The sequence below is a fragment of the Demequina muriae genome (assembly GCF_030418295.1).
GTDB classification, from domain to species: Bacteria; Actinomycetota; Actinomycetes; order Actinomycetales; family Demequinaceae; genus Demequina; species Demequina muriae.
This window is the reverse complement of the sequence record NZ_JAUHQA010000001.1, coordinates 1,025,500-1,136,396: the sequence shown is the minus strand read 5'-3', so window position 1 is coordinate 1,136,396 and position 110,897 is coordinate 1,025,500. Positions and strand designations below refer to the sequence as shown.

113 protein-coding genes, 4 tRNA genes and 2 pseudogenes (2 of these 119 only partly in view) are annotated in these 110,897 nt (G+C 69.1%); 62 read left to right on the top strand and 57 right to left on the bottom strand.

Annotation, left to right across the window (positions count from 1 at the left end):
- The 5 genes from QQX02_RS05315 to QQX02_RS05295 form a co-directional block, all read right to left on the bottom strand.
- Positions 1 to 1,998, bottom strand: partial view of an FtsX-like permease family protein gene (locus QQX02_RS05315; protein ID WP_301141713.1) — the 5' portion only. Its footprint begins 9 nt before the window's first position; the window shows 1,998 of its 2,007 coding nt (coding positions 1–1,998); the start codon lies at positions 1,996 to 1,998; its stop codon lies off the left edge, out of view.
- Positions 1,995 to 2,768 carry an ABC transporter ATP-binding protein gene (locus QQX02_RS05310; RefSeq protein WP_301141711.1) on the bottom strand — a complete coding sequence of 258 codons (774 nt, stop codon included), beginning with the start codon at positions 2,766 to 2,768 and terminating at the stop codon, positions 1,995 to 1,997. The genes QQX02_RS05315 and QQX02_RS05310 overlap by 4 nt, the downstream gene beginning before the upstream one ends.
- Before the next feature lie 84 nt (positions 2,769 to 2,852).
- A complete protein-coding gene (locus QQX02_RS05305; RefSeq protein WP_301141710.1) occupies positions 2,853 to 3,512 on the bottom strand; it encodes a response regulator in 660 nt (219 codons plus the stop codon).
- Positions 3,509 to 4,027: a phosphoribosyltransferase gene (locus QQX02_RS05300; RefSeq protein WP_301141709.1), complete on the bottom strand. Its 519-nt coding sequence runs from the start codon at positions 4,025 to 4,027 to the stop codon at positions 3,509 to 3,511. Before QQX02_RS05300 ends, QQX02_RS05305 begins: the two co-directional genes overlap by 4 nt.
- A gap of 34 nt (positions 4,028 to 4,061) precedes the next feature.
- The gene (locus tag QQX02_RS05295) at positions 4,062 to 4,883 is read right to left on the bottom strand and encodes a sensor histidine kinase (protein ID WP_301141708.1); all 822 of its coding nucleotides are present in this window, start codon (positions 4,881 to 4,883) and stop codon (positions 4,062 to 4,064) included.
- A gap of 119 nt (positions 4,884 to 5,002) precedes the next feature.
- Between QQX02_RS05295 and QQX02_RS05290 the strand changes: the two genes are divergently transcribed.
- The 10 genes from QQX02_RS05290 to purM all read left to right on the top strand — a co-directional run bounded on the left by QQX02_RS05290 (position 5,003) and on the right by purM (position 16,144).
- Positions 5,003 to 5,443 carry a hypothetical protein gene (locus QQX02_RS05290; RefSeq protein WP_301141707.1) on the top strand — a complete coding sequence of 147 codons (441 nt, stop codon included), beginning with the start codon at positions 5,003 to 5,005 and terminating at the stop codon, positions 5,441 to 5,443.
- A 114-nt stretch (positions 5,444 to 5,557) separates the two neighbouring features.
- Entirely contained in the window at positions 5,558 to 7,882 is a 2,325-nt protein-coding gene (gene purL / locus QQX02_RS05285) for a phosphoribosylformylglycinamidine synthase subunit PurL (protein WP_301141706.1), read from the top strand.
- A gap of 102 nt (positions 7,883 to 7,984) precedes the next feature.
- Positions 7,985 to 8,863: a hypothetical protein gene (locus QQX02_RS05280; protein ID WP_301141704.1), complete on the top strand. Its 879-nt coding sequence runs from the start codon at positions 7,985 to 7,987 to the stop codon at positions 8,861 to 8,863.
- A 53-nt stretch (positions 8,864 to 8,916) separates the two neighbouring features.
- Entirely contained in the window at positions 8,917 to 9,348 is a 432-nt protein-coding gene (locus QQX02_RS05275) for a sterol carrier family protein (protein ID WP_301141702.1), read from the top strand.
- 202 nt (positions 9,349 to 9,550) lie between these two features.
- Positions 9,551 to 10,933 carry an ABC transporter substrate-binding protein gene (locus QQX02_RS05270; protein ID WP_301141701.1) on the top strand — a complete coding sequence of 461 codons (1,383 nt, stop codon included), beginning with the start codon at positions 9,551 to 9,553 and terminating at the stop codon, positions 10,931 to 10,933.
- 87 nt (positions 10,934 to 11,020) lie between these two features.
- Entirely contained in the window at positions 11,021 to 12,094 is a 1,074-nt protein-coding gene (locus QQX02_RS05265; RefSeq protein ID WP_301141699.1) for a carbohydrate ABC transporter permease, read from the top strand.
- A complete protein-coding gene (locus QQX02_RS05260) occupies positions 12,094 to 13,041 on the top strand; it encodes a carbohydrate ABC transporter permease (RefSeq protein ID WP_301141698.1) in 948 nt (315 codons plus the stop codon). The genes QQX02_RS05265 and QQX02_RS05260 overlap by 1 nt, the downstream gene beginning before the upstream one ends.
- A gap of 93 nt (positions 13,042 to 13,134) precedes the next feature.
- Complete coding sequence (locus QQX02_RS05255) at positions 13,135 to 13,551, top strand: purine-cytosine permease family protein (RefSeq protein WP_301141697.1); 417 nt, start codon at positions 13,135 to 13,137, stop codon at positions 13,549 to 13,551.
- Entirely contained in the window at positions 13,551 to 15,026 is a 1,476-nt protein-coding gene (gene purF, locus QQX02_RS05250; protein WP_301141695.1) for an amidophosphoribosyltransferase, read from the top strand. The genes QQX02_RS05255 and purF overlap by 1 nt, the downstream gene beginning before the upstream one ends.
- A complete protein-coding gene (gene purM, locus QQX02_RS05245; RefSeq protein WP_301141693.1) occupies positions 15,023 to 16,144 on the top strand; it encodes a phosphoribosylformylglycinamidine cyclo-ligase in 1,122 nt (373 codons plus the stop codon). Before purF ends, purM begins: the two co-directional genes overlap by 4 nt.
- Before the next feature lie 133 nt (positions 16,145 to 16,277).
- Here the strand turns inward: purM and QQX02_RS05240 are convergent, their stop codons facing one another.
- On the bottom strand, positions 16,278 to 17,180 hold the full coding sequence (locus QQX02_RS05240) for an endonuclease domain-containing protein (RefSeq protein ID WP_301141692.1): 903 nt from the start codon (positions 17,178 to 17,180) through the stop codon (positions 16,278 to 16,280).
- Positions 17,181 to 17,524: 344 nt separating this feature from the next.
- Positions 17,525 to 17,719, bottom strand: a complete 195-nt coding sequence (locus QQX02_RS05235) for a DUF3073 family protein (RefSeq protein ID WP_301141690.1) — start codon at positions 17,717 to 17,719, stop codon at positions 17,525 to 17,527.
- Between the two features lie 229 nt (positions 17,720 to 17,948).
- Between QQX02_RS05235 and QQX02_RS05230 the strand changes: the two genes are divergently transcribed.
- From QQX02_RS05230 to QQX02_RS05220, 3 genes are all read left to right on the top strand, one after another.
- The gene (locus QQX02_RS05230) at positions 17,949 to 18,152 is read left to right on the top strand and encodes a BldC family transcriptional regulator (protein ID WP_062138031.1); all 204 of its coding nucleotides are present in this window, start codon (positions 17,949 to 17,951) and stop codon (positions 18,150 to 18,152) included.
- 116 nt (positions 18,153 to 18,268) lie between these two features.
- Entirely contained in the window at positions 18,269 to 18,820 is a 552-nt protein-coding gene (locus QQX02_RS05225) for a methylated-DNA--[protein]-cysteine S-methyltransferase (RefSeq protein WP_301141687.1), read from the top strand.
- On the top strand, positions 18,817 to 19,758 hold the full coding sequence (locus QQX02_RS05220) for a DMT family transporter (RefSeq protein WP_301141686.1): 942 nt from the start codon (positions 18,817 to 18,819) through the stop codon (positions 19,756 to 19,758). Before QQX02_RS05225 ends, QQX02_RS05220 begins: the two co-directional genes overlap by 4 nt.
- Before the next feature lie 33 nt (positions 19,759 to 19,791).
- On the opposite strand, the gene QQX02_RS05215 is transcribed toward QQX02_RS05220, so the two are convergent.
- The 4 genes from QQX02_RS05215 to QQX02_RS05200 all read right to left on the bottom strand — a co-directional run bounded on the left by QQX02_RS05215 (position 19,792) and on the right by QQX02_RS05200 (position 20,648).
- Entirely contained in the window at positions 19,792 to 20,166 is a 375-nt protein-coding gene (locus tag QQX02_RS05215; RefSeq protein WP_301141685.1) for a phage holin family protein, read from the bottom strand.
- Positions 20,167 to 20,306: 140 nt separating this feature from the next.
- A tRNA-Phe gene (locus QQX02_RS05210) sits at positions 20,307 to 20,379 on the bottom strand.
- A gap of 60 nt (positions 20,380 to 20,439) precedes the next feature.
- Positions 20,440 to 20,513: transfer RNA gene (locus QQX02_RS05205), tRNA-Asp, on the bottom strand.
- Positions 20,514 to 20,575: 62 nt separating this feature from the next.
- A tRNA-Glu gene (locus tag QQX02_RS05200) sits at positions 20,576 to 20,648 on the bottom strand.
- Between the two features lie 137 nt (positions 20,649 to 20,785).
- Here QQX02_RS05200 and QQX02_RS05195 point away from each other — a divergent pair.
- Positions 20,786 to 21,139: a metallopeptidase family protein gene (locus tag QQX02_RS05195; RefSeq protein ID WP_062138028.1), complete on the top strand. Its 354-nt coding sequence runs from the start codon at positions 20,786 to 20,788 to the stop codon at positions 21,137 to 21,139.
- 3 nt (positions 21,140 to 21,142) lie between these two features.
- Here the strand turns inward: QQX02_RS05195 and QQX02_RS05190 are convergent, their stop codons facing one another.
- Positions 21,143 to 21,376 carry a hypothetical protein gene (locus tag QQX02_RS05190; RefSeq protein ID WP_301141683.1) on the bottom strand — a complete coding sequence of 78 codons (234 nt, stop codon included), beginning with the start codon at positions 21,374 to 21,376 and terminating at the stop codon, positions 21,143 to 21,145.
- 56 nt (positions 21,377 to 21,432) lie between these two features.
- On the opposite strand from QQX02_RS05190, the gene QQX02_RS05185 reads away from it, so the two are divergent.
- Entirely contained in the window at positions 21,433 to 21,822 is a 390-nt protein-coding gene (locus tag QQX02_RS05185) for a RidA family protein (protein ID WP_301141682.1), read from the top strand.
- A gap of 15 nt (positions 21,823 to 21,837) precedes the next feature.
- Here QQX02_RS05185 and QQX02_RS05180 read toward each other — a convergent pair whose 3' ends face one another.
- From QQX02_RS05180 to QQX02_RS05160, 5 genes are all read right to left on the bottom strand, one after another.
- The gene (locus QQX02_RS05180) at positions 21,838 to 23,034 is read right to left on the bottom strand and encodes a kynureninase (RefSeq protein ID WP_301141681.1); all 1,197 of its coding nucleotides are present in this window, start codon (positions 23,032 to 23,034) and stop codon (positions 21,838 to 21,840) included.
- Positions 23,035 to 23,038: 4 nt separating this feature from the next.
- Positions 23,039 to 24,031 (bottom strand): UDP-glucose 4-epimerase GalE, encoded by a 993-nt coding sequence (gene galE / locus QQX02_RS05175; protein ID WP_301141679.1) that lies wholly within the window; start codon positions 24,029 to 24,031, stop codon positions 23,039 to 23,041.
- A gap of 69 nt (positions 24,032 to 24,100) precedes the next feature.
- Complete coding sequence (gene galE, locus QQX02_RS05170; protein WP_301141677.1) at positions 24,101 to 25,078, bottom strand: UDP-glucose 4-epimerase GalE; 978 nt, start codon at positions 25,076 to 25,078, stop codon at positions 24,101 to 24,103.
- A 30-nt stretch (positions 25,079 to 25,108) separates the two neighbouring features.
- On the bottom strand, positions 25,109 to 26,269 hold the full coding sequence (gene galK / locus QQX02_RS05165) for a galactokinase (protein WP_301141676.1): 1,161 nt from the start codon (positions 26,267 to 26,269) through the stop codon (positions 25,109 to 25,111).
- A gap of 295 nt (positions 26,270 to 26,564) precedes the next feature.
- The gene (locus QQX02_RS05160) at positions 26,565 to 27,626 is read right to left on the bottom strand and encodes a LacI family DNA-binding transcriptional regulator (RefSeq protein WP_301141675.1); all 1,062 of its coding nucleotides are present in this window, start codon (positions 27,624 to 27,626) and stop codon (positions 26,565 to 26,567) included.
- 162 nt (positions 27,627 to 27,788) lie between these two features.
- Between QQX02_RS05160 and QQX02_RS05155 the strand changes: the two genes are divergently transcribed.
- From QQX02_RS05155 to mmsB, 5 genes are all read left to right on the top strand, one after another.
- A complete protein-coding gene (locus QQX02_RS05155) occupies positions 27,789 to 29,552 on the top strand; it encodes a glycoside hydrolase family 35 protein (protein ID WP_301141674.1) in 1,764 nt (587 codons plus the stop codon).
- A gap of 273 nt (positions 29,553 to 29,825) precedes the next feature.
- The gene (locus tag QQX02_RS05150; protein ID WP_301141673.1) at positions 29,826 to 30,824 is read left to right on the top strand and encodes a LacI family DNA-binding transcriptional regulator; all 999 of its coding nucleotides are present in this window, start codon (positions 29,826 to 29,828) and stop codon (positions 30,822 to 30,824) included.
- 171 nt (positions 30,825 to 30,995) lie between these two features.
- Complete coding sequence (chvE, locus tag QQX02_RS05145) at positions 30,996 to 32,165, top strand: multiple monosaccharide ABC transporter substrate-binding protein (RefSeq protein ID WP_301141671.1); 1,170 nt, start codon at positions 30,996 to 30,998, stop codon at positions 32,163 to 32,165.
- A gap of 87 nt (positions 32,166 to 32,252) precedes the next feature.
- On the top strand, positions 32,253 to 33,830 hold the full coding sequence (gene mmsA / locus QQX02_RS05140) for a multiple monosaccharide ABC transporter ATP-binding protein (RefSeq protein ID WP_301141670.1): 1,578 nt from the start codon (positions 32,253 to 32,255) through the stop codon (positions 33,828 to 33,830).
- Positions 33,827 to 35,005, top strand: a complete 1,179-nt coding sequence (gene mmsB / locus QQX02_RS05135; protein WP_301141669.1) for a multiple monosaccharide ABC transporter permease — start codon at positions 33,827 to 33,829, stop codon at positions 35,003 to 35,005. Before mmsA ends, mmsB begins: the two co-directional genes overlap by 4 nt.
- Positions 35,006 to 35,080: 75 nt before the next feature.
- Here the strand turns inward: mmsB and QQX02_RS05130 are convergent, their stop codons facing one another.
- On the bottom strand, positions 35,081 to 35,851 hold the full coding sequence (locus tag QQX02_RS05130; RefSeq protein ID WP_301141668.1) for an SDR family NAD(P)-dependent oxidoreductase: 771 nt from the start codon (positions 35,849 to 35,851) through the stop codon (positions 35,081 to 35,083).
- Positions 35,852 to 36,035: 184 nt separating this feature from the next.
- On the opposite strand from QQX02_RS05130, the gene QQX02_RS05125 reads away from it, so the two are divergent.
- The 7 genes from QQX02_RS05125 to QQX02_RS05095 all read left to right on the top strand — a co-directional run bounded on the left by QQX02_RS05125 (position 36,036) and on the right by QQX02_RS05095 (position 40,930).
- Positions 36,036 to 36,524 carry a beta-class carbonic anhydrase gene (locus QQX02_RS05125; RefSeq protein ID WP_301141667.1) on the top strand — a complete coding sequence of 163 codons (489 nt, stop codon included), beginning with the start codon at positions 36,036 to 36,038 and terminating at the stop codon, positions 36,522 to 36,524.
- A gap of 273 nt (positions 36,525 to 36,797) precedes the next feature.
- Positions 36,798 to 37,046, top strand: a complete 249-nt coding sequence (locus tag QQX02_RS05120; protein ID WP_301141666.1) for a DUF1232 domain-containing protein — start codon at positions 36,798 to 36,800, stop codon at positions 37,044 to 37,046.
- Positions 37,047 to 37,098: 52 nt separating this feature from the next.
- Positions 37,099 to 37,836 (top strand): flavodoxin family protein, encoded by a 738-nt coding sequence (locus tag QQX02_RS05115; protein ID WP_301141665.1) that lies wholly within the window; start codon positions 37,099 to 37,101, stop codon positions 37,834 to 37,836.
- 53 nt (positions 37,837 to 37,889) lie between these two features.
- Positions 37,890 to 38,390, top strand: a complete 501-nt coding sequence (locus QQX02_RS05110) for a GyrI-like domain-containing protein (protein ID WP_301141664.1) — start codon at positions 37,890 to 37,892, stop codon at positions 38,388 to 38,390.
- Between the two features lie 51 nt (positions 38,391 to 38,441).
- The gene (locus QQX02_RS05105; protein ID WP_301141663.1) at positions 38,442 to 39,236 is read left to right on the top strand and encodes a LamB/YcsF family protein; all 795 of its coding nucleotides are present in this window, start codon (positions 38,442 to 38,444) and stop codon (positions 39,234 to 39,236) included.
- 21 nt (positions 39,237 to 39,257) lie between these two features.
- Positions 39,258 to 39,998 (top strand): 5-oxoprolinase subunit B family protein, encoded by a 741-nt coding sequence (locus tag QQX02_RS05100; protein WP_301141662.1) that lies wholly within the window; start codon positions 39,258 to 39,260, stop codon positions 39,996 to 39,998.
- A complete protein-coding gene (locus tag QQX02_RS05095) occupies positions 39,995 to 40,930 on the top strand; it encodes a 5-oxoprolinase subunit C family protein (RefSeq protein ID WP_301141661.1) in 936 nt (311 codons plus the stop codon). The genes QQX02_RS05100 and QQX02_RS05095 overlap by 4 nt, the downstream gene beginning before the upstream one ends.
- Positions 40,931 to 40,942: 12 nt before the next feature.
- Here the strand turns inward: QQX02_RS05095 and QQX02_RS05090 are convergent, their stop codons facing one another.
- From QQX02_RS05090 to QQX02_RS05070, 5 genes are all read right to left on the bottom strand, one after another.
- The gene (locus QQX02_RS05090; protein ID WP_301141659.1) at positions 40,943 to 42,703 is read right to left on the bottom strand and encodes a BCCT family transporter; all 1,761 of its coding nucleotides are present in this window, start codon (positions 42,701 to 42,703) and stop codon (positions 40,943 to 40,945) included.
- 97 nt (positions 42,704 to 42,800) lie between these two features.
- Positions 42,801 to 43,418 carry a Pr6Pr family membrane protein gene (locus tag QQX02_RS05085; protein ID WP_301141658.1) on the bottom strand — a complete coding sequence of 206 codons (618 nt, stop codon included), beginning with the start codon at positions 43,416 to 43,418 and terminating at the stop codon, positions 42,801 to 42,803.
- Positions 43,419 to 43,427: 9 nt separating this feature from the next.
- Positions 43,428 to 44,774: an APC family permease gene (locus QQX02_RS05080; RefSeq protein WP_301141657.1), complete on the bottom strand. Its 1,347-nt coding sequence runs from the start codon at positions 44,772 to 44,774 to the stop codon at positions 43,428 to 43,430.
- A 91-nt stretch (positions 44,775 to 44,865) separates the two neighbouring features.
- Positions 44,866 to 46,059: a low temperature requirement protein A gene (locus tag QQX02_RS05075; RefSeq protein WP_301141656.1), complete on the bottom strand. Its 1,194-nt coding sequence runs from the start codon at positions 46,057 to 46,059 to the stop codon at positions 44,866 to 44,868.
- A gap of 71 nt (positions 46,060 to 46,130) precedes the next feature.
- Positions 46,131 to 48,566 (bottom strand): glycoside hydrolase family 3 C-terminal domain-containing protein, encoded by a 2,436-nt coding sequence (locus QQX02_RS05070; protein WP_301141655.1) that lies wholly within the window; start codon positions 48,564 to 48,566, stop codon positions 46,131 to 46,133.
- A gap of 114 nt (positions 48,567 to 48,680) precedes the next feature.
- Between QQX02_RS05070 and QQX02_RS05065 the strand changes: the two genes are divergently transcribed.
- Positions 48,681 to 49,232: a TetR/AcrR family transcriptional regulator gene (locus QQX02_RS05065; RefSeq protein ID WP_301141654.1), complete on the top strand. Its 552-nt coding sequence runs from the start codon at positions 48,681 to 48,683 to the stop codon at positions 49,230 to 49,232.
- Between the two features lie 207 nt (positions 49,233 to 49,439).
- Positions 49,440 to 50,225, top strand: a complete 786-nt coding sequence (locus QQX02_RS05060) for a siderophore-interacting protein (protein ID WP_301141653.1) — start codon at positions 49,440 to 49,442, stop codon at positions 50,223 to 50,225.
- 85 nt (positions 50,226 to 50,310) lie between these two features.
- Here QQX02_RS05060 and QQX02_RS05055 read toward each other — a convergent pair whose 3' ends face one another.
- The 5 genes from QQX02_RS05055 to QQX02_RS05035 form a co-directional block, all read right to left on the bottom strand.
- Complete coding sequence (locus QQX02_RS05055) at positions 50,311 to 51,162, bottom strand: aldo/keto reductase (protein WP_301141652.1); 852 nt, start codon at positions 51,160 to 51,162, stop codon at positions 50,311 to 50,313.
- Positions 51,163 to 51,259: 97 nt separating this feature from the next.
- A complete protein-coding gene (locus tag QQX02_RS05050) occupies positions 51,260 to 52,666 on the bottom strand; it encodes a CotH kinase family protein (RefSeq protein WP_301141651.1) in 1,407 nt (468 codons plus the stop codon).
- Between the two features lie 63 nt (positions 52,667 to 52,729).
- A complete protein-coding gene (locus QQX02_RS05045) occupies positions 52,730 to 54,124 on the bottom strand; it encodes an MFS transporter (RefSeq protein WP_301141650.1) in 1,395 nt (464 codons plus the stop codon).
- Between the two features lie 90 nt (positions 54,125 to 54,214).
- A complete protein-coding gene (locus QQX02_RS05040) occupies positions 54,215 to 54,580 on the bottom strand; it encodes a VOC family protein (protein WP_301141649.1) in 366 nt (121 codons plus the stop codon).
- Between the two features lie 188 nt (positions 54,581 to 54,768).
- Positions 54,769 to 55,455 carry a fasciclin domain-containing protein gene (locus QQX02_RS05035; RefSeq protein ID WP_301141648.1) on the bottom strand — a complete coding sequence of 229 codons (687 nt, stop codon included), beginning with the start codon at positions 55,453 to 55,455 and terminating at the stop codon, positions 54,769 to 54,771.
- Between the two features lie 210 nt (positions 55,456 to 55,665).
- On the opposite strand from QQX02_RS05035, the gene QQX02_RS05030 reads away from it, so the two are divergent.
- Both QQX02_RS05030 and QQX02_RS05025 read left to right on the top strand, forming a co-directional pair.
- Positions 55,666 to 57,486, top strand: coding sequence for a cytochrome c biogenesis protein DipZ (locus QQX02_RS05030; protein ID WP_301141647.1), 1,821 nt, complete (start codon positions 55,666 to 55,668; stop codon positions 57,484 to 57,486).
- Positions 57,487 to 57,636: 150 nt separating this feature from the next.
- Positions 57,637 to 57,810 (top strand): hypothetical protein, encoded by a 174-nt coding sequence (locus QQX02_RS05025; protein WP_301141646.1) that lies wholly within the window; start codon positions 57,637 to 57,639, stop codon positions 57,808 to 57,810.
- Positions 57,811 to 58,126: 316 nt separating this feature from the next.
- Here QQX02_RS05025 and QQX02_RS05020 read toward each other — a convergent pair whose 3' ends face one another.
- The 13 genes from QQX02_RS05020 to QQX02_RS04960 all read right to left on the bottom strand — a co-directional run bounded on the left by QQX02_RS05020 (position 58,127) and on the right by QQX02_RS04960 (position 66,372).
- Entirely contained in the window at positions 58,127 to 58,522 is a 396-nt protein-coding gene (locus QQX02_RS05020; protein WP_301141645.1) for a hypothetical protein, read from the bottom strand.
- A gap of 361 nt (positions 58,523 to 58,883) precedes the next feature.
- On the bottom strand, positions 58,884 to 59,651 hold the full coding sequence (locus tag QQX02_RS05015; protein ID WP_301141644.1) for a hypothetical protein: 768 nt from the start codon (positions 59,649 to 59,651) through the stop codon (positions 58,884 to 58,886).
- Between the two features lie 107 nt (positions 59,652 to 59,758).
- Positions 59,759 to 60,208 carry a hypothetical protein gene (locus QQX02_RS05010; RefSeq protein ID WP_301141643.1) on the bottom strand — a complete coding sequence of 150 codons (450 nt, stop codon included), beginning with the start codon at positions 60,206 to 60,208 and terminating at the stop codon, positions 59,759 to 59,761.
- Positions 60,208 to 60,561: a hypothetical protein gene (locus QQX02_RS05005; protein ID WP_301141642.1), complete on the bottom strand. Its 354-nt coding sequence runs from the start codon at positions 60,559 to 60,561 to the stop codon at positions 60,208 to 60,210. The genes QQX02_RS05010 and QQX02_RS05005 overlap by 1 nt, the downstream gene beginning before the upstream one ends.
- Complete coding sequence (locus tag QQX02_RS05000; RefSeq protein ID WP_301141641.1) at positions 60,554 to 61,069, bottom strand: Imm61 family immunity protein; 516 nt, start codon at positions 61,067 to 61,069, stop codon at positions 60,554 to 60,556. The genes QQX02_RS05005 and QQX02_RS05000 overlap by 8 nt, the downstream gene beginning before the upstream one ends.
- Positions 61,066 to 61,284, bottom strand: a complete 219-nt coding sequence (locus QQX02_RS04995) for a hypothetical protein (protein ID WP_301141640.1) — start codon at positions 61,282 to 61,284, stop codon at positions 61,066 to 61,068. The genes QQX02_RS05000 and QQX02_RS04995 overlap by 4 nt, the downstream gene beginning before the upstream one ends.
- Entirely contained in the window at positions 61,281 to 61,724 is a 444-nt protein-coding gene (locus QQX02_RS04990; RefSeq protein ID WP_301141639.1) for a hypothetical protein, read from the bottom strand. Before QQX02_RS04990 ends, QQX02_RS04995 begins: the two co-directional genes overlap by 4 nt.
- A 56-nt stretch (positions 61,725 to 61,780) precedes the next feature.
- Positions 61,781 to 62,299, bottom strand: coding sequence for a hypothetical protein (locus QQX02_RS04985; protein WP_301141638.1), 519 nt, complete (start codon positions 62,297 to 62,299; stop codon positions 61,781 to 61,783).
- 121 nt (positions 62,300 to 62,420) lie between these two features.
- Positions 62,421 to 62,822 (bottom strand): hypothetical protein, encoded by a 402-nt coding sequence (locus QQX02_RS04980; RefSeq protein WP_301141637.1) that lies wholly within the window; start codon positions 62,820 to 62,822, stop codon positions 62,421 to 62,423.
- A 206-nt stretch (positions 62,823 to 63,028) separates the two neighbouring features.
- Positions 63,029 to 65,293, bottom strand: coding sequence for a hypothetical protein (locus QQX02_RS04975; protein WP_301141636.1), 2,265 nt, complete (start codon positions 65,291 to 65,293; stop codon positions 63,029 to 63,031).
- Positions 65,290 to 65,577 carry a hypothetical protein gene (locus tag QQX02_RS04970; RefSeq protein WP_301141635.1) on the bottom strand — a complete coding sequence of 96 codons (288 nt, stop codon included), beginning with the start codon at positions 65,575 to 65,577 and terminating at the stop codon, positions 65,290 to 65,292. Before QQX02_RS04970 ends, QQX02_RS04975 begins: the two co-directional genes overlap by 4 nt.
- A 126-nt stretch (positions 65,578 to 65,703) precedes the next feature.
- Positions 65,704 to 66,018, bottom strand: a complete 315-nt coding sequence (locus QQX02_RS04965) for a pore-forming ESAT-6 family protein (protein ID WP_301141634.1) — start codon at positions 66,016 to 66,018, stop codon at positions 65,704 to 65,706.
- A gap of 18 nt (positions 66,019 to 66,036) precedes the next feature.
- Positions 66,037 to 66,372, bottom strand: coding sequence for a hypothetical protein (locus tag QQX02_RS04960; protein WP_301141633.1), 336 nt, complete (start codon positions 66,370 to 66,372; stop codon positions 66,037 to 66,039).
- 157 nt (positions 66,373 to 66,529) lie between these two features.
- On the opposite strand from QQX02_RS04960, the gene QQX02_RS04955 reads away from it, so the two are divergent.
- The 7 genes from QQX02_RS04955 to QQX02_RS04925 are packed head-to-tail and all read left to right on the top strand — an operon-like array spanning position 66,530 to position 75,113.
- Entirely contained in the window at positions 66,530 to 67,483 is a 954-nt protein-coding gene (locus QQX02_RS04955; protein WP_301141632.1) for an FHA domain-containing protein, read from the top strand.
- On the top strand, positions 67,480 to 67,764 hold the full coding sequence (locus tag QQX02_RS04950; RefSeq protein WP_301141631.1) for a hypothetical protein: 285 nt from the start codon (positions 67,480 to 67,482) through the stop codon (positions 67,762 to 67,764). The genes QQX02_RS04955 and QQX02_RS04950 overlap by 4 nt, the downstream gene beginning before the upstream one ends.
- Positions 67,761 to 69,059, top strand: coding sequence for a ubiquitin family protein (locus QQX02_RS04945; RefSeq protein WP_301141630.1), 1,299 nt, complete (start codon positions 67,761 to 67,763; stop codon positions 69,057 to 69,059). Before QQX02_RS04950 ends, QQX02_RS04945 begins: the two co-directional genes overlap by 4 nt.
- Positions 69,056 to 69,766, top strand: a complete 711-nt coding sequence (locus QQX02_RS04940) for a P-loop NTPase family protein (protein ID WP_301141629.1) — start codon at positions 69,056 to 69,058, stop codon at positions 69,764 to 69,766. The genes QQX02_RS04945 and QQX02_RS04940 overlap by 4 nt, the downstream gene beginning before the upstream one ends.
- Positions 69,763 to 73,656 carry a type VII secretion protein EccCa gene (eccCa, locus tag QQX02_RS04935; protein ID WP_301141628.1) on the top strand — a complete coding sequence of 1,298 codons (3,894 nt, stop codon included), beginning with the start codon at positions 69,763 to 69,765 and terminating at the stop codon, positions 73,654 to 73,656. The genes QQX02_RS04940 and eccCa overlap by 4 nt, the downstream gene beginning before the upstream one ends.
- A 3-nt stretch (positions 73,657 to 73,659) precedes the next feature.
- Positions 73,660 to 74,742, top strand: coding sequence for a DUF6177 family protein (locus QQX02_RS04930; RefSeq protein ID WP_301141627.1), 1,083 nt, complete (start codon positions 73,660 to 73,662; stop codon positions 74,740 to 74,742).
- On the top strand, positions 74,739 to 75,113 hold the full coding sequence (locus QQX02_RS04925; RefSeq protein WP_301141626.1) for a hypothetical protein: 375 nt from the start codon (positions 74,739 to 74,741) through the stop codon (positions 75,111 to 75,113). Before QQX02_RS04930 ends, QQX02_RS04925 begins: the two co-directional genes overlap by 4 nt.
- 31 nt (positions 75,114 to 75,144) lie before the next feature.
- Here the strand turns inward: QQX02_RS04925 and QQX02_RS04920 are convergent, their stop codons facing one another.
- The 3 genes from QQX02_RS04920 to QQX02_RS04910 form a co-directional block, all read right to left on the bottom strand.
- Entirely contained in the window at positions 75,145 to 75,438 is a 294-nt protein-coding gene (locus QQX02_RS04920) for a DUF6054 family protein (RefSeq protein WP_301141625.1), read from the bottom strand.
- 4 nt (positions 75,439 to 75,442) lie between these two features.
- Positions 75,443 to 75,988, bottom strand: coding sequence for a VanZ family protein (locus QQX02_RS04915; protein WP_301141624.1), 546 nt, complete (start codon positions 75,986 to 75,988; stop codon positions 75,443 to 75,445).
- 83 nt (positions 75,989 to 76,071) lie between these two features.
- The gene (locus QQX02_RS04910) at positions 76,072 to 76,242 is read right to left on the bottom strand and encodes an NUDIX hydrolase (RefSeq protein WP_301141623.1); all 171 of its coding nucleotides are present in this window, start codon (positions 76,240 to 76,242) and stop codon (positions 76,072 to 76,074) included.
- Positions 76,243 to 76,546: 304 nt separating this feature from the next.
- On the opposite strand from QQX02_RS04910, the gene QQX02_RS04905 reads away from it, so the two are divergent.
- The 3 genes from QQX02_RS04905 (at position 76,547) to QQX02_RS04895 (ending at position 78,980) form a co-directional block, all read left to right on the top strand.
- Positions 76,547 to 77,104, top strand: coding sequence for a hypothetical protein (locus tag QQX02_RS04905; RefSeq protein ID WP_301141622.1), 558 nt, complete (start codon positions 76,547 to 76,549; stop codon positions 77,102 to 77,104).
- Between the two features lie 129 nt (positions 77,105 to 77,233).
- Positions 77,234 to 77,968, top strand: a complete 735-nt coding sequence (locus tag QQX02_RS04900; protein ID WP_301141621.1) for a flavodoxin family protein — start codon at positions 77,234 to 77,236, stop codon at positions 77,966 to 77,968.
- 16 nt (positions 77,969 to 77,984) lie between these two features.
- Entirely contained in the window at positions 77,985 to 78,980 is a 996-nt protein-coding gene (locus QQX02_RS04895) for a DUF5996 family protein (protein ID WP_301141620.1), read from the top strand.
- A gap of 132 nt (positions 78,981 to 79,112) precedes the next feature.
- Here QQX02_RS04895 and QQX02_RS04890 read toward each other — a convergent pair.
- Positions 79,113 to 79,185, bottom strand: a tRNA-Lys gene (locus QQX02_RS04890).
- A 155-nt stretch (positions 79,186 to 79,340) separates the two neighbouring features.
- Between QQX02_RS04890 and QQX02_RS13435 the strand changes: the two are divergent.
- A pseudogene (locus QQX02_RS13435) lies at positions 79,341 to 80,702 on the top strand (diguanylate cyclase domain-containing protein); the annotation flags it as partial.
- A gap of 51 nt (positions 80,703 to 80,753) precedes the next feature.
- Complete coding sequence (locus tag QQX02_RS13430; protein ID WP_436968521.1) at positions 80,754 to 81,503, top strand: EAL domain-containing protein; 750 nt, start codon at positions 80,754 to 80,756, stop codon at positions 81,501 to 81,503.
- A gap of 202 nt (positions 81,504 to 81,705) precedes the next feature.
- Here the strand turns inward: QQX02_RS13430 and QQX02_RS04880 are convergent, their stop codons facing one another.
- Complete coding sequence (locus QQX02_RS04880; protein WP_301141617.1) at positions 81,706 to 82,419, bottom strand: FadR/GntR family transcriptional regulator; 714 nt, start codon at positions 82,417 to 82,419, stop codon at positions 81,706 to 81,708.
- A 164-nt stretch (positions 82,420 to 82,583) separates the two neighbouring features.
- On the opposite strand from QQX02_RS04880, the gene QQX02_RS04875 reads away from it, so the two are divergent.
- From QQX02_RS04875 to QQX02_RS04825, 11 genes are all read left to right on the top strand, one after another.
- Positions 82,584 to 84,191 carry an ABC transporter substrate-binding protein gene (locus tag QQX02_RS04875; protein ID WP_301141615.1) on the top strand — a complete coding sequence of 536 codons (1,608 nt, stop codon included), beginning with the start codon at positions 82,584 to 82,586 and terminating at the stop codon, positions 84,189 to 84,191.
- A gap of 75 nt (positions 84,192 to 84,266) precedes the next feature.
- Positions 84,267 to 85,223: an ABC transporter permease gene (locus QQX02_RS04870; protein WP_301141614.1), complete on the top strand. Its 957-nt coding sequence runs from the start codon at positions 84,267 to 84,269 to the stop codon at positions 85,221 to 85,223.
- Between the two features lie 4 nt (positions 85,224 to 85,227).
- The gene (locus tag QQX02_RS04865) at positions 85,228 to 87,261 is read left to right on the top strand and encodes a dipeptide/oligopeptide/nickel ABC transporter permease/ATP-binding protein (RefSeq protein WP_301141613.1); all 2,034 of its coding nucleotides are present in this window, start codon (positions 85,228 to 85,230) and stop codon (positions 87,259 to 87,261) included.
- Entirely contained in the window at positions 87,258 to 88,064 is an 807-nt protein-coding gene (locus tag QQX02_RS04860; protein ID WP_301141612.1) for an ABC transporter ATP-binding protein, read from the top strand. The genes QQX02_RS04865 and QQX02_RS04860 overlap by 4 nt, the downstream gene beginning before the upstream one ends.
- 22 nt (positions 88,065 to 88,086) lie before the next feature.
- A complete protein-coding gene (locus QQX02_RS04855; RefSeq protein ID WP_301141611.1) occupies positions 88,087 to 89,028 on the top strand; it encodes a dihydrodipicolinate synthase family protein in 942 nt (313 codons plus the stop codon).
- Positions 89,028 to 89,978, top strand: coding sequence for an ROK family protein (locus QQX02_RS04850; protein ID WP_301141610.1), 951 nt, complete (start codon positions 89,028 to 89,030; stop codon positions 89,976 to 89,978). Before QQX02_RS04855 ends, QQX02_RS04850 begins: the two co-directional genes overlap by 1 nt.
- Complete coding sequence (locus tag QQX02_RS04845) at positions 89,975 to 90,664, top strand: N-acetylmannosamine-6-phosphate 2-epimerase (RefSeq protein ID WP_301141609.1); 690 nt, start codon at positions 89,975 to 89,977, stop codon at positions 90,662 to 90,664. The genes QQX02_RS04850 and QQX02_RS04845 overlap by 4 nt, the downstream gene beginning before the upstream one ends.
- Entirely contained in the window at positions 90,664 to 91,440 is a 777-nt protein-coding gene (gene nagB, locus QQX02_RS04840; protein WP_301141608.1) for a glucosamine-6-phosphate deaminase, read from the top strand. The genes QQX02_RS04845 and nagB overlap by 1 nt, the downstream gene beginning before the upstream one ends.
- Positions 91,437 to 92,399: a DUF4862 family protein gene (locus tag QQX02_RS04835; RefSeq protein WP_301141607.1), complete on the top strand. Its 963-nt coding sequence runs from the start codon at positions 91,437 to 91,439 to the stop codon at positions 92,397 to 92,399. Before nagB ends, QQX02_RS04835 begins: the two co-directional genes overlap by 4 nt.
- Positions 92,368 to 93,558, top strand: a complete 1,191-nt coding sequence (locus QQX02_RS04830; protein ID WP_301141606.1) for an N-acetylglucosamine-6-phosphate deacetylase — start codon at positions 92,368 to 92,370, stop codon at positions 93,556 to 93,558. Before QQX02_RS04835 ends, QQX02_RS04830 begins: the two co-directional genes overlap by 32 nt.
- Entirely contained in the window at positions 93,555 to 94,472 is a 918-nt protein-coding gene (locus QQX02_RS04825) for an alpha/beta hydrolase (protein WP_301141605.1), read from the top strand. Before QQX02_RS04830 ends, QQX02_RS04825 begins: the two co-directional genes overlap by 4 nt.
- A 52-nt stretch (positions 94,473 to 94,524) precedes the next feature.
- Here the strand turns inward: QQX02_RS04825 and QQX02_RS04820 are convergent, their stop codons facing one another.
- Positions 94,525 to 95,535 (bottom strand): phosphotransferase, encoded by a 1,011-nt coding sequence (locus tag QQX02_RS04820; RefSeq protein WP_301141604.1) that lies wholly within the window; start codon positions 95,533 to 95,535, stop codon positions 94,525 to 94,527.
- 118 nt (positions 95,536 to 95,653) lie between these two features.
- Here QQX02_RS04820 and QQX02_RS04815 point away from each other — a divergent pair, with 118 nt between their 5' ends.
- Positions 95,654 to 95,935, top strand: coding sequence for a hypothetical protein (locus tag QQX02_RS04815; protein ID WP_301141603.1), 282 nt, complete (start codon positions 95,654 to 95,656; stop codon positions 95,933 to 95,935).
- 59 nt (positions 95,936 to 95,994) lie between these two features.
- Here the strand turns inward: QQX02_RS04815 and QQX02_RS04810 are convergent, their stop codons facing one another.
- From QQX02_RS04810 to QQX02_RS04800, 3 genes are read right to left on the bottom strand one after another with little or no spacing between them, the layout of a single operon-like run.
- A complete protein-coding gene (locus QQX02_RS04810) occupies positions 95,995 to 96,900 on the bottom strand; it encodes a phosphotransferase (protein ID WP_301141602.1) in 906 nt (301 codons plus the stop codon).
- 9 nt (positions 96,901 to 96,909) lie between these two features.
- A complete protein-coding gene (locus QQX02_RS04805; protein WP_301141601.1) occupies positions 96,910 to 98,145 on the bottom strand; it encodes an RNA polymerase sigma factor in 1,236 nt (411 codons plus the stop codon).
- A 13-nt stretch (positions 98,146 to 98,158) separates the two neighbouring features.
- Positions 98,159 to 98,509, bottom strand: a complete 351-nt coding sequence (locus QQX02_RS04800; protein ID WP_301141600.1) for a YciI family protein — start codon at positions 98,507 to 98,509, stop codon at positions 98,159 to 98,161.
- A gap of 112 nt (positions 98,510 to 98,621) precedes the next feature.
- On the opposite strand from QQX02_RS04800, the gene QQX02_RS04795 reads away from it, so the two are divergent.
- The gene (locus QQX02_RS04795; RefSeq protein ID WP_301141598.1) at positions 98,622 to 99,206 is read left to right on the top strand and encodes a DUF1349 domain-containing protein; all 585 of its coding nucleotides are present in this window, start codon (positions 98,622 to 98,624) and stop codon (positions 99,204 to 99,206) included.
- Positions 99,207 to 99,257: 51 nt separating this feature from the next.
- Here the strand turns inward: QQX02_RS04795 and QQX02_RS04790 are convergent, their stop codons facing one another.
- The 5 genes from QQX02_RS04790 to QQX02_RS04770 form a co-directional block, all read right to left on the bottom strand.
- On the bottom strand, positions 99,258 to 99,920 hold the full coding sequence (locus tag QQX02_RS04790) for an NAD(P)H-dependent oxidoreductase (RefSeq protein WP_301141597.1): 663 nt from the start codon (positions 99,918 to 99,920) through the stop codon (positions 99,258 to 99,260).
- Entirely contained in the window at positions 99,917 to 100,354 is a 438-nt protein-coding gene (locus QQX02_RS04785) for a MarR family winged helix-turn-helix transcriptional regulator (protein ID WP_301141596.1), read from the bottom strand. The genes QQX02_RS04790 and QQX02_RS04785 overlap by 4 nt, the downstream gene beginning before the upstream one ends.
- A 114-nt stretch (positions 100,355 to 100,468) precedes the next feature.
- Entirely contained in the window at positions 100,469 to 101,074 is a 606-nt protein-coding gene (locus QQX02_RS04780; RefSeq protein WP_301141595.1) for a putative glycolipid-binding domain-containing protein, read from the bottom strand.
- Between the two features lie 106 nt (positions 101,075 to 101,180).
- The gene (locus QQX02_RS04775) at positions 101,181 to 101,498 is read right to left on the bottom strand and encodes an AzlD domain-containing protein (RefSeq protein WP_301141593.1); all 318 of its coding nucleotides are present in this window, start codon (positions 101,496 to 101,498) and stop codon (positions 101,181 to 101,183) included.
- Positions 101,495 to 102,283: an AzlC family ABC transporter permease gene (locus QQX02_RS04770; protein ID WP_301141592.1), complete on the bottom strand. Its 789-nt coding sequence runs from the start codon at positions 102,281 to 102,283 to the stop codon at positions 101,495 to 101,497. Before QQX02_RS04770 ends, QQX02_RS04775 begins: the two co-directional genes overlap by 4 nt.
- A gap of 271 nt (positions 102,284 to 102,554) precedes the next feature.
- Between QQX02_RS04770 and msrB the strand changes: the two are divergent.
- A pseudogene (msrB, locus tag QQX02_RS04765) lies at positions 102,555 to 102,941 on the top strand (peptide-methionine (R)-S-oxide reductase MsrB); the annotation flags it as partial.
- A 203-nt stretch (positions 102,942 to 103,144) separates the two neighbouring features.
- Positions 103,145 to 103,744: a hypothetical protein gene (locus tag QQX02_RS04760; RefSeq protein WP_301141591.1), complete on the top strand. Its 600-nt coding sequence runs from the start codon at positions 103,145 to 103,147 to the stop codon at positions 103,742 to 103,744.
- A gap of 314 nt (positions 103,745 to 104,058) precedes the next feature.
- Here QQX02_RS04760 and QQX02_RS04755 read toward each other — a convergent pair whose 3' ends face one another.
- Positions 104,059 to 105,030 carry an NUDIX hydrolase gene (locus QQX02_RS04755; protein WP_301141589.1) on the bottom strand — a complete coding sequence of 324 codons (972 nt, stop codon included), beginning with the start codon at positions 105,028 to 105,030 and terminating at the stop codon, positions 104,059 to 104,061.
- Positions 105,027 to 107,312, bottom strand: a complete 2,286-nt coding sequence (locus tag QQX02_RS04750; protein ID WP_301141588.1) for an RNA degradosome polyphosphate kinase — start codon at positions 107,310 to 107,312, stop codon at positions 105,027 to 105,029. Before QQX02_RS04750 ends, QQX02_RS04755 begins: the two co-directional genes overlap by 4 nt.
- A 115-nt stretch (positions 107,313 to 107,427) precedes the next feature.
- On the opposite strand from QQX02_RS04750, the gene QQX02_RS04745 reads away from it, so the two are divergent.
- From QQX02_RS04745 to QQX02_RS04730, 4 genes are all read left to right on the top strand, one after another.
- Positions 107,428 to 107,913, top strand: a complete 486-nt coding sequence (locus QQX02_RS04745) for a GbsR/MarR family transcriptional regulator (RefSeq protein WP_301141587.1) — start codon at positions 107,428 to 107,430, stop codon at positions 107,911 to 107,913.
- On the top strand, positions 107,910 to 108,860 hold the full coding sequence (locus tag QQX02_RS04740; RefSeq protein WP_301141586.1) for an ABC transporter ATP-binding protein: 951 nt from the start codon (positions 107,910 to 107,912) through the stop codon (positions 108,858 to 108,860). The genes QQX02_RS04745 and QQX02_RS04740 overlap by 4 nt, the downstream gene beginning before the upstream one ends.
- Positions 108,860 to 110,524 (top strand): ABC transporter permease subunit, encoded by a 1,665-nt coding sequence (locus tag QQX02_RS04735; protein ID WP_301141585.1) that lies wholly within the window; start codon positions 108,860 to 108,862, stop codon positions 110,522 to 110,524. The genes QQX02_RS04740 and QQX02_RS04735 overlap by 1 nt, the downstream gene beginning before the upstream one ends.
- Positions 110,525 to 110,843: 319 nt before the next feature.
- On the top strand, positions 110,844 to 110,897 hold the 5' portion of the coding sequence (locus tag QQX02_RS04730) for a phosphatase PAP2 family protein (RefSeq protein WP_301141584.1). It continues 654 nt past the right edge of the window; only the first 54 of its 708 coding nucleotides appear in the window; the start codon lies at positions 110,844 to 110,846; the stop codon falls past the right edge of the window.

Below are 110,897 nucleotides of genomic sequence, written 5' to 3'. Positions count from 1 at the left end.
TCCTGCCTTCTGAGCTTCGGTGAGTTGTTGGGCGGGGCTGAGGCGATCGAGCCGCACGCGAATGAGGGCCGCACCAGCGGCAGCGATCAGTGCCGCGCCGAGCACCAGCCCGAGGAGCACGCCCCACGGCATGATCGTGAGCGTGTGGCCCATGTTCCACAGCACGAGGCCAGGACCGGCCGCCCCGATGGGCGAGGAGAACGCGACCGCAGCTAGGAGCGGCCCGAGGAGAACTCCGCCGAGGCAGCCGACGGCGCCCGCGACCGAAGTGACCAGGAACGACTCGAGAGCCGCTGCCCTGCGCAGTGCGGAGGGGGTGGCGCCGAGCGCCAGCAGCGTTGCCTGATCGCGAGCGCGCAGGCGCTGCCCTGACCAGGCGAGTGCGACGACGATGGCGACGGCGACCGCCAGGAACGGAGCCGTGACTGCGGCGACGAGGCCGGCGCTCGCGGTGCTGTCCCACTCGAAGGATGCGTCTGCGCTGGAGACATGGAGTCCGTCCAGATCGTGGGCCCGGAGCACCTCATCGACGGGCACGCCGCCAGCGGGGTACAGCATCGCGGCGGACGTTGGAGCGGTGCCCCACAGGCTCTCGGCCCACGGGCGCGAGATACCGGTCCAGGGGGAGGGGCCATTGACTGCTTCGGCGTCCCCCCGCACGCCGTTCACCTCGATGTGCAGCCCACCTGGCCCATAGGACGGGATGGAGCCCAGCGCACCGCTGTGCCACACCGTCCCGTCGGTGAGGTACAGCGCCTTCCCTGCGTCCTGCACCACGGCATCCAGCGCTGCGGGATCGACGGCGATCAGCAGGTCCCGCGAGGCATCCATGAACGGCAGCCCATCGTCCGCCCAGGACTCGTGCTCGCGAACCTCTGTGGTCAGCACCGCAGCCTCGATCACGATCAGCGCCGGGTCGGCGTGCAGGTCGGCGAGCAGCTGAGCGGGCAGCGGCTCGGCCCACCCGGACGTGGCGGACTGCGGTGGCTCCGTCTCGACGATTTCTACCGTGCTCACTGTGGTGCGCGGTCGAAGGTCGGCGGCGGTGTTGTTGCGCTCCTCGAGTCCGAAGTACATGGCGGACACGCTCACCGCAACGCCCATGACCGCGATCACAGTCGCCGCCGCACCAGTACGCATGGGGGTCCGGCGCGCGAGGGCGTCGGAGGCCAGCGAGCGGGCCGAGCCCGGAGCGGACGGGGTCGCGAGAGCTCGGCCAAGAGCTTGAGTCGCGCGGACCGTCACCTTCGCGCCTGCGTACACCAGCAACCCAGGAAAGGCGAGGCCGAACCCGACAGCCATGACCATCCCGGCGAGGAGGGCGATCAGGACCGCGACTTCGCCATCGGAGTCGCTCGCCGCGAGCACGTCGGGAGCCCAGATCACCAGGGCCACTGCGGCCGTACCAAGGGCGAGGGACGAGATCACCAAGAACTGTCGTACCCGTCGGCCGGAGTGGCGAGCGCCCACCTCGGCGGGCGCATCGGCGGCCTGTCCTGAAGCGATCTCACGCACCGAGCCGCGCGTGGCCCACAGCGCCGCGATCCAGTACGCGAAGACAAAACACACCATCGCGAGCACCGCGAAGGCGGTAAAATCCCAGAGAGTGTTGGACACGAACTCGACTCCGACGAACCCCGTCATGATCTGGCGCAGCGCTCCGCCGAGCACCACGCCGCCGACGCCCGCAAGGAACCCGTCCCGCAAGCCAGCGCGGACGTGCTCGAGCACGAGCGACCGGCGAGGCCGTCCGAGCGCGAGGTGGGCGGCGAGCTCGGCCCGCCGGGTTGATAGCCACAGCGACCTGAACGCGAGCACCGTGCCGCCGACGACGGCGATGAGGAACGGCGCGTAGAACAGCACCATGACCCACGCGAGCCTGACGTCGATGCCCAGTCCCGGATCGGCGTGATCGCCGTAGTCATAGAACAGCGGTCCGCTCGCCCAGGCGGCGAGAGCGGCGGCCGCCCCCACGATCCACACCGGAACCCATCTCATCGCTCTACTCCTGCCAGTGCATCGAGACCGGCCATGACCGATTCGGGGGTGGGGTCCGTGATGTGGCCTTCCACGCGACCGTCGGCGAACAGCAGCACCTGGCTCGCATAGGACGCGGCGGCGGGGTCGTGAGTGACCATCACGACCGACTGCCCGAGCTCGCGGCAGGACGCCCGCAGGTGCGAGAGGATCTCGGCGCTCGCGTGCGTGTCCAGGTTGCCGGTGGGCTCGTCGGCGAGCACCACGCGTGGCCGGGTGATCAGCGCGCGGGCGATGGCTACCCGCTGCTGCTGACCACCCGACATCTCGTACGGCCTGCGGTCGAGCTCGCGGTCGATGCCGAGCATCTCCACCAGCGTCGCCATCCACGATTCGTCGTGGGGCAGGCCGTTCAGTCTCAGCGGCAGCGCGATGTTGTCGCGCCCGCTCATGGTCTGGATGAGGTTGAAGCCTTGGAACACGAACCCGACCACTCGGCCCCGCACGCGGGCCAGCTTCTTGTCGGAGAGCCCGGTGAGCTCGTCGTCGCCCACCCACACCTCGCCCGAATCGGGCCGGTCAAGCCCCGCGAGCAGGTGCACCAGCGTGGTCTTGCCCGAGCCGGAGGGTCCCATCACGGCGGTGAGTGCGCCCCCGGCGATGTCGAGGTCGACGTGATCGACGGCCGTCACGGCGGCGTCGCCGGTGCCGTACGTCTTGGTGAGCCCGCGCGCCGTCAGCGTCACGGGGGCCGAGGCCGCGGCTGGCCTTCCAGCCTGGTTCAAGGTCATACCCGGAACGCTACGGCCACCGGCGCCCCTGGCACATCGGTCCCTGGTGTCGATGTGGGCGATACCTGGGTATGACCCGTGGGGTCAGGAGTGAGGGTGCACCAGCCCTGCCTCGTATGCCATCACGACGGCCTGGACACGGTCGCGCGCGCCGAGCTTCGCCAGCACCCGCCCCACGTGCGTCTTCACCGTGGGCTCGGCGAGGAACAGCTCCGCGCAGATCTCACCGTTGGAGCGACCGCGCGCCATCAGCACCAGCACCTCGCGCTCGCGGTCCGTCAGCTCTGGCAGCGCCGCAGCGTCGCCGGGCGTCGGGACGGCCGATGCGATGGTGGCCAGCAGCCTGCGGGTGGACGAGGGAGCGATGACCGCGTCACCGGCGTGGACGGTGCGGATCGCGGCCAGCAGGTCCTCCGGTGGCGCGTCCTTGAGGAGGAACCCGCTCGCACCGGCCTTGATCGCGGCGACCACGTACTCGTCGACGTCGAAGGTGGTGAGGATGATCACGCGAGTGCACAGCGCATCGGCGATGGCCCGGCACGCCTCGATGCCGTCCATGCCGGGCATGCGGATGTCCATGAGCACCACGTCGGCGGGCGGGTCGAGGGAGGTGAGCGTGGCCACGGCGGTCTCGCCGTCGCCCGCCTGCGCCACCACCTCGAGGTCGGGCTGCGAATCGACGACCATGCGGAAGCCCGCGCGGATGAGCTGCTGATCGTCGACCAGCGCGACGCGAATGGTCATCCGAGCTCCGGGTGAGCCGCGCCCGGTGTCACCGGCGGCAGCGCCGACCACGGGAAGGTGATCCACTGATCCGTGCGCTTCCACACGTAGTCCGGATCGATGATCGACCGCGACTTCGCGTAGAGGACCGCGGTTCGCACCTCGCCCGCGTGCTGCTCCATGAGGGCCTTGACGAGGGCCAGGGTCTCGCCCGTGTCGGCGACGTCGTCTGCGATCAGTACCTTGAGCCCCGCCATCGCATCGGTGTCGAGCAGCGGCGGCAGCAGCACCGGCGCGGGCAGCCGCTCGTCGATGCCGGTGTAGAACTCGACGTTGAGCGTTCCCACGCCCTTGGTGCCGAGCGCGTAGGCCAGCGCGCCCCCGATGGGCAGCCCGCCGCGTGCGACGGCCACCACGACCTCGGGCTCGTAGCCGGAGTCCACGACCATCTGCGCGATCTCCCGCGACGCATCGCCGAAGCCTTGCCAGGTGAGGATCTCACGCTCGTCAGTTGCCTTCACACCAGGACTGGTCATAGCGGCCAGTATGCCCGGCCGATGCGGTCACCGGTCAGGAGTCGGAGGTGGTCTCGACGGATGGTGAGCTCGGCGCACGCCGCGGTGCGAGCGGCAGTCGCGCCCGCACCAGGAACCCTCCCCCCGCGCGCGGCCCCGCCGTCAGCGAGCCTCCGAAGACGCCCACGCGTTCGCGCATGCCGGCAATTCCCAGGCCGCTGCCGTCGCGTCTTGCCGCTGCGCCCCGACCGTCGTCGCCGACCGCGACGACGGCCGCATCGGCCTCCCACGTGAGCTGGACGTAGACGCTCGGGGATGGACCGGCGTGCTTGCGCACGTTCGTGAGCGCCTCCTGGACGATGCGGTACATCGCCAGCCCGGCGCCGATCGGGAGGGGCCGGGGAGTGCCCGTGGTCACGTAGCTCACGTCGAGGCCGTCCTCCCGGGCCGAGGCGACCAGCGTGGGGATGTCCCCGAGGCTGGGCTGCGGTCCGAGTGCGACCTCCGAGTCGGTGTCGCGGAGCAGGCCGAGCATCGCGCGCATCTCCGCCAGCGCTGATCGCCCCACGTCTGCGATGGTCTCGAGTGCGCGCTGAGCGAGGGCGGGGTCCTGGGCGCCGGCGAATCGGCCCCCGTCGGCCTGGGCGACCACCACCGAGAGCGTGTGGGCCACGACGTCGTGCATCTCGCGGGCGATGCGGGCGCGCTCGTCGGCCGCCGCAAGAGCGCGCTCGGCCTCCGTGTCCCGGCTCAGCTCCGCCTCGAGAGCGCCGATGCGCGCGCGGGCTCCGCGCAGGCGACTCCCCAGTATCGCGGCAAGGGCGGCGAGGCAGACCGCGCCGACGCCGAGCACGATGGCGAGCAGGGGCCAGTCCATAGCGCTCACCCTAGGCCGCGGCCAGCCTCCGCACCGACTGTCTGATTCGACACGTGGACTTCCCATCCGAGGCACACTGAGGTGTCATGGAGATGTCCCTACCTGCCGAAGGAAATGACATGGCCACGTCCCGCAATGATGCTCAGGACCGCGACTCTCACGACAGTGACGCGCTCGAGCACCTCGCCGACGAGTTGGGTCACGACGCCGACGCGTTCACGCCGGACGTCGAGTCCACGCCTCGGGACCTGCCCGGGCGCCGGCCCGGAGCGGCGCTGGCCAGCGAGGCCCGTCCCACCACCGGGCCAGCCGCGGTGCTGCTGGACATCGGCACGTCACGGCGCGACGGCTTCACGCACGTGCTGTGGGTGTCTCACCTGGCGGAGTCGCTGCTGGGGCCGCAGGGCTACGACGAGCTCCGGGACACCGTCGGCACCACCGCTGGCGTCCGGAACGTCGAGTGGGAGGGCGCCGACCACCTTCATGTCGACGCTCCCGACCGCGACCATGAGGAGCTGCTGCGCGACGCGCGCGCCGCCGTGGCCGAGCTGCTCGACTGACCTGCCCCCGCATCGGCCGTCGCGCCCGCCCTGCACCGTGCGACCCGCCGGTAGTCTGTGGGCATACGCCCCGGCCGCCTCTCAGCAGCGCTCATCTCAGCACCAAGGGATCTCATGACCGACGCCCCCGTCCGCCAGCCCGATCACGCCCTCGACACCGTCGACGCCGCCGCCGCCGCTCCTGACCAGGAGATGCCGTACGCGGCGCTGGGCCTCAAGCCCGACGAGTACGCGGACATCGTCTCTCTGCTGGGCCGCCGCCCCACCGCCGCCGAGCTCGCGATGTACTCCGTGATGTGGTCGGAGCACTGCAGCTACAAGTCCTCGAAGATCCACCTCAAGCAGTTCGGCGAGAAGACCACCGAGGCGATGAAGGAACGCCTGATGGTCGGCATGGGCGAGAACGCCGGCGTGGTGGACATCGGCGATGGCTGGGCCGTGACGTTCAAGGTCGAGTCGCACAATCACCCCTCGTACGTCGAGCCCCACCAGGGCGCCGCGACCGGCGTGGGCGGCATCGTGCGCGACATCCTCGCGATGGGCGCGCGCCCCGTGGCCGCGATGGACGAGCTGCGGTTCGGCGCCATCGACCACCCCGACACCGCCCGCGTGCTGCACGGCGTCGTGAGCGGCGTGGGCTCCTATGGCAACTCCCTGGGCCTGCCCAACATCGGCGGCGGCTCGCTGTTCGATTCCGGCTTCCAGGGCAACCCGTTGGTCAACGCGTTGTGCGTGGGCGTCATGAAGCACGAGGACATCCACTTGGCCTCCGCCGAGGGCGTGGGCAACAAGGTGGTGCTGTTCGGCGCTCGCACGGGCGGCGACGGCATCGGCGGCGCCAGCATCTTGGCGTCCGAGACCTTCGAGGATGGCGTGCCCGCCAAGCGGCCCAGCGTCCAGGTGGGCGACCCGTTCATGGAGAAGGTGCTGATCGAGTGCTGCCTCGAGCTGTTCCGTGCGGACGTAGTCCAGGGCATCCAGGACCTGGGCGCCGCGGGCATCTCGTGCGCCACGTCCGAGCTCGCCTCCAACGGCTCGGGCGGCATGCACGTGTGGCTCGACGACGTGCTGCTGCGCGACCCGTCGCTGAACGCGGGCGAGATCCTCATGTCCGAGTCGCAGGAACGCATGATGGCGGTCGTCACACCGGACAAGCTCGAACAGTTCATGGAGATCGCCGCCAAGTGGGACATCGAGTCCTCCGTGGTGGGCGAGGTCAATGACTCGGGCCGCCTCACCATCGACCACCACGGTCAGCGGATCGTCGACGTCGATCCGCGCACCGTCGCCCACGAGGGGCCTACCTATGACCGGCCCTACGCGCGGCCGGCCTGGATGGACGCCCTGCAGGCGGACCACGCGGCCGATGCGCTCGCCCTGCCTTCGTCTGGGGACGACTTGCGGGCCGCCGTGCTCGCGCTGATGAGCTCGCCCAACCTCGCGGACCGCAGCTGGATCACCGACCAGTACGACCGCTACGTCCAGGGCAACACCGCGCTCGCTCGCCCCGACACCGTGGGCGTGGTGCGCGTGGACGAGGAGACGGGACGCGGCGTCGCGATCGCGACCCGGTCGAACGACCGCTTCACCAAGCTCGACCCGTACGAGGGTGCCCGCCAGTCCGTCGTCGCCGCGTACCGCGCGGTCGCGATCGCCGGGGCGACGCCCACGGCCATCACCGACGGTCTCAACTTCGGCTCGCCGGAAGACCCGGACGCCATGTGGCAGTTCGTCGAGGCCATTCGCGGGCTGGCCGATGTGTGCGCCGAGCTGGGCGTGCCCGTGACCGGCGGCAACGTGAGCCTCTACAACGGCACCGGAGAGCCCGGGCGCATCGACAGCTCGATCAACCCCACCGCAATCGTGGGGATGCTCGGCATCTTCGACACCGTGGATCGGGCGACGCCCAGCGGCTGGCGCAAGGGAGGCCAGCTGCTCTACCTGCTGGGCACCACGGCGGCCGAACTCGACGGTTCGCGCTTCGCGGAGGCGCACGGCCACCTGGGCGGGCTGCCGCCCGCCATCGACATCGAGGCCGAGAAGGTGCTGGCCGAGGTGATGGTGTCCGCATCCCGCGACGGGCTCATCGACGCCGCTCGCGAGGTGGGGGACGGCGGCCTCGCCGCGGCCGTCGCTCAGGGCGCGCTGCGCTACGACGTGGGCGCGCGCATCGTTCTGGACGAGATCGTCGAGCGCGACGGCGTCACGCCCGCCGAGGCACTGTTCTCCGAGAGCCAGGGCCGCGTGCTCGTGGCGCTGCCGCGCGAGGAGGAGGCGCGGCTGGTGGCCATGCTCGAGGCTCGCGGCGTGCCCGCGATCCGACTCGGCGTGACCGACGACGGCGCCGACGCCTCGCTGGACGTGCAGGACCAATTCTCGCTGCCGCTCGCGGAGCTGCGCCGCGTGTGGGAGGCGCCCCTGCGCGCGCGCTTCGCGTGAACGATGTCGGCTCTGCCACCGGCCCGTTGACGCGAGCGCGCACCCGGCGCTAGCGTCTCGCCAGCGCAGCGGCACCATGGCCGATGCGCGGGGCGGGGGACCATGCGATCGCGAGCGGTCGTCGTATTCGCGCTGACACTCGTGCTGACCGGGTGTGCGGCGTCCGGTGCCGACGTTCCTCCGCCTGCCGTCGCGAGCGCGGAGCCCAGCCCCGCTTCCGGTGCCCGGACCACGGGCGCAGACGCCCCGGCGGACGAGTGGAGGGACTCCGACGGCGATGGTCTCCCGGACGTCAAAGAGGCCGAGGTGGGCACCGACCCCCAGAGCGCCGACACGGATGGGGACGGTCTCGACGACCTCTTCGAGCTCATCCAGAGCCTCACCGACCCGCTGCTTCCCGCCACCTACGACGGGGTCCCCGACACGGAGGTCGATCTCGACTCGGACGGCCTCGCCCTGATGGAGGAGCTGACGCTCGGGACGGACCCGCTCACCGGGGATACCGATGGTGACGGGATCGACGATGGCGAGGAGGTGGCCGCGGGCACCGACCCGCTGGACGTCGATTCGCCCGGGCCGCTCATGATCGACGGCGCGGTGGTCGTGCACGACGGGGCCGACGCCGAGGTGACCGTCCTGGCCGATGGCTCGGATGAGGTGCTCGAGGGGCTGAACGTCTTCCTCTCAGACGACGGTCGCTGGGCGGAGACCCCCGCGCGACTCGGTCCCGTCGTCACCGCCATGGGGGCGACGGAGAGCGTCACGCTCAGGCTCCGCTATCCAGAATCGGTGGCAGGTGGCCTCGCCGCGGACGGACTCGTCCTCGCCGTCGAAGACTCCATGTCAGGCGCCCTCGACTTCCTCATGCTCGAGCATGACGCTGGGGCAGGGGTGTTCGAAGTCGAGCACAGGCTCGATCCGGAGACGGCGACGGACCTCGTCCTGCTCGACCTGGAGGAGTACCGAGCGCTGTTCGAGTAGTCGCGCCGCGCATCGGCCGTCCTCTTGCGCGGCAGTCGTGCGAACCTAGAGTCATGGCTACTCCCAAGACCCCCCGTCGACGGATCGACCCGGACGAGGGCCGCGCGGCCCTCCACATGTGGAGTTCGGGCCAGCGTGAGGCGGAGCTGCATCCCGGCGGCCTGGCGCTCGCTCAGGACGCGACGTCCGGCATCGAACGTGCGACCCTCGCGACGGCCGTGAGGTTCACGCTCGAGGAGCTCGCCTCTCGCGCCCCCGGTCAGGCCCTCGAGGTGCGCGTGCCCCCCTTCGGTGCGACGCAGTGCATCGAGGGGCCGGCCCACCGGCGCGGCACCCCGCCGGCCGTGGTGGAGGTGAGCCCGGACGTGTGGCTCGGCCTCGTCACCGGTCGCGTCTCATGGGCCGATGCGGTCGCGGCCGGCGAGGTCGACGCGTCAGGGGAGCGCTCGGACCTGTCCGCGCATCTCCCCATCGATGTGCTCTGAGGCCGTATCGAAACGATGAGGAATGTCACGATTCGGTGACCTTCTGCGATGCGCTTGCCGGGAGCGACATCCCTGCATAGTGTGAGACCGCAAGCGCTTACGTCGATGTTCGCGCATCACGCGAACACGATTCAGCGGTTGGCTTCGGCGGGCCTTTCCAGGGCTGTGGCGGAGCTGTACTCAACGAGGAGGAGTGTTGCGCATGAGAAGAAGGATCATCGGACCGATCGCGGCCATCGCGGCCGCCGGTCTTGTGCTGGCGGGCTGTTCGTCCGACGGCGATGACGAGCCCAGTACCGACGGCACCGCCACGGGCGGCACCGACACCGGCGGCGAGGTCGTCGCCGGCTGCGAGGACTACGCGGACTACGGCACCCACGAGGGCGCGGAGGTCGAGCTCTACGGCACCATCTCCGGCGTCGAGGCGGAGCAGCTGCAGGAGTCGATCGTCCCGTTCCAGGACTGCACCGGCATGACCGTGACCTACAACGGTTCTGACGAGTTCGAGACCGAGATCAACATTCGCGTCGAGGGCGGCAACGCTCCCGACCTGGCGATCGTCCCCCAGCCCGGACTGCTGCAGCGCGTGGTGGGCACCGGCGCTGTCGTCGCGGCTCCCGAGGCCGTCGTCGCGAATGTCGATGAGTTCTGGTCCGAGGACTGGAAGAACTACGGCACCGTCGGCACCACGTTCTACGCGGCGCCCATGATGGCGTCCGTCAAGGGCTGGGTCTGGTACTCGCCCACGGAGTTCGCGGAGGCCGGCTACGAGGTCCCCACGACGTGGGATGAGCTCATGACCCTGACCGAGACCATGGCTGCTGACGGTGGAGAAGACGACACCTACAAGCCCTGGTGCATCGGCTTCGAGTCCGGCACCGCGACCGGCTGGCCGGGCACGGACTGGATCGAGGACCTCGTCCTGCGTCAGCACGGACCCGAGGCCTACGACCAGTGGGTCGCAGGCGACCTGGACTTCACGTCGCCTGAGATCACCGAGTCGTTCGAGGCCTTCGGCGACATCGCGCTCAACCCGGACTACGTGAACGGTGGACTCGGAGACCCGGGCTCGATCGTCGACACCGCGTTCCAGGAGGCGGGTCTCGAGATCCTCAACGGCACCTGCTCGCTGCACCACCAGGCCTCGTTCTACGAGGCTCAGTGGCCCGAGGGCACCACGGTGGCCGAGGACGGCGACATCTGGGCATTCCTGACGCCGAACATCAACGCGGATGACCCCGCTGCGGTGACCGGCGGTGGCGAGTTCGTCGCCGCGTTCAACGAGGAGGAGCCCACTCAGGCACTTCAGGCGTTCCTTTCGTCTGACACCTGGGCGAACGAGCGCGTCTCCATCGGTGGCGTGATCTCGGCCAACACGGGTCTGGACCCCGCCAATGCATCGAGCCCGATCGGACAGGCGTCGATCGAGATCCTCCAGGGTGAGGACACGATCTTCCGCTTCGACGCATCGGACCTGATGCCCGCAGAGGTCGGATCCTCGGCCTTCTGGACGAGCATCAACGACTTCGTCTCGGGCACGCCGCTCGACACGGTTCTGTCGGACATCGAGAACGCCTGGCCGTGATTCGGCATAGGTGAGCAGGACGGCTGGGCCCCGCGCACTGCGCGGGGCCCAGCCGACCCCCGCCCCACGACTTGAAAGGAGTCGACGATGACGTCGACTGAGGTGCTCCTGTCCGGGCCACGCGTTCTCCCCACGGCCGGGCTGGATGGGGATTTCTGGGCGACACAAGGCTCCAACGTCCTGTTCGGCGCGGTGGCGATCGTGGTCTTCCTGATCATCGTCGTTCTCGTCATGTACGGCGCAGACCTCATCAAGGGCAGGTTCCGCGAGAAGATCACGCTCATCGTCTTGATCTCTCCGGTGCTGCTCCTGCTGGGCATCGGACTGATCTGGCCCGCCATCGACACCACGTGGCTGTCCTTCAACACGGTGACGGATGCGCCGGATCCCGACACCGGGATCTACACCACGACGATGCAGTTCGTCGGGCTCGACAACTACCGCTTCGCCTTCTCGGACCCGGGCACGCTGCGCACGATCCTCAACACCTTCGTGTGGATGATCCTGGTGCCGCTGCTGTCCACCGGCTTCGGTCTCGCCTACGCGGTCTTCATCGACAAGGCCAAGGGCGAGAAGGTCCTGAAGTCGCTGGTGTTCATGCCGATGGCCATCTCGCTGGTGGGCGCCTCGGTCATCTGGGGCAACATCATGTACGACTACCAGCAGGTCGGAGAGCAGACAGGACTCCTCAACGCCCTCCGGGCGCTCGTGGGGCTCGACCCGTACAACTTCCTGGCCGACAACCCGCTGAACACCTTCTGGCTCATCATCATTCTGGTGTGGATCCAGACCGGTTTCGCCATGGTGATCCTCTCGGCCGCGATCAAGGGCGTTCCTGCCGAGATCAACGAGGCGGCGTCGCTCGACGGCGCCAATGCCTGGCAGCGGTTCCTCTCCATCACCATTCCGTCGATCCGCAGCACCCTCGTGGTGGTGCTCACGACCATCACGATCATGGCGCTCAAGGTCTACGACATCGTTCGGACGGTGACGCAGGGGCGCAACTCCACCGACATCGTCGCCAACCGCATGTACGTGCTGAGCTTCGTCGAGGGACGTGAGTCTCTCGGTGCGGCGCTCGCGGTGATCCTGTTCGTGTTCGTGGTGCCGATCGTGATCTACAACGTCCGCTCCCTCAACAAGGTGAAGGAGACCCGCTGATGAGCACCTCCATGCAGCCTCCCGTGCAGCAACCGCTGAAGGAGGACAAGGACCGGGCGGGCAAGGCGACGTCTCGGTCGAAGAAGGCCAAGGAGAATCTGACCTCTCCGTGGGCCACTGCCGCGGCGATCATCATCGCCATGGTGTGGACCATCCCCACCATCGCGCTGTTCATGAATGCGCTGGTGCCGGGCGATCGCTACCGCACCGATGCGTGGTGGACCGTGATGGCCGACGGCGCGCTCACGTTCGAGAACTTCGGCTACGTGCTGTTCGACTCGTTCGGCGACAACTCGACCGCACCGCCACTGCTGGCGAACGTCATGAACTCGATCGTGGTCACGGTCCCGTCGGTGGTGTTCCCGGTCGTCCTGGCATTGATGGCGGCGTACGCGTTCGCGTGGATCCCATTCCGTGGGTCGAACTTCCTGTTCGTGCTCATCTTCGCGCTCCAGGTGGTGCCGCTGCAGCTCGCGCTCATCCCGCTGCTGCGCATCCTCGGACCGGAGAACCTGGGTCTGGCGGGAGAGTTCGGGGGCGTGTGGATCGCGCACACGATCTTCGCGCTGCCGCTGTGCGTGTTCCTCCTGCATAACTTCGTGGCCCATATCCCACGCGAGGTCCTCGAGGCCGCGCGTGTCGATGGCGCGAGTCACACGCAGGTGTTCTTCCGCATCATCATCCCGCTGTCACTGCCGGCGATCGCCTCCATCGCGATCTTCCAGTTCCTGTGGGTGTGGAACGACCTGCTCGTCTCCGCGGTGTTCGGAAGCAACAGGACGTACCCGCTGACCTACCCGATCTCGAACCTCGCGGGCGACTACGGCCAGTACGCGTACCTCGTGCCGCCGGCGGCGTTCATCTCGATGATCATCCCGCTCATCGTGTTCTTCTCGCTGCAGCGCTACTTCGTGCGTGGCCTGCTGGCGGGGTCCACGAAGGGCTGATCGCCCACGGGCGCGACGAGGGGGCCGATGCGCGCATCGGCCCCCTTCTCGCGCCGTGACCCGTCCGTGGCGGCCACGGCCTACACTTGGGGCGTGAGCGACGCCCCCCGCCCCCCGGAGCCCGAGGACACGCCCTCGGAGGACGAGCTGAGGCGAATCTCGATGCCCGCTCGCCTGCGCCGCGCACCTCGGTTCGGCCGCGTGGTCGGCACGGGTGTGACCGCAGGCTTCGTCGCCGGTGCGCTGTGCGGTCTGCTCCTTCCCAACTCCACCGGCGTGGGCCGCGGCATGGTCGCGATCCTGGTGGGCCTCGGCTTCGCGCTCATCGGGGGCATGGTGACGGGTCTGATCGCGATCGGCCTCGACCGTGGCACCCCCCGGTACCTCAAGACGGCGCCGGCATCGGCCTGGCCGCCGCCCGCCCCAGGCGACGCAGCTGCGGACTCCGCCCCCGCATCGGCCGCCGGAGAGCCCGCCACCCCCTCGACCCCGGATGAGGAGCGCCGCTGATGCCCCGTGGAGACGGACGGCTGAACCACGACCTGCTCCCCGGCGAGAAGGGCCCGCAGGATGCATGCGGTGTGTTCGGGATCTACGCGCCCGAGGAGGAAGTGGCGAAGCTCACGTACTTCGGCCTCTACGCGCTGCAGCACCGCGGTCAGGAGTCTGCGGGGATCGCGACGTCCATGGGCGACAAGATCCTGGTCTACAAGGACATGGGGCTGGTGTCGCAGGTGTTCGACGAGCGTGCGCTCGAGGCACTCCAGGGGCACCTCGCCATCGGCCACGCGCGCTACTCGACGACCGGCGCCTCGGTATGGGCGAACGCCCAGCCCACTCTCGGGCCCACGCGCGCCGGCACCGTCGCGCTGGGGCACAACGGCAACCTGACGAACACGCCCCAGCTGCTCGAGCTGGTCGAGGAGCGGCTCGGCAGCGACCGCCACGACGCGATCCGCGCGGAGGGGTTCACCGACACCTCGATCGTCACGGCGCTGCTCGGCTGGGACCGCTATGACACGCTCGCGGAGGCCGCGCTCGAGCTGATGCCGCACCTCGCCGGCGCGTTCTCGCTCGTGTTCATGGACGAGACCACGCTCTACGCCGCGCGCGACCCTCAGGGCGTCCGCCCGCTCGTGCTGGGAAAGCTCCCCTCGGGCGGCTACGTCGTGGCCTCCGAGACGGCGGCCCTCGACATCGTGGGCGCGACCTGGGAGCGCGAGGTCGAGCCAGGAGAGTTCCTGACGATCGACGGCGACGGCGTGCACTCGCAGCGCTTCGCCGAGGCGCGACCCAAGGGCTGCGTCTTCGAGTACGTGTACCTGGCGCGCCCCGACACATCGATCGCCGGGCGGTCGGTGCATGCCGCTCGGGTCGAGATGGGCCGCCGCCTCGCCCGCGAGCACCCCGTCGAGGCGGACATGGTGATGCCGACGCCCGAGTCGGGCACCCCCGCCGCCGTGGGCTACGCGCAGGAGTCCGGCATCCCGTTCGGGCAGGGCCTCACCAAGAACGCCTACGTGGGCCGCACCTTCATCCAGCCGTCGCAGACGCTGCGGAAGCTGGGGATCCGTCTTAAGCTCAACCCGCTGCGCGAGCAGATCGCGGGCAAACGTCTCGTGGTGGTCGATGACTCGATCGTGCGCGGCAACACTCAGAGCGCCATCGTGCAGATGCTGCGTGAGGCCGGCGCCGCCGAGGTGCACGTGCGGATCTCCTCGCCGCCGGTGACCTGGCCGTGCTTCTACGGCATCGACTTCGCCACGCGGGAGGAGCTCGCCGCGGTGGGCCGCAGCGTCGAGGAGATCCGTGACCAGCTCGGTGCGGACTCCCTGGGCTACATCTCCACCGAGTCGATGATCGAGGCCACCGAGCAGCCCCGCGACCGGCTGTGCACCGCCTGCTTCACGGGCGAATACCCCATCGAGCCACCCGTCGACGCCCGCCACCTGCTCGCCACCCAGCCCGTGGAGGTTGCTCCGTGACCCACTTAGCGCCCGCATCGGCCCCTCTCACGTACGCGGAGTCCGGCGTCGACACCGAGGCCGGCGACAAGGCCGTCGAGCTCATGAAGGAGGCGGTGGCCCGCACCCACGGACCCGAGGTGCTGGGCGGCGTGGGCGGCTTCGCCGGCCTGTTCGACGCCTCGGCGCTCAAGGACTACCGCCGGCCGCTGCTCGCGTCGTCGACCGACGGGGTGGGCACCAAGATCGTCATCGCGCGCCAGATGGACGTGCACGACACCATTGGCCAGGACCTCGTCGCCATGGTCGTCGACGACATCGTGGTGTGCGGCGCGAAGCCGCTCGTCATGACCGACTACATCGCGTGCGGCAAGGTCGTGCCCGAGCGCATCGCGGACATCGTGCGCGGCATCGCGCTCGGCTGCGAGATGGCCGGCACGGCGCTGGTGGGCGGCGAGACCGCCGAGCACCCCGGCGTCATGGACCCCGAGGACTATGACGTGGCGGGAGCGGCCATCGGCGTCGTCGAGGCCGATGCGCTGCTGGGCGCCGAGCGCGTGCGCGAGGGCGACGCGGTGGTCGCGATGGCATCCTCCGGGCTGCACTCGAACGGCTATTCCCTGGTGCGGCGCGTCGCGTCGCACGCGGGTTGGTCGCTCGACGACCACATGGCGGACCTGGGCCGCACGGTGGGCGAGGAGCTCCTCGAGCCGACCCGCATCTACGCGCAGCTGTGCGTGGATCTTGCGGCTTCCACCCCGGGGCTGCGCGCCTTCTCGCACGTGACCGGCGGCGGCCTCGCTGCCAACGTCGCGCGCGTGATCCCGCGGGGCATGGCCGCGACGGTCGCCCGCGACGCCTGGGATCTGCCCGCGGTGTTCTCTCTGGTGCAGTCCGCCGGGGCGGTGCCGTGGAACGATCTCGAGTCCACGCTCAACATGGGCGTCGGCATGGTGGCGATCGTCGCCCCTGACGAGGCAGACGCCCTGCTCGCCGCATCGGCCGCCGCGGGCGTGCCCGCGTGGACCCTGGGCGAGATCGTCGCTGACGACGGCCGTGTGACGGGCCCCGACACCGTGCGCGGCGCCAAGGGCGTCGACGGTGGTGCGGTGCTCCTCAGCGGCGCCTACCGCGCCTGACCCCCTCTGCACGATTGACGCGCACCCGTCGCCCAGGTGCGTGCACGAGACGCGGATGAACTGAGCCCGCGCATCGGCCGCATGGCGCGGCGTTCCGCGCACCACCCGGTTGGTCCGAGTCGCTTGTACGGCGTTACTGGAGCCTCCCGCGGCGATCCCGCACCCATGGGGTCCACTGCGGACCCTCCCGCGTCGCCAGCGGTGCCAGTCCGCGCCGCCTCCGCGCCATGGTGACGGCCCGCGTGACCAGTGCGATCACGCCGCCGAGGTCGCGTTCGACGTCCTCACGGGTGAACCTCAGCACCATCAGCCCCCCGACCTGCGCCACGCGGTCGCGCCGTCGGTCCTCCCAGAACGCGCGCTCGTTCATGTGGTAGGTCTTGCCATCGACCTCGATGATCACCGCATCGTCCACCAGGAAGTCCACGCGACCGACGCCGGACACCTGGACCTGGGTGCGGACCGGCAGTCCGACTTCTCGCATGGCCACGCGCACGAACGTCTCGGGCGGCGACTGGCACTCGTCGTCGCAGTGGCATCGGAGCCAGGCGGCACGGGACGACGGTGTCACCGTGAGGTGGTCGAGGTCGCGCGGGGCGATGAGCCCGCGGTTGAGTGCGGCGTCGATGGCGGCGAGCTGGTCGACGTCCGCAAGGCACAGGGACGCCACATCGATGGCGCCAAGGATGGTGCCTGCGTCCGCGATCGGGCCCGCGTACCAGTGCAGTCGCAGATCACGCGACGATCGACCATGGTTGCTCGACGCGGGTATCGCCAGGTGGAGCCGCGAGTCGACGGTGCGATGAGGCAGGCCGTGCGCGGCGAGCGCGGTGATGCAGGTGCGGGTGCCACGATGGACGGCCTCCGCGCGTGCGAGCCGCGATGCGGTGGGGAGTGCGTAGACCCCCGTCGCGATACGGAAGACGTCGCCGCTCGCGACGGCGGCCGCAAGCGCGCGGCGGGCCACCCCTGACGAGCTGAGTTCCGCGTACGTGGCAACGCCTCCCCGTTGCGCGCATGCCGCGACCGGATCCATGGTCGCTACTGTGGCGCAGGCGGAACGCGGGTGAGCGTTGTCCACAGCCTGGGTTTTCGGCTGCCGTGAGCATCAGACTCGGATCATCCGAGCAGGCGCCGCGCGAGCTGTGCTCAACTGCCGCCTGCGGGCTCGGATGGTCCGAGCGTCATGGACGGCGGCGGGACACAGAGCCGAGACGACGGCTGCGCGCGGACAATGCGAGGAGGGCACGAGGCGCAGAGCGGTCAGCGGGTGCGTCCGGCGGGGCGCGCGGACAGAGCGCGATGCTCAGGCCCGGACGGCGGCCGATGCGGACGCGCGGCGCCTACGAGCGCGACGCTACGGACGTTCCAGGGCGCGGTTCAGCGCTCGTCGTCGTCCGCCCATTGGTCGTAGGGGTCCTCGGCCTCGTCGGGCTCCGGCGCCGTCGGCGGTGCGGGCTCAGGCGATCCGGAGATCAGCTCGCGTTCGAGGTCGCGCAGGTCCAGACCGTGGTTCGAGTACTTGAGTTGACGCGCGATCTTCGCGTCCTTAGCCTTCTGACGGCCGCGCCCCATGTCGCCGTCCCTTCTGCGAGTCTTCGCGGGCGCACGTGAATCGCGGGCCCTGCCGCTTGAGTTCTGACACGTACTTTACAACGCTCACGCACATGGGTGCGAGTCTCCCCAGACTGGAGCGAACAGGAAAAGTCGCGCAAACGTCGTCATAATTGGGAGTGACGCATGTCTCATGGGTCACGTAGGACCCGTGATGGTCCAATTTCCGAACTGAGGGAAGATAGTGATGATGGCTGACACTGTCCAGGAGCCGGAGAAGTTGCTCACACCGAGCGAAGTCGCCGCGATCTTTCGGGTGGACCCGAAGACCGTGACGCGATGGGCGAAGGTCGGCAAGCTCTCCTCCATTCGCACTTTGGGCGGGCACCGCCGCTTCCGCGAGGCGGAGGTTCACGCCCTCCTCGCAGACGCACAGGAGCAGCGCCGCCCGTAGCGATCGAGATCGACACGGCCCTCGCCCTTCGGGGCGGGGGCCGTTTATCGTCTCCGGGCGTGGGCGGTGCCACTCGCGCTGGCACTGGCCCACGCGTCCGGGCGTAGCCTGTCGCCATGACCGTCCACCCCCTCGTCACCGCTGGCTTCGACACGCCCTTCGGCGATCTCCATGTCCTGGTGAGCCCGGAGGACTCGGTGGTGCGCGCGGCGGGTTTCCGGCCGCTGCGCGACGTCGCGGCGGGGCTGCCCAGCGTGCTCGCCGCCCGCGGGTGGGAAGCGGGGGAGATGCCTCACGTCGAGCACGCGGTGGACGCGTGGCTGGACGGGGACGCGGACGCCGTCACCACCGTCGCCGTCGACCAACCGGGTGGCCCCTTCTTCCAGGAGGTGTGGGCGGCGCTGCGCTCGGTCCCTGGGGGCGAGGTCGTCTCCTACCAGGAGCTGGCGCAGATGGCGGGGCGGCCGCGCGCGATGCGTGCGGTGGGCACGGCCTGTGCGCGCAACGGCATCGCGCCGTTCGTGCCATGCCACCGGGTGATCCAGTCCGGCGGGCGCCTGGGCAGCTACGGTTTCGGCGGCACGTCGGTCAAGGCGGCCATGCTCGAGCACGAGGGCTTCCGGGTCGCGTCGCACTCGCCCGATGCCTCGGTGACGGTGGCCCGGTGAGCCACGCCTCTGACGTTCCTCTGAAGGCCTGGCTGCCGTACTTCCTCGGCGTCTCTGCCGCCTGGGGATCGAGCTTCCTGTTCATCGAGGTGGCGCTCGACGAGTTCACTCCGATTCAGGTGGCGCTGGGCCGGCTCGTCTGCGGCGCGGCAGTCCTGATCGTGCTCGCAGTGTCGATGCGCGCGGTGCCCAGGCTCACCTGGCGCATGACGGGCGCGCTGCTGGCCGTCGGCGTCTTCATGTCCGGGCTGCCGTTCATCCTGATCCCGCTGGCCCAGCAGCACGTCACGTCCATCCTCGCGAGCCTGCTCAACGCCACCACGCCGCTGTGGACCGCGCTCTTCGTCGCGTTGCTGATCCCGACCGAGCGCGTGAATCGTGCGCAGCTGGTGGGTCTCGTCATCGGCGCGCTCGGCATCGCTGTGCTGCTGGGCGCATGGCGCGTGGAGGACTTCCCGGCACTGGGCGCGGCCTTCATGCTGGGCGCCACGGCCTGCTACGGCATCGGATCCACGCTGTCGCGCGTGCTCCTGAACCGCATCCAGGCCTCGCCGGTGGGTCTGTCGGCCGTGCAGATCACGCTCTCGATGCTGATCATCGCCCCGGTGGCGCTCGCCACTCCGGCGCCGGGCCCGGCCGCGTTCGAGCTCAGCTCCGCGGCCATGTGGTCGCTCATCGCGCTGGGCGTCACGGGAACGTCGTTCGCCTACGTGTGGTTCTGGAAGATCGTCAAGGCCGCGGGAGCCACCACCGCAGCGTCGGTCACCTACGCGGTGCCGGTCATCGCGACAGCGCTGGGCATCCTCGTGCTCGGTGAGCAGCTGCACTGGTACGAGCCTGTGGGCGCCGCCGTGGTGATGGCGGGCGTGTGGCTCGCTCAGCGCAGGCCGCGCCCGCGTCCCGAGGTCGTCCAGGAACTCACGGGCTCCGCAGTCTGACGCGAGACGGCGGGGTCCGGAGCGGAGGAGTGCCTACAGCTGCTTCTTGATCCGCTCGATCGAGGCGGTGGGCATGAGGTCCTTGTTCTTCTTGATCTTGCTCGCACCCGCCGCTCCGAAGATCACGATGATCACGAGCAGGATGCCGGCGACCACGAGCGCTGCGGCCCAGGGCTCGAGGATGAGCGCGAACGCGAGGACGGCCGCCGCGATGAGGACCAGCAGCATGAAGAAGCCGAGGGCGCCGGCGATCGCGAGGAATGCCGCACCGATGCCGAGCTGGCGGCTCTTGTACTTGATCTCGACCTTGGTGACCTCAACCTCGGTCTTGATGGTCGCGATCCACTTGCCGGCGACAGCGCCGAGGATCGCGTTGATGACCATTTTCCCGAGCTTCGAGTCAGCCATGAGTGCTCCTTTGATTGCTTGACACCTAGTACACCGCCTATCGGCACACCAGCGCAAACGCACGAGCAGCCCCAGACCTTCCGCCGCAGAGGCCCAGGCATGCAGAAAGCCCCCGCCGCGAGGCGAGGGCTTTCGGGAAGTGGCTCCGACCGGCGTCGATCCGGTGACCTTTCGATTTTCAGTCGAACGCTCTACCAACTGAGCTACAGAGCCTTGGGGTGTCACCCCAACCTAAGCACAATGCCCCTTGCGAACAAGGGGCATTGCCGCTCGCGACCCTGACGGGACTTGAACCCGCGACCTCCGCCGTGACAGGGCGGCGCGCTAACCAACTGCGCTACAGGGCCTCGTGACCCTCATGCGAGCATGAGGACCGTATGAAGTGTAGACCATCCTTACGGGAGAGTCGTACCCCCAACGGGATTCGAACCCGTGCTACCGCCGTGAAAGGGCGGCGTCCTAGGCCGCTAGACGATGAGGGCGCCGTCTGACGCGCGATACTGCCGTGCGTCAAGGACGGTGCCCATGCTACGGCCGGCGGGCGTGAATCGCCAAGTCGCCCCCCGCCGAGCGGTCGAGGGGGCCGATGCGCGGGCGGGCGTGGGCGAGAATGGTCGGCATGGTCGAGATGTCGCGCGAGGAGTTCGAGTCCGCGGTCGACGACGCCCTCGACATGATCCCCGAGCGGCTGCTCGACATGGTCGACAACGTGGTGATCCTGGTCGAGGACGAGCCAGAGGGCGACGACCCCGACCTGCTGGGCCTGTACGACGGGGTCGCGCTCACCGATCGCGGTTCCGAATGGGGCCTCGGCGAGCTCCCCGACCGGATCTTCATCTTCCGCAACCCGACGCTGCGCGTGTGCGAGGACGCCGATCACGTCCGCGAGGAGGTCGCGGTGACCGTCGTGCACGAGATCGCCCACCACTTCGGCATCGACGACGACCGCCTGCACGAGCTCGGCTGGAGCTGAACGTTACTCGGCGTCCTGCTCGACGTCGACGAGGGTCCATCCCTGGCGCTGCAGGTCGAAGACGAACTTCTGGACCACCGCCTGCGACTCCTCCTCGTTCTCGCACTGTTCGTACGCGACGTGAGGGGGGCGCTCCGGAGCGGCCGTGTCGGTGGTGGTGACCACCACGGTGGCGTCGTTGTCCTCGAGGTGGAAGACCTTCACCTCGGTGCCCTTGGTCATGCTGAACGGTTCCATGCGGCCAGCGTACGGGCCACGCGGCTCGCGGCGGCGCCCACCTCTAGGGTGTGCGCATGAGGATCAACCACGGCTCGGACGGGCCTTTCGAAGAGATCTACGGCTACTCCCGTGCGGTGCGGGTGGGCCAGCACGTCGCCGTGGCCGGCACCTGCGCCCGTGACGACGCCCTCGTGGGCGACGCGTACGCCCAGGCGGCCGATGCGCTCGGCATCATCGAGCGCGCGCTCGCCGAGGTGGGGGCGGAGCTGGCAGACGTGGTGCGGACCGTCGCCTATGTGACCGACATCCGCGACATGGAGAAGGTGGCAGCGGCGCATCGGGCCGTCTTCGCGGACGTCCGGCCTGCGGCGACCCTGGTCGAGGTGAGCCGACTGGCCGACCCGCGCTACCTGGTGGAGATCCAGGCCGATGCGATCGTCACCGACGCGGCGGACTCGGCCTGACGGACGGGATCGCCCTCACGCTGTCGCCTTGAGTGCGGTGGCGAGAGCCATGACTCCACGCTCGACCTCGGCGAACGAGGTGCTGAGCGGCGACAGGCCGATGCGGACGCCGCTCGGGTGCCGGAAGTCGGGGATCACGCCCTCGCCCCAGAGCTGCGCGACGGCCCGGCGCGCATTCGGGTGGTCGATCGTGAGGTGACCGCCGCGGCGTGCGGAGTCACGAGGAGACGCGAGCAGCGCGTCAGGGATCAGCTCGTCGACGAGGGCGATCGCGTAGGACGTGAGCGCCACCGACTTGGCCCTGATCGCGGTGATTCCTGCGCGCTCGATGAGCGACAGCATGTCGGCGAGCGGCAGCATGCCGAGGATGGGAGGGGTTCCGCTCACGAGTCGCCGGATGCCGGGAGCCGGCGAGAATCCGGTGGTCATCGCGAACGGCTCGCGGGCGCCCAGCCAGCCGGGGATGGGGTTGCGCAGCTCGGGCTGGTGACGTGCGGCGACGTAGGCCCACGCCGGCGCCCCTGGGCCACCGTTCAGGTACTTGTACGAGCATCCGACCGCCATGTCGACGCCCCAGGCGTCGAGCTCGAGAGGAACCGAGCCGACCGCGTGCGAGCAGTCCCAGATCATGAGGGCTCCGTGCGACTGCACCGCCTCGGTCACGGCGGGCATGTCCGCCCACCAGCCGCTGCGGTACGAGACCCCGCTGATGAGGGCCCCGATGGTCCGCTCGCTCAGGCGCTCCGCGACGAGCGCGGGCGTCACCCCCGCATCGGCCGGTGCGTCGATCCACCGGATCGTGAGCCCGTGGTCCTCGGCGAGCCGCTCGACGATGAACCGGTCGGTGGGGAACTCGTCCCGCATGATGAGGATCTCGTCGCGGCCGGGCCGAGCGTCGATGGACGCCCGCAGCAGCTTGAAGATGAGCACTGTCGTCGAGTCCGCGATGATCGTCTGACCCGGCGCGGCTCCCAGGCAGGCGGCGCCGATGCGGTCGCCGAGCTCCTCGGCCCGGGTCAGCCACGCCTCGTCCCAGCCCCGGATGAGCCTGCCGCCCCAGCTCTCGCGCACGAACCGCGGCATCGACTCGACCGTGGAGCGCAGGGGGCGCCCCAGCGAGTTGCCATCGAGGTAGGCGACGAGGTCATCGCCCGGCACGAACTCATCGAGGTGGTGCTCGAGCGGGTCGGCAGGTGCGGGATGCGCGGTCACGCCGTCAGCCTCTTGCGGGGCCACCGGCAGCGGGGTGCGCCGCCCAAGCGGAGTCCACCATGTCGCGGACGGTGTGCCGCATCCTCCAGTCGAGATCGTGCGAGGCGCGCCTGCCGGAGGCGACGATGCGCGCCGGATCGCCAGGCCGCCGTCCCGTGAGCACGGGTGCGACGTCCACCCCGGCGGCCTCGATGCACGCGTCCACGATCTCGCGCACCGACGTGCCCGTGCCGGAGCCGAGGTTGTACGTGGTGCGCAGGTCCTCGCCGCTGTCGAGAGCCTGGGCGGCGACCACATGGGCCGCGGCGACGTCCGCCACGTGCACGTAGTCACGCACGCACGTGCCGTCGGGGGTGTCGTAGTCCGTGCCGAAGATGCGCGGAGCGTCGCCGCGAGACAGCGCGTCCATGACGAGCGGGAAGAGGTTGTGCGGCGACGAGTCGTAGACCCCCGGCGCGCTCGAACCCACGACGTTGAAGTAGCGCAGCGCGGTGTGACGCAGCGGGGCGCCCGCGGATCGACGCGCGGCCGCCTGTTCGACGATGGCTCGCTCGGCGGCGAGCTTGGAGGACCCGTAGGGCGACTCGGGGTGCGTGGGGGTCTCCTCGGTGACGAGATCGACGTCGGGGGTGCCGTACACGGCCGCAGTCGAGGAGAACACGATGCGGTCGATGCCGAGGTCCTGCATCGCACCCAGCACCGACAGGGTGCCGTCAAGATTCTGCCGCCACGTGTGCAGCGGGCGCTTGACGGACTCCCCGGCGTACTTGAACGCGGCGAGGTGTACCACGCCCGTGATGGCGTTCTCCTCCATCACGTCGCGCACGTCATCCTGATCCGTCACCGACACCCAGCCGAGCGGCACGGTGTCGGGAAGGAAGCCGCGCCGTCCGCTCGAGAGGTTGTCGAGCGCCACGACGTCGAGGCCCGCGTCGACCATCGCGTGGGCCACGTGGGCGCCGATGTAGCCCGCTCCGCCTGTCACCAACCACGTCATGCGGTCACTGTATGCGGGCTTGCGGACGAGTGCGCGGCGGCCGCGCGGGGACACCGCGGACCTCCAGCGTCAGTCCGCGTCGGGGGCGGCTTTCCACGCGCTCGACGCCATCTCGTGGATGGTGTGGGACATCTTCCACTCGATGTCGTCGCCGGCCAGCTCGCCGGTGGCGACGATGCGGGCGGGGTCGCCAGGACGCCGGGGCTTGACCACGGGGTCGAGGTCCGAGCCGGCGGCCTCGAGCAGGCTGCCCACGATCTCCCGCACCGAGGTGCCATCGCCCGAGCCCAGGTTGTACACGGGCGCGAGCGGCCTGCCCGCGTCCAGCATCCGCGCTGCCGCGACGTGCGAGTGCGCGAGGTCCTCGACGTGCACGTAGTCCCGCACGCACGTGCCGTCCTCCGTGTCGTAGTCGTCGCCAAAGATCAGGGGAGGCTGGCCCGCCTTGATGGCGCGGATGACCTTGGGGAACAGGTTGTGGGGCGACGCGTCGTAGACCTCGGTGGTGCCGGAGCCCACGACGTTAAAGTAGCGAAGGCTGGTGGCCCGCAACGGCGCATCGGAGTCGGCGGTGGCACGCACCTGATCGCGGATCAGCCACTCGGCGACGAGCTTGGACTCGCCATAAGGAGACTCGGGCGTGGTCGCGGTGTCCTCGGTGACCACGGGCTGCGAGGGGGTGCCGTAGACGCCCGCCGACGACGAGAAGACCAGCTGGGACACGCCCGCATCGGCCATCGCGTCGAGAAGCGTGCCCGTGCCCTCCACGTTCTGCCGGTAGGTGTGCACGGGATGCTTCACCGACTCTCCGGCGTACTTGTACCCCGCGCAGTGGATGACGCCGCGGACGTCGTGCTCGCGCAGCGCTGCGGCCACGGTCGCGGTGTCGAGCACCGACCCGCGCACGAACGGCACGCCGGCGGGAACGAAGTCCTCGAAGCCGCTCGACAGGTCGTCGAGCACGACGGGGTCGATGCCCGCCGAGGCGAGGGCGCGTACGACGTGCGCACCGATGTATCCGGCTCCTCCGGTGACCATCCAGGCCATGGGTGACTCCTTAAGGCTCGATCAGTGGACTCAGACGTCGCGGCGCGCGCCCTGAGACGGGGTGACGGTGAAGAGGTGGGGCTCGCGCAGACCTGCCGCGGACAGCGCAGCGGTGACGGCCGCCTCGATGGCCTCGCGCGCATCGGCCGGAACCACCGCGATGGACGACCCGCCGAACCCGCCGCCGGTCATACGCGCACCGATGGCGCCATGGGCGACGGCCGTGGCGCACGCCAGGTCGATCTCGGGCACCGTGATCTCGAAGTCGTCGCGCATCGAGGCCTGAGAGGCATCCAGCAGGGCGCCGATCGCGCGGGGTCCGCCCTCGTCGAGGGTGCGGACCGTCTCGACCACCCGGGCATTCTCGGTGACGATGTGGCGCACGCGGCGGTAGGTCTCGTCGTCGAGGACGGCCGATGCGCGGTCGAGGTCGGCCTCGGACAGCTCGCGCAGCGTCGCGACGCCCATGGCGGCGGCGCCCTTCTCGCACGACTCGCGACGGTCGCGGTAGCCGCCGGTGGCGTGCTCGTGCTCCACGCGGGAGTCCATGACGAGGATCTCGAGGCCCTCCTCGCGCAGATGCAGGGCGACGGGCTCGGCCTCCTCGGTGTCGCAGTCCAGGAACACGCCGTGGTCCTCACGGCCGAGCATCGACGCGGCCTGATCCAGCAGTCCGGTCGGTGCGCCCACCGCCTTGTTCTCGGCAATGCGGCCGATGCGCGCGAGGTCCAGCGGGGACAGGTCCAGCTCCCACAGGTCGTTGAAGGCGACGGCCACCGCGCACTCGATCGCGGCGGAGGATGACAGCCCCGCGCCCACCGGCACGCGCGAGTCGATGAGGATGTCCAGGCCGGACGCACCGGCGAGGTCGTGACCGGCGTCCGCCAGAGCCCAGGCGACCCCGAGCACGTAGGCGCTCCACCCGGCCATGGCCTGCGGCGCAAGGTCGTCGATCGCGAGTGACGCCTCCTCGTCCGTGAAGGTGGAGCGGACCCGCAGCACGCGGTCGTCTCGGAGGCCGACGGCGGCGACCGTGCGGCGATCGATCGCGAACGGGAGCACGAATCCGTGGTTGTAGTCGGTGTGCTCGCCGATGAGGTTCACGCGACCGGGGGCCGACCACACCCCGTCGGGGCGCCGTCCGAAGGCCTGCGCGAACGCGTTCTCCATGACGGTGACCTGCTCGTTCATGCGTCTCTCCACTCTGTCAGGCGCGCGCGTGGGCGTCGCTGGATCTTGGGGACATGTCACTCGTCGGCGAGCGAGAGCGCCACGCGTCGGGTGCGATCATCCTCGGTCGACATCGGTGACCGCCGCCCACCCGGGTCCCGCTTCGCACAGACGGCTCCGCGCGGCTCCATGTTAACGCCACCATCGACCCCCGCGGGAGGAGCCTCAACCGGCATGGCGTCCGACTGGGACCGGTTACAGTCGAGCCTAGCGCGGATGGCGGGTCCTGCGCGGTGGTGGGGGCGTGCCGCTGGGGTCAGCGCGCGCCGGGCGCGCCGGTCGAGGATCGAATGACCAGTTCTGCGGGAATGATGGTGCGCTGCGGCTCCGACTCCTCCGTCGAGCGCATGCGTGCGAGCAGGGACGCCACCAGTTCGTGGCCGATGGCGGCGAAGTCCTGGTTCACGGTGGTGAGCGGCGGCCAGAAGTACTCGGCCAGCGGGACGTTGTCGAAGCCGACGACCGAGACGTCCTCCGGCACCCGCAGGCCGCGCTGGTGCAGCGCGAGCAGCACTCCCGCGGCCATCTCGTCGTTGGCGCACAGGACGGCGGTCACCGCCCGGTCGTCCGCGATGCGGTGGCCGGCGGCGTACCCGGCCGCGGGCGTCCAGTCGCCGGGGTACGGCGTGGCGATCGCGCGACCGTGCTGCTCGAGGGTGCGTCGCCAGCTGCGCTCGCGGAGCGCGGCCGGGATGGAACTGGCGGGGCCCGCGAGGAGGTGCACGGTCGTGTGCCCCAGGCCGAGCAGGTGCTCGACGGCCGCGCGGGTGCCGCCCTCCTGGTCGGCGCCGACGGTGGGCAGGTGGCCCTCGAACTGCGAGTCCGAGACGACCACCGGCAGATCGCGCGGGAGCGTCAGGGACTCGGGGCTCTCCAGCTCAGCACGAATGATCACGAGCCCGTCGATCGCCTGGTTCGTCAGTTGCGACGCCGCGGCCGCGACGTCGCGTGACGACGGCGACGAGACGTCGACCAGGGTGACCGTGTGGCCAGCGGCCCTGGCCGCCTCGACCACGGCCTCGGTGGTGCGGGACTCGCCGGTGCGAGCGAGCTTGTGGGCGATGACGCCGATGGTCTGGAAGGCGCCGTACCGGAGCGCCCGCGCCGCGGTGTTGGGCGAGTACCCCAGCTGCGCCATCACTTCCAGGACTCGTGACCTGGTCTCGGGGAGGACGTTCTCCGCGCCGTTGGCGACGCGGGAGACCGTCTGGCCGCTGACGCCGGCGATGCGGGCGACGTCCGCCTGCGACGGCCCTGTGCGCCCCCGTGCCGCGGTGCGCACCCCCGGTGTCGGGGCCGGTCCGGAGTGCTCGGTCATGCGACGAAGTCTAGGACCACGGCTCGGCGCCCTGCGGGCCCATGCCGTGCGGAGGTTGACGTCACCATCGCGTCGTGGTTCACTGACCGCGCCAGGATGGTGACGTCAACATAGCGTGGCGAGGACCGGGCACGCACCACCACAGGAGACGAGACCAGAGCCTTGACTGCACGGACGTTCACCATCGGCGACGAGCACTTCGAGCTCGACGGCCAGCCGATCCAGATCATCTCGGGGGCCATGCACTATTTCCGCGTGCATCCCGACTTGTGGGAGGACCGGCTCATCAAGGCCCGCCAATTGGGCCTCAACACCATCGAGACGTACGTCGCGTGGAACTTCCACAGCCGTGAGCACGGCGATTTCCGCACCGATGGGCAGCGCGACCTGGGGAGGTTCATCGACCTCGCCGCGGCGCAGGGCCTGCACGTGATCGTGCGCCCGGGCCCCTACATCTGCGCCGAATGGCGATCCGGCGGTCTCCCCGATTGGCTGCTCGCCATGCCGGGAATCGGACTGCGCCGGTCGGAGCCGCGATACCTCGAGGCGGTGTCCGAGTACTACGCACAGGTGCTGGAGATCGTGGCCCCGCGGCTGATCACCAGAGGTGGGCCCGTCATCTCGCTTCAGATCGAGAACGAGTACGGCGCCTACGGGGATGACGCCGACTACCTGCGGCGACTGACGTCACAGGTGCGGGACGCGGGGGTCGACGTGCCGCTGCTGACGTGCGACCAGGCGAATGACGAGATGCTCGAGCGCGGGGGACTTCCCGAGCTCCACAGGACCGCCACCTTCGGCTCGCGGCCGACCGAGCGCCTCGCCACCCTGCGGCGCCACCAGCCCCGTGGGCCCCTCATGTGCATGGAGTTCTGGGACGGCTGGTTCGACAGCTGGGGGCGCCCTCACCACATCACCGCGCCCGACGAGGCGGCGGCGGAGCTGGACACGCTCCTGACTGCCGGGGCATCGGTGAACCTCTACATGTTCCACGGAGGCACGAACGCCGGGACCTGGAACGGCGCGAACCACAAGGGCACCTACCTCCCCATCACCACGTCATACGACTACGACGCCCCCCTTGCTGAGGACGGCACGCCCACGGCCAAGTACTGGGCGTTCCGCGAGGTCATCGCCCGGCATGCGGAGGCTCGCGACAGCGTGCCGGCGGCCCGTCAGGACGCGCCCGAGCACGAGGTCCATCTGCACCGTGCGCACCGGTGGGAGGACATCCTCGACCAGTGCGGCCCGCGCGTCCCAGTCCAGGGCGAACCCTCGCTGGACGCCCTCGGGGGAGGCATCACGCTGGCGGAGTTCCAGACCGAGGTGCGTGCCGACGATGCCCTGGTGCTGGTCGACGACGTCCGTGACCGCGCGGCTGCGAGCCTCGATGGCATGAGCATCGGCGAACTGGACCGCACCTCGGGGCGCCTCGCGCTTCCCCTTCCCCGCGCATCGGGCACGCTGTCGCTGCTGCTCGAGGACCGTGGCCGTGTCAACTATGGCCCGCGCATCGGCGAGCTCAAGGGCATTCACGCTCCGCGGACGCGCACCCGTTCCCTCGAGGAATGGACCGCCACGGCGGTGCCGCTCGACGACCTGCCGGCGCGCATGGCTGCGGTCTCGCCCTGTGAGCTCGCGGCCGATGCGCCGGTGGTGGGCCCGGTCCTCGTGGCGGGGGCCATCGAGACGGAAGCAGGCCGAGATCACTTCCTGAGGCTTGACGGCTTCACGCGAGGGTTCGTGTGGATCAACGGAGTGCTCGTGGGGCGGTACTCGAGCGAGCCGCCCACGCGGACGTTGTATGTGCCAGGGCCGCTCGTGCGCGGCTCCGGCGATGAGGTGACCGTGCTGGAGCTCCACACGGCAGCACGGCCCTCCGTGCGGTTCGTCGCCAGGCCCGATCTGGGGCATGTGGACGAGTAGCACGCCGGGCGTGGGGGCGGATCTCGAGATGAGTCGCACGCGCGCACTGCGTGTGGCAGGCGATGACGAACGTGAGCCCTCGGCGGCGCGCTGGTCGTTGCCATTCGAGCGCGACGGGTGGAGCGTGTCACGCACGACTGAGGCGACCACCAGCACCGATGTCCGCGCTCGCCGTCTCGACGGCTGGCGCGGGCATCGTGTCTGGCGGGCGCGTGAATCCGCCGGCTTCCCACGTGGATGCTGCGACTACAGTGACCTCGTGGGGGAGCAATGGTGAGCAGTCCGCGTGGGCCGAGCATGCACGACGTCGCCGCGCGCGCCGGCGTCTCGCATCAGACTGTCTCGCGCGTGCTCAACGACTTTCCCGGCATCCGCCCGGCGACCCGCGAGCGAGTCCAGGCCGCGATCGTGGAGCTGGGCTACCGGCGCAATCTCTCCGCCCGCGCGCTGGTGACGGGGCGCACGCAGACCATCGGCATGATCGGCCCCCAGGTCCCCGACATCGGCCCGCTGTCCACGCTCCACTCGATCGAGGTCTCGGCACGCGCGGTGGGGCTCCACACGCTGATGACGAGCGCGGATGCCACGAGCGAGAGCGTCACCCAGGCGGTGGAGTTCCTCGTCGGGCGCGGCGTCGACGGCATCGCGCTCGTGGCGCAGCAGCAGTCCATCGCCGATGCGGTGCGGGCGCTGCGCATCCCCATTCCCGTCGTCCATCTCCTCACCGGCGGCGAGCCGCGAGGGGAGGCGGCGTCGATCGACCAGCGCGCAGGAGCCAGGCTGGCCCTGGAACACCTGATCGCCTTGGGCCACACCCGCATTCAGCATGTGACGGGGCCGCCCACCTACACCGAGTCCCAGCTGCGTCGCGATGAGTATCTCAATGTGGTCGCCGAGCACCGCCTCGCGCGACTCGACATGCTCGAGGGCGATTGGACCGCGGATTCGGGCTACGCGGCGGGGGTGCGCCTCGACCCGACCGCGACGGCCGTGTTCTGCGCCAACGACCAGATGGCGTTCGGGGTGATCCACGCGCTTGCCGATGCGGGGAGGAGCGTGCCGCGAGATGTCTCCGTCGTGGGATTCGACGACACCTCCGAGGCCCGCCACAGCCTCCCGCCGCTGACGACCGTGCGACAGGACTTCGCTGCGGTGGGACGCCTCGCGGTCGACCTCATCGTCGCCCGGTTGGAAGGCTCGGACACGTCTGCCACGCGGCAGCTTGAGCCTGAGCTGGTGGTGCGCGACACCACCGCACGGGTGTCGGATTAGCGTCGATCCCCCCATGGGTATCGTTATCACCCCTGGTAATGCTCATGTGTCGGCCGCCGTCGATAGTGACTCAATCGTGACCTGAGAAAATTGACTCGCTCATGTGAACGTGAACATAATGAGTGGCACGACGGTTGCGCAGTGTTGCGGGCCGGATCTCAAGGAGGAGATATGAAGGCTAAGAAGTTCTTTGCCGCAGCCGCAGGCGCCGCCATGGCGTTCACGTTGGCTGCATGCAGCGGTGGTGGTGCTGGCAGCACCGAAGAGCCCACCGATGGTTCGACCGCCGGTGGCGGCGAGGTGTCCGAGGGCGGCCTGGTCGGCGTCGCGATGCCTACTCAGACCTCTGAGCGCTGGATCGCCGATGGCGAGGCAGTCGAGTCGGGGCTCACGGAGCTCGGCTACGAGGTCGAGCTGCAGTTCGCCAACGACGACATCCCCACGCAGTCGCAGCAGATCGACCAGATGATCACCAACGGCGTCGAGGCGCTCATCATCGCGGCGATCGACGGCACGGCGCTCGCGCCGCAGCTCGAGGCGGCAGCGGCAGCCGACATCCCGGTCATCTCGTATGACCGCCTGATCCGCGACTCCGAGAACGTCGACTTCTACGTCACGTTCGACAACTACAACGTCGGCGTGCAGCAGGCGACCTCGCTTCTCGTGGGACTGGGCGTGCTGAACGCTGATGGTTCTGAGGGAGACGCTGAGGGACCGTTCAACATCGAGTTGTTCGCGGGATCGCTGGACGACAACAATGCGCACTTCTTCTACGCGGGCGCGATGGACACCCTCGAGCCCTACATGGAGGACGGCACCCTGACGGTCCCGTCGAACCAGACGGACATCGAGCAGACCAACATCCTGCGCTGGCAGCAGGAGACCGCGCAGAAGCGCATGGAGGACCTGCTGACGTCGACCTACACGGGCGGCGACACCGAGCTCCACGGCGTGCTGTCACCGTACGACGGCCTGTCGCGCGGCATCATCACCGCCCTGCAGAACGCCGGATACGGCCCCTCGATCGCTGACGGCCTCCCGGTCGTCTCCGGCCAGGACGCCGAGATCGCATCGGTCAAGCTCATTGCGGATGGCGTGCAGTTCTCGACCATCTTCAAGGACACCCGCAAGCTCGCAGCCGAGGCCGTCACGGCCACGGACGCGTACCTCTCCGGTGGCGAGCCGACGGCCAACGACACCGAGACCTACGACAACGGTGTGAAGGTCGTGCCGTCGTTCCTTCTCGAGTCCGACATCATCTACACGGACAACATCCAGGAACTGCTCGTTGACTCGGGCTACTGGACCGCGGAAGAGGTCGAGTCGGGCGTGGCCGAGTAACCTCGGCACTCCCGCTCGACCCGCGGTGCCGGCCCCTCATCTGAGGGGTCGGCACCGCGCCCCCCGCCTCATCAATGGAGAGGACCGATGGCTCGCAATATTCTGGAGATGCGCAAGATCTCCAAGACGTTTCCGGGCGTGAAGGCGCTGTCCGACGTGGAGCTCCACGTCGAAGAGGGCGAGATTCACGCCATCTGTGGTGAGAACGGAGCCGGCAAGTCGACTCTGATGAAGGTGCTCTCCGGGGTCTACCCGCACGGCACCTACGAGGGCGACATCATCTATGACGGTGAAGAGGCCCGGTTCGCGAGCATCAATGAGTCAGAGCACGCAGGTGTGGTGATCATCCACCAGGAGCTCGCGCTCGTTCCGCACCTCACCGTCGCGGAGAACATCTTCCTCGGCAATGAGCGTCGCAACCGAGTGGGACTCATCGACTGGAACCGCGCCAACCACGAGGCCAAAGAGCTCATGGACCAGGTGGGGCTCCACGAGAACCCCGTCACGCCCGTCGGCCAGCTCGGCGTGGGCAAGCAGCAGCTGATCGAGATCGCCAAGGCGCTGTCCAAGGACGTGCGCCTGCTCATTCTCGACGAGCCCACCGCGGCGCTCAACGACTCTGACTCGGCTCACCTGCTCGAGCTCCTGCGCACGCTGAAGAAGCGCGGCATCACGTCGATCATGATCTCCCACAAGCTGGGCGAGATCGAAGCCATCGCCGACCGCACCACGATCATTCGTGACGGCGAGACGATCGAGACCATCGACATGTCCGAGAAGGAGTCCACTCAGGACCGCATCATCCGCGGCATGGTGGGTCGCGATCTCGAGCACCGCTATCCCGAACGCATCGACCACGAGATCGGCGAGGAACTGTTCCGGGTCGAGGACTGGACCGTGCATCACCCCACCCAGCCGGGTCGCATCGTCGTCGACGGAGCAAGCTTCAATGTCCGCGCCGGCGAAGTGGTCGGCATCGCGGGACTGATGGGCGCCGGCCGCACCGAGCTCGCGATGAGCCTGTTCGGACGTACGTACGGCAGCCACGCCACCGGTCGGGTGTTCAAGAACGGTGAGCAGATCCAGACCCGTTCCGTCTCCGAGTCGATCCGCAATGGCATCGCGTACGCCACCGAGGACCGCAAGAAGTACGGCCTCAACCTCATCGAAGACGTGCGCCGCAACATCTCCTCTGCCGCTCTGTTCAAGCTCACCAACCGGGGCTGGGTCAACGGCAACGAGGAGCTCAAGGTGGCGGAGCAGTACCGCGACTCGATGAACATCAAGACCCCGTCGGTGCTGCAGAAGGCAGGCAACCTGTCCGGCGGCAACCAGCAGAAGGTCGTGCTGAGCAAGTGGATGTACACCGACGCCGACGTGATGATCCTCGATGAGCCCACGCGCGGCATCGACGTGGGCGCCAAGTTCGAGATCTACACGATCGTCAACAAGCTGGCGGCAGAGGGCAAGGGCGTGATCGTCATCTCGTCCGAGCTGCCCGAGCTGCTCGGCACCTGTGACCGCATCTACACGCTGGCCTTCGGGCGCATCACCGGTGTCATGGACGCCAAGGACGCCACGCCAGAAGCAATGATGACTCTGATGACCCAGGAGAGAGACGCTGCGACCCCTGCGGGCGCCAGCGCTGAGGAGAACGACTCATGACCGGGATTTCCAACATCCGCGAGCTGTTGACTCGCAACCTTCGCCAGAGCGGCATCGTGGTGGCCTTCGTGGCGATCATCGCGCTGTTCACCGCCCTGACGGACGGCAAGCTGCTCGATCCGGGCAACCTGACGAACATCGTCCTCCAGTACGCGCACATCCTGGTGCTGGCCATCGGCATGGTGATCGTCATCATCGGTGGACACATCGATCTGTCGGTGGGCTCGATCGCGGCTCTCGCCGGAGGCGTCGCCGCAGTGCTGCTGATCAAGGAAGGTCAGCCCTGGTACGTGGGTGTGCTCGCGGCCATCGGCGTGGGCATCCTGGCGGGTGCGTGGCAAGGCTTCTGGGTGGCCTTCGTGGGCATCCCCGCCTTCATCACCACCCTGGCCGGCATGCTGCTGTTCCGAGGCCTCACGTTCCGCGTCCTCGAGAACGTCTCGCTGTCGCCGTTCCCGACCGAGTACGGCAAGATCTCCAACGGGTTCCAGAACGGGCTCTTCGGCGGACCAGGCTATGACGTCTTCACGCTGGTGATCTTCGCGATCGCCGTCGCGGGCTACGTCGTCGGTCAGTTCCGCGCCCGCCGCGCCGCGATCGCGTACAAGCAGGATGTCGCGGCGACGCCGCTGTTCATCCTGAAGCTGGTCGCCGTCGGCGCGGTCGTCATGTGGTTCGCCTGGCAGCTCGCCAACTCGCGCGGTCTTCCGAACGTGCTGATCATCCTGGCCGTCCTCGTGATCGTCTACACGCTGGTGACCACTCGCACGGTGTTCGGCCGCCACGTCTACGCGATCGGTGGCAACCTGACCGCCGCGACGCTCTCCGGCGTCAAGGTCAAGTGGGTCAACTTCGGCATCATGCTGAACATGGGATTCCTCGCCGGTGTGGCGGGCGTGATCTTCTCGTCCCGCACCAACGGCGCACAGCCGGGAGCCGGCAACCTGTTCGAGCTCGACGCGATCGCCGCCGCGTTCATCGGTGGCGCTGCCGTCACCGGTGGTGTGGGCCGCGTGACCGGTGCGATCGTCGGTGGTCTGATCATGGCCGTGATGACCAACGGCATGCAGCTCCTCGGAGCCGAGCAGTCCACCCAGTACCTCGTCAAGGGCATGGTGCTGCTGCTGGCAGTCGCCTTCGACGTGTGGAACAAGCGCCGCGCAGGAGCCCGCTAGCTCAGCGACAACCCTGACACCGCATCGGCCCTTCGCCTCTCACCGAGGTGGAGGGCCGATGCGCGTCCTGGCTCCCTAGGGAAGCACCACGCCTGTCACCTTGATGAGCTCGTAGACAAGGGCGTCTCGCGCCTCGGCGTCCCGGACCGTCGGGTTTGGCTCGAGCTGCTCGCGACGCTTGAGGTAGCGGCCGGTCGTGGTCGCGTCCGGCTCGTCGGAGTCAGCGAGCCACACTTGGGTCTCGGCGCCGAGCTCGACGGGGTCCCACGCCTCGGCCCCGCCCATGCGGGTGCGGATCCAGCCGGGGTCGACGACGTTGACTGCAGAGTCCGGGTTGAGCGCCGCAATCTCGATCGCGAGCATCGACAGCTGCAGCTTGGAATCCGAGTAGGCCTGCATGCCGTTCCACTCGCGGGTGGAGCCCTGGAGGTCGTACGGGTGCCAGTGACCATTCGCCTCGAGCCCGGACGTCAGATAGATCATGCGCTTCGCGACCGGCATGAGGGCAGTCAGAAGGTAGGGAGCCACCACATTGACCTGGTAGATGCGCTCGATGCCATCTGCGGTGGTGACGCGTTCGGGAGCGTCACCACCGAGCCCCGCGTTGTGAATGATCGCGTCGTAGGGCCCCTGCTCGTTCGCGGCGGCGGCGAGCGCCGTCGTCTGCTCGATGCTCGCCAGGTCGCCGGTGAGAACTGCCGTGGCGCCAGGGTTCGCGGCGAGCGCGGCGGAGGCCCGGTCGTCGTCGCGAGCGTGGAGGATGACCTCGTGGCCGAGATCGAGAAGCTGGCGGGCGCACTCGGCGCCGATGCCCTGGGAGGATCCGGTGATGAAGATGCGTGACATGCGCCCATGGTGGCACGGGGCGAAAGGGGGCCGAGGCCGCACAACACCGGCACGGCACACATCGGCCAGAGCAGTACGGCCTCGGTGACTCCAGGGTACGCGTCGCCAGCAGCGGTGCACCGGCCTTGCGTCCCGGATCGGGCAGAATATCCGGTGAACGTCCACCCCGGGCCCAGGAGAGCACATGAGCATCGCCGACGAGCTGATCCAGAACAACGCGACCTACGCGGAGTCCTACCTTCCCGACCGTCCGCTGCCCCCGCGCCGCAAGCTGGCGGTCGTCGCGTGCATGGACTCCCGCCTCGACACCTTCGCGATGCTCGGGCTCGAGGTGGGCGACGCGCACGTGATGCGGAACGCTGGCGGAGTCATCACCGACGACATGATCCGTTCGCTGGTGATCTCGCAGCGCAAGCTCGGCACGCGCGAGATCATCCTCATCCACCACACGGACTGCGGCGCGCTGACGTTCACCGACGACGAGCTGCGCAACGAGCTCCTCGACGAGACCGGCCTCAAGCCCACGTGGTCGCCCGAGTCCTTCAAGGACCTCGACGCGGACCTGCGCCAGTCCATCGCGCGCCTGCGCAACAACCCGTTCCTGGTGGACGCGTCCCAGGTGCGCGGCTTCGTGTTCGACGTGCACTCGGGGCTGCTGCGCGAGGTCGTCTAGCCAGTTCCCGGACGGCGCGCGCTGCGTTGTCCTCCTGACCACTTCTCGGACCCGGCTGAGTGCTGCGTTGTGCTCGTGGCCGCATCGGCCGGGCTGCCGAGCATGGCCCAGCCCGCGCATCGGCCGGTGCGCCGCGAACAGGCGGACCGGATCAACTGAGCGCCGCCGCGGTGTTCCTCACGTGTGGGCCCGCTCATGTCTCAGTTGATCCGTTCGCTGTGGACGCCCGGACCCCGGGTTACCGTAGAGACAGACCCCTCAGGAGGTGCGCCCATGTGGTGGAGGTTCTTCCAGGCCGTGCGCCGTGGCGAGCACAAGCTGTCGCCAGTGACGTGGCTCACCGCGATCGCCGCGGTGATCTACACGATCGTCCCCGTCGACCTCGTCCCCGAACTGTTCCTGGGCCCGTTGGGCCTCGTGGATGACCTGGGGTTCTGGGGCGTGGTCGTGATGCTCGCCACCCGCGAGAAGAACGCGTGGGAGGTCCAACAGCACCGCGGGGCCAGGGTCGTCGACGTCTGACGCGGAATAGAAGACGGCCGATGCGCGTGTCACCTTTCAGGAGGTGCCACCCATGTCCGACACGACCGCGCACGACTTCACCGGCCTCAAGGCCGTCTTCGTCAACACCACCCTGAAGCCGAGCCCCGCGCTCAGCCACACCCAGGGCCTGATGGAGGACGCCATCGCCATCATGGAGAGCCAAGGCGTGGAGGTGGACCAGATCCGCCTGGTCGACTACGACGTCGCCCCTGGGGTGAACCCCGACATGCGCGAGGACGTCCCGGGCGGCAATCAGGACGCAGACGATTGGCCGGAACTGTCCGAGCGCATTCTCGGCGCGGACATCCTCGTGATCGGCTCGCCCATCTGGCTGGGCGAGAAGTCCTCGGTCGCGACGCGCCTCATCGAGCGGCTCTACGGCCTCTCGGGCGAGACCAACGACCGCGGCCAGTCCCTGTTCTACGGCCGCACCGGGGGCGTGATCGTGACGGGCAACGAGGACGGAGCGAAGCACATCTCGATGAACCTGATCTACTCGCTGCAGCACCTCGGCTACGCGATCCCGCCCAACGCCGATGCGGCGTGGATAGGCGCCGTCGGCCCGGGCCCGTCCTACTTGGACGAGGGCAGCGGCGGACCGGAGACCGAGTTCACCCAGAAGAACATCACCTTCATGGCGTGGAACCTGATGCACATGGCGGCATGGCTCAAGGCGAGCGGAGGCTTCCCCGAGGGCGGCAACTCGGTGGAGGCGTGGAGCTCCGGCGAGCACTTCGGCCACCCCAACCCCGAGTACCGCTCGAGCTAGCAGTCGAGGCAAGAGCCCTGGTCACAGGCGTGGTGCGGGTCTAGCCTGGCGTCATGGCCGAGTTCAGGGTCGAGTGGCGCAAGGCCGTCGACTACATCGCGCTGCCGGTGCACACCACCATGGCGGAGCTGCCGGCGCGCGTGGGCCCGGCGATCGACGAGCTTGAGGCATACCTCGATCAACGCGGCGCCGAGCCCATCGGAGCAGGACTGTTCCGCTACCGCTCCGTGTCGGCCGAGGCTCCCTTCACCGTGGAGGTGGGCCAGGCGGTGGCCAACGTGCCGCGCGTCCGGGACCGCTACGTGGTGGGCCGCCTCGACGAGGGCCGGTATGCCGTGGCGACGCAGCGCGGCCCTTACGCATGGATCGGCGGCCTCACCCAGGAGCTCATGGAGTGGGGCGACGTGCAGGGCCTCGACTTCGCGGTCACACCCGGAGAAGGCACCCGCCCCGACGAGTGGGCGTGCTGGTACGAGGACTACGCCAACGACACGGTCGAGGGGCCCGTCGGCCTCGAAGGCACCGTCGACGTCTGTCTGCGGCTCCGGGAGTAGGCGCCGACCGCGCACGTGGTGCGGGCGCCCGACCCGCGCTACGTTGAGAGCGTGAGCGACGGAACAGTCATCGACCTGAACGCCGACCTGGGTGAGGGGTTCGGGCGCTGGTCGTTGACGGATGACGATGCCCTGCTCGAGTCCGTGACCAGTGCGAACGTGGCGTGTGGCTTCCACGGTGGGGATCCCGCGACGATGCGTCGGGTCTGTGCACGCGCCGCGCAGAGGGGCGTGGTGATCGGCGCCCAGGTGTCGTATCAGGACCTCGCCGGCTTCGGCCGTCGAGCGATGGACGTGCCTCCTGACGAGTTGTCCGCCGAGATCGCATATCAGATCGGCGCTCTCGAGGTCTTCGCGTCGGCGGCCGGGCCGGGCGTCGCCTACGTCAAGCCCCACGGAGCCCTGTACCACCGCGTGACGCACGACTCGAGGCAGGCCGCGGCCGTCATCGACGGAGTGCTCATCGCGTGCGAGGCCACGGGCCGCGACCTCGCCGTGCTCGGTCTGCCAGGGTCGCAGCTCCTAGAAGCCGCCGAGGCCGCTGGCCTCCCCACGGTCACTGAGGCGTTCGCTGACAGGGCCTACACCCCGAACGGGACGCTCGTGCCGCGCGCCGAGCATCGGGCTGTGGTCAAGGACCCCCGGCAGGTGGTGGAGCGCGCCCTGGCGATCGCCGCAGGGACGCCCCTCGTCGCGCACGACGGCTCGTCGCTGACAGTGACGGCTCGATCACTGTGCGTCCACGGCGACACCCCTGGAGCCGCTGCGCTCGCGGCCGATGTGCGACGCGCGCTGATCGACGCGGGCGTCGAGCTGCGGGCCTTCACCGACACCAGCGGCCGCTAGCGCGGCGACGGCGCTCGATCGATGGCTGAGGCGGTGCGGGTCGGCGATGTGGTGTCGCAGGTGCGGCGGGTGGGGGCCGATGCGCTGCTCGTCGAGTTCAGCGACCCCGCCTGGGTGACGGCCCTCGACGCCGAGGTGCGATCACGGTGGGGCGCGGCGGCCGAGAGGGCGGCGGCGGTGCACGTGGGGGACATCGTGCCCGCGGCGCGCACGCTGCTGCTCGACCGCATCGGGCTCGGGGGCCTTCATGATTCCGGGGCCGGCGCAGGTCTCGACGGCCACGTAGTGTTGGCCCCCGATGACCTGCTGCGCCTCATCCGCGAGCTGTCCTCGTGGGTGCTGTCGCCGCTTCAGGACCGCGCCGGCGCGATGGTCGACGTGCCGGTCGTGTTCGACGGACCCGACCTCGACGCCGTGGCGAGGATGTGGGACATGACCGCGCCGGAGGTCGTCGCCACCGTCGTGCAGTGCGAGTTCCAGGTGGCGTTCTGCGGCTTCTCGCCCGGCTTCGCCTACCTGTCCGGACTGCCGGAGGGCCGCGCCGTGCCCCGCCGGTCCTCCCCGCGCACGCGCGTCCCTGTCAACGCCTTCGGGCTCGCCGGGGAGTACGCAGGCGTCTACCCGCGCAGCTCGCCGGGCGGCTGGCAGCTGCTCGGCACGGCCGTCGGTGTCCAGCTCTGGGACGAGACCAGGGAGACGCCTGCGCTGCTCGCGCCGGGCACGCCGGTGCGAGTGGTCGAGCACGACGGAGCATCGACGTGAGCCCGGGCCTGGAGGTGCTGGACGCGGGCACGCTCACCACCGTTCAGGATCAGGGCAGGCCGGGGTTCGCGCATCTGGGCGTGCCGCGTGCCGGGGCGCTCGACGCCCCAGCCGCCGCGCTCGCCAACCGACTTGTGGGCAACGTGCCCGATGCTGCGGTCCTGGAGACCACGGCGACGGGGTGCGCATTGCGCGCCACCGGGCCGATGCTCGTCGCGGTCACCGGCGCTCCGTGCCGGGTGTTCGTCGGTCCGGTGCTCGGGGGGATGGCGCCGGCGCCTTTCGCGTCCCCGGTCCGGCTCGCCACGGGGCAGACGCTGGAGCTCGGCGCACCTGTGGGCGGTATGCGGAGCTATCTCGCGGTGAGGGGCGGGATCGCGTTCGATCCGGTGCTCGGCAGTCGTTCCACCGACACGCTCTCCGGCCTGGGCCCTCCGCCGCTCGCGGTGGGGGAGCTGGTGCCGGTCGGCGCCAGCGCGCCTGTGACGGACAGGGAGTTCGCCGCGCTGCGTGACGAGGCGCGGCGCGAGCGCACAGAGCCTGGTCGGGCGAACAGCCATGGTGACGCCCCGCCCGAGCAGGGCTCCCTGGTCCTGTCGATCAGGCTCGGGCCGCGCGAGGACTGGTTCACGGCGGATGCGCGTGAGGCACTGACGTCTATGCCATACACCGTGTCGGCGGACTCGAACCGGGTGGGGCTGCGTCTCACCGGGACGCCGCTCGACCGCGCGGTCGAGGGCGAGATCCCGAGCGAGGGCATGGTGCTCGGCGCGGTGCAGGTGCCGCCGTCAGGAGAGCCGGTCGTGTTCCTGGCGGATCACCCGACCACCGGCGGCTACCCGGTGGTCGGCGTGGTCGACGCATCGGGGATCGCCGCCGCCGCTCAGGCGCGACCCGGGGACACGGTGAGGTTCGCGGTCATCGCGGACTGATCTCGGGCTGCCTTAGCGCTCCTCGCCGTCCTCGGGCAGCGGCCGCACGATGTGATCCGTCTGATGACGCTCGTAGTCCGGGTCCGTCGCATCGGGCTCGCCGTCCCCGCGAGGCTTCCGGCGGCCGGGCCAATGAGGCAGGTGCGGCGCATGAGGAAGGTGGGTGCGCGAGCCTTCCGGGTCCACGTCGTCGGTGGCCGCTGCGAGCCCGTACGACTCCCCGACCCTCTCCGTGATGTGGTCCGCGAACTCCGCCCGGTTGGCGCTCAGGTACGTGCGATGCTCGCGTCTGAACGCCTTGAGCGTCGCCGCGCACATCGCCAGCATCACGAACGAGAACGGCAGCGCCGTGATGATCGCGGCGGTCTGCAGCGCGTTGAGTCCGCCGGCGACCAGCAGGGCGATGGCGACCAGCGCGGTCGTGCTCGCCCAGAACACGCGCAGCCAGCGCCGGGGACTGTCGTTGCCCCCCGAGGTGAGCATCGACAGCACCAGGGATCCCGAGTCGGAGCTGGTCACGAAGAACACGGCGATCAGCACGATGGCCCCGAACGACGCGACGGCCCCGCCGGGCAGCCCGTCCAGGAGCTGGAAGAGCGAACCCGTGTAGTCGATGGTGCCGTCAGCCGCGATGAAGCGCCCGTCGCCATACAACTGGTCGTACAGCGCCGAGCCGCCCAAGACGGAGAACCAAAGGAACGTGACGAAGGCGGGCACGAGCAGCACGCCCCACACGAACTCGCGCACGGTGCGTCCCTTGGAGACGCGCGCGATGAAGACGCCCACGAACGGCGCCCAGGAGATCCACCAGCCCCAGTAGAACGTGGTCCAATCGGCCTGCCACATGGCGCCGGCGTCGCCTTGGAAGGCGGACACGTTGAAGCTCAGGCCGATGAAGTTCTGGATGTACGAGCCGATGGACTGCACGAACTCCCGCAGCAGGAACACCGTCGGCCCGCTCGTCAGCACGTAGAGCAGTAGCACGCCGGCGAGGGCGAGGTTGATGTTGGACAGCCACTTCATGCCGCGCTCGAGGCCGGTGACGAGCGAGAAGATCGTGATGATGGTGATCACGATGATGAGCACGATCTGGGTGGTGGTGCTCGGCTCGGCGATGCCGGTGGTGCCCAGGCCGGACGAGATCTGCTGGACGCCCAGGCCCAGGGAGGTCGCAACGCCGAACAGCGTGCCCACCACTGCGGTCACGTCGATGACGTTGCCCCAGGCGCCGTGGATGCGCTTGCCCAGCAGCGGCTCGAGCGCGTAGCGGATCGACACGGGGCGCCCCTTGCGGTGCACGGCGTACGCGATCGCGATGCCCACCACGATGTAGATCGACCACGCATGGACGCCCCAGTGGAGGAACGTCTGCGACATGGCCTGCTGGGCGATCGCCTCGGGCGCGCCGGTGACTCCGGGGCGGGGAGACGCGAAGTGGGCCAGGGGCTCGGACACGCCGTAGAACACGAGCCCGATGCCCATGCCCGCGGCGAAGAGCAGCGCGAACCACGAGAACATCGAGAACTGCGGCTTCTCCCCGTCCTTGCCGAGCGTGATGCTCCCGAACTTGCTGAAGCCGATGAAGAGCGCGAACGCGACGAAGAAGGCCGCGATCAGCACGTAGTACCAGCCGAACGCGCCGATGATCTCGCTCTGAATGGTGGCGAAGGCGCTCTCCGCTGCGCCGGGCGCGACGATGGCGAAGAGGGCGAAGCCCAGAATGATGACGGCGGAGGGCCAGAACACCCACGTCGCGAGGGTCTTCTTGGTCATGGGCTCGTGGGCGACAGAGGTAGTGGTGGCCATCGTTCTCGCGCCGGGGGACAGACGGCGCGCTCTCCCTTCGAGATCCACCGTAGCGCCCCTCCTGCTAGAGCGGCGGTCCTGCGGGAGTGACGACCCGCCACCGCGTGAGCTGGAACATCGCGGCCCCGGCGAGCACCCCCGCCGCCACGATCCCCACGAGCACCACGACGACGGGACCGTAGCCGTCCACAGGGTCGAGGAACGGGTACGGCACCCACCCGTCAGTCGCGCCCCGCACCATCACGACTCCGAGCCACACCAGGGGGTACAGCGCCGGCGCCCATGCCCACCGCAGCGAGATCGGGCGCCGCGGACCCTCCAGCAGCCAGTCGATGAGCACCACGACCCCGCTCACGGCATGAATGATCGCGTTCGCCCAGGGGTGAGCGACTTCGTCGATGGTGGGCCACAGCAGGATCCAGTAGACGTTCACCACGATGAGGAGATACACGACGGCCGATGCGCGGGCCAGTTCGAGCCACAGCGGCCGGTCGCGCGCGGTGGAGCGCAGGGCGACGAGCAGCACGCCGGCGGCGATGAGGTTGGTCTGGTTGGTGAAGTACCCGAAGTAGTCGAGAAAGAGGAAGTCGCCGCTGCGGATCTCGGTGATGAGGTTGGCGGAGATCGCGGCCAGGATCGCGAGGGGTGTGAGCGCCCGCCACACGCGCACCGCAGTCGTCATGCGGAGATGCTAGCTGCGCCCGGACTCGTCGGACGACGACGTCTCGTGGTCCTGCTCGTCATCCTGCTCCGGGTGGGTCCGCAGATACCAGGCCTCGAGCGCATAGACGAGCCCCACCCCCGCGAACGCTCCCTCGATCACCCACGGCGCCTCCTGCCCCCGAACCACGGCGAAGGCGGTCAGCACGACGGCATCCGCGATCAGCGCGCTCACCAGCACCCAGGCCTTCGCCTCCACGTCGTGGCGCAGCCGCCGCAGCACGCCCCAGTGGATGACCATGTCCATCACGAGATAGAAGATGATTCCCACGGCGGCGATCTGCCCCATGTCGAGAGCGACCGCGAGCACCGCGGCGACCACCCCCAGGTAGACCAGCATGTGGTGGCGCACGTCTCCGGGCATCCCGAAGTGGCGGTGGGGAATCATCCGCATGTCGGTGACCATGGTCAGCATGCGCGAGACGGCGAACATCGAGGAGATCAGGCCGGTGACGCACGCGACTACGGCGACCACCACGGTCGCCCACATGCCCCACTGCCCAAGTGCCGGGCGCGCGGCCTCCGCGAGCGAGTAGTCCTGCGCCTCGACGATCTCGTCGACGCTCAGCGAGGACCCCGCCCCGATGGCCACGATCACGTACACCACGGCGCACAGCACCAGCGAGATGACGATGGCGCGGCCCACGTTGCGCGAGGGGTTCTCGAGCTCGCCGCCCGAGTTCGTGATGGTCGTGAACCCCTTGTACGCGAGCACGCCCAGTCCGGTGGCGGCGATGAAGCCGGCCACCGAGGTGCCCGCCGTGAGGCCCTCGGAGCCCGCCTCGTAGGACCAGCCCGACGCGGCCAGCGCGGCGATCGCGAGCAGCCCGATGCCGCCGATCTTCACCACTGCCCCGACGGTCTGCATCCAGCCGATCGCTTCGTTGCGTGCGAGGTTGATGGCCACGGCGCCAGCTATCACCGCGACGGCCAGCACGGGGACGATCCAGCCGGCGGCGTCCCCGAACGGAACCGTCAGGTACGTGCCGAACGTGCGTGCCACCAGGGCTTGATTGAGCACCATGGACAGCGCCATCAGCATCGCGGACCCCGCGGCGACGGCCGTGCGCCCATACGCCTGCGTGAGGATCATCGCGACTCCGCCGGACGACGGGTTCGCGCGGGTCATCTTGACGTAGGTGTACGCGCCGAGCCCCGCGACGCCGGCGGCGGTCAGGAAGGCGAGTGGGAACAGCGGCCCCGCGAGCGCCGCGACCTGGCCGGTGAGGGCGAAGATGCCCGCGCCGACCATGACGCCGGTGCCCATCGCGACCGCGCCTCGCAGGGAGAGCGATCCCTCCCGATAGCTGTCAGCCATATACCGACTCCGACGCGCATCGGCCCTGGGCTATTCCCGGCACGCCCCAGCGGGACGGCCGATGCGCGGGCCGGCTGAGCGCGAACCCGGGCTAGTTCTCCTCATTGGAGGCGATGGTGACCGACTTCCGGTTGCGCGTGGCGGGGGTGAGCCAGCCCACGGTGGAGAGCACCACGATCGTCACCAGCGTCGCGATCGTCGGATCGATCTGCGGCATCCACAGCATCGCCAACGCGAAGAAGACCGCCGATGCCACGAGCCACCGCGAGGTCCCGCCGGCCAGGCGCATCAGCAGCGCGCAGGTGAGCGCGACCAGCGCGGCGCCTCCGGCCATGAGCAGCGCCGAGTCACCCGAGGGCTGCTCCAGCTCGATCGCCGTGACCGCCCCCTTGTTCCCGGCGGAGACGAGCAGGATTCCCATGATCAGCGGCAGGTGCAGGTACGTGTACGCGTCGCGCGCGAGGTCGTTGCGATGCTCGGCGTCGGCCTCCTTGAGCGCGTTCTCGAGGGTCGGCCCCACGTCCTTGAAGTAGGGCCACCACAGCGCGATCGCGATCAGCACGCCCAGCAGCGCGATGGCCATCAGCTCCGGGTTGAGGTCGATGCCCGCGGCGGTGATGCCCACCGCCAGCACGGACTCGCCGATCGCGAGGATCACCACCAGGTCGAACCGCTCGGCGAAGTGCTCGCCTGAATGCACCTTCCATCCCGGCCCCTTCACGGACAGCACCCATGTGGCGACGATGTCCAGCGCGACCGTGCCGATCCACCAGTACAGCCGCTCCTGCGGCTCGGCCAGGGCGCCGGCCATCAGCAGTCCCGCCGCGGGGATCCACGCGGCGGTGGACAGCAGGATCTGGCGCCGGATCCGGGCGTCGTCTCGCGCGCCCCAGAAGAACACCGCGGCGTGGATCACCCGGATCAGCACGTAGAACCCCGTGAACGCCAGCGGGGCGAGGCCGCCGCCCTCCGCCTCCCAGAGATCCGGGATGGTGATGGTGAGGCCGAACACCGCGACCATCGACACGATGAAGCCGGCGAGAGGGAGCCCCTTGTCGGCCCGCATGACGTTGCCCAGCCACGCCCAGGAGATCCACACCCACCACAGGATCGCGAGCACCGTGAGGCCCTCCGCGGTCGCGCGCCACGTGAACTCCTTGGCGATCCAGTCGGTCACCTGGATGAACGCGAAGACGTACACGACGTCGAACAGCAGCTCCTTGGGCGTGACGCGGTGGTCTTCGCCGTTGATGCGGGCGCGCAGCGACCAGCGGGAGGGACTCATCTGCCGAGCATAAGCGCGCGACCCGCCCGCGCGGCGCGGGATCAGCGCCGGGGCGGGTCCGTCAGAGACGACTACCGACGCGAGGCGCGCCTCGACGACAGCGCCGTCGCGTTGAGCACGCGGATCAGCCGGTCGAGAGACGCGAACGACAGGCGCCCTTCCGACATCATCGCCAGCGCCCGCAGCGGCATGTTCACCAGGAACGACGTCATGGTCGCGCGCACCTCGTCGGGCATGTCGGCGTCCGTCGGCATCGCCTTCGCCATGATCCCACTCAGCGCCCCGGCGAACCTGCGGCCCAGCCATGTGGTCTTCAGGTCATCGATCGTGGAGTCGTAGTGGAAGGGGAACAGCGGCCGGGGCTCCGGAACCAGGCGGCCGAGCATCGCCGCGAACTCCTTGTCGGTGGCGATGGCCGATGCGGTGGCAGGGGCGGGCGCGATCACGTCGTCCGACGTGAGGCGCAGAGACTTGGTCGCGACGATTCGCGTGGACGACAGCCCGATGCGCAGCTCGTACTCGCCGGCCTCCGCCTTCCAGGCCGCACTCGCGGCGTCGTAGACGGCGAACGAGCGCTCGTCGAGCCTGACTACCGCATCGCCCGTCGCCCCCGGCTCGAGATGCACCTTCACGAATCCCTTGAGCTCCTGCGCGGGCCGGTGCAGCGTCGACTCGCGGTCGTGCACGTACACCTGCACCACGGTCGAGCCGGCGCGATCGCCGGTATTGGTGACCGGCACGGTGACGGTGCGTGACGTGCCGCGGCCGGTGACCTTGGGCTCGCCGATCTCGAACGACGTGTAGCTCAGCCCGTGCCCGAACGGGAACCGCGCGGGCACCCCGAACGTGTCGTGGAACCGGTAGCCCACGTACAGCCCTTCGCGGTACTGGACCTGGGTGGGAGCGTTCGCGAAGTGGTGGTCGGAGGGGATCTCGCGCACATGGACCGGGTAGGACTCCGCCAGCCGGCCGCCCGGCTCCGCATCGCCGAACAGCACGTCGACGATCGCGCTGCCGGCGGCCTGGCCGCCCAGATGGCCGGTGACGATCGCCTGGGGGGCGTCCGCCCACGGCATGTGGACGGGGGCGCCGTGCGACAGCGTCACGACCACGCGGTCGTGCCGGGCGGTGAGCGCCTGGATGAGGCGCTCGTGGGAGGCGGGGAGGTCCAGGTGCGAGCGGTCGTAGCCCTCGGACTCGAAGGATGTCGGCAGCCCGACCATCAGCACCACGACGTCGGCGCCGTCGGCCGCCGCGAGTGCGTGGGCGATCTGGGCATCGGTCGCGTCTCCCGTGGCGGCGTCGTAGCCGGGCGCGTACACGACCTCGCCGGCTCCGCCGAGGCGTGCCCGCATGGTCGCGAGCGCCGTATCCATCCGCGTTGAGTTCACGAGCGAGCTGCCTCCGCCCTGGTGGCGAGGCGTCTCGGCGAACGCTCCCACGAGAGCGATGCGGCCGCGGGGCGCGAGCGGGAGCGTGCCGTCGTTCGTGAGGAGAGTGGTGGCGGCTGCGGCGACGCGGCGGGCCAGTGCGTGGTGGTCGTCGTGCATGGTGACCGGGTCGGCAGGCAGGCGCGAGGCGCGCTCGGCCGCGACCTTGAGCGCGAGCGTGATCACGCGGCCGCACGCGACGTCGAGATCGGCCTCAGCGAGCTCGCCGGACTCGAGCGCGGCCTCGATGCGCGCGTCCCATGCGCCGGAGCTCGACGGCATCTCGAGGTCGAGCCCCGCGTGGATGCCGGCGGCGCGGTCGTGGGTAGCGATCCAGTCGGTCATCACCAGTCCGTCGAATCCCCACTCGTCGCGCAGCACGTCGGTGAGCAGCATGCGGGACTCGCCGGCGTGCTCGCCGTTGATGAGGTTGTAGGCGCACATCACGGTCCATGGCTGAGACTCCCGCACGGCGATCTCGAAGCCGGTGAGGTAGATCTCGCGCAGCGTGCGCTCGTCGACGATCGTGTCCACCCGCATGCGGTCGGACTCCTGGTTGTTCGCGGCATAGTGCTTGAGGCACGCGCCCACGCCCTCGGACTGGATGCCGCGCACCAGCGCCGCCGCCATGCGTCCGGACAGCAGCGGGTCCTCGGAGAGGTACTCGAAGTTGCGTCCGCCCGCAGGGTGGCGCTTGATGTTGAGGCCCGGGCCGAGCAGCACGCCCACCTCTTCGTAGCGGGACTCACGTCCGAGCGCGGCCCCCACCTCCTCGAGAAGCGGCACGTCCCACGTGGATCCGAGCGCCGATGCGGTGGGGAAGCACGTCGCGGGAACCGAGTCGTGGAGGCCCGCGTGGTCGCCGGTGCCGTTCTGCTTGCGAAGCCCGTGGGGACCGTCGGTCAGCATGAATGCGGATAGGCCGTGCGCCTCCGCCGCCTCGGTGTTCCAGAAGTCGGCGCCGGAGACCAGCCGAATCTTCTCGGAGCGCGGGAGGGCCGCGACGATCCCGGCGGCCTGGACGGTGACTCCGGGCGCCTGGGCGGGCGAGACGGCCGATGCGGCGGGGGCGTTCATGGGTGCTCCTTCCGCGGCGACGTCGCCGCGAGTTCGTTGCCCTTATCTAAGGGCGTTAGATAAGGTCCATGCTAGGCCCCGTCGGTGGCCGGGACAAGCACGGGAGGAGGGGTCATGGCCGAGCGGCTCGCTCCCGAGGTCCGGCGTGAACGCATCCTCGACACGGCGCTCGCGATCATCGACGCCGAGGGCCACCGGGGGCTGTCGATGGCGGAGGTCGCGCGGCGATGCGGAATGTCGGCGCCTGGCGTCATGCACTATTTCCCCGATCTGCCCACCCTGCTGGTCGCTCTGGTGCGTCGCCGCGATGAACGCGACACCGCGGGGTTCGTGGCAGCCCTGCCCCCGACGGCCGATGCGCGGACGGTGCTCGACGCGATCGTCGCCAACATCGTGGCCCGGCCCCGCGCGGCGCAGCTCTTCGCCATGGTCGGCGCCGACGCACTGGATCCCGCGCACCCCGGCCACGAGTACTTCCGCGACCGTGCGGACCGGCTGGCCGCCCAGCTCGCGACGTGGCTGGGGGATCAGGACCACGACCGTGCCCGCCGGGTGTTCGCCGCGATGGACGGGCTGCAGGCGCACTTCCTGCGAGACCCCGAGCACTTCGACCTGATCGGTCAGTGGCGCGCGATGGCCGATGCGCTGCTGGGGCCACGGACCTGACCCGCCCACACCGAGCCGCACCCACCCGCTCGCGCGCGACGCACCTGTCCGCAGGCCCCCCTCTCGGCAGCCACGACCAACCGACAGGCTGAACCGGCGCCTCCCCCGTGTCGCGGTGCGTGCGGCTCGCCATGATCCCCAGATGAGCCTGTCGGTCGGTCACGGGGGAGGGCAAGGGGCCCCGCCACGCGTGCTTACGATGACGGCATGGGAGACAAGAGACCACTGCGCACGGTCAGGGTGCTGCGCACGGAGAGGCTGTCGCCCTCCACGCTGCGGGTGATCGTCGGCGGACCGGACCTCGCCGAGCTTCCCCCGCTCGAGTTCACCGACCACTACGTGAAGCTCAGGTTCGGCGACGTCAAGCGCACCTACACGATCCGCTGGCTCGACGCGGAGGCGCTCGAGATGGCGCTCGACTTCGTGATCCACGGTGACGAGGGCCTGGCGGGCCCGTGGGCGGCACGGGCCCAGCCGGGAGACGACCTTCGCTTCGTCGGCCCAGGGGGCAAGTGGGCGCCGCGGCCCGATGCGGACGCCCACGTGCTCGTGGGGGACGAGGCCGCGATGCCCGCGATCGCCGCGGCGCTCGAGGCCATGCCCACCCAGGCCGTCGTGCGCGTCTACCTCGAGGTCGCATCGGCCGCTGACCGCCAAGCGCTGCCGGTGACCGACCGCACCGAGGTGACCTGGGTCCACCGAGACGAGCTGGGCATGGCGTACGGCGAGGCGCTGACCTACGCCGTACAGTCCGCGGCCTGGCCCGAGGGCGACGTCGAGGTGTTCGTGCACGGCAACGCGGACATGATCAAGCCGCTACGGCGTCACCTGTTCCACGACCTGGCCGTGCCGAAGGATCGCGTGTCGATCTCCGGCTACTGGCGCACCGGGATGAACGAGGACGGCTGGCAGTCCAGCAAGGCCGAGTTCGTGGCCCAGATGGAGGCCGAGCAGGACGGACTCTCCACGGCCACCGACCGACCGACCGGATGAACGGAGCGCCTCCGCGCGGGCTCAGTTGATCCGGTCCGTCGGTTGCGGTGAGGGGGCAGGAGGGCCGATGCGGGGGCTGAGCCCCCTACATCTCCTCGTGAGTGTTCGGGTCACCGTCGAACAGCCGACCGTCCTCGCGGGTGAGGCCCGAGATGGCCGCCATCTCGCTCTCGGTGAGCTCGAATCCGAACACGTCCAGGTTGGACGCCTGGCGCTCCGGGGTCGCCGACTTCGGGAGCGGCACGTTGCCCAACTGCACCTGCCAGCGCAGGATCACCTGAGCGGGCGAGACGCCGTGGGCCTCGGCGGCCTGGGCGACGGCGGGCTCCTCGAACGGCGCCTGGCGCTTGCCGAGCGGGCTCCATGACTGCGTGAGGATGCCGCGTGCCTGGTGCTCGGCGCGCATCTGCTCCTGAATGAAGTACGGGTGCAGCTCGATCTGGTTGATCGCGGGCGTCACCCCCGACTCGTCGACGATGTCCGCCAGGTGCTGCGCGGTGAAGTTGGAGACGCCGATCGAGCGCACCACGCCGCTGGCGCGCAGGTCCACCAGCGCACGCCACGCATCGCGGTACTTGTTGGTGAGGGGGTTGGGCCAGTGGATGAGCAGCACGTCGATGCGCTGCAGACCCATGCGCTCCAACGACTCCTCGACCGACGCGATGGCCAGGTGGTAGTCGTGGTGGCGGCCGGGAAGCTTGGTCTGGATGGTGAGGGCGTCGCGCTCCACGCCGTTGTCCTCGAGCCAGTCGCGCGCCGCGCGCCCCACCTCGGCCTCGTTCTCGTAGTTCACCGCGCTGTCGAGCAGGCGGTAGCCGGCGTCGAGCGCCGAGCGCACCGCCTGGTAGCCCTCGTCGCCCTTGAGCGGGTAGGTGCCGAAGCCGATCGCGGGGATCTCATGGCCGTCGTTGAGTGTGCGGGTGGGAATGGTTGTCATGGCTCCACGCTACGCCCGATGCGCATGGCTGCGCGCGCCAGCGGCCGGGCTGGGCGCCTGTCACGCCTGGTGGACGGCCGATGCGGGGGCTGGCGAGTCAGTCCTCGTCGGCGGCCGTGAGGCGGGCCAGCAGCTCGGCCTCCTCGGATTCGACCGTCGCGGGATCGACCAGGTGGGAGGCGTCCGAGGTCAGCAGGTCCGTCCACTCCCCGAGCAGCTCAGCTGCCTCGCCGGAGTCGTACCACTGGGCCTCGAGGTCGGCGAGCGCGGCGTCGTAGAGCGCCTGGAACTCGGGAACCTCGAGGAATCGCTCGACGAGCACCGTCCCGCCGCCCATCCCGCCCATCCCGCCGCCCGCGCGGTCGGCGGGAAGCTCGGACGCGTCGATGCCCTCAGGCAGGTCGCCCGGCTCGAACCCCTCCGGCATGTCGGAGGGATCGAAGCTCTCGGGGAGCTCGCCGGGTTCGAATCCTTCGGGACGCTCGCCCTCAGGCATGCCGCCGCCCCCCGCGCCCGCATCGGGCCGCTCCCCGAACCCGCCCATGCCGCCGCCAGGCATCGAGCCGTAGGCGAGATTGAGGTCCCAGTTCACGACCGTCATGAGCTCTGTCTCGGGATCCCAGTAGAGGTAGGCGTTGTTGCCTGGCCCGTCGATGTCGTCCGTGTTCTGCACGAGGTCCTGGAAGGCCAGATACGTGGCGAAGGCCTCGACGTCCAGCCATTCCGACAGCGACGCGGCGAACTCCTCGTCGTCGGAGTCGTTGATGAATTCCAGGAACGCGATCAGGGGCGTGAGGTCGTCATCGCCGCCCTTCTGGTCGAAGGAGGTGGCGTACTCGTCGGGGTCGTCGCCGCGGTAGGACCAGTCGCCGGTGGACTCGGCCTTGTAGAGGGAGCCGTCGCCGAGTTCACGCTCCATCCAAGCCTCGTCGGGATTCTCGACCACGAGCCTCAGTGCAGGGTCGGAGTCGCCGGCGCTGAAGGACACCGCGATCGCCTGCTCCGCCGCGGGCCCAGTGGCGTCGAGGATGTCGAGGGCGAGCGCCTCGTTGAGCGACGCCTCGGCACTGTTGGATCGCACGGCGAACTCGCTCGCGCCGTCGAGCGATTGTCCATCGACGTACTTGTCGAGGCTGATGATCCACGGCAGGTCCTCAGGGCTCTCCGCCTGCTCCTCATTCAGCCCGCGCAGCGACGAGTTGCCCTTGAGCTTGAGCCCGACGTTCTCGAACGTCTCGCCGTCGATGGTCACGGTGGCGGAGATCCACACCTTCTCTCCCGACTGGAGATAGGCGCTGATCAGTGACTCGTAGTCGCCCGCGTCGTAGTCGACCTCGATGGTGTGCAGCACCGAGGAGTCCCACACCGCAGGCATCACTGCCGAGGAGGAGCTGATGGATGGTGGGGTGGCGGCGTCGTCGGCGTCGGTGGGCGTGGTGCACGAGGCGAGCATCAGCGCTCCGGCGATGCCGGCGGCGACGCGGAGGGGCTTGGGGAAGGTCATGCCCTCAGTCAACGGGCCGATGCTGGGAGATGCCTGGGAGCCTGCTGGGAGTTGGGGAAGGCGTCAGAGCCGACGGCCCTCGCGCAGCACCTCTCGTATGCGCGGGACGGTGACCCCCGCATCGGCCATCTCGGCACGGGTGCGGCGGCGCGAGTAGAGGATCCCCGCGACGCCGATCGCCCACGGCACCACCATGGTGGACAGCGCGATGCGGTAGTCGCCGAGCGAGTAGTCGGATGTGCCCGGTGCGACGATCTGCAGCGCGGCGCCCACGAGTGCCACGGCGAGCACGGTGGCCGCGAAGCCCCCGATGTTCACGAACCCCGTGGCGGTGCCGAGCCGTCCGCGGATGCCGAACGTGCGCGCGTAGTCCATGCCCACGAGCGACACCGGCCCGCCGAGTCCGAGCACCACGATGAGGCCCGCCAGCTGCCACAGCGGGCGGGGCGTCGACGGCAGCAGAATAGCCGCCCATGCGATCGCGATGGCGGTCGCCCCTCCGAGGATCAGCCAGGACCGGCGCAGGGGATGGCGCGCGGTGAGGGTGCCGATCACCGGCGCGGCGGCGATGTTAGTCATGACGAGCAGCGTGAGCAGCCCGCTCGCCTGAGCGGCGGAGAGTCCCTGCCCCTGGACGAAGAAGGGCACTCCCCACAGCAGCGCGACCGTGTTGGCCGAGAACAGTCCAGTCCAGTGCGTCCAGAAACCGAGCTTCACGCCTGGAGGCCGGATCGCATCGCGCATGCGCAGCGCAGGCGCGGCGCTCGCGGCGGCATCGCCCCCAGACGGCCGATGCGCGGGCCCAGCGGGCGCCACCTCCCCGGAGGCGCCGGTGACGGACGGCACGGAGTGGTGCGCGTGGTCGTCCGGCGGCATCCGCACCTGCCACAGCGACATCGCGCCGGCGAACAGGCCGAGCGCGGCGAGGGCCGCAAACGTGGGCGTCCAGCCGTGCTCGTGCAGCAGCCACGCGACGGGGATCGCGCTCGCGAGCTGCCCCACCTGACCGAGCGTGCCGGTGATCTGCACCATGACCGGCGCGCGTCGTGGCGGGAACCACTCGGACACGAGCCGGGTCGCGGCCACGAACACGGGGGCGTCTCCAGCGCCGATCAGCACGCGCGCCACGAGCGCCCAGCCCAGGTTGTCGGTGAAGGCCAGCAGCAGCTGTCCGACGCCCATGATGAGCGAGCCGGCCAGCAGCATGCGCTTGGGCCCCAGCCGGTCGAGCAGCGCGCCGGCGGGCAGCTGGAGCGACGCGTAGACGGTGATCTGCACCACCGAGAGCGCCGACAGCCCGAGCGCCTCGACGCCGAACCGATCCAACGCCTCCACGCCGGCGACGCCGAGCGCCGTGCGCTGCACCACCGCGACGAAGTAGATGAACGCCGCCGCCGCGAACACGATCCACGCGGTTCGGGGGGTGAGCGAGCCCCGGGCGGTGGCGGGCAGGCTCATGCGGGCTCCTTAGATGAGGGCAGGCTCCACGCTAGTGTCCCAGCCCGGAGGATTGCCCAGGACCCTCGGCCCGTGCGTGCCGGCCTCCCGTCAGCCCATCTGCGTCGTGCCCTCGTAGAGCCCGACCGCGTTGCCGTCGGGATCCACGAACACGGCCCACCAGCTCGTGGCGTCGATCGGCGACTTCTCCATCAGCACCGTGCCTCCGTGCTTGATGACCAGAGCGAGAGTGACCTCGATGGAGTCCACCTCGACGTACGAGCGTGGCTGCGTGAAGTCCGCCGACCGCGGGGCGAGACCGCCGCTTCCGACCTCGTTGGGCGTGCTCCACATCGGGTAGCCCTCGAAGCCGGGCGGCTCGGAGATCTGCCACCCGAACAGCGTGCCGTAGAACTCCGTCGCGGCTCCCATGTCCGAGACCGGGATGTCGATGTGGGTGATGTCGCCGTGCGCCATGGCGCCTCCTCGTGTTCGGCCACCGCTGTGCCGGGCGCCCGGGTGGCGCACCGTCCACGGCACGAGTGTCCTGCGGCGCGGCGAGCTCGGCAACCGGAGCGACGATGCGCGGGCAGGAACGACCGCGGCCGCCGACACCCGGGGGTGTCGGCGGCCGCGTCCTCAGGGAGAGAGGTCGGTGACCAGGACTACGGCATCAGCACCGTGTCGATCAGGTAGACGGTGGCGTTCGCGGTCTGGACTCCGCCGCACAGCACGGCGGACTCGCCGTTGACGGTGAAGTCGTCGCCCTCGCCCATGACCTCGAGCTCGGCGCCGTTCACCGTGGTGTGGGTGCCGGAGATGTCCATCGGCTCGATCTGGCCGGGGATCACGTGGTAGGTCAGGATCGAGGACAGCAGCTCGGCGTCCTCCTGGAGCGCGCCGATGGTCTCGTCGTCGATCTTCGCGAAGGCGTCGTCCACGGGGGCGAACACGGTGAACTCGTCGCCGTTCAGCGTGTCCACGAGGTTCACGTCGGGGTTGAGCTCGCCGCTCACCGCAGACACGAGCGTGGTGAGCATCGGGTTGTTGGAGGCCGCGACCGCGACCGGGTCCTGCGACATTCCCTGGATCGAGCCGGCGCCGTCGGGCACCTCTTCCGCGTAGGCCATGCAGGCCGGGCCCACGAGGTTCGCGGCCGGGTCCATCGCCATGTCGTCCTCCATCGCGTCCTCGGACATCGCCGGCTCGGGCGACTCCTCGGTCATCGCGGGGGTCTCCGACATCGCCGGGTCCATCGCGTCGTCGTCGGACGCGGAGCAGGCGGACAGCACGAACGTGCTGGCCACCGCGAGCGCGAGCCCTGTCGAGAACTTCGTCTTGGCTGTGAGCATGACTGCCTCCGTTGTACTGAGCCCGAGCGTCCGGGCCATGGGTTCAGCGCCCCGAGGAGCGCCCGCCGCTGGTGCGGCGACACCCCGAGTTCGCGCGGCCTCGCCGGGCGGATTGGTGCGATGTCGAGAAACGTCGGCGACCGCATCGGCCGTCCAATCCGTGACCCATTCCCGAGCGAACCTGCCGCGACGACTAGGAAGGTCACGGACATGGAACTTGTCATCATCGGGCTGCTCGGCGGCCTCATCACCGGCATCTCGCCGTGCATCCTGCCGGTGCTGCCGGTCATCTTCCTCACGGGCGGCGCGCAGTCGGCGCGGACCTCGCAGGGATCGAGCATTCCTCAGATCGACGCCATCGGGCCTGGGGGCGTCGCGCGCACCGGTGGTGCGGCGGTCAGAGTGCGCTCGGCAGTTAATCCGGCACGGTCCGATGCGGCAGTTGCGTCGGTCTCGCGCTGGCGCCCCTTCCTCGTCATCGCGGGGCTCGTGACGAGCTTCACGCTCGTCACGCTCGTGGGATCGCTGATCCTCGGCGCGCTGAATCTGCCGCAGGACATCATTCGGTGGGTCGCGATGGCAGTGCTGGTCGCGATCGGGCTCGGGCTCATCGTGCCGCGGTTCGAGCACCTGCTCGAGCGCGCGTTCACATGGGTCCCGCAGCGACGCGTCGAGAACAACCGCGGCGGCTTCGGTGTCGGCCTCGCTCTCGGTGCGGTCTTCGTGCCGTGCGCCGGACCGGTGCTCGCGGCGATCATCGTCGCCGGATCGACCGGTCAGATCGGGTGGGGGACCGTGCTGCTCACGATCTCCTTCGCGATCGGCGTCGCCGTCCCGCTGCTGTTCTTCGCTCTCGCCGGCCGCCGCGTCGCGGAGCGCGTCAAGGCGTTCCGCCGTCGCGAGCGCGGGCTGCGCATCACCGCCGGCGTCGCGATGATCGCGCTGGCGATCGGCCTCGCCTTCAACCTTCCCCAGACCCTGCAGCGGCTCGTGCCCGACTACACGGCCGGCATCCAGCGCGACCTCACCGACAACGAGAGTGCCCAGCGCGCTCTCGACCTCGGCGGGCTGATCAACGACGAGAACAAGGACCTCGACCGGTGCACGAACGGCGCGACCGAGCTGGAGAGCTGCGGCACCGCGCCCAGCATCAAGGGCATCGAGGAGTGGTTCAACACCCCCGACAACGACGCCATCGAGCTCGAGGACCTGCGCGGAGAGGTGGTGCTCGTCGACTTCTGGGCCTACTCGTGCATCAACTGCCAGCGTTCGATTCCCCACACGGTCGCGTGGAACGAGGCGTACGGAGACCTGGGGCTGAACGTCATCGGCGTCCACTCTCCCGAGTACGCGTTCGAGAAGGACCCGGGCAACGTGCGCGCCGGCGCCGAGGACTTCGGCATCACCTACCCCGTGGCGATCGACAACAACCTGTCGACGTGGACCAACTACCGCAATCGCTACTGGCCTGCGCACTACCTGATCGACGCCGAGGGCACCGTGCGCCACATCGCGCTCGGCGAGGGCAACTACGAGGCGACCGAGGGGCTCATCCGTGAGTTGCTGCGCGACGCGAACCCTGACGTTGACCTGCCAGGCGACACCGACGTTGAGGACGTCACTCCCGATGTCGGGTCGACCACGCAGGAGACTTTCCTCGGCACATCCAAGGACGTGAACTACGGCGGCGAGGGCCGCTACGCGCCGGGCGAGGGCACGTACGCGTTCCCGGACGCGCAGCCCGACGACTCCTTCGCGCTCTCCGGAGACTGGGTGCTGGAGACGCAATACGCGACCCCCGCATCGGCCGATGCAAGGGTGAGGCTGAACTTCCATGCCTCGCAGGTGCGGATGGTGCTGGCAGGCTCCGGCACCGTCACGGTGAGTCTCGATGGTGGTGAGATGCGCACCCTCGAGGTGGACGGCACGCCGCGATCGTATGGCCTGGTGGAGGCGGTGACCGAGGGGCAGCATGTGCTCGACGTCACGCTCTCCGACGGGGTGGAGGCGTACTCGTTCACCTTCGGGTGAGAGGCCGGCGCGACAACGGCCGTCGGCACCGGGGGGAGGTGACGACGGCCGCTGTCTTCTCCAGAGATTACTCCCGCGAGAGGGGTGCTGGTGAGCGTGACCTGAGCGGCGCATGGAATGGGTTCCCGCGTGACGACGTTGATACGAGGCATGAAGACACTCATCATCGTTCTGCTCATCGCGTTCGCTGCTATCGCCGTCATCGGCTTCGTGGTCGAGGCGCTGCTGTGGCTCGCCCTCATCGGCCTGATCCTCTTCGCGGTCACGTCCATCTACTGGTGGCTGCGCGCGAAGAAGTCGCGAAGCTCGACCGCCAAGGCCTGACGCCCGCTCTCAAGGCTCGCCTCTCGCCGCCAGTTCCGCTGGTGGTGGGGGCGAGCCTTCTGCGTGGTGGGGGTGGGTTGAGCGTTCGGGTGACGTGGGCGGTCACGGCCGGTGTTCCGGTAGCGGGATGGGCGTGATGCCGAACAGAGGCTTGCCTTCCGGATGCCGGAACGAGGCGACAATGTCTCCGACATCCTCGGTCAAGACGTGAGAGGCAAAGGCGGCGTTGTATCGCGCCGCGTGCTGCATCGCGAGCTCTCCATTGACGATCAGGCCGGCGACGCCGCCGTCATCTGTGATGGTGCACCTGGGATCTTCACCCTTGACCAGGGATACTCGGGCTTCCTTCGTTGCGCAGATATGCGACAAACGCAGGCGTCAGGACGAACGACGATGTCCCATTCTCGACCAGGACTCCAAGATGCGGCTGCAATGACGAGATCAAGGCTGCGCCCGTCATCTCGAGAGCGTACGGAACGACCGACTGTGATCGTTGAAGCGCGAGTTTCGAGGTGAGGGTGACAACGCAGTCGTGCGTGTCGCGCTCCACCATCAGTGGCGTGAAGCCGCCCGGCTTTGCTGGGTCGCCAGTCGACGGCACGGCGACAGTGATCTCGAGAAACAGGCGGCCCATGGCAACACGGGTGCCCTCCTCCGAGGCACGGGCGTCCATGAGCGTGTTCAATACTTCCTGGGGAGAGGGAGTTGTCATAGGCCCTCCTCGATGCGCGTGATAGATGCTTTGGCTTGCTCAGGCGACCGGTCGTAGATTCGCCCGCTGAGATCCCATTCGTACCATTGGCCACAGGCGCCGCACTGGTAAACGCGCAAGTAGGTAGTGTGAGCTTCGCGCACCAACGCGACTCGGTCGAACCCCAGTGTGAGGAGTTCACGCCTGCAGATCTCGCAACCCCATTGGTCAGTTCCCAAGCTGGAACAGCCCTTCGTATTCCCATCCACTTCCCATCCACGCGAGGATAGACGCATCGCCCTGGATCCAGGCGGCGCCGGCGCCCCGCTTTGCGCGACGAACTCCTGAATATCGATGATCGTGACTAAGGTCCCGTCGGATCTCAGGGGAGGGCTGTGTGCGTCTCGGCGAGGTCGGCGAGCTCCGAGACGGGGACGACGGCCTCGTAAACCCCAGCGTCGGTCTTGGCGAGCCGGAGAGATTCGGCGTCATGCACGTCTTGGCCCACATAGACCATCTGAGCGACCGGCCCTCCTTCCGCGCCTTCCATGCCCACCACTTGCACACGGCGACCACGCCAGGTGCCGTGCAATCGGACCACGTCGAGCGAATCGACCTGATCGCGAGCGACTGTTGTCCACCAAAGCCCCCGTGGTGACGCCCGCATGTCGGAGCGCTCCGTGGGAGAGCAGATCACCACAGAGCCGTCGGGAAGAATGTCAGCGAGCATCCGTTCACCGCGGATGGTGGCCCAGGTGCCGACGATCTCGGGAAATCGCACGGGGGTGGGGCGCAGTTGCTGCTGCTGCGTGGGACCAACCCACCCCAGCGCGACGTGGCCATAGGTGGCCAGCTGCTCCTCCGAGCCGTCGGCATTGACGCGCCACAGCGTTGTACCTGCGGGGATGGGAGATGGGCTCATCCACCAGTAGGGCACGAAGCCTGAGGCTGACTCCACGAACCCCGTTCCAGACAACGGCGAATGGTCTGCGAACGGTGGCAGGTCACTGGGCTTGTCTCCACCTGGGCTGGACAGTTGCATGGCACCCGTGATCGGGATGCGCAGGATGTCCACTGAAGGCGCCTCGGCATTGAAGGGCGACCCTGGGAACGCGAGTCCGAGTTCGCTATGCAGGTCCGCGACAGTCATTCCCGGCGCGAGATCCTGGCCCCGCACGACATAGCCGCCCAGCCAGGGGATGCCAGCCTCAACCAAAGATCGGGCGCGCGCACCTGTGACTGCTTTCACCATGAACGTCACGAAGGCGCCTCTCCATTCTTGATCCACGGCGGATCGATCGGGGCGCGGGTAGTGACGACTTCCATGTCAGGATCGTCGGGCTCCACGATCTTGATCCATGGCTCCCCGGGCCGTCCGTCCCACTCGAACCCTGCCTCCTCCAGCACGTCATCGGGCGCCCTGGACCCATTGGATTCGCGAGCGGGGGTGATCACGAGCGTGCCGATGCCGTTTGGACTGACATGCACGGCGATGCCCCGATACGTGCCGTGGTTGCGGTAATCGACGCACTCCAACCACTCGTTGTCCGATACCCAGTAGTCGAACATGTGGTGGCGCCCAGCAACAAAGCCGGGGTGCGCGTGTTCTGACCACGCGCAGTAGCGGCCGCTGCGGTCGCGGCCCACGGGAAACTCCTCACCATCGATAATGACGAACTGGCCATTGGGGTATGCAGGACGCCTCACTATGGTCCTTCCCGCACGAATGAGGCCAGTCGACTGTCCCAAACAGCCACGAGCTCGGGTCCGTTGGGTCCGACCTGCCAGAGCTTCGCGCCCTCATTGAGGCTCATCGGGAGCGCGTCATCGGGGACGTGATACTCCGGGCGCCACACGCTGTCCTTGTTGAGGGTGAAGCCGCTGTCGGCGAAGGGTTGGCCCATCTCAACGTCGCCGCTGAACTGGGGCGAGTAGGGAGTGTCGAGCACGTGAGCATCTGGCGTGGTGAACTCGATGTAGGTGCGGCCCTTCGCTGGATCCTCGTCGTTGCCTGCGCGCACCGCGTCGATTGCGGTGGCCGCACGCGTGCTGTCATTCACCGGCGAGAAAGCGCTGGAGCCGTGGTCCCCCGCGAGGGTCCGTGAACCAGGTGCGCAAGGTCTCTGGTGGCGTATCCGCGTACCAGGAGAAACGCACTGCTCGATAGGGCACGCTGGTGTGAAGGAAACACGCCACCGCGTGGCCGGTTGTCGAGTCGACGAGTTCGGCCCACCCGTCGCCGACCTCATTGATGCGGTATCCATCTGCTAGGTCATCGATTTCGTACGGGAGAAGGATCTGGGCCAAGCCCAGTTGGGACCGTACGTCCCAACCGATCTGCTCAGCAAGGTGCCGCTCAATGTCGGGCAGTTCCGTGGCGACCATGAGAACCGTCTCGTCTTCTGCGCGTTCGGCCCGCGACAGCATCCACTGACCATCCTCATTGCGGACGTAGAAACGGATCTCGCCGCCTTCGTCAGCGATAACGACGGAACTGTCGTCGACGAGGCGCCGGTAGCCCGCTTGCGCGGCCCAGGCGGATAGCGCAGTCAGCACCTCGGTGTTCATGATGCCGCCGTCGGCTTCACCTCGGACAGCACCTGCAACCGGATCAGTTCCTTCACGCTCATGCCCTTGCCTGCGACGTCCGCGAGCCCGCCGGACACTCGCGCGGTCTCGCCGCGACCACGCAGATGCTCCGCGGCCTCCCACTCGGATGATGGTTCCGATTGCCTGGCGTGCGAAGCACGGCGTCGGGCCGATGCGCACTTCGGGGCGATCATTGGCTCTGGGGCGCCTGGGGGTAGAGCTTGGCGTGCCACCACGGTGGCAGGTGCTCGTCGGCGCGCCGATGCGTGAACCATTCGGCTTGCCACTCCAGGTCAGTCATGGGTGGGTCCGTCACGGCGGGTTCACTCAGGTCGTTCACCATGATGTCGAGTTCTTGTCCGGGTTCGAGCCACGCTTGAATCTGGAACCAGGTGCCCATTTCCCGTTCATAGCAGGTGCGTCGAAGCTGCATGAGAAGCTCACCGATTGGCGGGGGCGCCTGGTGCCGGTCCATCGGCCCGCTCGGGCCCGAGTCCCGACCCGAGGGATGGTGCAGGTCGAGCGCAACGTACGAGTGCTGGGTTGTGAACGCACCCACCACGGATACCGTCGTCACCTCGTCATTGAGGTAGGAACCAAGTAGTCCCTGCAAGCGCGCGGGAATCGTCGACACGGACGTGCGACGAGCCCACTCCGCCTGCCGTTCCCTAGCTTGGGCGGCGGGATCAGTCACGAGCGGCGTTCCGGCAGTGGGATGGACGTGATGCCGTACAGAGGCTTGCCTTCCGGATGCCGGAACGACGCGACGATGTCATTGATGTCCTCGGGCAGGATGTGGGAGGCGTAGGCGGCGTCTGACGGTGACACGTGTTGCATGGCGAGCTCGCCATTGACAATCAGACCGGTGACACCGTCGACTTGGGTGATGCTGCACCGGGGATCGAGATCCTCGACGAAACTCGAGATCATCACGATCGGGCCGCGCCGGGCGCTGAATCCCACCAACTGGGCCATCCATCGCTCCGCGTAGGTCCATGACGAGAACTGTTCGTGGCGCGTATAGCCGTCCGCGCGCTCGTTCTTCGAGTACCGGTCAACGCTTCCATCCGGGTGCATGACCCAGCGGTCGTGAATGCTCCACAGGCCGGGTCCTATATCGAACTGCATCCCGTCGGCCGACAGCGCCCACTCGAACTTCGCATCCTCGATCAGGCCCATCATCAGTGGCGAGATCACGATCCCGGTCATCGCAGCACCAGCGCATCGAAGACTTCCGGCGTCACGAGTTCGTTTTCGAGGGCCCGTTTGGGTTTGTGCCCGACGTCGTGCATCCTCTGTTGCATTCCACTACTAATCTCGCGCAACGGGGTCAGTCCTTCCCCTCCGGCTGACCCTGCTGCAGTAGATCCGCTCGCACGGACGCCAGGAGCTCGGGTTCGAGTACGACCACACCCTGCCGACCGACGACGGCGAGCCCTTGCTCGGGCGCCAGGTATACGACGAGGTCGAACCCAGTGATCGTGAGTTGGTACGGGGCTGCGTGCGCCACCTTTCCGGCACCCTCGGCTGTCGTGAATACCGCTGGGCTCGGGTGGGCTGCAGGAGGGAACATGACCGGCGTGATGTCCGCAAGAGTCGTAGCGGCACTCGCGCTGGGAAGTACCAGCACTGACCTCACTACCTCGCGCATGAGCCGCACTCGAGAGGCGTCGTCCTCTGGCGCCGCGGCAATGAGCCGCTCGAGCTCGGTGTCTGAAGATTCTGTCGTCATTTACTCGCCTTCCCGCATCGCGTCGTTCGCATATTTCTCGTCGACGGCTGCAGGGCGGCCGAGGGGAGTGTCTTGCCACCACGTCCCACAGTGTCGGCAGCGGTAGAAGTCGCTTTGCAAAGACACGACTCTCCCTTTGAACACGTACGGTGCTCTATCGCCCACGTACCAGCCGGTAGTGCAGCGATCGCAACCCGACCCTTCGGTCATTGGAACACCCTCATGACGGTCCTCGTGCCATCTGGCATCACTTCGAACAAGGCGGTACCCCTTGGTAACGGCATTCCGCCATCAACGACTGCTTCTCGCGTGGGATTCGTATAGAAGAGGCCATCTTGTTTGACCGCCGTGAAGCCTCCTGGAACGAAGTGAATGTTCCCACCGGCATCGTGAAAGGTTGGCACTCTCAATTCGAGACCGTCCAGCGGTACGTTGATGCCGAACAGGCGACCACCTTCCAGGGCAGCGCGCTCGACTGAGGGCGCCATACCCGTGAGGATCGCAGCAGATCGGGCGTCGACAATTCTGGCTCCGTCGTCGGCGGGCATCAGGAACGCAACCCGGCCCTTAGCTCCCAGGGTCACGTCTTGGCCCTCGAAGAACTCGAGCGCGGCCTCACCGAAGAAGGACTCGCCCCTCGAGACGTCGTCCGTCCACGCAGGCCGGGTGCCGGGGTCCTGCCATTCCCCGCTCTCAATGCGCTCGCGAACCAACTCGTCGTAGGTGTGACCGTTGTGACCGTCAACTGTCAGTTCGCTAGGGGAGCCGGGTCCTGGTCCGTCGCCACCTCCCGAATAGGCGGCGTCATCGACGGCGCCGCCCGCGTTAGCCGTGTCAGCGGCATCGGGAGCGCTGGTGTCATCGCCTGCGCGCACTGCGTCGTCGGCGGCGTCACTCCCAGGACTGCTGGGGCTGTCGTCGGGCTTGCCGGCAGCAGTGGACGGCCCGGAGTCGTCGCCTGCACGTGCGGCGTCGTCTGCGAGCCCGCCGGGGTTGGTGGTTGCGTCGGCGTCAACGCGAGGGGCGTCAGCGTCGGGCCTAATAGTCGGTGCGTCGGCGTCCACCCGGATGGGTGGTGCGTCGATGTTGACGTTGACGTCCATGTCGATCTTGAAGCCGCCCCCACCGAGGCGGGCCAGGACGGCCGGTCCAAGGTTGTCGAGCTTGGTCAGAGCGGACGCGATACGGGTGGCGCCGGCAGCCGCGGACAGGCCCTTCGCGCCGGCCAGTGCCCATCCGCCCACGGGGATGAACGCGGTGCCGATGTTCAGGATCGTCTCAGTCGCGGCCTGTGCGGGGGCGTCTTCCCAGGTGTCCCACGCGACCAGCGACTTGCCGAGCTCGGTGACCGTCTCGAGGGAGTCGGAGTAGGCGTCGGGGCCGTTGACCGCGAGGTTGATGAAGCCGAGCGGCCCACCGGTCAGCGTGGAGATTGACACCACGATGTCGCCGATGCCGGCCCAGGACTGCTTGAAGTGTTCGCCGTCACCCCATTCACCGGTCATGTAGTTGTAGGAGATCAGCGATCCCAGGCCCTCGACGGTGCCCTTGCCGAACTCGTAGAAGCCGTGGCCCACCTGCTCGCCGCAGTTGCGCTTCTCCTCGACCCGTGACCCCCACGGCAGCTCCACGCCGTCCTGCTTGAGCTGCCACGCCTCGACGGCCTCGAGCGGTGCGACGCACGCGTCCTCACGCAGCGCATTGATGCGGTTGGCACAGTCGACTTCCGCCGAGTGGAGCCGGGCGTACAGGTCCGCGACCTCGTCCATCAAGTCGTTGTTGCGGCCCACGTGCTCGCCGGATTCGAGCCACGACACGAGGATCTCGACCGTTCCTCCCGAGACTCGTGCGGTCTCGCCGCGTCCGCGCAGGTACGCGACGGCATCCCACTCGGAGTACCACTCCGACTCAGTGGACGCCGCGCCGTTGGTGCCGTACGTCGACGCGTTGTAGGACGTGGAGTAGGACCCGGTGCCGTACGTCGACGCGCTGTAGCTCATGTGCGCGGAGGCGTTGCCGTCCCATTGATACGCGGTGGTCGACGATGCACGCATCCACACCTTGTTGCCGGGCTCCAGGGAGTCCACGAACTCCTGGGCGCGGGTCCGCACCTCATCGAAGCTGATGCGCAGGGGCTCGATCTCGCCCGCGAAGTCCTCCAGCGCACGCGCCATCGTGTCGAGGTTGGCGGCGAAGGTCACCAGCGAGGTCCCGGGGGCCGTCATCGCATTGTGCACGGGCTCGGCGCCGGGCATCTCGAACGCGGCGGGGACGGCCGTCCACGCGGTGGAGACGTCGGACACACCGGTGCGGACCTGTGAGGCGACGTGGCGCGCCTGCTGACACGCATCCGTGATGGCGGCGGCGTTGAGCTGACCGCCGGTGTTGTCACTCGAGGCGGCCCCGGGGATCTTGTCGGGCTGGATGAGGCCGTCAGACGCCACGCACTGCTCGGCGCTGACCGCGGTCACGGCGCTCCGCCCATGCCCGTGCTGCCCATCGACGTCGCGATCTCGGTCGCCTGGGTCTCGTCGCCGGCTCGGATCGCCTCCGCTGCGAGGGCGGTGGACTCCAGCGCCGTGGAGTACTGGCCCAGGGCCGTGCTCACCCTGTTGGTGAGCTGGTCGGTGAGGAACCCGGATACGGACTCCATGACCACACCGTCAAAGCCGGTGGACCGGGACAGCACGTCCACGCACTGCTCACCCAGCGCCGGCGACAGTGTCCCGTCGGACGATGCGACAGCGGACGCCACGGCGTTCGCCCCCTCGGACGCTGAAGTGAGAGCCTGCTGGAGGCTCACCAACTCGACACGCCAGCCGTTCACTCATACCCCCCGTGCATCCGGGCGCGCCTCAACGCGCGCGGCCCTCGTACGAACTCAGCCGATGTTGGAGACGGCGGTCTTGGCCTTGTTGATCGCGGACTGTGCGGTCTCGTCGGAACGCTCGAGCGACGTGCGCAGGGTGTCGATGATCTGACGCACCTGGGCGGCGGCGTTCTTCCACCGCAGCTCCTTGGCGGCGTAGTCATCCGAGACCCCGTCGGCGGAGTAGTCCGACATCGCAGCGCGCACATCGGCGTCGCGAGCCTCGATCAGCGACTCGAGCTGAGCGGCGATCTTGTTGAAGTTGTCCTGCGCATTCTGCGATGCGGCGACGTCGTAGTCGCGGCGGTCAGCAACGTTTCCAGCCATGGTGATTCCCCCTGAACCTTAAGAACCCGACGAGAAGCGGGCCGCGTCGAACGACACCGATCCCTGCGTGGAGCGAGTCTGGTCAGCCATTTCGGACTCCGACTCCTGGAATGAGCGGTCCATTCCCGCGACGCCGGCCAGCACGGCCTGCAGTGCGCTGGAGAGCTCGACGGAGATCTGGTCCGTGTTGGCCTTGAACTGGTCGAACGCGGCGCGTGCCGAGCCGTTGAAGCGGCCCTCCAGCGGAGCCGCGGCCTCACCCAGCTGACGCACGAGCGCCCCCAGGTCCTCGCCAGACGTCTGGGTGCGCTTGGTCAACTGACCCAGCGTGTCCGACCCCATTGCGAACTTCATGCCGACTCCTCCCGATTGATCAACACTCGGCCACGACACTAGCCTGCCTCGAAAGGGAAGAGAAGGACATGTCCAGAACTTCACACTTCCGTTCATTTTGTCTGATGACACTCACTACCATCAGGGCTGACGCCAATCGAAAGGGTCATCCGCCTCCATGACGACGACCTCTCGCGCCGTGGACCCCGTGGCGACTCCTCTCGCGCGCGCGGAGCCGGCCGGAGGGGCGCAGATCGCGGCGGGCGTGATTCTCGCCCTCGTCCAGGTGCTCGTCGCGGGTGCTGTCGTGACGTCCGGCTTCGCCCTGGGCGGCACGGGTGCCGGGGTTGCCACGCTGGTGGCCACGGGCTCGGCGTTGACGCTCGACTTCGCATGGTGGATGCGTGCCGGGCATGGCCTCGCCTGGCGGGTGGCGGGAATCAGCCTGCTCGCGCGCACGGACGATGCCCCCTTGGGTTTCGGCAGGCTCGTGCCGATGCCGCCCACCTGGGTCGCCGCGACGCGCGGACGGCGCCACCCCGTCGATGTGCGCCTCGACCCCGTCGTGCTCTCCGACCCTGACCCGATCCGGGGCCCGCGACAGCCCCGCATCGCAGACGTCTCGACCCCCGCATCGGCCGCACTGCGCGCGGCGCCAGCGATCGAGTCGGCCCCGAGCGCAGGCGAGGACCAGCGAGGCCCGGCCCCCGTGCCGAAGGCCGACGCGACGGGCCTCCCGGTGCTCCCTCCCGGCATGCAGCTGGCAGACACCGAGGCTTCTCCTCGCAGCCACGGCGGCCCCGTCCGGGTGACGGTCGACGGCCAGTCGCGTCATGTCCTCACCGGCACGGCCATCGTGGGCAGGCGACCCGTCGCCGAGGCGGACGGTCAGAGCACCATCGAGGTCACCGACCTCACTCGCACCCTGTCGAAGAATCACCTGCGCCTCTCGGTCGAGAGCGACGGCACGCTGGTCGCGACGGACCTGGGGTCGACCAACGGCAGCGCCATCGTGAGTGCCGACGGCGCTCGCACCGACCTGCTGCCCCACGCCCCGGCGCCGCTCGGACTGGACGACGCGGTGACCCTGGGCGATCACCAGCTGACGTTCTCGCAGGGAGGCAGCGCATGAACGACAAGGACCTCGCGATCGTCGAGACGGCGCGCGAACGCCGCGAACGCCTGGCTGCGGCCCTCATCCACGGGGGGCTCGACTCGCGCCGCCGTCTGAGCGCCCTGCACAAGCGCGTGCTCATCGGCATCGTGGTGGGCGCCGTCGCCGTTGCGGTGTGCGCGGGAGTCTCGTTCGTCTCAAAGTTCATGGCGGATCGGCAGGCGCAGAACGAGGCGAATGCCGTCTCCGCCCAGCCATACGAAGTGCCGCAGATAGTCAAGGGTGGAATCACGCAATGAGGACGTATACGAGGCTGCTGGTCATCGGCACGGTGCAGAAGGCCAGCATGGTCGTGCCCGCCGACGAGCCGCTGGCCGGTCACGTGGCGACCATCGCGGACGTGGTGAGCGAGCCGCACGGTGTCGCCCGGCTCGCGCTGGTGGATGTGGCCGGTCGCGAGATCGACACCGCGCTGAGCCTCGGAGACCTGGGGCTGATCGACGGCGCGCAGCTGCGGCTGGTGCGCTCGGCCGATGTCCCCGCGCCCCCCGAGGTGACGGACGTGACGGATGCGGTGGCCCAGGAGCGCACGGCGCTGACTCGTGGCTGGTCCCAGGCGCACCGCATCGCCGTCGCCTCCAGCGGGGGAGCGCTCGCGGCCTTCGCCGGACTGAGCGCCGCGCGTGCTGAGGCGACGTGGCTGCCGGTCACCGTCTGGGCGCTCGTCATGATCACCGCCGTGGTGGCAGGGCTCATGGGCCATGCGGTGCTGCGGGCCGTGATGACCGGACTTGCCGTGGGCTCGGCGGTCGCCGTCGCGCCCCTGATCCCTGAGTGGGCCGATGCCACGGGCGACCTGCTCGTCACCGCCACCGCAGCGGCAGTGCTCGTCTGGCTCTCGCTCGGTCTCGGCAGCGGCTGGGGCGGGCGGCACCTGGGCGCAGGGGTGGGTTCGCTGGTGGGTGCGCTCCTGTCGGCGGGCGCGCTGGCGCCGTTGCTGCTCGGGGCCGATGCGGCAGAGACCTTCGCCATCGTCGGCGTCGTCGCCCTGCTGGGCCTGGGCGCGGTCCCCTCGGTCGCGCTTGCGGTGTCAGGGCTGACACGTCTGGACGATGCGGCCGATGCGGGCACGCGCCCGGCGCGCGCCACGGTGGCGCTCGGCGTGGAGTCCGCGTATGCGGTGATGACCTGGTCAGTGGTCGCGCTGGCCGTCGCCACCGGCGCATCGGCGTTCGTGCTGTTGTCGACGGGCGAGCTGTGGCCGCAGCTGGTCGCGGCGGCGCTGGTGATCGTGACGCTGCTGCGCACGCGCGTCATGGCGCTCGCGCGCCAGGCGTGGGCGCTGTGGGTGGCGGGCACCGTCGGCACCTTCGCCGGCCTCGCGATGTCCGGCGAGACCACGCTGCTGTGGTCCGTGGCAATCGTCGCGGCCGTGATCGCGATCGTGGGCGCGGTCGCCACGCCGCCTGAGCACACCCGCATCCGCCTGCGCGGATGGGGCGACACCGTCGAGGCGCTGTGCGCCATCGCCGTGGTGCCGTGCGTCATCGGCCTGTTCGGCGTCTATGGGTTCATGCTCGAGGTGTTCTCGTGACACCGGTGCTCGGGGCCACGGCGGTACGGACGCTCGACCGCGCGGTGCGCGACGTCCACGCGCCCACGCCGACCGTTCGACGCATCGTCGTCACCTCGCTCGAGCGCGCGACGGGCGCGTCGACCGTGGCCGCCCTGCTCGCGCACACCCTGGTCCGTCACCGGGGCGGCCGCGTGCTGCTCACTGGCGCATCGGCCGCCGCCGGTGACGTCGATGCGCTGCCGCACCCCACCACGACCGACCTCGCGACGCTTCCTCCCGGCGTCACCGGGGACGTGCGGCCGTGGCACGGCGCGTGGCGCTCCCTGGCGCCGGTCGATGACCGCGCCTTCGATGTCTCGGTGGTCGACGGCGGCCACCTCAGCGACCCCCTGCGCGCCCACGTACACCTGGCGGGAGCCCACGTGGTGCTGCTGGTGAGCAGCGTCGAGCGAGTGATGGGGGAGCAGGCCCTGGTGCTCGCCGATGCCCTCGCCGCGCACCCGGAGGGCGCCGCCGCGACCGTAGCGTTTGTGAACCGCCAGCGCTCGCGTTCGCCGTGGCCGCAGCTGATCTGCAGGCGTCATCCACGCGCGAGCACCGTGCTGCCGTACGACGAGGCCCTCGCGACCGAGCAGTATGCGCGCGTATCGCAGAGCACCCGCATCGGCATGCTGGAGATCGCGGGCGACCTGATGGTGGCCGAGCGCGCGCGGGCGGCACGATGACCACCCGCATCGTCAACCGTCCCGCCCGCGAGACGCGGCCGCTCGAGCGCCCGGAGCCGCGCACCCTTGCCGCGCCACCGCCGGTCGGGGATGCTCCTCCCGGCGGACTGCCGCTGCAGTCGCTGCTGCCGGTCATCGGCTCGATGTCGTCGATCACGATGATGGTGGTGCTCCGTGGCAACCCGGTCATGGTGATCGTGGGGGCGATGATCCTGGTGGTCGCCCTCGTAGGCGGCGTGGGCATGGCCGTGTCGTCGCGAGGGCGACAGGTGCGCCAGCGCCGGCAGGCCCGCGAGCGCTACCTCGACTACCTCGAGCGCGTGCGTGCCGAGGTGCGTGCCACGCGTGAGGAGGTGCGCGGCGAGGCCCACCTGCTGGACCCGGCGCCCACCGCCTTGGCGGATCTGGTGCGCAACCCTGCGCGCCTGTGGGAGCGCCGCCGCTCGCACGAGGACTTCCTGCGTGTGCGCATCGGCGAGGCCGTGGTGCCGTGGTTCGGGCTGTCGCTGCCCGAGGATCCCAACCCGGTGCAGCCCTACGACCCGATCATGACTGCGGCCGGCGGCCAGGTCTGCGAGGCCTACAGCGGTGTCGGCGGCATGCCGCTCGTGGCGAGCCTGGCCTCCGCGACGTGCGTGAGCATCGTCGCCCCGCGCGACGCCGGGCGGGCAGTGGCCCGCAGCCTCATCGCCCAGGTGGCGTCCCTTCACGCCCCCGACGACGTCGCCCTGGGTCTGGTGGTGGACCAGGCGCAGGCGCGCGCATGGTCAGGGCTCGACCTGCTGCCCCACGTGAGCGTGGATGGCACCTGGGACGGGCCGATGCAGGCACGCCGCATCGGCTCCAGCGTGCGGGAGGTGTGCGCCGTCATGGCGGACGATCTCGCGGACCGCTACTCCCACGCCACCGGGCGGCGCGCGAACGAGCCGTCTCCGCACGCCACGGTGCTGATGATCGAGGACTACCGCGACTCCGCCACGCCCGCACTTGCGGTGCCCGGCGTGAGCCTGCCCGCGCGCGAGCTCGGGTTCGTGCACATCGCGCTGGTGGAGGACCGCCTCGACGAACCGTCGAACACGGACCTGCGCATCACCGTGGGGGAGGGCGTCGCCGGTCCCACGGTCCGTATGGAGACCTTCGAGGACCCCGACGTGCCCGCCGTCGATGGCCGTGCCGACCTCATCGACCCCGCCACGTTCACGTCGCTCGCGGCGGCGCTGTGCCCGCTGCGCCTCAGCACGGTGTCGCGCTCCGAAGGCGCTACGGCCGGCGCGATCGGGCCGCTCGACCTGCTGGGCATCGGCAGCATCGAGGAGCTCAGCCCCGCGGCGTGGCGCACCCAGTCGGGACCGCAGTTCCTGCGCGTGCCCGTCGGCACCGACGACCTGGGCCGAGCGCTCGAGATCGACATCAAGGAAGGTGCTCAGGGCGGCATGGGGCCGCACGGCATCTGCATCGGCGCGACCGGCTCCGGCAAGTCCGAGTTCCTGCGCACGTTCGTGCTGGGGCTCGCCGCGACGCACAGCCCCGACGACCTCGCGATGATCCTCGTGGACTACAAGGGCGGCGCAGCCTTCGCGCCACTGGCCCGCCTGCCGCACGTGTCCGGACTGATTGACAACCTCGAAGGTGAGGCCGGCCTGGTCGAGCGCGCCCGCGCATCGATCGCCGGCGAGGTGGTGCGACGCCAGCGTCAACTCAAGGAGGCGGGTTCCCTCGCGTCCATCACCGAGTACCGCCGCGTGCGCGCCGACAACCCCGCGCTGCCGCCGATGCCTCACCTGTTCGTGGTGATCGACGAGTTCGGCGAGCTGCTGACGGCCGAGCCGGAGTTCGTCGACCTGCTGCTCACCATCGGTCGCATCGGCCGCTCGATCGGCGTGCACATGCTGCTGTCCAGCCAGCGCATCGAGTCCGGCAAGCTGCGCGGGCTCGATACCTACCTGTCCTACCGCATTGGCCTGCGCACGTTCTCGGAGTCCGAGTCGCAGGTGGTGCTGAACACCGTCGACGCGTTCCACCTCCCGCCCGAGCCGGGCTGGGGCTTCCTCAAGGTCGACACCACCGTCTACACCCGGTTCCGCTCCGGCTACGTCTCCGGTCCCACGCCGGGGCCCGTCGCCCAGGACGAGGACGAGCCGGCGTACGCGGTGGAGATGCCGCCGTTCAACACCCTGAGCGCTGCGCTCGCGGGCACGGACGACGGGGCGGGCACCAGCGCGGACGTGGGCCACCAGGACCGTCCGGCCCTGATCGATGAGGCGGTCAGCAGGCTGCGCCCGGGCGTGGCTTCCGTTGCGAGCGTGTGGCTCCCGCCGCTGCCGGATCGCCTCCCGCTGTTCGAGGTGCTCGACAGCCACCACCGCGACCCGTTGTCGGTGCCCATCGGCCTGATCGATGACCCGGCGCGCCAGTTCCAGGGACCGTGGCGCATCGACCTCGACCGCTCCGGCGGGCACCACGCCGTGATCGGCGCCCCGCAGTCCGGGCGCACCACGTTCCTGCGCGCGGTCGCCGCGGGCATCGCGACGACTCATACGCCCACCCAGGTCACCATGTACGGACTTGACCTCGCCGGTGCGGGCCTCGCCCGACTCGAGGGGTTCCCTCACGTGGGCGGCGTGGTGACGCGTCACCGGACCGAGCAGCACATCCGCCTGCTCGAGGAGCTGCACGCGATGCTGGCGCAACGCGAGCAGATGTTCCGCGACATGCGCATCGAGTCGCTTGCGCACTTCCGGTCGCTGCACTCGAGCGGGTCATTGCCAGGCGTGGTCTCGCCCGACGTCGTACTGATCGTGGACGGCTACGGACTGATCCGCTCCGACTTCGAGCAGCTCGAGGCCCCCATGGGCGACCTGCTCACCCGCGGCGGCTCGTTCGGCATCCACATCGTCATGTCCCTGACGCGCTGGGCCGAGGTCACCATGCGCCACCAGCCGCTCATCGGCAACAAGTACGAACTGCGGCTCAACGACCCCACTGAGTCGACGATCGCCCGTAAACTCTCGGAGACCATCAAGGTGCCCGGGCGAGCGCTCACCCCGGACAAGCTCTTCGCTCAGGTCGCGCTGCCTCGCATCGACAACGGCCCCGACGAGGACTCCGGCGAGGCGCTCTCCGCTCTCGCTGAGCGCACTGCCGCGGACTGGCAGGGACCATCCGCCGCCCCCATCCGCCTGCTGCCGGAGTCGCTCGACCCCGCGAGCCTGCCGTCGGTGTTCGACGAGCCCGATCGCGTGCCTCTCGGCCTGCGCCAGGACACGATGGCTCCCGAGCTGCTGGACTTCGCGGGCCGCGATCCGCACCTGCTGGTGCTCGGCGATCCGGGGTCGGGCAAGTCGATGGCCCTGCGTCAGATTCTTGCGGGCATCACGGAGCGCCACGGCCCGGACGAGGTCGTGATCGCCCTCATGGAGCCGCGCGGCGCGCTCGCGTCCACGATTCACGACGACTATCTGGGCGGTCATGCGACGAACGGTCCGCGCGCCAGGGAGCTCGCGGCGGCCGTCGCGCTCGAGATGGCCAAGCGCCGCGACGGTGAGTCCCCGTCGACGATGCGGGTGTTCGTCATCGCCGACGACTTCGACATCCTTTCCGCCGGTGGCACGTCGCCGCTGGAGCCGCTGCTGCCCTTCCTGCCGCAGGCGCGGGATCTGGGCCTGTCGGTGATCCTCACCCGTCCCGTGGCCGGCGCCTCGCGCGCGCTATTCGATTCATCGCTGCAGACGGTGCGCGACGTGGGGGCGACCGGACTGCTGCTGTCCGGTGAGCGCTCCGAGGGTGCGCTGTGGCCCGGCGTCTACGCGACTCCGGCGATCCCAGGCCGCGCGCGCATCGTCCGCCGTGCCGAGGCGCCGCGCCTGATGCAGATCGTGCACCGAGGCTGACCCGTGGAGACGTCGAGCCCGTACCCTGCCCCCGACCTCGCGGCGCACCCGTTGGTGCGCGCCGTCACGGATCGTGCGGTGGTGATGGATGTGCGGTCCGATCCGGTGTACTTCAGCGAGGGAACTGCGGATGTGCTGAGCCGCGCCGCGGCGATCGGTCTGCGGCCGGTCGTGGTGACTCCGCCGCAGACCCGCATGACGTTTGCGGCGCGCTACATCATCGAGATGATGGAGGGCCGGTGGCTGCACGCGATGCCCGACGGCACGGTGCGCTCGCCGTTCACAGGGATGCGGTGGGAGTACGCCACCGATCCCGTGAGGCCCGAGCGTCGCGGTGAGGTGATCGGGGTTGACCCGCTCGAATCGCCCCCGGTGATGCTGGCGGGTTTCTCGGTGTCGGTGCACCATGCGGCGAGTGACGCGCTGGTGATCGGAGGCGTGGCCGAGGTGCTCGCCGAGTCCCTCGCCGACGACGAGCCGGCCGCGTGGAATGTGCACGAGCCGGCGCTGCTGCGCTGGGACCGGTCCACCGTGACGGCGCACGCCCGCGTCCGCATGCCGGGGATCGCCCGGGTGTTCATCGTGGGCGCGAAGGGCCGCTTCCAGGCGACGGTGTCCGTGCGACGCACGGACACGGGCGTGGAGGAGACGGTGTCCGGGATCGCCGCGGTTCCCGGCGTCGTCAGTGCGGCCGATGCGCTGCCCGCCTTGACGGAGCGCGCTCGCTCCGCACTGCGCGCGGTCGCCGACAACGTGCGCATGCCCCTGCAGGGGACCGTGTCCGCGACGCCCGGTTGGCCCGACCTGATGCAACGCCCTGGTCGCGCCGCGCCTCCCGTTCCGTTGGCGATGCTGGTAGGACCGCGAGCGGTGCATCTGCTCGCTCTGGACATCACCACGGCCGCCGCCGCTCATCGCGTGGAGCAGGCCGGGAGCGGCAAGCTGCCGTCCGTGGTGGTGAGCTTCGAGCCCCGGCCGGACGGCTCGTGGGACGAGATCGCACAGCTGGTGAGCGTCGCCGGTGTGGACCGGGTGCGGGCCGCCGCGGGTGTCGCCGAGCCGCGAGAGCAGGAGGACCTGCGATGACCGGGACGATCTACGCCGACGTGGTGCTGCTGACGCGCGAGAGTCCGAACGCCGAGCTGCTCGCGTTCTACGCGGACGCGTGTGATGCGTCGATGGTGACGCTGCCGTCTCCTGACGGAGCGACCGCATCGGTGTTCTTCGAGGAAGGCGATCTCGCCGTCGTGATCGCCGTGCCCAAGATGATCGAGTACGACGGAGACCTGTCGCGCGTGTTGGGCATCGAGGCGCGGAACCTGCCCGGGGGAGCGCGCTACTGGACCGAAGGGGTGGTGGCGGTCGACCCGTCGAAGCTGGGCTTCGGCGTGGCGACCGCGCTCGCGGACCACTGCGGCGGTCAGGCAGTGATTCGCGCCTCAGGCACCGTCCTCTGAGCGGGAGCGGCGGGCGCGGGCGTCGGCCCTCTCACGCGAAGGTGTCGATCGCCTCGACCGCCTTGTCCATGAAGGCGCTCTCACCGAACGTGTTGATCGTGAAGAACAAGGCCTCGCTGCCGCCGGACGTGGTGAGCGCGACCTCCAAGCGATCGCCCACGGCGAGGATGGTCACGGACAGCGTGACTCGATTGCTGCCAGTGACGCTGTAGCGCTCATACGTGCGCAGGACCACGCGAGCGTCGCCGATGCTGAGCTCGCCGGAGTGCTCGATCGAGGCCGAGATGCTGCCACGCGCGATGGCGCCGCACGGTCCGCGTCGCACCGGGTCAGTCTGCTCGGACTCTGCGCGATCGCAGCGTGACCACCGCCACCAGCGCGCCCACGACGCCTCCGGCGAGCGCGCCGCTCGTGTTGAGGATCACGTCGTCGATGTCGGCGACCCGGCCCAGCACGTACTGCGCGATCTCGATCGAGGCCGACAGCGTGAGGCCGAAGATGAACGCGGTCGCCACGCGGCCAATGAATGGCGCCCTCACCAGGCACGCAGCGAGGAATCCGAACGGCATGAACAGGGCGACGTTGCCCACCAGGTTGAGCCACGGGTTGGAGCCGCGCTCGTTGGCAAGCCCGCGTTCAATCTCCTGTCCGGGGACCAGGCTCAACCCTCGCGGACCCGTGTAGTGCGACGACACCGTGGAGCCGAGGGTGGCGACGGCGATCACCAGCAGCCAGAGCACGAGCGCGGTCCACAGCACCGATCGGGTCCCGCGGCCATGCCGCGCGCCGATGAACCCCGCGAAGGCAAGCGCCACCGCAGCGACCGCCGCCGCCGCGATGACGAGGGCGACGTTGTCGAGGATGTCGTTCGGCACTCGTACCCCTTCTTGCCGGGCGTCTGCCCGTTCCTGTGCATATGACGAGTGAGCCCCGCGGACTGCTGCCAGGTCTCTTGGACCTATGGTGACGGAGACCAGCCAGTGGCGCGGAGCGCGCGGATAGGGGCGAAGAGCTCTGGCGGCAGGTCATCCCAGCGGAACCACCCCCACTCGGCGATGTCGCGACGGTCGAGTGCTTGGGGCAGGACTCCGATCACCTCGCCGCCAGCTGCCAGCTGCCAGCGCAGCATCGGCGACCACACCCATCAGCCCCACGCTTCCGCCGCCATAGACCACCCCGATGCCCCGATGCGCGACCAGGGTGCCGAGCGCAGCGGCTGCTTGTACCTAGCGAGGGTCAGCGCCCGGACTCGACCCGGCGAAGACGCAGACGCGCGTGAGAGCCATGCGAACAATCCTCACACGAGAACTTCAGCGTGCGGTGGTGTCAGCCATGCGCTCTGAAGCTCTGCACCTTGACCCTGTGCTTGGCACATGGTGTGAGATCGATGGCGAGGACACCGATGGACGATGGGGTGGCCGAGAGGAGGCGAGGTGAAGGATACGGATCCGGACACCTTCCTTGCGCTCGCGAGCATCGCCGCGACCTTGCTGGGAACCTTCACCGTCGCCGCCGTCTTCTACATCGGGTCGGACACGCACCGTCGGCCCGGCCCCTCCGCGGCAGTCGACGACTACTGGCGTTCCGGGATGCGGTGGATCTTCGCGGCCTATTCGATCCCGATGCTCGTTGCACTGGCCTTTGCGGCGCTCGAGCCCGTGTGGGGTGCCGTCACGTTCATCGCCCTGACTGGTGTCCTCGTCACGACGACGGTCAGCACCGTCAGGCATGTGCTTCGGCCAGACGGCCCGGGCAACTCTCGAGATCTCAAGGTCAACGAGTGGGCGACCGCTGTCGGGGTGCTGGTGTCGGCGGTCCTCCCGTGGGCCCTGGGGGGATGGGTTCCCTCTCCGCCGTTCTTCATCCCCTCGCTGCTTCTCGTGCTCGCCGCAGGATTCACCAGCACCGCAGCGCTCGTCTTGGCGGAGTTCGATGCGGATACCGGCTCGACAGAGATGGCAGCCTCCGCAGCCCACGACGACAGCGCTTGACCGTGTGCCTGGCACATGGTCTGGAATGGCCGAGACACAGCGAACGGTCCCAGGGTCATGCGGTGTGCCCGACTTCAGCGCACCGCAATGTCCCGTGCGGCCACCGGTATGGAGAGAGGCACATAGAGGATGAGCACCACGAGCGAGGATGACCGGTCTACGCCGAGTTTTGGGGGGCTCAAGGCGCTCTTCATCAATGCGACCTTGAAGCGCTCGCCGGAGCCGAGCCACACGGACGGCCTCCTCCGGGTCAGCAGCGCCATCATGCGCGACCACGGCGTGCAGGTCGACGCGGTGCGGGCGATCGACCTCGACATCGCACCGGGCGTGTGGCCGGACATGACCGAGCACGGCGAGGATGCGGACGACTGGCCCGAGCTCTACCGACAAGTCCTCGCCGCCGACATCCTCGTGCTGGCAGGCCCCATCTGGCTCGGTGACAACAGCTCGGTCATGAAGCTGGTCATCGAGCGGCTCTACTCAAGTTCGGCGCTCTTGAACGACACGGGCCAGTACGCCTACTACGGCCAGGTCGGGGGTTGCGTGATCACCGGGAACGAGGACGGGGTCAAGCACTGCGCGATGAACGTGCTCTACAGCATGCAGCATCTTGGTTTCACGATCCCGCCGCAGGCCGACGCTGGGTGGATCGGGGCCGCGGGCCCCGGCCCGGGCTATCTCGACCCCGGTTCAGGCGGACCGGAGAATGACTTCACCAATCGCAACACCACGTTCATGACGTACAACCTCCTCCACCTGGCGGCGATGCTGAAGGTCGCAGGGGGCTTCCCTGCGTACGGAAACCGTCGGAGCGAGTGGGACGCTGGCTGCTCACCGCATCAGCAGAACCCCGAGTACCGGTGAGTCGGAGGTAGACGGTATGAGCACGGAGATGGCGGCGCAGGATCAGTCCTGGCCACGGCTCAAGGTCGCTGACTGGACGGCGACGCGAGACACGCTTCACATGTGGACGCAGATCGTGGGCAAGGTGCGTCTGGTGAGCGCACCGCTGATGAATCACTGGTGGCACGTGACCCTCTATGTGACCCCGCGCGGGCTGAGCACCGGGAGCATCCCTGCCGGTCGCCGGCTGTTCGACATCGAGTTCGACTTCATCGACCACGAGCTCCGCATGCGCACGAGTGACGGCGACGCTCGCACCATCCGCCTTGAAGCGAAGCCCGTGTCGGTCTTTCACGCGCAGGCCTTGAAGGCGCTGCACGAGTTGGGCATCGAAGCGGAGATCTCCGCGACGCCGAACGAGGTGCACCCTGCGATCCCTTTCGCCGACGACACCGAGCACTGTTCTTACGACCCGGCCGCGGCGCGCCTGTTCTGGGAACAGCTGATGCAGGCGCACCGGGTGATCGAGGAGTTCCGGTCGCACTTTCTCGGCAAGGTCAGCCCCGTCCACTTCTTCTGGGGGGCGATGGATCTCGCCTGCACCCGGTTCTCGGGACGCGGCGCACCCGTGCACCCGGGTGGGGCTCCGAACGTGGGCGATTGGGTCATGGTCGAGGGCTACTCGCGTGAGCTCTTTAGCTGTGGCTTCTGGCCCGGCGGGGGAGAGGAGGGCGCGTTCTACGCGTATGCCTATCCCGAACCCGACGGCTTCGCCGACCATCCGATCGGCCCCGATGGTGCGTACTACAGCGTCGACAACGGTCAATTCCTGCTGCCCTACGAGGCCGTGGCGACGGCCGAGGATCCAGACCAGGCGGTGTCGGAGTTCCTGCACGCCTCCTACCGTGCCGCTGCCAAGAACGGCGGCTGGGACAGGGACGCGCTTGAGTGCGACCCCGGTCGATGGGACCACCGCCACCAGAGACACGATCACGACAGCGCGCGCCCCCTCGACGAAAGGTTCACACGATGAGCGGCGACGGCGAGCAGGACCGCGCGGCGCAAGCCGCCGAGCTGGGATGCGCCGCGTTGGTGGATGCGATGGGCCGCATCCATCCCCACCGCGACGACCTGCCGCAGATGGATTTCGCGCACCTCTCGAGGGTGGGCCCCGTGGGGCTCGAACCCACGACCTACGGATTAAAAGTCCGCTGCTCTACCAGCTGAGCTAGAGGCCCCGCCCCAGAATCCTACGCGGATGTCTCCGGGCTCTCCTCGCTCGATCCCCACTTCGTGAACTCGACGCTCTGCGGCCCAGTGTGAAAAATCCGGCATGGCGCGCCTCCTCAAACGCTGATCGCCGAGCCACAGGATTGCCTACAGTGGCCTTGGGATGGAGCAAACGCACAACGTACGTGCTGACAGGGCCGGCGATACGCCCGACGGTCACGCGCGCGCTCTTGAGCCCGATGCAGTGACGGCGGATCTCGCGAAGCGCATGGCCCCGTTCGAGCGCTCGGTCCACGGCGTCATGTTCACCACTCCTGATGGACGTATCGCCGCCGCCAACCCGGCGGCCTGTCAACTGCTCCGGTGGGATGAGGCCGAGATCCAGGCGCTCGGACGCGCGGGCCTTGCCGATCCGACCGACGACCGGTGGGGTTCGGCCGTGGCGACCCGGAGTGAGCAGGGATCCTTCCGGGGGCGCCTGCGCTTCGTTCGCGGGGATGGATCCACGCTGACAGCAGACGTGTCCTCGGCGATCTTCCTTCACGAGGGGCAACCCTGGACATACGTGCTGTTCGACGACGCCTCGGCTGTTGACGCAGCACTCGAAGACGCAGCGCGCCAGAAGGCCTATGCCGACGTCGTCGTACAGATGCTGGACTCGATCAGTGACGCGTACTGGGCGGTCGACGGCGACTGGAACATCACCTTCATCAATCGCGAGGCGGAACGGCTGCTCAAGGTCGAGCGCGCGGATGTGCTCGGCAGGAACCTGTGGGATGTCTTCCCCACGGCGCGAGGCACGGTCTTCCAGCGCGAGTACGAGCATGTGATCGGTACGGGTCGGGCTTCAACCTTTGAGGGGTACTACCTGGGCACCGGTTTGCGATGCGAGGTGCGCGCCTACCCGCTCGACGCTGGCGGAGTCGCGGTCTACTTCCTCGACGTCGGCGATCGCTATGCGGTGGCGGCCGAACGCGAGCGGCTCCTCGAGGCGGAGCAGTCCGCTCGCGCCGTCGCCGAGGCCGCTCTCGCCGCCGCGGAGCAGACTCGCGTTCAGCTGGCGGTGAGGGCGGCGGCAGACGACCTCACTGGTCTGCTCAACCGCTCTGGGCTGGCGGACGCTCTGCGCGATGCCGTTGGCGCGGGCGATGTGCGCGTGTGCCTGCTCCTGGCAGACCTGGACAACTTCAAGCTGGTGAACGACACACTCGGGCACGTGGTGGGCGACCGGGTGCTCCAGGTCTTCGCCGACCGGCTCCGCATGATCGCCGGCCCGGATGCGCTCTTGGCGCGGCTCGGGGGGGACGAGTTCGCGGTCACCCTGCTGGGCCGTGCCGCGGAGGACTCCAATGCGTTCGCCGAGCGCATCCTGGCGATCGCGCGCCACCCTGTCGAGGTGGACGGCAACTCCCTGATCGTCACCGCGAGCATCGGCCTCGCCGCGACGCCGAGCGGCGGCGCCGACATCGGACGCTTGCTCAGAGACGCCGACGCCGCCCTCTACCGCGCGAAAGGGGAGGGCCGCGACCAGTCGGCATGGTTTGATGACGCACTCCATGCGCGGGCCGTCGAGCGAGTGGACCTTGAGCAGCAACTCCGTGCTGCGCTGACCACGGACGCCTTGACGGCCCACTTCCAGCCGGGCTTCGACCTGCGCACGGGAAACGCGGTCGATGTCGAGACGCTGGCCCGGTGGACCAGCCCGTCCCGGGGGTCCATCTCGCCGGCGGTGTTCGTGCCCGTTGCCGAGGAGTCGGGCCTCGTGCACGCCTTGGGTGACCGCATCCTCTGCCTGGCCGTCACTCAGGCCGCCCGTTGGCGTGCCAATGATGAGGTGCGAGTGTGGGTGAACGTCTCGCCGCGGCAGTTGGCGGCCGCAGGGCTCGCGGACCGCATCGAGTCGCTCTTGCGAGACGCAAACCTGCCTGCGGAGCGGTTGGGGATCGAAGTCACCGAGTCGAGCCTGATCGACGAGCGGCGGTTCGCGGACGAGCTGCGGGCGATCCACAACATGGGAGTGGGGCTCGCGATCGACGACTTCGGCACCGGGTACTCATCCCTGGCTCGGCTCGCGAGCATGCCAGTGGACCTGCTGAAGATCGACCGCAGCTTCGTCTCGCATGACACTTCGGAGCGTGGGACTTCCCTGCTCGAGGGCATCGTCACGCTCGGGCATTCCTTGGGAGCGCGGGTCACTGCCGAGGGCGTCGAGACGAAGGAGCAGCTGCAACGAGTGATCGATGCTGGGTGTGACACTGCGGCCGGCTACCTGCTCCAGCGCCCTGTCGAAGCACGGGACGTCGTGTGGACGACGCTGCTGACGTGACGTGTCGAGGGCAGTCGCGCGGGGTGTGACACTGCCTGCTCGCCGCGCATCACCTGCGTGAACTGCGGGCGCGGAGCGTGACGACGCCGGCGGCACCATGCCGATGACAGGAGCCGTCGGGCTCAGGTGCGAAGTGCGGCCGGACCCGAGTGCGGTACGGAGTCGATGACAGTCGCCGCGCCGGTGGCGCGCGGCGGGAGGGTCAACGCGGCGCGGCCTCGAGCATCCGCTGAATCGGGCGATAGTGCTCGACCACCGACTTGCGATACGCCTCGACGTCCCCGCGAAGCACGGCCGCAAGCATGTCTGCATGGCATTGGGCGGTCTCGCGCATCTCGGAGGGGGACGCCGAACCCAAGTGAGGTGCGACGGCGGTGTGCACGTCCCAGAACGCGCCGACGAGCTGCTCGGCGAGCTGATTGTCGGTTGCGGAGTACAGCAGCGTGTGGAACGTGCGATCCGCTTCGAGGAAGTACTCGCCGCGTGCGGCCTTGGCGTTCATCTCGTCCACGAGTACGTGAAGCTCCTCGACGTGGTGGCGGCGCGCGCCTTCCACCACGAGTTCTGCGAGCGCGAAGTCCAAGGCGAGTCGAACTTCGACGACTTCTCTCAGCGCCTCGAGCGACCCATCGGAGGACAGCGCCCCGCGGAATACGAGCGTCTCAACCAGGGGATCGAGGGACATGTCGCCGACGAAGGTGCCGTGCCCGTGGCGCACGTCCACAATGTCGAGCGTTGACAGAGTGCGGATCGCCTCTCGAACCGAGGAGCGGGAGACGTCGAGGGTCTCGCAGAGCTCGGCCTCGGTGGGAAGCGCATCGCCGGGCTTGAGCCTCTGGGTGAGGATCAGCTCCTTGATCTGGCCGGCCGCGGTGGAGCGACGCATCCGGGCACCACGCTTATTGGGCAGTGACATTCCAACTCCGTCCAGGTCGACCACTCCGAAGGTTACAAGTTCGCATCGGTGGTTGCCTCCAATCTAGCCCCGTGCTAGAAATACGTCAGACATCAGATGTCATACAACAGACAACGGTGTCTATGCTCATGCAGAGTGACCGAACTCATTCACCAGGAGTACATATGAACACGATCCCCACCCAGCGCCGTGTGGGTCGGTCAACAGCTGTGACAGCGGGCTTCCTCGCCGCCGCATTGCTGCTGGCCGGTTGCGCCGGTGCCACCACCGACGACGCGTCGGACGATGCGTCCTCAGCCAATTCCTCCGACATCGATCCGAACGCGATCATCGAAGCGGGAATCTCCTACACGCTCAACGGCAGCTTCGACCCGATGATCGCCTCCGGCGCGGTCACGGTGGCGGCCAACTGGCACATCTTCGAGGGCCTGGTCGACCTCGACCCGGCCACCACGGAGCCCTACGCGGCTCTTGCGGCGGACTTCCCGACCAAGATCGACGACACGACCTACGAGGTCGACATTCGTGAAGGCGCGACCTTCCAGAACGGCGAGCCCGTCACCGTCGACGACGTCGTTTACAGCTACGAACGCGTGCTGGACCCGAACAGCGAGTCGCTCTTCACGACCTACATCGACTTCATCGACACCGTGACGGCGGTGGACGAGGACACGGTGCAGATCACCACGGACTTCCCGTTCTCGCTCATCAACGAACGACTCGGCATCGTCAAGATCGTCCCCAAGGCGCTCGTCGAAGCCGATCCGGAGGGCTTCGGAGCAAACCCGGTGGGTTCTGGCCCCTACACCCTGGTCTCCGCCGTCCCGGAGGACAAGATGGTGTTCGAGGCATTCGAGGGCTACAACGGCCCGCGCCCAGCGGAGGCGGCCGGCATGAACTGGAACCTGCTTGCTGATGCCGCGGCACGAGCGACCGCGATGTCGACAGGCACCATCCAGGCAATGGAGGACGTGCCCTACATCGACGTCGACACACTCGCCGCGACCGTGGACGTAGAGAGCGCACAGTCCTTCGGACTGCTGTTCATGATGTTCAACACCGACGCAGCGCCCTTCGATGATGTCCGCGTGCGGCAGGCGTTCCACTACGCGTTGGACATGGACAAGATCATCTCGACGGGCATGCTTGGCAACGCGACGGCAGCGAAGTCGTTCCTGCCCGACACCTACCCGAACTACAACGAGGCGTCGACTGTCTACACCTACGACCCGGACGCGGCGAAGGACCTGCTTGCGGAGGCCGGCGTGACGGACCTGTCGATCAACCTGCTGATGACCGATACCGGCTGGGTCAAGGAAGTGGCGCCGCTGATCAAGGAGTCGCTCGATGCGATCGGCGTCGACGTCACTCTCGATGTCAGCCAGTCAGCTGCCCAGTACGCCAAGGTCGACTCGGGCGACTACACCGTCATGATCGCCCCGGGCGACCCTTCGGTGTTCGGAAGTGACCCCGACCTGTTGATGAACTGGTGGTACGGAGAGAACGTCTGGACCGAAGGTCGCACCAACTGGTCTGACTCCGATGAGTACGCGCAGTTGCGTACTCTGCTCGACTCCGCCGTACAGGAAGAGGGCGACGCGCAGCAGGAGACCTGGAACGAGGCCTTCGATCTGATTGCCGAGGAGGCCGTCCTTTACCCGCTGTTCCACCGCAAGCTGCCGACGGCGTGGAACTCGGATGAGCTGGTCGGGTTCGCCCCCGTGCCGACCACTGGCTTGTCCTTCCTCGGGACCGGCGTAGCCGCCGAGTGACCCTGATGCGGAGGGCGCGCGTTCCTCGTCGCGCGCCCTCCGCATCCCCACCCTCTTCTTAGGAAGGAGCGGTCCGTGTCGAACACGCTCCGTCTCATCGGTCGCAGGCTCCTGCAGCTTCCGCTGATGCTCTTGGGCATCACCTTCCTCGTCTTCTTCGTGATGTCCTTCTCTCCCGTGGACCCGGCGCGCACCGCGCTCGGCGAGACCGCATCACCCGAGGCGCTCGAGGCCTACCGCGAGGCCTATGGGCTCAATGAGCCACTTATCGCTCGCTACATCGACTTCCTGGTCGGCCTGTTCCAAGGCGACCTTGGGTCCTACTCCGCCCGCAGCCTGCCTGTCGTCGACGAAGTTGCGCGGGCCTTCCCCATCACGCTGTCGCTCACGTTCCTTGGCCTCTTCGTCGCAGTGATTGTTGCCACGATCCTGGGCGTGACGGCTGCAGTGTTCCGCGACCGGTGGCCGGACCAGGCGATCCGCATCTTCGGCGTCGCCTCTCTTTCGACGCCGTCGTTCTGGCTCGCAGTACTGCTGATCCAGCTGTTCACGCTGCAGCTCGACCTTCTTCCAGGATCAGGACCGTTGCCGTCTGCTTCCGAGGACTTCGGCGGATGGCTCTCTCGCATGGCGCTGCCAGCTCTGGCGCTCGCCGTACCGGTGATCGGCCAGCTCTCGCGCGTGGTGCGCACGTCGATGGTCGAGGAGCTTGATCGCGACTACGTGCGCACCGCCCTTGGTGCTGGGGTCCCGCGCCGCGTGGTGGTGGGGCGCAACGTGTTGCGCAACGCCCTGATCACCCCGGTCACCGTCCTCGGGCTGCGGGTGGGCTACTTGCTCGGTGGAGCAGTCGTGATCGAGGTCATCTTCGCGATCCCCGGGATGGGAACACTCATTCTCAACGGAGTGACCAACAACGAGCCCAATCTGGTGCAGGGCGTCACGCTCGCGGTCGCACTCGCGTTCGTCGTGATGAACATCATCGTCGACCTGCTCTACGTACTCATCAACCCGCGAATCAGGGCGGTCTGATCTCATGCGACGCACACTCACCGAACGACTGTCCGTCCCGGGCCTGCGCTTGGGCCAGCTCTCCACTGCCTCGACCATCGGACTGGTGCTTCTCGCGATCATCGCGCTGGCATCGCTGTTCGCTCCCCTGATCGCCCCGTACGACCCGCTGGCATCCGGTCCTCCGGTCGGTCCTCCTAGCGCCGAGCACTGGTTTGGCACCGACCGTCAGGGGCGAGACATCTTCTCGCGCCTGCTCTATGGAGGCCGCTACTCACTCACGATCGGCCTGGGTGCGACTCTCACCGCGCTGGCAGTCGCGGTCGTGCTGGGTTCGATCGCCGCGACCGCACCCAAATGGATCTCCGAGACACTGATGCGGATCATGGACGTGGTGATGTCCTTCCCCGGCATCGCCCTGGCCGCAGTGTTTGTGGCGGTGTTCGGCAAGTCGCTGCCGGTGCTGATTCTCACGATCGCCTTCCTCTACGTCCCCCAACTGACCCGGATCGTGCGCGCCAACGTGCTCGACCAATACGGAGAGGACTATGTCGCGGCGGTCCGAGTGATAGGCGCATCCACACCCCGGGTGATCGTCAGGCACGTGGCCCGCAACACCATGGCCCCTGTGCTCGTGTTCGCGACCATCCTGGTGGCCGATGCGATCGTCTTCGAGGCGTCGCTGTCCTTCCTCGGTGCAGGGGTGCCCGATCCCGCGCCGTCATGGGGCAACGTCATCGCTGCCGGTCGCAACCTGATCATGAGCGGCGCATGGTGGGCCACGTTCTTCCCGGGCCTGCTCATCATGATCTCGGTCCTATGCCTGAACCTGCTGTCCGAAGGCATGACCGATGCGATGATCGCGCCCAAGGAACGCAGACGGCGTTCGATGTCCGATGCGGCCGCCGGGCAAGGCGCGGAGGCGCTCGCGGGCGCGCAGTCCAGCGGCGTGGAGGCTACCGGCGACGGTTCCGACCGTGTGGACACGGCGGCGTCGTTGCATGCGACGACGCCCGGCCTGCCACTGGAGGAGCGCTTGGCCCAACTGCGCGAGATTGAACTCACCCGCACCGACCGGCTCGAACGCGCTGCGGATGTGCCTCCGCTGCTTGAGGTTCAGGACCTGTCGATTTCGTTCCCGCGCCATGGCGACGTGCACGTGGTCGACCATGTCAACTTCACCGTCCGGCCCGGAGAGACTTCCGCGATCGTGGGCGAATCGGGATGCGGCAAGTCGATCACGTCGCTGGCGATCATGGGCCTGCTGGACCCGCGGGCGACCATCACCGGTCGGATCCTCTTCGACGGCAAGGATCTGTTGACGATGTCTGCTGCCGAGCGCAACGCGCTGCGCGGGCACGACATCGCGATGATCTACCAGGACGCCCTCAGCTCGCTCAACCCCGCGATGCTGATCAAGTCACAGATGAAGCAGCTCACGTCGCGCGGCGGAACCCGTAGCGCCGAGGAGCTGCTGCGACTGGTGGGGCTCGATCCACAGCGCACGCTGTCGTCGTATCCCCATGAGCTCTCGGGCGGCCAGCGCCAGCGCGTTCTCATCGCGATGGCTCTCACGAGGGATCCCCGCCTGGTGATCGCAGACGAGCCGACGACGGCTCTGGACGTCACCGTCCAGGCCCAGGTGGTCGAGCTCCTCAACACACTGCGCGAAGAGTTGGGCTTCGCGATGGTGTTCGTCTCGCACGACCTTGCGCTGGTCGCGGAGCTGGCTCACCGCATCACCGTCATGTACGCGGGTCAAGTGGTCGAGCAGGGCACCACTCGCGAACTGTTGACGCAACCCGTCCACGAATACACGCGGGGTCTGCTGGGGGCTGTGCTGTCGATCGAGTCCGGATCGGACCGGCTCCATCAGGTGCGGGGGACTGTCCCGTCCCCGCGCGACTTCCCTGCCGGCGACCGCTTCGCGCCCCGCTCGTCGGATCCTGCCCGGCACGCGGGCGTGACGCCCGTGCGGCGCAGGGTGTCGGGCACCGACCACTATTACGCCGCGCATCCCGACGATGCGCCCGTAGAGCCGATCGGAGACCCGCGATGACCGATGCAATCGTTGAACTGAGAGACGTCCACGTTCGCTACAAGACCCGGACTTCGGGCCTGCTGCGGCCGCACTACGTCGATGCGCTGGCAGGGCTCTCAATCGCGGTGCGCCGCGGCCGCACGCTCGGCATCGTCGGGGAGTCCGGCTCGGGCAAGTCCACCGCGGCGAAGGTGCTCGTCGGCCTGGAGGCGCCCACCTCGGGGCAGGTGGTCTTGGGAGGCGAAGAGGTGACGCGCTTCACGACCAGCGTGCGCCGTCGCCTCGGTAGGACCTTGTCCGTGGTCTTCCAGGATCCCGCCACGGCGCTCAACCCCCGCATGACCGTGCGGGATGCGCTGTTGGATCCGCTCCAGGTGCACGGGGTCGGCAACGCTCGTCAGCGCCTCGCGAAAGTCAGCGAATTGCTGGGCATGGTCGGACTGCCGGCATCGGCGCTCGATGCTTTCCCCAACCAGCTATCCGGCGGTCAGCGTCAGCGCGTCGCGATCGCTCGGGCGCTGGTGCTGGATCCGCAGGTCATCGTGGCGGATGAGCCCACCTCCGCGCTCGACGTGTCCGTGAGGGCGCAGATCCTCAACCTGCTGACGGATCTGAAGAACGAGCTCGACCTGGGGATGGTGTTCATCTCGCACGACATTCAGACGGTGCGCTACCTCTCGGACGAGATCGTCGTGATGAACGCGGGCCAGGCTGTCGAGCACGGCGACGCCGCTCAGGTCTTCGACCACCCGTCGGCGGACTACACCCGCTCTCTCCTGGGCGCTGCGCCCTCGCTTCTCGCCTCTCACCCGCTCTCCTGAACAACCTAGAACTGGACCCACTATGTCTCACGCCACGACCGCCCGATTCTCCGGAGTCATCCCTCCCGTCGCCACGCCGCTCAAGCTCGACGGCAGCATTGACCACGGCTCGCTCGAACGCCTCGTCGATCATCTCGTCAGCGCGGGTGTCGACGGGTTGTTCGCGCTCGGCTCCACCGGGGAGACGGCCTACCTCACCGACGCCCAGCGGGTCTCGGTCTCGCGCACGATCGTCGATGCGGCATCGGGCCGAGTGCCGGTCATCTCGGGGGCCATCGAGCTGACGTCCGTCCGCACATCGGAGGTGGCGCGGATGCTCTGCGCCACCGGCGTGGACGCCATCGTGACCACCGCGCCGCTGTACGCCATCAACTCTGTGACCGAGGTAGCGGCGCACTTCCGGGCCGTGGCGGCAGCGATTGATGTGCCGTTGTGGGCGTACGACGTGCCGGTGCGCGTCCACGCGAAGCTGGGCTTGGACCTGCTCATGCAGCTCGCCACGGAAGGCGTGCTCCACGGGGTGAAGGACTCGTCCGGTGACGATATCGCCTTCCGTCGATTGGTCGCCGCCAATGCCGCGGCTGGCCGGCCGCTGCAGCTTCTCACGGGGCACGAGGTGGTCGTCGACGCGATGGCGCTTGCGGGCGCTGACGGGGTCGTGCCCGGGCTCGCGAATGTCGACGCGGCAGGCTACGTGCGCCTGTGGGACGCGACCACCCGGGGTGACTGGGAGACCGCGCGGGCCGAGCAGGAGCGCTTGAATCAGCTGTTCGAGATCGTGTTTCAGCCCGTGGGGCTGTCGGGTGACGCCACCGGTGTCGGCGCCTTCAAGGCGGCCATGAAGGCGCAGGGCCTCATTGCGACTGCGACGGTCGCGAACACGGTGGAGGCGGTCGATGCCGATGCCGTCGAGAGGATCACCGCCATCCTGAGGTCTCTCGAGATGCTGCCAGCGGCCTCCTGATGAGCACACACGTGCTGGCCGTCGACATCGGCGGCACCAAGACTGCGGCGACGATCGTCGACTCGGAGTCGCGCGTGATCGACAAGGTCGAGGCGCCGACCCCCGGTGCCCACGGGCCGGATGCGGTCATTGAAACCGTCGCCCAAGTAGCGGGCGAGGCGGCTCGCCGGGCAGGCATCCCCGAGGTGCAGGCCGTTGGCATCGCTGCGGCGGGCGTCGTGGACTCGACGACTGGCACGATCCTGTCGGCGACCGAGACCCTGGCCGACTGGGCGGGAACTCCTGTCGCCGCACGGGTGCGCTCGCAACTCGGTTCCCTGATGGCGCCGTCCGGGCCCATCGTCGTGGTCAACGACGTCGACGCTCATGCGGTGGGGGAGCATCGGTTCGGCGCGGCCGTTGGCAGCGCGAGTGCGCTAGTGGTGGCGGTGGGCACCGGCATCGGTGCGGGAATCATCCTCGATGGACGAGTCTGGCGCGGTGCGCGTCACGTGGCGGGAGAGTTCGCCCACGTCCCGGTGCCCGGCACCTGCACGCTGCGCTGCCCCTGCGGGAGGTTGGGCCACCTCGAGGCCATCGGCTCGGGAGTCGGGATGCATCGGCTGTACCTCGCGATCGGCGGTCGCGACGATGTGCGCAGTGCCAGAACGCTCGCGCGGCTCGCTGCCGAGGGCGATGACACTGCGCAGCGTGCCATCGCCGAATCCGCCGCTGCGGTGGGGCGAGCGATCGCCGGCGCCGTCAGCCTCATCGACCCGGAGTGCGTGGTGATCACCGGCGGCGTGCCTGCAATCGGCGACCTGTGGTGGCGTCCCATGCGCGAGCAGTTCCTCACGGAGGCCATCGACGTGCTCCAGGAGGTCCCGATTCTTCCCGGCACCTTGGGCGACCACGCACCGCTGCGTGGTGTCGGGGCGCTGGCCTGGGATCAGCTGGGGGAGTGCTCATGACGGGCACGGCCGATGCGGTGGTGGAGCGCCTGAACGGTGCACTGGTGGTCTCGTGTCAGGCATATCCGGGAGAGCCGATGCGGGACCCTCGCACGATGTCGCAAGTCGCGCGCGCTGCGGTGGCGGGGGGAGCGGCCGGCATTCGGGTGCAGGGCATCGAAGACATTCGCGCCGTCGCTGATCTCGAGGTCCCGGTGATCGGCCTGTGGAAGGTGGGGACCGACGGAGTCTTCATCACCCCCACCCTTGAGCACGCACGCGCAGTGGCAGCGGCGGGAGCGGACGTGGTGGCGCTCGACGGCACACGGCGCAGCCGCCGCGATGGGCTGTCTCTGGCGGAGACGATACGGCGCCTGCGCGCCGAGAGCGACGTCGTCGTCATGGCCGACTGCGGGTCCGTGGAAGACGCATTGGCGGCAGAGGACGCGGGGGCCGACATACTCGGCACGACCCTCTCCGGATACACCGGGGAGCGGCCCGTGACTCAGGGGCCCGATCTCGAGCTCATCGAGTCCATGGTCGCTCAATGCTCCCGTCCCGTCATGGCGGAGGGGCGCGTGCACACGCCCGATGCGGCCGCCGCTGCCATGAGGGCGGGGGCGTTCGCGGTGTGCGTCGGCACCGCCATCACCCACCCGACGACCATCACGACATGGTTTGCCCGCGCGCTGCGAGAGGAGCACTGATGGAGGTCATCATCACTCCTGCGCCGGCCATCGGCGGCCTCGTTGTGGACCAGATTGGGGCGCTTCTGGACCGCAAGCCCACCGCAGTGCTGGGCTTGGCGACCGGGTCCAGCCCGCTCGTTGCGTACGAGGAGCTCGCGGCCCGTGTGAATGACGGGAGGCTGTCGCTCGCACGGGCGCGCGGCTTCACCCTCGACGAATACGTGGGTCTGCCCGAGGGCCACCCCTGCAGCTACCGCAGTGTCATCGATCACGAGCTCGTGTCGCGAGTGGACTTCGCGCCCGGAGCGGTGATGGGACCCGATGGAACCGCGCCGGACCTTGAGGCCGCGTGCGTGCAGTACGAGCACGAGATCTCCACTGCGGGCGGCGTCGATCTCCAGATCCTGGGCATCGGAACGGACGGGCACATCGCCTTCAATGAGCCCGGGTCCTCGCTGGCCTCGCGCACGCGGGTCAAGACGCTGACGGATCAGACCCGTCGCGACAACGCCCGCTTCTTCGACGGGGACGTCGATGCGGTGCCTCGCCACTGCCTCACCCAGGGGCTGGGAACGATCATGGATGCACGCCACGTCGTGCTCGTCGCGACAGGTCGAGGGAAGGCCGCGGCGGTGCGCCAGCTCGTCGAGGGCGCGGTCTCTGCCCTGTGGCCCGCCACGATCCTGCAGCACCACCCGCACGTGACGGTCGTCATCGATGAGCCGGCCGCCGCGCAGCTCGAACTGGCCGACTACTACCGCGACACGTACGCCGCCCGCGAGCTGGCGCGGTGAGCAGCGCACTGCCGCCCGTTCTGGTGAGCGCCTACGCGGCCTCGCCCGCGCATCAGTCGTGGGAGCCGCAGCTTGAGGCGCGACTGCTGTCCGGACTGTGCGCGATGCCCGGGGTCGCCGGTCTCGAGGTGCCGTGGATGGGCGGAGTGCACCCGCACGACGACCAGTGGTTCCTCGCTCACGTGCCCGCTGGCGCGCAGTTGGCGCTCACGCCGTTGCCGTGGGTCATGGCCAGGGCGACGAAGGACTCGCACTATGGCATCGCATCGGCCGACGCCGAAGGCCGTCGGGCCGCAGTCGAGGATCTGCGCGCGGTGGCGAAGGATGTGGAGCGCCTCGCAGGAGTCAGTGCCGCGCGCGTGACCTACGTGTCCCTGCACACTGCACCGCGAGGCGGCGGTTCCGCTCCCGCGCTCGCGCGTTCGATCGATGAGATCGCCGCCTGGGACTGGCAGGGGGCGCGGTTGGTGGTGGAGCACTGCGACGCGGCGGTGGGGCACCGCTTCGAGAAGGGCTTTCTTCGGCTCGACGAGGAGATCGACGTCATCGCGGCCTCAGGCGCCATCCTCGGGGTGTGGCTCAATTGGGGGCGGTCGATGGTCGAACTGCGAGACGCGGATGCGGTGACGGTGCAGATCGCTCGGGTCGCTGCCACGGGTCTGCTGACCGGGCTGACGCTGTCGGGCACGGCGGACACCGACGGTCCGTATGGCAGCGCGTGGGCGGACGCTCACTTGCCGCTGGCGGCGGCGGACCCCCAGTCGGGCTCTCTGCTTGACTCCGATCACGTGCGGGCTGCCCTGTCGGCCGCTGGCCCGGTCGAAGCGCTCGGTCTCAAGGTGAGCAGGAGACCGGCAGACAGTACCGCGGAGGACGTGCTGCGCACCGTCGAGGACAACCTGCGCGCCACGCGCGACAGCGTTGGTCATGACACCGTCCCCGGGCACCGCCGTGGCTGACGTGCTGATCCACTCGACGCGGCTCATCACCGCAGGGGGCGACGGACGTCCCACGGACGTGCCCGACGCATGGGTCCACCTGAGCGACGGCGTTGTCGTGGCGACTGGGTCGGGACCGGTGCCAGCGCCCCTGACTGCGATGCCGAGCATCGACGGAAGCAAAGTCGCGGGCGCCGGCGCGATCCTGACCTCCGGCCTCATCGACATCCACAACCATGGCGGCGGCGGGCATTCCTTCGAGGATGGAGCCGATGCGATGGCCTGGGCCGCGGCGGCCCACGCGCGCTGTGGCGTGACGCGTATCGTCGCCTCGTTCGTGAGCGCCCCGGTGAGTGTCCTCACGGCTCAGCTTCACGCGGTCGCCGGTGCGGCAGGAACGAACGGCCCGCTGATCGGCGTCCACCTGGAGGGACCGTGCCTGGCGCACGGCCGTCGTGGGGCTCACGATCCCGAGGCGCTGACGCCCCCCGCTAGCGTCGACTTCGCGGCGCTGGCCGCGTCCGGACCCCTCGTCCAGGTGACGATGGCGCCCGAACTCGCGGGCGCATCCGGGGCCATCGCGGCGCTGCGCGAGGCCGGGGTGCGGGTCGCCGTCGGCCATACCGAAGCGGACCAGGAGTGCGCGGCCGCCGCCTTCGACGCGGGCGCCACGATCCTGACGCACGCCTTCAACGCCATGCCCTCTCTGCACCACCGCATGCCAGGCCCCGTCGGGGCGGCGATGGCCGACGAGCGGGTGACTCTCGAAGTCGTCGCGGACGGTCACCACGTGAGCCCCATTGTGGTCGCGATGCTGTTCCGCGCCGCTGCGGGCAGGATCGCGCTCGTCAGCGACGCAATGGCGGCGGCCGCGGCGGCGGACGGGCGCTACCGGCTCGGCGGACTTCACGTCGATGTGGAGGCGGGCAGGGCCACCCTGGCGGGGACGGACGTCATTGCCGGATCCACGCTGACTCTGGACCGCGCGATCCGCAACGTCACGGCGTGGGGCGTGCCGCTCACGGACGCGATCATTGCCGCGACGGCGACCCCCGCACTGGCCATTGGTCGAGCAGACCTGGGCACCCTCGCGCCCGGCGCGAGGGGCGACGCTGTGTTGTGGGACCGGGACATGAGCGCCGTCGCCGTGTGGCGCGATGGCGAGCCCGTGGAGCGATGACGTCGCGCCAGCGCCATGCGCGCATCGGCATCGCCACGTCACTGCTCCAGGCCCACGACTCGCTCGAGGGAGCGCCGACGCAGCGCATCGTCACCCTCGCCGACATCCGTGCCTTTCGCGAATGGGCGGCATCGCGCGCGACCACCGCATGCGCTGTGGCCTCGTCGCACGGTCTGCGCGCGATCGACCGCGACATCGGAGGAGTCGCCTGCACCATCTTTCGCGGTGATGAGGCGCCGCAGGCCCGGGTGGTCTTCCTGCACGGCGGTGGATTGGTCGCGGGCGATCGATTCGACGGCGTGGACGTGCTCGCGCGCCATGCCACGGCGCTCGCTCTCGAGGTGTGGACGGTGGAGTATCCCCTTGCTCCCGAACATGACTTCGCCGCCATGACCGGTGCTGCGACCGAGGTGTGCGCCTCCGCCGCTGAGGACGATCTGCCCGTGCTGCTTGCGGGACAGAGTGCGGGAGGAGGGATCGCCGCCGCCACCGCATTGGCCTGTCGAGAGCAGGGGATCCGGGTGGACGGACTGATGCTCGTCTGTCCGATGCTCTCCCGCCTGGAGACGGCATCCACTGCGGACTTCGCCGACGACCAGGCATGGAGCGTCCGCAGCACCGCCACAGGCTGGGCCGCCGCCATCAGCGAAGCTTCGCCTTCCCCGCCTGGCGAACGTACCGATCTGCACGCGATGCCGCCGACCTACCTCGACGTGGGCACCGCAGAGGTGTTCCGGGACTCCGTCGTGGCCTACGCACAGGCCTTGTGGGAGAACGGCTGCCGCGCAGAACTCCACACCTGGTCAGGGGCCTTTCACGCCTCGGACTGTGTGGACGACGAGGCACCGCCGTCGCGCGAGGCGCACCGGGCGCGAGAGAAGTGGATTCGTCGATGGCTGGTCGACGACCTGTGACGCCGCGAGGCGGCGAGTGGCGGTGCAACTGCAAGGAGCCCGCCGCCGAGGGCTAGCGCAGCACTCCGAGTTCACTCATCCCTCGCCACGCCATCGCGACGTTGAGCGGCCTGTCGAGCGTGGCCCACACCAGGCACTTGTGCAGCGCGATCCCCAACAGGCGGGCATCAAGTCCGGCGTCGTCTACGCCCGTCGCCTCGCGATAGGCCGCCACCGCCGACTCGACCCCGGCGCGCGGCATCGCCGTGTAGAGGAACGCCAGGTCCACGGCCCGGTCGCCGCGCGCGATCTTGCCCCAGTCGATGATCCCCGCGAAGTCGCCCCGGTCGCTCAGCAGATTGGACCCGTGCAGGTCCGCGTGCGACCACACCTGCTCGGTCGGCGCCGGCGCCTCCAGCGCGCGTGACCAGATCGCCCGCGCGGCGGCGGGATCGAGGCGCGCCCCGTCGGGGCCGCCGTCACCCACCTCGACCCGGCCAAGCGCCCACACCACCTCGGCGGTGCGCTCGGCGAGGGAGACAGACTGCTCGGGGTTGAACCAGGCCCTCTCGACCGGAGGCCGGGCGACGCCGCGCGGCGAGCCCGCCGCCGCATCGGCCGTCCCGTGGATCTCCGCGATTGCACGCCCGACCGGGGCGCCCGCTGCGGCGTCCAATGGGGCAGCATCGGCCGTGGTGCCGGGCACCCAGGTGACCACGGCCCACGGCCACGGATACCCCTCGCCGGGTGCGCCCGTCTGGATCACGTGGGGATAGGCGAACGACCACGCGGGCGACAGCGCCGCGGTCCACCGCGTCTCGCGAGCGAGCGACTCGACGGCCGTCTCCACACGGGGGAGCCGGACCGCGAGCGCATCTCCCAGGCGGTACATCGCCATGTCCCAGCCGTCGAACCGCTCGCCCACCGGGTGTGGGGCAAGGTGCGGCATCTGCGAGGCCAGCAGGGCGCGGACCGTCTCGACGGAGATGGCGGGGTGGGCGGCCGGGGGTCCGGTGTCGAGCGGGGTCGTGCTCTCGACGTCCCGCGCGACCGTGGGGGCGCCCGTCGCATCGGCCTTGCTCATGGTCGCGACGCTAGCACCGTTGAGGGGCACGGCAGCGGTGGCCGCACCCCGATGGATGGATCGCGCGCCCCCATGCGTTGTCCCCTGAGAAGGCAACCCCAGGAAGGGAGCGACGATCATGACCGATCACGCCAACCACGACCAGGACAAGCCGCGCGACGACGCGAGCAAGACGGATCAGGACAAGCCCATCGCGGTGGACAATGCCGCGAGCCACCGCCCGCCCCAGGCCGGCGGTCCGGACCTGCAGTCGCCGTCGAAGGATCCCGTCAGCGCCGAGGGCCGCATCGCGAAGGGCGGCAACCAGAACCCTGACGCCAAGCAGCCGCCCGCCTCGCAGATCCAGAATCAGCAGCGCAGCCAGGGCATGAACCACTCGGGGTGGGAAGGCAAGGGCTGAGGCCTGGCCTCCCCTAGGAGGAAGGCCCGCTCCACAGTTCTCGACGACCGGGTACGGGTCTAGTGCGCCACGCCTAGAGCGTCGAGGCCGCGCCACCCCATCGCGCTCACCGTGGGCTCGTCCACGAGCGCCAGCCCCGCGCTCTTCCACAGGCCGATGCCACGCGCCCGCGCCCACAGCGCATCGTTCCCGCGCCCCGTCAGCGACGCGTAGCGCTTCCATGCGCGCGCGACCCCCTCGCCAGGCATCAGCGTGAAGAGGAAGCCGAGGTCGACGGCCGGGTCACACCCGGCGATATCGCCCCAGTCGATGATCCCGGCGAATCGCCCGGCCTCCGACAGCACGTTGAACCCGTGAAGGTCGGCATGGCTCCAGACGCTCTCGTGCGGTGGGGGCGCCTCCATCGCGGAGGCCCAGATCTGACGCGCCTGCGACGTGTCGAGAGATCTGCCCGACGGCCCGCGAAGGCCCGTGAGGCCAGCAATGCTCGCCCGCATGTCCGTGTCGCGCTCGGCCAGGTCCACGCTCTCCTCGACGTTGAAGCGTGCATCGGGCGGTGCCGGTCGGTGAACCTGGCTCAGCGCCTCCGCCACGCTCACCCCAGCGTCCTCGTTCAACGGCACGTGGGCGGCAAGGGCGTCGTCGAGCCACTCGACCACGTTCCAGCGCCAGGGATACCCGTGGTCGGGCTCGCCCCGCCGGACGATGCGCGGATAGGGGAACGTCCACCCTCCGCTCAGCCGCGGCACGAGGACGGCTTCCTCCTCGAGCGCCGCGGCACCGTCGGCCGTGCGCGGCAGACGCACCGCGAGCGATTCGCCCAGCCGGAACATCGCCATGTCGAATCCCTCGTTCCGAGTCCCGACGGGGAGGTGCGCGAGGTCAGGATGCTGGGACGCCACGAGGGCGCGGACCGTCGCCTGGTTCACGGCAGGGTGGGCCTCTGGCGGTCGTCGAGCTGACACCCTCCGACCCTAGCCGCGCTCGGCGCGCTCCAGGAGGAAGGCCCGCTCGGCGGGGTTCTCTGTGAACTCGGCGGCCGTCGCGTAGGCGGCCCGCGCATCGGCCGTCCGTCCCAGCCGGTTCAGCAGGTTCGCCCTCGTGGCGTGCCACAGGTGGTAGCGCTCGAGTGGCAGCCCGTCGACGACCGCGAGCGCGGCACCGGGACCGCGCACCTCGGCGAGCGCCACCGCGCGGTTGAGCTCCACGACTGCCGTGGGGTGGAGCGCGAACAGCTGGTCGTAGAGCGTGAGGATCTGACGCCAGTCGGTGTCCTCGAAACGTGTGGCGTCCGAGTGCACCGCCGCGATCGCCGCCTGCACCTGATACGGGCCGGGGCGACCACGCCGAAGGCAGTCCAGGACCACTGCCTGGCCCTCCTCGATCAGGCCCGCGTCCCACCGCGAACGGTCTTGGCTCTCGAGCAGCACGACGTGCCCGTCGCCATCGAACCGGGCCGGCCTCCGCGACTCCGTGAGCAGCATGAGCGCGAGCAGGCCGGAGGCCTCGGGCTCCTCCGGCAGAAGGCGATGCAGTTCACGCGTCAGCCGCGTGGCCTCCCTGGCGAGGTCGGGCCGCGTCGCATCGGTGGTGCCCGAGTACCCCTCGTTGAACACCAGGTACAGCACCGCGAGCACGGCCTCCAGGCGCGCCGGCAGCTCCTCGCTCGGCGGCACCCGGTAGGGAATGCGGGCGGTGGCGATCTTGCGCTTCGCGCGCGTGAGGCGCTGCGCCATCGTGGCCTCCGGCACGAGGAACGCGCGCGCGATGTCCCTGGTCTCGAGGCCCGCGATCAGCCTCAACGTGAGGGCGACGCGGGCCTCCATGCCCAGTGCGGGGTGGCAGCACGTGAAGATCAGCCGCAGCTGGTCGTCTGCCACGGACTCGTCGAGGCGCTCCGCGACGGCCGATGCGGGATCGGCCTGGGTGCCATCGTCGCCCGTCAGCACCGCGCGGCGGCGGTAGCGCTCCTCGCGCGTGGACTCGCGGCGCACCACGTCGATCGCGCGATTCTTGGCCGTCGCGACGATCCACGCGGCGGGGGAGGGCGGGATGCCGTCGCGCGGCCAGTGCTCGAGGGCGCGCACAAAGGCGTCCTGCACAGCCTCTTCCGCGGCGTCGATGTCGCCCAGCATGCGCACCAGGGTCGCGACAGCGCGGCCGGACTCGCGGCGGAACACGGCCGCGAGCTCGTCCTGCGTCGTGGTCATCGCGGTGTCGCGGTCACACGCCCTGGAACGGGCGGACCTCGACCGGACCTTGGCACGCGGCCGATGCTTTGGCCGCCCACGCGAGCGCCGCATCGAGGTCCGGCAGCTCCAGAATCCAGAAGCCGCCGATGCGCTCCCTCGCCTCCGCGTAGGGCCCATCGGTCGTGACCGTCTGTCCCTCGCGCACATGCACGGTGGTGGCGGTGTCGGGCGCCTCGAGCCCGCCGGCGAACACGTAGATTCCGGCCGCTTGGGCCTCGTCGTTGAACGCCGCCGTGTCGCGGAACATGGCCTCGACGTCCGCGTCGTCGTCGAACAGCGGCTTCGAGTAGTCGTGGTGAACGCTGAACAGGTACTCGGTCATGATGATCCCTTCCGTGACGCGTGCGTCGCGCCCTCCATGTCTCCACGAATGGAGTCGCGCGAGATCGACACTATTGCGGCACGGCCGTCCGCGCCCGTCGTAGCCTGACGACATGGATCTTCAGGAACTGATGCGTGACGGCGAGTGGACCACGGAGCCCGTCCGGGCGGAGTGGGGCCCTGACGGCGAGCTGCTGGTGGAAGCGCGTGAGGAGTCTGACGCGTGGCGCGTCACGTCCTACGGCTTTGTTCACGACAACGCGCACGCGCTGCTCGCCCCCCTCGGCACGAGCGAGGCCGTCGAGGTGACGTTCCAGTTGGACTTCGACCAGCAGTTCGACCAGGCAGGGCTCATGATCCGAGTCGACGAGACGACGTGGATCAAGGCGGGCATCGAGTTCTCGGACGGGGCCGCGCAGGTGGGGGCCGTCGTCACTCACGGCTTCTCGGACTGGTCGGTCGCGCCTGTCACCGATTGGATGGGCCGCGAGGTCACGGTGCGCGCCTCGCGTGACGGCGACGCTGTCACCATTCGCGCTCGCGTCGCCGACGAGCCCTGGCGGCTGGTGCGCGTCGCACCTCTGTCTCCCACGGCCGATGCGCGGGCTGGGTTGTTCTGCTGCGCCCCCACCCGGCCGGGTCTGGTGGTGCGGTTCGTGGCGCATCGGCGCTCCGAGCCGGACTCGTCCCTGCACTGACGGTGCGTTCTGGCAGTCACTGAGTGTCGAGACGGAGCCCGATATCAGCACTCAGCGACTGCTGGCGCGCTCCGCGACCGCGGGGACGGAGGCGCGCGACGTGACCCGCGCATCGGCCGTCCCAAGGCGCGCCATCGCGGCGATGGCGCGAGTGAGGGGCCGCTCGCCGCGGTGACGCACCAGCGGGACGCGAGTCACGCCGACGGTCTTGATCCCGCAGTACCAGAGCGTCGCGGTGCGCAGGGCGCGGACGCCGGCGTCGCGGTACACGAAGCGACTCCACCAGGACGGCGAGTCCATCGTCATGACGATGCGCGCGGTACGGCCCTTGAGCAGCTTGTCCCAGCCCTGGCCGGTGCGGTGGTAGCGGAAGACGGCGCCCGAGAGCAGCACGCGATCGACCCACGCCTTGAACGCCGCGGGATAGGTGCCCCACCACTGGGGGAAGAAGAACACCAGGTGGTCGGCGTCCTCGACGGCCTCGACGTAGTCGGCGACTGCGGGGTCGAGCGGAACGTCCTCCTCAGTGCGGGGTGCTCGGAGCTCGTCGCGCGTGCGGGGGTGGTCCGGGATGGGGTCGGATGCGAGGTCGATCACGCGGACGTCGGCGCCCGCGATGCGTGCGGCGTCCACGTAGGACGCGGCAAGAGAGTGGTTGAGGGTGTCGGCGAGGGGAGTGCCGATGACGACGAGGATGCGGGGCGGGCGGGTCATGATGCGGCCTTCTCTCGGAGCAGTGCGGTCAGGACATTGAGGTGGTCGTTCAACAGTGCGGCGTCGATTCCTTGGGCCCGCGGGTCGGTGAACAGTGCGGTGAACTGCGCATCGAGGTCGCGCCCTGCGCGTTCCACGAGGTCGCGCGCGCGGTCGGTGAGCTCGAGGATCACTCGGCGTCCGTGCGCGGGGTCGTCGCGGGTGGTGATCCAGCCGTCGCGCACCAGCCCGGGCACCCTCTTGCTGACGGCGGCCTTCGAGATGCGCAGGCACTCCGCGAGGCCCGTGATGTCCGTGGGCTCGACGTCGGCGCAGGTCGCGAGGAAGACGAACTGATTGGCCGTGACGCCGTAGCGCTCGGTGAGCATCGCATCGGCCGCGGTGTCGAGCGCGGAGACTAGCTCGTGGATGCTGAACGTGATCTTGTCGGACATGGCAACGAGTCAACCAGTTGACATGCTTGGTGTCAACAGGTTGACATCATGCCGTCACGCGGGCGGTGCGCCTTGGCAGTCTCCGAGTGCCGAGATGGCGCGCGATTCCCGCACTCAGTGACTGCTGGCGCGCTCGCGACGGGCGAGGTCGGGGTAGTCGATCACCAGGCCGTCGGCGTCGACCGTGAGCTCGGCACGGAAGCTCCCGTCGGCGCTCGCGTAGTTGACGAGCCCTGCCGAGGCGCCTGAGGCGTATGCCTGGTCGCTTCGCAGCACGCGAAGCGAGGGCATCTCCACCCACGCCATCACGAGGTTCGTGCAGGCGAGATCGCCATCGAGCAGTCCGAGCCGACGGATCGGCATCGTGTTCGTCACGGGGCACAGTCCGAGGTCGCAGTCGACTGCCCCGTCGAGCCGTGCGGGGTCCTCGAGGCCTGGCGGGGCCATGTCGTCGTCTCCCCAGGAGGTGGCCTCGGCCGCCCACGTGCCTGAACGCGACCTCGTGAGCTCGAGCATCCGGCCCCAGCCGAAGCCGCGCGTCGTGACGCGCAGCGCACGGGTGATCCACCCGTCCGCGACCTCCAGCTCCCAACTGGAGGAGAAGTCGAGCGCCCGGGAGCCGCCGATCGCGCGCATCGACGTGCTGCCCAAGTCGATGGAGGCAAGATCGACGCGCGAAGGGTCGTCGACCCCGGTCCACGAGACGAGGTGGCGAGTCATGGCTCCATTCTCCGCGAGCCTGCGCGCTGGCGGGACATGAATGCACGAATCCCGCATCATCGTGCACTCATGTCCCACTGGGAGACGACGTGCTCGGACGGACGGCTCAGAGCCCGGCGAGCAGCAGGGCCGCGAAGGCGCCAGCCCCCGCCAGGAGCGTCCATCCCATGGATCGCTTCCACAGCGCCACCCCCACCGCGACCACCGCCGCGAGGTGCCACGCACCGAATCCACGCCACTCGGTCTGGTCGAGGAACAGCGCGTTGGCGACGATGGCGGCCATCGCCGCCGGGGCGACGAGCGACAGGGCCTTGCGCACGCGTGGTGGCAGCTCGCGGTCGCCGCCCAGCAGCACGATGCCGGAGATGCGGATCACGTACGTGCCGATCGCCGCGAGGGTGAAGACGATGAAGGCGGTCATCATGATGCCGCCTCCGGTGGGGTCTCGGGCTCGTCCGGGGCGGGGTCGCGGCGGCGCTCGGGCACCAGCGCGCCCAGGCCGATGCCCGCCAGCGCGCCGATCAGCACGTTCAGTCCGTACGGCACATCCTTGAGCGCCAGCACGACGGTGATCGAGATGCCCGTCGCCGCGACCGCGGGCCAGGTCTTGAGCGCCGGCACCAGCACCGCGATGAACATCAGCGGCACGATGAAGCCGATCTGCCACGACTCGGGGATCACAGGCCCCAGCACCACGCCGGCTGCCGTGCCCAGGATCCACACCACCACGAACGGGCCGGACACGCCGAAGATGAACCACCGGCGCCGCACCGCATCGGGCCAGTCACCGGCGGTCAGCACCGACACCGCCGCGGACTGGTCCGTCATCAGGTAGGCCAACCCCAGACGCCAGCGCAGGGGGAAGGCGGAGAACACTGGCGCGAGCGCCGCCGAGTACAGCGCGAGCCGAGCGTTGATGACCAGCGCCGTGACGATCGCGATGATGGCCGGTGCGCCCTGACGCAGCGCCTCGACGATCGCGATCTGACTGGCGCCTGCCGTCACCGTCGAGCTCGCGTAGGGCGCCATCCACCCGGGCAGACCCACCACCTGGATGAGCGCTCCGAATGCCATGCCGAACACGACGGCACCCGGCATCAGCGGCGCGATCGCGACGATCCCGGTCCAGATGTCCCGCCATTGCTGGGCGCCGATGCGCAGGAACGTGCGCGCCCGGGGGCCGGGTGCGGGCGATGAGGCATCGGTCACCGCGTCAGTGTGGCACGCGTCTGTGGTGCCAGTGGAGGTGCTGCTGGCACGACCACGGTGGCCCCGGGAACAAATCGGGTGCCGTCGGCGTCTTCGTCTGTGACCTGTCACGGCGAGACGCCGCATAGGGACCTTTCGGTCACAGCATGCGGCGCCCGGTCATCCCCCCTCAGCGGCCGGGCGTCGCGTGTGCCCCGGCACCGTGTGCTCTGACCCCATGGCCCCGCGCGTACGCTGACAGTCATCGAGAGCCACGTCGAAGGGACACGTCATGACACGCCGCATCGAGAAGTCCGAAGCCGAATGGCGCGCAGAGCTCAACCCCGACGAGTTCCACGTGCTGCGTGAAGCCGGCACCGAGCGCCCGTGGACCGGCGACCTGCTCGACAACGCCCGCGACGGCGTCTACCGCTGTCGTGCGTGCAGCGCCGAGCTCTTCCGCTCCGACACCAAGTTCGACTCCCACTGCGGCTGGCCGTCCTTCTTCACCGCCGAGAACGACGCGGTGACGTTGAGCGAGGACGTGTCGCTGGGCATGATCCGCACCGAGGTCCGCTGCGCGACGTGCGACTCGCACCTGGGTCACGTCTTCAAGGACGCGCCGCAGACCCCCACGGGCGACCGCTTCTGCATCAACTCCGTCTCACTCACCTTCGAGGACGGCGGGCAGGCAGGCAGTGGAGAGACGGCCGATGCGCGCGAGACCGACGGCGCTGGCGCCGAGACGGCGGGGGACGGGTCGGGCGACGATGAGCGGCTCCCGTACGACGCCGGGCGCGGCTTCCTCGACCCTCAGGCCAACCACTACACGGGTGAGTCGCGCAACCCCTGATGGTTGAGCCGCGCTTTCGCCGGCCCGCCATGCTCGACATGGAGGAGGCCGAGCAGATCGAGGGGGACATCGATCCCGCCGACCGCGGGCTGATCGCTCACGAGACCGCGCTCGCGCTCGTGTCGCAGGCCCGCGCCGCGCAGGACCCCGCACTCACCGACCGGCTGGTGCGACTGGTGGACGAAGAGGGCATCGACACCGTCGCCATGATGTGGTCGAAGGCCGGGGCGCACAGCCTGCCTGGCGCGCTGTGGCGCATCTACATGCTGCGCGAGTGGGTCAAGCATGAGCCACGGGCCGTCGCCCGCACCTATCACCACGGCGTGCACGCCGCCCATGTGCGGCACGCGATCGCCGGCGTGGAGGATCCCCCGGGTCCCACCGAAGTCCAGGCGCTCGCCGACTCGGTGCTCTCGGGCGTGTTCTCGGGCGACCTCGCCGTCGCCCTGGAGCGTGCGGGAGCCTTCTGTCGAGTGGTGGCCACCGGAGCCGCTTACGAGGCGGAGTCCGATGACGGGCACCACGACCGCCGCGCCCACGAGACCGCGCTGCGCGCCGCCCAGCTGCTGCGCACCGGCGAGGACCTCGAACGCTGCGCCGCGATGTGGCGCGAGGATCGTCTGGACTGACCCGGCTGACCCGGCTCGCGCATCGGCGGGGGTTGAGGTCCGGCGCGAGAAGCGTAGAGTGGTGCGTGACATCGGACTGCGGTAGCCCCGGGCTCCAACACAAGCCGCCACGAGCGGCCATTGCGCCGACTGGCGCTCCCAGTCCGATGTCGCTTACTCCCCCCGCCACGTGCGCACCGCGCGCTGGTGCGCTGCCGAGTGACGCGAACCGACGGACAGGCTCACCTGTATCGTCACGCCCGCGTTGAACGGGACACTGTTCGGCACGGCACAAGTCAGCCTGTCCGTCGGTCAGCGAGACCCGGGCCGGTGGCCTACGGGTGGACCTGCAGCAGGTGCGTCTCGATGGCGGTGACGCGAGGCCCGGAGTCCGTGTCGAGCACATGGGCGACGAGCACGCCGCCCGCCGGCAGGTACGGGTTCTTGCGGGGCAGCGCGCCGCGCGTGTAGGACCTGGTGGCCGCGCGCACCATCTCGACGATCGTGGGCAGCGTGGGGCGATGCACGCACACCACTCGACTCGAGGTCTTGCCGAGCAGGTTCACGAACACCGATGCGGTGGCGAGCGGCTTGGCGGCATGGCCGGGCTCGGTCAGCGCCTTGTAGCTGTTGACCTTGAGCCCAGATGCCTCGGCATATGGCTCCACCGTCGCGACGCACCGGCGCGCAGGCGACGAGTCGATGCACTTGACGCCGAATGCCGCGAACAGCGGCACCAGCTGCTGTGCGCGCTCCGTGCCCACCTTGGTGATGGGCCGGTCGATGTCCTCGCCGTCCCACCCCTTGCGCCTCTTCGCGCGGGCGTGCCGCGCGAGCACGAATGCACGGGTGTACAGCCGGTCGTTGCGGTACGCCTCGACCAGCACCTCGAGGGGGCGGAGGTCGTCCTTGAAGGTGATGACCCGACGGGCCTCCTCGACGGACAGCCAGCGCTTCTTGTCGATCTCGTTCTTGGACGCGTCCTTGACGGGTGGGCGCGCCCTCACCGACGCCGCGCCATCCGAGGCCAGATGTGCGGCCCAGTACTTGACGACCTTGGTCTTGCCCCCGGAGGGGTAGCGCAGCGTCGGCAGCGGCTGGCCCAGGATCACCTGCTTGCCGGTCTCCTCCGCCACCTCGCGGATCGCACACCCCGGGAGGGTCTCGCCGACGTTCAGCTTGCCCTTGGGCCAAGACCAGTCGTCGTACCGTGGCCGATGCACGGCCAGCACCTGGAGCTCGCCGTCACGGACGCGCCAGATCAGGGCCCCTGCCGCGATGACGGTTCCCGGGGGATAACGCTTCACTTGCGCTTGGCCCTCCGCTTGGGCTGGCGCTTGATGTAGGTGGCCTGCACGTCCTTGAGGCGGCGGCCATCCGCGTCCCTGGTGGTGCGGGTGAACACCCCGTCCTCGCTGAGCTCCCATGCGGAGTAGTCGGAGGACATCGCCATGTCGATGTTCTCGAGCAGGAAGTCCTTCTGGTGCGGCGCGACGATGGAGATCAGCGCCTCGATGCGGCGGTCCAGGTTGCGGTGCATGAGGTCGGCGGATCCCAGGAAGATCTCGGGATCCCCGCCGTTCGCGAACGCGAACACGCGCGAGTGCTCGAGGAACCGGCCCAGCACGGAGCGCACGCGGATATTCTCGCTGAGTCCCGGCACGCCCGGCTTGAGCGCGCAGATGCCTCGCACCACGAGGTCGACCTTCACGCCGGCCTGCGAGGCGCGGTAGAGCGCGTCGATGGTCTTCTCGTCGACGATGGAGTTGAGCTTGAAGCGCACCCAGGCGTCCTTGCCGGCACGGGCGTTCTCCGCCTCGCGCTCGATGCGGTCGATCAGGCCGATGCGCACGCCGGTGGGCGCCACGATGAGGCGCTTGAACTTCGCCTTGGGCGCGTAGCCGGAGAGCTGATTGAACAGCTTGGTGAGGTCGGCGCCCACCTCGGTGTCGTTGGTGAGCAGGCCGTAGTCCTCATACAGACGTGCGGTCTTGGGGTGATAGTTGCCGGTGCCGATGTGGCAGTAGCGCACCAGCCCCTCGTCCTCCTGACGCACCACGAGTGACAGCTTGCAGTGAGTCTTGAGGCCCACCAGGCCGTACACCACATGCACGCCCGCCTTCTCGAGCTTGCGGGCCCAGCCGATGTTCTGCTGCTCGTCGAAGCGCGCCTTGATCTCCACGAGGGCGAGCACCTGCTTGCCGTTGCGGGCGGCCTCGATGAGGGCGTCGACGATGGGGCTGTCGCCCGAGGTGCGGTATAGCGTCTGCTTGATCGCCAGCACCTTGGGGTCGAGGGCGGCCTGCGACAGGAACGCCTGGACCGACGTCGAGAACGAGTCGTAGGGGTGGTGCAGCAGGATGTCACCGCGCCGGATCGCGTCGAAGACGTTCTGCTCATCCGCGGTCTCGACGGGCGCGAGCTGGTGGTGAGTGGTGGGCCGGAATGCGGGGAACTGGAGCTTGGGGCGGTCCAGGTCCGCGATCACGTTGAGGCCGGTGAGGTCCAGCGGCGCGGGCAGATGGAACACGTCGTGCTCCGTGATGCCGAGCTCGCGCACCAGCAGGTCGTGGATGTGATCGGGCAGGTCCTGCGCCACCTCGAGGCGCACCGCAGGGCCGAACCGTCGCCGCAGGAGCTCGCGCTCCATCGCCTTGAGGAGGTTCTCGGCGTCGTCCTCCTCGACCTCGACGTCCTCGTTGCGCGTGACGCGGAACGTGGAGCTGCTCACGACCTCCATGCCGGGGAACAGGTAGTCGAGGTGCTCCGCGATCACGTCCTCGAGCGGCACGAAGCTGCGCGGCTCATCGGACAGGGCCGATGCGTCCGTCACCTGGGCGGCCTTGCCCGTCGAGTCCACGCTGAGGAATCGGGGCAGCGTCTCGGGGACCTTCACCCGGGCGAAGAACTGCTTGAGGCTGTCGGGGTCGCGCAGCTCGACCGCAAGGTTGAGCGAGAGTCCCGAGATGTACGGGAAGGGGTGTGCGGGGTCGACTGCCAGGGGTGTCAGGACCGGGAAGATGTCGGAGCGGAACAGCTTGCGCAGTCGCTCGCGCTCGGTCTCCTCCAGGTTGCCGATGTGCACGAGGTGGATGCCCTGCTCCTGCAGCCCCGGCAGCACCTGGTCCTCGAACACGTCCGCGTGGCGGTCCATCAGCTGGTGGGCACGCTCGGTCAGCGCGTCGACCAGGCGGGTGGGGCTCATGCCGGTCGCACTCGGCACCGCGAAGCCGGCGGCGATGCGGCGCTTGAGGCCCGCGACGCGCACCATGAAGAACTCGTCGAGGTTGGACGCGAAGATCGCGAGGAACCGCGCGCGCTCGAGCAGCGGGGTCGACTCGTCCTCGGCCAGCTCGAGCACGCGCTCGTTGAAGGCCAGCCAGGAGAGCTCGCGGTCGAGGTAGCGATCGGCGGGCAGGCTCGCGGACTGGTCGGCGGCGTCCACGTCCTCGTCGAACGGGTCGCTCGGTGCGCGATCTGCCGTGGCGATCGCCCCGCTGGTGGGGGGAGTGGGAGCCGTCGGATCGCCGGCGGGCACGGGCCCAGGCGCGGTCTGGTCGAGGCTGTCAGCCTGGGTGCCGTCGTGCATGTGCCCATCGTGGCATGGCGACGGGCGTGCGACCACCTCCCATGGTCCTCGTTCACCGACAGATCATCCGCACGGACGATGGACAGTTTCACGGATTTCAAATACAACTGAAAACATGACCGATGCATTCACGCCTGATGCCCTGACTCCCGAGCGCCTTGCGTACGTCGAGCGCGTAGCCGACTACTGGCAGGCCGGGGGCCTCGGCCACGCTGCGGGCGCGATCCTCGGATACCTGACCGTCTGCGAGCCCGCGGCCCAGACCCAGGCTGAGATCGCATCGGCCCTGGGCCTGTCTGCAGGGACCGTCTCGACGCAGCTGCGCACCCTCGCGGGCGTCGAGATGGTGGAGAAGGTGCGGCGCATGGGGGTGCGGACGCACTTCTACCAACTGCCGCAGAACATGTGGGTGCGACTGATCGGCTCGGAGGACCGGCGCATCGCCGGGATGCGGGTGCTCGCCGACGAGGGGCGCGCGGTGATGCCGGAGACGCGTCGCGACCGCATCGCCTCGCTCGATCAGATGGTGCGGTTCTTCGAGCACGAGTGGCCGCAGCTCTCGGCGCGGCTTGAGGAGTTCTTACGAAAGGAGGGGTCATGACACAGACCCCGGTGATCGAGGTCGATCGCCTCACCAAGAAGTACGGGCAGTTCACCGCGGTGGACGACGTGAGCTTCGCCATCCACCCCGGCGAGATCTTCGGATTCCTGGGTCCCAATGGCGCGGGCAAGTCGACGACCATCAGGGCGATCCTCGACCTCATCCGGCCCACCTCCGGCGCGTGCCGCGTGATGGGTCTGGACAGCAGGCACGACGCGGTGGAGATCCACCGGCGCATCGGATTCCTGCCGTCCGACCTGGCGCTGTGGCCGAACCTCACGGGCCGCCAGACGGTCGAGTACGTGGGCGGGCTGCGTGGCGGCGTCGACTGGACGCGGGTGGGCGAGCTGTCCGAGCGCCTGGGTGCGGACCTGTCGCGCAAGGTCGGCGAGTACTCGTCCGGCAACCGCCAGAAGCTGGGGATCGTGCTCGCCTTCATGCACTCGCCCCAGGCGGTGATCCTGGACGAGCCCATCACTGGCCTCGACCCGCTGGTGCAGCTCGAGTTCCACACGCTGCTGCGCGAGATGGCCGATGCGGGGGGAACCGTGTTCCTCTCGTCGCACACGATCAGCGAGGTCGAGCGCGTCGCGGACCGGGTGGCCTTCATTCGGCGCGGCCACCTGATCGCGGTCGAGCAGATGGCGGAGCTGCAGGACAAGGCGCTGCGCCGCATCACGTTGGAGTTCGGCGCGCCGGTGCCCGAGCGGGCCTTCCTCGGTGTGAGCGGCGTGCACGAGGTGACGATGGACGGGCCCACCGTGACGGCGCAGTACGAGGGCTCGATGGCGCCGCTGCTCTCCGTCGCCACGGCTCATGACGTGCTGTCCGTCTCCTCCGCGAGCGTCGACTTGGACGAGATCTTCCTCGAGTTCTACCGGGACGAGGTCGAGGCCGCCGGTGATGATCTGGACGCCGCTGGCGGGCGCGACGGTCGGGTGGCGTGATGCTGCGCACCGTCTACCTCAAGAGCCTGCGCGACCGGTGGCTGGGCGCCGTCATCGCGGTCGCGTCACTGTTCGCCATCGCGTGGATGGGATTGTGGGCGTACGCCGACATGGGCGACGAGGCCACCGACTTCATCTCGCAGATGCCGGACGCGTACCTGTCGCTGCTGGGCATCACCTCCGACGCAGGAGTCGCGGGACTGATGCTCAGCAACATGTTCAACTTCCTGGGGCCGTTCGTGATCGCTGGCCTTGGCATCTCCATGGGGGCCGCAGCGATCGCGGGCGAGGAGACCGCGGGCACCATGAATGTGCTCGGCGCCCTGCCGCGCAGCCGCGCCCGCCTGCTCCGGTCCAAGGCCCTCGCCGCCGCGACGATCGTGGTCGTCGCCGGCGTCGCGGCGTCCGCGTCGTACGTGGTGGCGGCCGCGCTCGCCGGTGCCGACGTGGGCTCGATGGATCTGGCCGCTGCCACGGTCCACATGCTCGTGGTGTGCCTGATGTTCGGCGCCCTCTCCCTCGCCCTGGGGGCGTGGACGGGCAACCGTGCGCTCGCCTCGGGCGTGGGCGTCGGCCTCGTGGTGCTGTCGTTCCTCGCGTCCGGACTGCTGCCGCTCTTCGATGGCCTTGCCGGCTGGGCGAAGGCGTCTCCCTGGTACTGGATCAGCGGTCCGCAGCCCATGACGACCGGGCTCGACTGGGCGCCACTGCTGGTGCTGCTCGCGGTGACGGCCGTGCTCGTGGGCGTGGCGTGGTGGGGATTGGTGCGTCGTGACCTCGGGGCGGGCGCGTCGCGAGCGCCGATGCTCGAGCGGCTGCGTGAGGACCCGCGCCTGGGGCGCGCGGTCGCCCTCCTGGCGGGGCGTGCGTCGACGCGCGGGATCGCGACCAAAGCGCTGACGGACCTGCGGCCCTACCTGGTGGTGGCCGGCGGCGCGATGGCTCTCCAGGCGCTGGTGCTCGGTCCCTTGTTCGGTGCCATGCAGAACAGCGCCGTCAACATCGGAGAGGTGGTGGAGGCGATGCCGGAGTCCATCCTCGCGATGGTGGGCTTCGCGGACTTCTCGACCGCGGAGGGCTGGTACTTCGGCGAGCTCATGACGATCGTCGCGCCTGTCGCGGTCGCGGTGATCGCGATCAATGCCGGAGCGGCACTTGCGGGTGAGGAGCGGCGGCGCACGGTGAGCGTGCTGGCGACGATGCCCGTGTCGCGCAGGTCGCTGGCGATCCGCAAGGCCGCCGCGATCGCGGTCGGATCGGTCATCGCCGGCGTCGCGCTGTTCGCCGGGGTGGCGGGAGGAAACGCCATCGCCGGCCTGGGCATGGACGTGACCCACATCGCCGCCGGGGGCGTGCTGCTCGCCGGTCTGGGCATGCTGCTCGGATCGGTCGCCTTCGTGGCGGGCGCGGTCACCGGACGGGTGAACGCGGCGATCGGCGCGAGCACCGGGGTGGCAGTGCTCGGCTGGGGCATCAACAGCTTCGTGCCCGTCAACCCCGACCTCGCTGACTGGGCGCGCGTCTCGCCGTTCTACTACTACGCCGCGGGCAACCCGCTCGAGGTCGGCATGACGTGGTGGCACCTCGCGGTGCTGGTGGGGGTGGCCGCAGCGCTGGTCGCGGTGGGTGTGGTGGCGTACGGCCGTCGCGACCTGCGGGGGTAGCGACTGGTCGGCACAGGTCCCGACTCCGCCCTGCCCGACCCCCGCCCCGCCCAACCTCCGTCGCGCCCCGCCCAACCCCCGCCCCGCCCAACCCCCGCCCCGCCCAACCCCCGCAAGTGTCGATATCCGTGCACATCTGGGCGCCACGCTGCACGCCTTTCGACACTTGCCGAGCGGGGAGAGGCGGGTAGGGCGGGGAGAGGCGGGGTAAGGCGGAAAGGGCGGGGCCAGGTGCGGGGCGTGGGCGTGGGCCGAGACAGACGGCCGATGCGGAGACGGCCGGGTGCTCCACGGCACCACGCCCGCTTAGGCTGAACGGATGACCCGTGACGCCTGGATGAAACTGCCCCCGCTGGCGCGCGCCGTGGTGCCC

Excerpts from the sequence above, each read along its gene's own strand:
- QQX02_RS05115 (WP_301141665.1), top strand. The coding sequence starts at position 37,099 with ATGTCCGACACGACCGCGCACGACTTCACCGGCCTCAAGGCCGTCTTC.
- QQX02_RS05240 (WP_301141692.1), bottom strand. The coding sequence starts at position 17,180 with ATGGATCCGGTCGCGGCATGCGCGCAACGGGGAGGCGTTGCCACGTAC.
- QQX02_RS05020 (WP_301141645.1), bottom strand. The coding sequence starts at position 58,522 with ATGACAACTCCCTCTCCCCAGGAAGTATTGAACACGCTCATGGACGCC.
- QQX02_RS05030 (WP_301141647.1), top strand. The coding sequence starts at position 55,666 with ATGGAACTTGTCATCATCGGGCTGCTCGGCGGCCTCATCACCGGCATC.
- QQX02_RS05075 (WP_301141656.1), bottom strand. The coding sequence starts at position 46,059 with ATGAGTCCCTCCCGCTGGTCGCTGCGCGCCCGCATCAACGGCGAAGAC.
- QQX02_RS05015 (WP_301141644.1), bottom strand. The coding sequence starts at position 59,651 with ATGACTGTCGCGGACCTGCATAGCGAACTCGGACTCGCGTTCCCAGGG.
- QQX02_RS04855 (WP_301141611.1), top strand. The coding sequence starts at position 88,087 with ATGTCTCACGCCACGACCGCCCGATTCTCCGGAGTCATCCCTCCCGTC.
- QQX02_RS04830 (WP_301141606.1), top strand. The coding sequence starts at position 92,368 with ATGACACCGTCCCCGGGCACCGCCGTGGCTGACGTGCTGATCCACTCG.
- QQX02_RS05295 (WP_301141708.1), bottom strand. The coding sequence starts at position 4,883 with ATGGACTGGCCCCTGCTCGCCATCGTGCTCGGCGTCGGCGCGGTCTGC.
- QQX02_RS05160 (WP_301141675.1), bottom strand. The coding sequence starts at position 27,626 with ATGACCGAGCACTCCGGACCGGCCCCGACACCGGGGGTGCGCACCGCG.
- QQX02_RS04980 (WP_301141637.1), bottom strand. The coding sequence starts at position 62,822 with ATGACGACAGAATCTTCAGACACCGAGCTCGAGCGGCTCATTGCCGCG.
- QQX02_RS05025 (WP_301141646.1), top strand. The coding sequence starts at position 57,637 with ATGAAGACACTCATCATCGTTCTGCTCATCGCGTTCGCTGCTATCGCC.
- nagB (WP_301141608.1), top strand. The coding sequence starts at position 90,664 with ATGGAGGTCATCATCACTCCTGCGCCGGCCATCGGCGGCCTCGTTGTG.
- mmsA (WP_301141670.1), top strand. The coding sequence starts at position 32,253 with ATGGCTCGCAATATTCTGGAGATGCGCAAGATCTCCAAGACGTTTCCG.
- QQX02_RS05130 (WP_301141668.1), bottom strand. The coding sequence starts at position 35,851 with ATGTCACGCATCTTCATCACCGGATCCTCCCAGGGCATCGGCGCCGAG.
- QQX02_RS05270 (WP_301141701.1), top strand. The coding sequence starts at position 9,551 with ATGAGAAGAAGGATCATCGGACCGATCGCGGCCATCGCGGCCGCCGGT.
- QQX02_RS04825 (WP_301141605.1), top strand. The coding sequence starts at position 93,555 with ATGACGTCGCGCCAGCGCCATGCGCGCATCGGCATCGCCACGTCACTG.
- QQX02_RS04750 (WP_301141588.1), bottom strand. The coding sequence starts at position 107,312 with ATGCACGACGGCACCCAGGCTGACAGCCTCGACCAGACCGCGCCTGGG.
- QQX02_RS04850 (WP_301141610.1), top strand. The coding sequence starts at position 89,028 with ATGAGCACACACGTGCTGGCCGTCGACATCGGCGGCACCAAGACTGCG.
- QQX02_RS04865 (WP_301141613.1), top strand. The coding sequence starts at position 85,228 with ATGCGACGCACACTCACCGAACGACTGTCCGTCCCGGGCCTGCGCTTG.
- QQX02_RS04815 (WP_301141603.1), top strand. The coding sequence starts at position 95,654 with ATGACCGATCACGCCAACCACGACCAGGACAAGCCGCGCGACGACGCG.
- QQX02_RS04760 (WP_301141591.1), top strand. The coding sequence starts at position 103,145 with ATGCTCGACATGGAGGAGGCCGAGCAGATCGAGGGGGACATCGATCCC.
- QQX02_RS04785 (WP_301141596.1), bottom strand. The coding sequence starts at position 100,354 with ATGTCCGACAAGATCACGTTCAGCATCCACGAGCTAGTCTCCGCGCTC.
- QQX02_RS05190 (WP_301141683.1), bottom strand. The coding sequence starts at position 21,376 with ATGGAACCGTTCAGCATGACCAAGGGCACCGAGGTGAAGGTCTTCCAC.
- QQX02_RS05085 (WP_301141658.1), bottom strand. The coding sequence starts at position 43,418 with ATGACGACTGCGGTGCGCGTGTGGCGGGCGCTCACACCCCTCGCGATC.
- QQX02_RS05110 (WP_301141664.1), top strand. The coding sequence starts at position 37,890 with ATGGCCGAGTTCAGGGTCGAGTGGCGCAAGGCCGTCGACTACATCGCG.
- QQX02_RS04775 (WP_301141593.1), bottom strand. The coding sequence starts at position 101,498 with ATGATGACCGCCTTCATCGTCTTCACCCTCGCGGCGATCGGCACGTAC.
- QQX02_RS04875 (WP_301141615.1), top strand. The coding sequence starts at position 82,584 with ATGAACACGATCCCCACCCAGCGCCGTGTGGGTCGGTCAACAGCTGTG.
- QQX02_RS05235 (WP_301141690.1), bottom strand. The coding sequence starts at position 17,719 with ATGGGGCGCGGCCGTCAGAAGGCTAAGGACGCGAAGATCGCGCGTCAA.
- QQX02_RS05060 (WP_301141653.1), top strand. The coding sequence starts at position 49,440 with ATGGGAGACAAGAGACCACTGCGCACGGTCAGGGTGCTGCGCACGGAG.
- QQX02_RS04900 (WP_301141621.1), top strand. The coding sequence starts at position 77,234 with ATGAGCACCACGAGCGAGGATGACCGGTCTACGCCGAGTTTTGGGGGG.
- QQX02_RS04985 (WP_301141638.1), bottom strand. The coding sequence starts at position 62,299 with ATGACCGGGATCGTGATCTCGCCACTGATGATGGGCCTGATCGAGGAT.
- QQX02_RS04780 (WP_301141595.1), bottom strand. The coding sequence starts at position 101,074 with ATGACTCGCCACCTCGTCTCGTGGACCGGGGTCGACGACCCTTCGCGC.
- QQX02_RS05125 (WP_301141667.1), top strand. The coding sequence starts at position 36,036 with ATGAGCATCGCCGACGAGCTGATCCAGAACAACGCGACCTACGCGGAG.
- QQX02_RS04845 (WP_301141609.1), top strand. The coding sequence starts at position 89,975 with ATGACGGGCACGGCCGATGCGGTGGTGGAGCGCCTGAACGGTGCACTG.
- QQX02_RS05050 (WP_301141651.1), bottom strand. The coding sequence starts at position 52,666 with ATGACCTTCCCCAAGCCCCTCCGCGTCGCCGCCGGCATCGCCGGAGCG.
- QQX02_RS05100 (WP_301141662.1), top strand. The coding sequence starts at position 39,258 with ATGGCTGAGGCGGTGCGGGTCGGCGATGTGGTGTCGCAGGTGCGGCGG.
- QQX02_RS05070 (WP_301141655.1), bottom strand. The coding sequence starts at position 48,566 with ATGAACGCCCCCGCCGCATCGGCCGTCTCGCCCGCCCAGGCGCCCGGA.
- QQX02_RS05045 (WP_301141650.1), bottom strand. The coding sequence starts at position 54,124 with ATGAGCCTGCCCGCCACCGCCCGGGGCTCGCTCACCCCCCGAACCGCG.
- QQX02_RS04790 (WP_301141597.1), bottom strand. The coding sequence starts at position 99,920 with ATGACCCGCCCGCCCCGCATCCTCGTCGTCATCGGCACTCCCCTCGCC.
- QQX02_RS04995 (WP_301141640.1), bottom strand. The coding sequence starts at position 61,284 with ATGATCGCCCCGAAGTGCGCATCGGCCCGACGCCGTGCTTCGCACGCC.
- eccCa (WP_301141628.1), top strand. The coding sequence starts at position 69,763 with ATGACCACCCGCATCGTCAACCGTCCCGCCCGCGAGACGCGGCCGCTC.
- QQX02_RS05300 (WP_301141709.1), bottom strand. The coding sequence starts at position 4,027 with ATGACCAGTCCTGGTGTGAAGGCAACTGACGAGCGTGAGATCCTCACC.
- purL (WP_301141706.1), top strand. The coding sequence starts at position 5,558 with ATGACCGACGCCCCCGTCCGCCAGCCCGATCACGCCCTCGACACCGTC.
- QQX02_RS04735 (WP_301141585.1), top strand. The coding sequence starts at position 108,860 with ATGCTGCGCACCGTCTACCTCAAGAGCCTGCGCGACCGGTGGCTGGGC.
- QQX02_RS04740 (WP_301141586.1), top strand. The coding sequence starts at position 107,910 with ATGACACAGACCCCGGTGATCGAGGTCGATCGCCTCACCAAGAAGTAC.
- QQX02_RS04895 (WP_301141620.1), top strand. The coding sequence starts at position 77,985 with ATGAGCACGGAGATGGCGGCGCAGGATCAGTCCTGGCCACGGCTCAAG.
- QQX02_RS04880 (WP_301141617.1), bottom strand. The coding sequence starts at position 82,419 with ATGTCACTGCCCAATAAGCGTGGTGCCCGGATGCGTCGCTCCACCGCG.
- QQX02_RS05225 (WP_301141687.1), top strand. The coding sequence starts at position 18,269 with ATGACCGTCCACCCCCTCGTCACCGCTGGCTTCGACACGCCCTTCGGC.
- galK (WP_301141676.1), bottom strand. The coding sequence starts at position 26,269 with ATGAACGAGCAGGTCACCGTCATGGAGAACGCGTTCGCGCAGGCCTTC.
- QQX02_RS05035 (WP_301141648.1), bottom strand. The coding sequence starts at position 55,455 with ATGCTCACAGCCAAGACGAAGTTCTCGACAGGGCTCGCGCTCGCGGTG.
- chvE (WP_301141671.1), top strand. The coding sequence starts at position 30,996 with ATGAAGGCTAAGAAGTTCTTTGCCGCAGCCGCAGGCGCCGCCATGGCG.
- QQX02_RS05280 (WP_301141704.1), top strand. The coding sequence starts at position 7,985 with ATGCGATCGCGAGCGGTCGTCGTATTCGCGCTGACACTCGTGCTGACC.
- galE (WP_301141677.1), bottom strand. The coding sequence starts at position 25,078 with ATGGCCTGGATGGTCACCGGAGGAGCCGGATACATCGGTGCGCACGTC.
- QQX02_RS05230 (WP_062138031.1), top strand. The coding sequence starts at position 17,949 with ATGGCTGACACTGTCCAGGAGCCGGAGAAGTTGCTCACACCGAGCGAA.
- QQX02_RS04960 (WP_301141633.1), bottom strand. The coding sequence starts at position 66,372 with ATGAAGTTCGCAATGGGGTCGGACACGCTGGGTCAGTTGACCAAGCGC.
- mmsB (WP_301141669.1), top strand. The coding sequence starts at position 33,827 with ATGACCGGGATTTCCAACATCCGCGAGCTGTTGACTCGCAACCTTCGC.
- QQX02_RS05090 (WP_301141659.1), bottom strand. The coding sequence starts at position 42,703 with ATGACCAAGAAGACCCTCGCGACGTGGGTGTTCTGGCCCTCCGCCGTC.
- QQX02_RS04805 (WP_301141601.1), bottom strand. The coding sequence starts at position 98,145 with ATGACCACGACGCAGGACGAGCTCGCGGCCGTGTTCCGCCGCGAGTCC.
- QQX02_RS05310 (WP_301141711.1), bottom strand. The coding sequence starts at position 2,768 with ATGACCTTGAACCAGGCTGGAAGGCCAGCCGCGGCCTCGGCCCCCGTG.
- QQX02_RS04860 (WP_301141612.1), top strand. The coding sequence starts at position 87,258 with ATGACCGATGCAATCGTTGAACTGAGAGACGTCCACGTTCGCTACAAG.
- QQX02_RS05195 (WP_062138028.1), top strand. The coding sequence starts at position 20,786 with ATGGTCGAGATGTCGCGCGAGGAGTTCGAGTCCGCGGTCGACGACGCC.
- QQX02_RS04745 (WP_301141587.1), top strand. The coding sequence starts at position 107,428 with ATGACCGATGCATTCACGCCTGATGCCCTGACTCCCGAGCGCCTTGCG.
- QQX02_RS05265 (WP_301141699.1), top strand. The coding sequence starts at position 11,021 with ATGACGTCGACTGAGGTGCTCCTGTCCGGGCCACGCGTTCTCCCCACG.
- QQX02_RS05055 (WP_301141652.1), bottom strand. The coding sequence starts at position 51,162 with ATGACAACCATTCCCACCCGCACACTCAACGACGGCCATGAGATCCCC.
- QQX02_RS04950 (WP_301141631.1), top strand. The coding sequence starts at position 67,480 with ATGAACGACAAGGACCTCGCGATCGTCGAGACGGCGCGCGAACGCCGC.
- QQX02_RS05215 (WP_301141685.1), bottom strand. The coding sequence starts at position 20,166 with ATGGCTGACTCGAAGCTCGGGAAAATGGTCATCAACGCGATCCTCGGC.
- QQX02_RS05040 (WP_301141649.1), bottom strand. The coding sequence starts at position 54,580 with ATGGCGCACGGCGACATCACCCACATCGACATCCCGGTCTCGGACATG.
- QQX02_RS05275 (WP_301141702.1), top strand. The coding sequence starts at position 8,917 with ATGGCTACTCCCAAGACCCCCCGTCGACGGATCGACCCGGACGAGGGC.
- QQX02_RS05065 (WP_301141654.1), top strand. The coding sequence starts at position 48,681 with ATGGCCGAGCGGCTCGCTCCCGAGGTCCGGCGTGAACGCATCCTCGAC.
- QQX02_RS05305 (WP_301141710.1), bottom strand. The coding sequence starts at position 3,512 with ATGACCATTCGCGTCGCGCTGGTCGACGATCAGCAGCTCATCCGCGCG.
- QQX02_RS04965 (WP_301141634.1), bottom strand. The coding sequence starts at position 66,018 with ATGGCTGGAAACGTTGCTGACCGCCGCGACTACGACGTCGCCGCATCG.
- QQX02_RS05260 (WP_301141698.1), top strand. The coding sequence starts at position 12,094 with ATGAGCACCTCCATGCAGCCTCCCGTGCAGCAACCGCTGAAGGAGGAC.
- QQX02_RS05120 (WP_301141666.1), top strand. The coding sequence starts at position 36,798 with ATGTGGTGGAGGTTCTTCCAGGCCGTGCGCCGTGGCGAGCACAAGCTG.
- QQX02_RS05185 (WP_301141682.1), top strand. The coding sequence starts at position 21,433 with ATGAGGATCAACCACGGCTCGGACGGGCCTTTCGAAGAGATCTACGGC.
- QQX02_RS04955 (WP_301141632.1), top strand. The coding sequence starts at position 66,530 with ATGACGACGACCTCTCGCGCCGTGGACCCCGTGGCGACTCCTCTCGCG.
- QQX02_RS04910 (WP_301141623.1), bottom strand. The coding sequence starts at position 76,242 with ATGCTGCGCTGGCAGCTGGCAGCTGGCGGCGAGGTGATCGGAGTCCTG.
- QQX02_RS05290 (WP_301141707.1), top strand. The coding sequence starts at position 5,003 with ATGGCCACGTCCCGCAATGATGCTCAGGACCGCGACTCTCACGACAGT.
- QQX02_RS04945 (WP_301141630.1), top strand. The coding sequence starts at position 67,761 with ATGAGGACGTATACGAGGCTGCTGGTCATCGGCACGGTGCAGAAGGCC.
- purF (WP_301141695.1), top strand. The coding sequence starts at position 13,551 with ATGCCCCGTGGAGACGGACGGCTGAACCACGACCTGCTCCCCGGCGAG.
- galE (WP_301141679.1), bottom strand. The coding sequence starts at position 24,031 with ATGACGTGGTTGGTGACAGGCGGAGCGGGCTACATCGGCGCCCACGTG.
- QQX02_RS04795 (WP_301141598.1), top strand. The coding sequence starts at position 98,622 with ATGGATCTTCAGGAACTGATGCGTGACGGCGAGTGGACCACGGAGCCC.
- QQX02_RS05080 (WP_301141657.1), bottom strand. The coding sequence starts at position 44,774 with ATGGCTGACAGCTATCGGGAGGGATCGCTCTCCCTGCGAGGCGCGGTC.
- QQX02_RS04820 (WP_301141604.1), bottom strand. The coding sequence starts at position 95,535 with ATGAGCAAGGCCGATGCGACGGGCGCCCCCACGGTCGCGCGGGACGTC.
- QQX02_RS05000 (WP_301141641.1), bottom strand. The coding sequence starts at position 61,069 with ATGAACACCGAGGTGCTGACTGCGCTATCCGCCTGGGCCGCGCAAGCG.
- QQX02_RS04925 (WP_301141626.1), top strand. The coding sequence starts at position 74,739 with ATGACCGGGACGATCTACGCCGACGTGGTGCTGCTGACGCGCGAGAGT.
- QQX02_RS04800 (WP_301141600.1), bottom strand. The coding sequence starts at position 98,509 with ATGACCGAGTACCTGTTCAGCGTTCACCACGACTACTCGAAGCCGCTG.